General features: G+C 63.5%; 81 protein-coding genes and 1 riboswitch. Of the genes, 41 read left to right on the top strand and 40 right to left on the bottom strand.

All coding sequences use genetic code 11. The features are described 5' to 3' along the window. The first annotated feature begins 411 nt into the window (after positions 1 to 411). A complete protein-coding gene (locus EO99_RS0120620) occupies positions 412 to 597 on the top strand; it encodes a DUF2735 domain-containing protein (protein ID WP_029620477.1) in 186 nt (61 codons plus the stop codon). Positions 598 to 699: 102 nt separating this feature from the next. Next, positions 700 to 1,476 carry an SDR family NAD(P)-dependent oxidoreductase gene (locus EO99_RS0120615; protein WP_051679998.1) on the top strand — a complete coding sequence of 259 codons (777 nt, stop codon included), beginning with the start codon at positions 700 to 702 and terminating at the stop codon, positions 1,474 to 1,476. 14 nt (positions 1,477 to 1,490) lie between these two features. Here EO99_RS0120615 and EO99_RS0120610 read toward each other — a convergent pair whose 3' ends face one another. The 3 genes from EO99_RS0120610 to EO99_RS0120600 are packed head-to-tail and all read right to left on the bottom strand — an operon-like array spanning position 1,491 to position 4,844. Next, a complete protein-coding gene (locus EO99_RS0120610) occupies positions 1,491 to 2,708 on the bottom strand; it encodes an SAM-dependent methyltransferase (RefSeq protein ID WP_029620475.1) in 1,218 nt (405 codons plus the stop codon). Positions 2,709 to 2,712: 4 nt separating this feature from the next. Further along, a complete protein-coding gene (locus EO99_RS0120605; RefSeq protein ID WP_029620474.1) occupies positions 2,713 to 3,495 on the bottom strand; it encodes a DUF1365 domain-containing protein in 783 nt (260 codons plus the stop codon). Continuing rightward, a complete protein-coding gene (locus tag EO99_RS0120600) occupies positions 3,492 to 4,844 on the bottom strand; it encodes an NAD(P)/FAD-dependent oxidoreductase (RefSeq protein WP_029620473.1) in 1,353 nt (450 codons plus the stop codon). The genes EO99_RS0120605 and EO99_RS0120600 overlap by 4 nt, the downstream gene beginning before the upstream one ends. 137 nt (positions 4,845 to 4,981) lie before the next feature. Between EO99_RS0120600 and EO99_RS0120595 the strand changes: the two genes are divergently transcribed. From EO99_RS0120595 to EO99_RS0120570, 6 genes are all read left to right on the top strand, one after another. Next, on the top strand, positions 4,982 to 5,656 hold the full coding sequence (locus tag EO99_RS0120595) for a sigma-70 family RNA polymerase sigma factor (RefSeq protein WP_037112607.1): 675 nt from the start codon (positions 4,982 to 4,984) through the stop codon (positions 5,654 to 5,656). Next, on the top strand, positions 5,653 to 6,321 hold the full coding sequence (locus EO99_RS0120590) for a ChrR family anti-sigma-E factor (RefSeq protein ID WP_029620471.1): 669 nt from the start codon (positions 5,653 to 5,655) through the stop codon (positions 6,319 to 6,321). Before EO99_RS0120595 ends, EO99_RS0120590 begins: the two co-directional genes overlap by 4 nt. A 24-nt stretch (positions 6,322 to 6,345) precedes the next feature. Further along, positions 6,346 to 6,747, top strand: a complete 402-nt coding sequence (locus tag EO99_RS0120585; protein ID WP_029620470.1) for a DUF2177 family protein — start codon at positions 6,346 to 6,348, stop codon at positions 6,745 to 6,747. A 134-nt stretch (positions 6,748 to 6,881) separates the two neighbouring features. Continuing rightward, on the top strand, positions 6,882 to 9,104 hold the full coding sequence (locus EO99_RS0120580) for an ATP-binding protein (RefSeq protein WP_235776891.1): 2,223 nt from the start codon (positions 6,882 to 6,884) through the stop codon (positions 9,102 to 9,104). Continuing rightward, positions 9,097 to 9,546: a response regulator gene (locus tag EO99_RS0120575; protein WP_029620468.1), complete on the top strand. Its 450-nt coding sequence runs from the start codon at positions 9,097 to 9,099 to the stop codon at positions 9,544 to 9,546. The genes EO99_RS0120580 and EO99_RS0120575 overlap by 8 nt, the downstream gene beginning before the upstream one ends. Continuing rightward, positions 9,543 to 10,550 (top strand): HWE histidine kinase domain-containing protein, encoded by a 1,008-nt coding sequence (locus EO99_RS0120570; protein ID WP_029620467.1) that lies wholly within the window; start codon positions 9,543 to 9,545, stop codon positions 10,548 to 10,550. Before EO99_RS0120575 ends, EO99_RS0120570 begins: the two co-directional genes overlap by 4 nt. A 10-nt stretch (positions 10,551 to 10,560) precedes the next feature. Here the strand turns inward: EO99_RS0120570 and EO99_RS0120565 are convergent, their stop codons facing one another. Together EO99_RS0120565 and EO99_RS0120560 are read right to left on the bottom strand one after the other, a co-directional pair. After that, a complete protein-coding gene (locus EO99_RS0120565) occupies positions 10,561 to 10,935 on the bottom strand; it encodes a response regulator (protein WP_029620466.1) in 375 nt (124 codons plus the stop codon). Between the two features lie 196 nt (positions 10,936 to 11,131). Further along, positions 11,132 to 11,539, bottom strand: coding sequence for a hypothetical protein (locus tag EO99_RS0120560; protein ID WP_051679997.1), 408 nt, complete (start codon positions 11,537 to 11,539; stop codon positions 11,132 to 11,134). Positions 11,540 to 11,705: 166 nt separating this feature from the next. On the opposite strand from EO99_RS0120560, the gene EO99_RS0120555 reads away from it, so the two are divergent. The 4 genes from EO99_RS0120555 to EO99_RS0120540 all read left to right on the top strand — a co-directional run bounded on the left by EO99_RS0120555 (position 11,706) and on the right by EO99_RS0120540 (position 15,839). After that, a complete protein-coding gene (locus EO99_RS0120555; protein ID WP_051679996.1) occupies positions 11,706 to 13,517 on the top strand; it encodes an ABC transporter ATP-binding protein/permease in 1,812 nt (603 codons plus the stop codon). Between the two features lie 65 nt (positions 13,518 to 13,582). Beyond that, on the top strand, positions 13,583 to 13,852 hold the full coding sequence (locus EO99_RS0120550) for an EF-hand domain-containing protein (RefSeq protein WP_029620463.1): 270 nt from the start codon (positions 13,583 to 13,585) through the stop codon (positions 13,850 to 13,852). 152 nt (positions 13,853 to 14,004) lie between these two features. Continuing rightward, positions 14,005 to 15,516, top strand: coding sequence for a S10 family peptidase (locus EO99_RS0120545; RefSeq protein ID WP_051679995.1), 1,512 nt, complete (start codon positions 14,005 to 14,007; stop codon positions 15,514 to 15,516). Positions 15,517 to 15,593: 77 nt separating this feature from the next. Continuing rightward, positions 15,594 to 15,839 (top strand): hypothetical protein, encoded by a 246-nt coding sequence (locus EO99_RS0120540; protein ID WP_156034924.1) that lies wholly within the window; start codon positions 15,594 to 15,596, stop codon positions 15,837 to 15,839. 40 nt (positions 15,840 to 15,879) lie between these two features. Here EO99_RS0120540 and pcaF read toward each other — a convergent pair whose 3' ends face one another. From pcaF to EO99_RS0120525, 3 genes are read right to left on the bottom strand one after another with little or no spacing between them, the layout of a single operon-like run. Beyond that, positions 15,880 to 17,085 (bottom strand): 3-oxoadipyl-CoA thiolase, encoded by a 1,206-nt coding sequence (pcaF, locus tag EO99_RS0120535; protein WP_029620460.1) that lies wholly within the window; start codon positions 17,083 to 17,085, stop codon positions 15,880 to 15,882. Positions 17,086 to 17,096: 11 nt separating this feature from the next. Next, positions 17,097 to 17,786 carry a 3-oxoacid CoA-transferase subunit B gene (locus EO99_RS0120530; protein ID WP_029620459.1) on the bottom strand — a complete coding sequence of 230 codons (690 nt, stop codon included), beginning with the start codon at positions 17,784 to 17,786 and terminating at the stop codon, positions 17,097 to 17,099. Further along, positions 17,783 to 18,505: a 3-oxoacid CoA-transferase subunit A gene (locus tag EO99_RS0120525; RefSeq protein ID WP_029620458.1), complete on the bottom strand. Its 723-nt coding sequence runs from the start codon at positions 18,503 to 18,505 to the stop codon at positions 17,783 to 17,785. The genes EO99_RS0120530 and EO99_RS0120525 overlap by 4 nt, the downstream gene beginning before the upstream one ends. Before the next feature lie 127 nt (positions 18,506 to 18,632). Here EO99_RS0120525 and EO99_RS0120520 point away from each other — a divergent pair, with 127 nt between their 5' ends. Then, entirely contained in the window at positions 18,633 to 19,388 is a 756-nt protein-coding gene (locus tag EO99_RS0120520) for an IclR family transcriptional regulator (RefSeq protein ID WP_029620457.1), read from the top strand. A gap of 141 nt (positions 19,389 to 19,529) precedes the next feature. Continuing rightward, positions 19,530 to 20,204 carry a L,D-transpeptidase gene (locus EO99_RS0120515; RefSeq protein ID WP_235776890.1) on the top strand — a complete coding sequence of 225 codons (675 nt, stop codon included), beginning with the start codon at positions 19,530 to 19,532 and terminating at the stop codon, positions 20,202 to 20,204. Between the two features lie 31 nt (positions 20,205 to 20,235). On the opposite strand, the gene EO99_RS0120510 is transcribed toward EO99_RS0120515, so the two are convergent. The 10 genes from EO99_RS0120510 to pcaD all read right to left on the bottom strand — a co-directional run bounded on the left by EO99_RS0120510 (position 20,236) and on the right by pcaD (position 28,597). Next, positions 20,236 to 20,952 (bottom strand): ABC transporter ATP-binding protein, encoded by a 717-nt coding sequence (locus EO99_RS0120510; RefSeq protein ID WP_029620455.1) that lies wholly within the window; start codon positions 20,950 to 20,952, stop codon positions 20,236 to 20,238. After that, complete coding sequence (locus EO99_RS0120505; RefSeq protein WP_029620454.1) at positions 20,933 to 21,697, bottom strand: ABC transporter ATP-binding protein; 765 nt, start codon at positions 21,695 to 21,697, stop codon at positions 20,933 to 20,935. Before EO99_RS0120505 ends, EO99_RS0120510 begins: the two co-directional genes overlap by 20 nt. After that, entirely contained in the window at positions 21,694 to 22,686 is a 993-nt protein-coding gene (locus EO99_RS0120500) for a branched-chain amino acid ABC transporter permease (protein ID WP_029620453.1), read from the bottom strand. Before EO99_RS0120500 ends, EO99_RS0120505 begins: the two co-directional genes overlap by 4 nt. An 11-nt stretch (positions 22,687 to 22,697) precedes the next feature. Continuing rightward, complete coding sequence (locus EO99_RS0120495) at positions 22,698 to 23,561, bottom strand: branched-chain amino acid ABC transporter permease (RefSeq protein ID WP_029620452.1); 864 nt, start codon at positions 23,559 to 23,561, stop codon at positions 22,698 to 22,700. A gap of 80 nt (positions 23,562 to 23,641) precedes the next feature. Continuing rightward, positions 23,642 to 24,814, bottom strand: coding sequence for an ABC transporter substrate-binding protein (locus EO99_RS0120490; RefSeq protein ID WP_029620451.1), 1,173 nt, complete (start codon positions 24,812 to 24,814; stop codon positions 23,642 to 23,644). A 122-nt stretch (positions 24,815 to 24,936) separates the two neighbouring features. Further along, positions 24,937 to 25,998: a 3-carboxy-cis,cis-muconate cycloisomerase gene (locus EO99_RS0120485; protein ID WP_029620450.1), complete on the bottom strand. Its 1,062-nt coding sequence runs from the start codon at positions 25,996 to 25,998 to the stop codon at positions 24,937 to 24,939. Between the two features lie 10 nt (positions 25,999 to 26,008). Then, positions 26,009 to 26,626, bottom strand: coding sequence for a protocatechuate 3,4-dioxygenase subunit alpha (gene pcaG, locus EO99_RS0120480; RefSeq protein ID WP_029620449.1), 618 nt, complete (start codon positions 26,624 to 26,626; stop codon positions 26,009 to 26,011). A 1-nt stretch (position 26,627) separates the two neighbouring features. Beyond that, entirely contained in the window at positions 26,628 to 27,368 is a 741-nt protein-coding gene (gene pcaH, locus EO99_RS0120475) for a protocatechuate 3,4-dioxygenase subunit beta (protein ID WP_029620448.1), read from the bottom strand. Next, the gene (gene pcaC, locus EO99_RS0120470) at positions 27,349 to 27,795 is read right to left on the bottom strand and encodes a 4-carboxymuconolactone decarboxylase (protein WP_029620447.1); all 447 of its coding nucleotides are present in this window, start codon (positions 27,793 to 27,795) and stop codon (positions 27,349 to 27,351) included. The genes pcaH and pcaC overlap by 20 nt, the downstream gene beginning before the upstream one ends. 4 nt (positions 27,796 to 27,799) lie before the next feature. Then, positions 27,800 to 28,597 (bottom strand): 3-oxoadipate enol-lactonase, encoded by a 798-nt coding sequence (gene pcaD, locus EO99_RS0120465; protein ID WP_029620446.1) that lies wholly within the window; start codon positions 28,595 to 28,597, stop codon positions 27,800 to 27,802. Positions 28,598 to 28,689: 92 nt separating this feature from the next. Between pcaD and pcaQ the strand changes: the two genes are divergently transcribed. After that, complete coding sequence (gene pcaQ / locus EO99_RS0120460; RefSeq protein WP_029620445.1) at positions 28,690 to 29,616, top strand: pca operon transcription factor PcaQ; 927 nt, start codon at positions 28,690 to 28,692, stop codon at positions 29,614 to 29,616. A 9-nt stretch (positions 29,617 to 29,625) separates the two neighbouring features. On the opposite strand, the gene EO99_RS0120455 is transcribed toward pcaQ, so the two are convergent. Next, the gene (locus EO99_RS0120455; RefSeq protein WP_029620444.1) at positions 29,626 to 30,696 is read right to left on the bottom strand and encodes an ornithine cyclodeaminase; all 1,071 of its coding nucleotides are present in this window, start codon (positions 30,694 to 30,696) and stop codon (positions 29,626 to 29,628) included. Further along, entirely contained in the window at positions 30,696 to 31,616 is a 921-nt protein-coding gene (rocF, locus tag EO99_RS0120450; RefSeq protein ID WP_029620443.1) for an arginase, read from the bottom strand. Before rocF ends, EO99_RS0120455 begins: the two co-directional genes overlap by 1 nt. A 113-nt stretch (positions 31,617 to 31,729) precedes the next feature. Between rocF and EO99_RS0120445 the strand changes: the two genes are divergently transcribed. Then, positions 31,730 to 32,167: an Lrp/AsnC family transcriptional regulator gene (locus EO99_RS0120445; protein ID WP_029620442.1), complete on the top strand. Its 438-nt coding sequence runs from the start codon at positions 31,730 to 31,732 to the stop codon at positions 32,165 to 32,167. A gap of 44 nt (positions 32,168 to 32,211) precedes the next feature. On the opposite strand, the gene EO99_RS26435 is transcribed toward EO99_RS0120445, so the two are convergent. After that, positions 32,212 to 32,544, bottom strand: a complete 333-nt coding sequence (locus EO99_RS26435; protein ID WP_051679994.1) for a hypothetical protein — start codon at positions 32,542 to 32,544, stop codon at positions 32,212 to 32,214. Between the two features lie 126 nt (positions 32,545 to 32,670). Here EO99_RS26435 and EO99_RS0120430 point away from each other — a divergent pair, with 126 nt between their 5' ends. Then, on the top strand, positions 32,671 to 33,927 hold the full coding sequence (locus tag EO99_RS0120430; protein WP_029620440.1) for a glycerate kinase type-2 family protein: 1,257 nt from the start codon (positions 32,671 to 32,673) through the stop codon (positions 33,925 to 33,927). Here EO99_RS0120430 and EO99_RS0120425 read toward each other — a convergent pair whose 3' ends face one another. Further along, the gene (locus tag EO99_RS0120425; RefSeq protein ID WP_235776889.1) at positions 33,928 to 34,830 is read right to left on the bottom strand and encodes a helix-turn-helix domain-containing protein; all 903 of its coding nucleotides are present in this window, start codon (positions 34,828 to 34,830) and stop codon (positions 33,928 to 33,930) included. It lies immediately after the preceding gene. A 91-nt stretch (positions 34,831 to 34,921) separates the two neighbouring features. Between EO99_RS0120425 and pobA the strand changes: the two genes are divergently transcribed. Next, complete coding sequence (pobA, locus tag EO99_RS0120420; protein ID WP_029620438.1) at positions 34,922 to 36,091, top strand: 4-hydroxybenzoate 3-monooxygenase; 1,170 nt, start codon at positions 34,922 to 34,924, stop codon at positions 36,089 to 36,091. Between the two features lie 7 nt (positions 36,092 to 36,098). On the opposite strand, the gene EO99_RS0120415 is transcribed toward pobA, so the two are convergent. From EO99_RS0120415 to EO99_RS26895, 5 genes are all read right to left on the bottom strand, one after another. Continuing rightward, positions 36,099 to 36,509, bottom strand: coding sequence for a TIGR02588 family protein (locus tag EO99_RS0120415; RefSeq protein WP_029620437.1), 411 nt, complete (start codon positions 36,507 to 36,509; stop codon positions 36,099 to 36,101). 8 nt (positions 36,510 to 36,517) lie between these two features. Further along, on the bottom strand, positions 36,518 to 37,399 hold the full coding sequence (locus EO99_RS0120410; RefSeq protein ID WP_029620436.1) for a TIGR02587 family membrane protein: 882 nt from the start codon (positions 37,397 to 37,399) through the stop codon (positions 36,518 to 36,520). 93 nt (positions 37,400 to 37,492) lie between these two features. Beyond that, a complete protein-coding gene (locus tag EO99_RS0120405) occupies positions 37,493 to 38,479 on the bottom strand; it encodes a sensor histidine kinase (RefSeq protein WP_029620435.1) in 987 nt (328 codons plus the stop codon). A 149-nt stretch (positions 38,480 to 38,628) separates the two neighbouring features. Beyond that, the gene (locus EO99_RS0120400) at positions 38,629 to 39,405 is read right to left on the bottom strand and encodes a DUF1194 domain-containing protein (RefSeq protein ID WP_029620434.1); all 777 of its coding nucleotides are present in this window, start codon (positions 39,403 to 39,405) and stop codon (positions 38,629 to 38,631) included. A 109-nt stretch (positions 39,406 to 39,514) separates the two neighbouring features. Continuing rightward, a complete protein-coding gene (locus EO99_RS26895; RefSeq protein WP_037112597.1) occupies positions 39,515 to 39,673 on the bottom strand; it encodes a YqaE/Pmp3 family membrane protein in 159 nt (52 codons plus the stop codon). 126 nt (positions 39,674 to 39,799) lie between these two features. Between EO99_RS26895 and EO99_RS0120390 the strand changes: the two genes are divergently transcribed. From EO99_RS0120390 to EO99_RS26430, 4 genes are all read left to right on the top strand, one after another. Beyond that, a complete protein-coding gene (locus tag EO99_RS0120390; protein WP_029620433.1) occupies positions 39,800 to 40,216 on the top strand; it encodes a pyridoxamine 5'-phosphate oxidase family protein in 417 nt (138 codons plus the stop codon). 57 nt (positions 40,217 to 40,273) lie between these two features. Then, positions 40,274 to 40,693 carry a hypothetical protein gene (locus EO99_RS0120385; RefSeq protein ID WP_029620432.1) on the top strand — a complete coding sequence of 140 codons (420 nt, stop codon included), beginning with the start codon at positions 40,274 to 40,276 and terminating at the stop codon, positions 40,691 to 40,693. A 65-nt stretch (positions 40,694 to 40,758) separates the two neighbouring features. Then, the gene (locus EO99_RS0120380) at positions 40,759 to 41,541 is read left to right on the top strand and encodes an SDR family oxidoreductase (protein ID WP_029620431.1); all 783 of its coding nucleotides are present in this window, start codon (positions 40,759 to 40,761) and stop codon (positions 41,539 to 41,541) included. Between the two features lie 143 nt (positions 41,542 to 41,684). Beyond that, positions 41,685 to 42,902: a GGDEF domain-containing protein gene (locus EO99_RS26430; RefSeq protein ID WP_051679993.1), complete on the top strand. Its 1,218-nt coding sequence runs from the start codon at positions 41,685 to 41,687 to the stop codon at positions 42,900 to 42,902. A 76-nt stretch (positions 42,903 to 42,978) separates the two neighbouring features. On the opposite strand, the gene EO99_RS0120370 is transcribed toward EO99_RS26430, so the two are convergent. Further along, positions 42,979 to 43,164, bottom strand: coding sequence for a hypothetical protein (locus tag EO99_RS0120370; RefSeq protein ID WP_029620429.1), 186 nt, complete (start codon positions 43,162 to 43,164; stop codon positions 42,979 to 42,981). A 123-nt stretch (positions 43,165 to 43,287) separates the two neighbouring features. Here EO99_RS0120370 and EO99_RS0120365 point away from each other — a divergent pair, with 123 nt between their 5' ends. From EO99_RS0120365 to thiD, 4 genes are all read left to right on the top strand, one after another. Then, a complete protein-coding gene (locus EO99_RS0120365; RefSeq protein ID WP_051679992.1) occupies positions 43,288 to 44,973 on the top strand; it encodes a glycoside hydrolase family 13 protein in 1,686 nt (561 codons plus the stop codon). A gap of 57 nt (positions 44,974 to 45,030) precedes the next feature. Then, a riboswitch (TPP riboswitch) is annotated at positions 45,031 to 45,125 on the top strand. 44 nt (positions 45,126 to 45,169) lie between these two features. Beyond that, positions 45,170 to 45,976 carry a hydroxyethylthiazole kinase gene (thiM, locus tag EO99_RS0120355; RefSeq protein WP_029620427.1) on the top strand — a complete coding sequence of 269 codons (807 nt, stop codon included), beginning with the start codon at positions 45,170 to 45,172 and terminating at the stop codon, positions 45,974 to 45,976. Beyond that, positions 45,973 to 46,608, top strand: a complete 636-nt coding sequence (thiE, locus tag EO99_RS0120350) for a thiamine phosphate synthase (RefSeq protein ID WP_029620426.1) — start codon at positions 45,973 to 45,975, stop codon at positions 46,606 to 46,608. The genes thiM and thiE overlap by 4 nt, the downstream gene beginning before the upstream one ends. Next, positions 46,605 to 47,405 (top strand): bifunctional hydroxymethylpyrimidine kinase/phosphomethylpyrimidine kinase, encoded by an 801-nt coding sequence (gene thiD, locus EO99_RS0120345; protein WP_029620425.1) that lies wholly within the window; start codon positions 46,605 to 46,607, stop codon positions 47,403 to 47,405. Before thiE ends, thiD begins: the two co-directional genes overlap by 4 nt. A 37-nt stretch (positions 47,406 to 47,442) precedes the next feature. Here thiD and EO99_RS0120340 read toward each other — a convergent pair whose 3' ends face one another. The 8 genes from EO99_RS0120340 to EO99_RS0120305 form a co-directional block, all read right to left on the bottom strand. Further along, complete coding sequence (locus EO99_RS0120340; RefSeq protein WP_156034920.1) at positions 47,443 to 50,541, bottom strand: response regulator; 3,099 nt, start codon at positions 50,539 to 50,541, stop codon at positions 47,443 to 47,445. A gap of 141 nt (positions 50,542 to 50,682) precedes the next feature. Next, on the bottom strand, positions 50,683 to 52,185 hold the full coding sequence (locus EO99_RS0120335; RefSeq protein WP_029620423.1) for an acetyl-CoA hydrolase/transferase family protein: 1,503 nt from the start codon (positions 52,183 to 52,185) through the stop codon (positions 50,683 to 50,685). A gap of 75 nt (positions 52,186 to 52,260) precedes the next feature. Continuing rightward, positions 52,261 to 53,013: an SDR family NAD(P)-dependent oxidoreductase gene (locus tag EO99_RS0120330; protein ID WP_029620422.1), complete on the bottom strand. Its 753-nt coding sequence runs from the start codon at positions 53,011 to 53,013 to the stop codon at positions 52,261 to 52,263. Between the two features lie 119 nt (positions 53,014 to 53,132). Next, entirely contained in the window at positions 53,133 to 53,855 is a 723-nt protein-coding gene (locus tag EO99_RS0120325; RefSeq protein WP_029620421.1) for an ABC transporter ATP-binding protein, read from the bottom strand. Continuing rightward, the gene (locus EO99_RS0120320; protein ID WP_029620420.1) at positions 53,852 to 54,598 is read right to left on the bottom strand and encodes an ABC transporter ATP-binding protein; all 747 of its coding nucleotides are present in this window, start codon (positions 54,596 to 54,598) and stop codon (positions 53,852 to 53,854) included. Before EO99_RS0120320 ends, EO99_RS0120325 begins: the two co-directional genes overlap by 4 nt. Next, complete coding sequence (locus EO99_RS0120315; RefSeq protein ID WP_029620419.1) at positions 54,595 to 55,569, bottom strand: branched-chain amino acid ABC transporter permease; 975 nt, start codon at positions 55,567 to 55,569, stop codon at positions 54,595 to 54,597. The genes EO99_RS0120320 and EO99_RS0120315 overlap by 4 nt, the downstream gene beginning before the upstream one ends. Before the next feature lie 62 nt (positions 55,570 to 55,631). Further along, positions 55,632 to 56,489, bottom strand: coding sequence for a branched-chain amino acid ABC transporter permease (locus EO99_RS0120310; RefSeq protein WP_029620418.1), 858 nt, complete (start codon positions 56,487 to 56,489; stop codon positions 55,632 to 55,634). A 52-nt stretch (positions 56,490 to 56,541) separates the two neighbouring features. Next, on the bottom strand, positions 56,542 to 57,711 hold the full coding sequence (locus EO99_RS0120305; RefSeq protein ID WP_029620417.1) for an ABC transporter substrate-binding protein: 1,170 nt from the start codon (positions 57,709 to 57,711) through the stop codon (positions 56,542 to 56,544). A 564-nt stretch (positions 57,712 to 58,275) separates the two neighbouring features. Here EO99_RS0120305 and EO99_RS0120300 point away from each other — a divergent pair. After that, positions 58,276 to 63,579, top strand: coding sequence for a beta strand repeat-containing protein (locus tag EO99_RS0120300; protein ID WP_029620416.1), 5,304 nt, complete (start codon positions 58,276 to 58,278; stop codon positions 63,577 to 63,579). 21 nt (positions 63,580 to 63,600) lie between these two features. Here EO99_RS0120300 and EO99_RS0120295 read toward each other — a convergent pair whose 3' ends face one another. Further along, positions 63,601 to 64,185, bottom strand: a complete 585-nt coding sequence (locus EO99_RS0120295; RefSeq protein ID WP_029620415.1) for a TetR/AcrR family transcriptional regulator — start codon at positions 64,183 to 64,185, stop codon at positions 63,601 to 63,603. Positions 64,186 to 64,371: 186 nt separating this feature from the next. Here EO99_RS0120295 and EO99_RS0120290 point away from each other — a divergent pair, with 186 nt between their 5' ends. The 11 genes from EO99_RS0120290 (at position 64,372) to EO99_RS0120240 (ending at position 76,546) form a co-directional block, all read left to right on the top strand. Further along, on the top strand, positions 64,372 to 64,869 hold the full coding sequence (locus EO99_RS0120290; RefSeq protein ID WP_029620414.1) for a (2Fe-2S)-binding protein: 498 nt from the start codon (positions 64,372 to 64,374) through the stop codon (positions 64,867 to 64,869). After that, entirely contained in the window at positions 64,866 to 65,924 is a 1,059-nt protein-coding gene (locus tag EO99_RS0120285) for an FAD binding domain-containing protein (protein WP_029620413.1), read from the top strand. The genes EO99_RS0120290 and EO99_RS0120285 overlap by 4 nt, the downstream gene beginning before the upstream one ends. Beyond that, positions 65,914 to 68,160, top strand: coding sequence for a xanthine dehydrogenase family protein molybdopterin-binding subunit (locus EO99_RS0120280; protein ID WP_029620412.1), 2,247 nt, complete (start codon positions 65,914 to 65,916; stop codon positions 68,158 to 68,160). Before EO99_RS0120285 ends, EO99_RS0120280 begins: the two co-directional genes overlap by 11 nt. Before the next feature lie 195 nt (positions 68,161 to 68,355). Next, the gene (locus EO99_RS0120275) at positions 68,356 to 69,381 is read left to right on the top strand and encodes a LacI family DNA-binding transcriptional regulator (RefSeq protein WP_029620411.1); all 1,026 of its coding nucleotides are present in this window, start codon (positions 68,356 to 68,358) and stop codon (positions 69,379 to 69,381) included. Next, positions 69,378 to 70,400 (top strand): ABC transporter substrate-binding protein, encoded by a 1,023-nt coding sequence (locus tag EO99_RS0120270; protein WP_029620410.1) that lies wholly within the window; start codon positions 69,378 to 69,380, stop codon positions 70,398 to 70,400. Before EO99_RS0120275 ends, EO99_RS0120270 begins: the two co-directional genes overlap by 4 nt. Positions 70,401 to 70,512: 112 nt before the next feature. Next, positions 70,513 to 71,340: an ABC transporter permease gene (locus tag EO99_RS0120265; protein WP_029620409.1), complete on the top strand. Its 828-nt coding sequence runs from the start codon at positions 70,513 to 70,515 to the stop codon at positions 71,338 to 71,340. Next, positions 71,337 to 72,116 carry an ABC transporter permease gene (locus EO99_RS0120260; RefSeq protein WP_029620408.1) on the top strand — a complete coding sequence of 260 codons (780 nt, stop codon included), beginning with the start codon at positions 71,337 to 71,339 and terminating at the stop codon, positions 72,114 to 72,116. Before EO99_RS0120265 ends, EO99_RS0120260 begins: the two co-directional genes overlap by 4 nt. Then, complete coding sequence (locus EO99_RS0120255) at positions 72,109 to 73,137, top strand: ABC transporter ATP-binding protein (protein WP_029620407.1); 1,029 nt, start codon at positions 72,109 to 72,111, stop codon at positions 73,135 to 73,137. Before EO99_RS0120260 ends, EO99_RS0120255 begins: the two co-directional genes overlap by 8 nt. 4 nt (positions 73,138 to 73,141) lie before the next feature. Next, positions 73,142 to 74,065 carry a nucleoside hydrolase gene (locus tag EO99_RS0120250; protein WP_029620406.1) on the top strand — a complete coding sequence of 308 codons (924 nt, stop codon included), beginning with the start codon at positions 73,142 to 73,144 and terminating at the stop codon, positions 74,063 to 74,065. A gap of 8 nt (positions 74,066 to 74,073) precedes the next feature. Continuing rightward, positions 74,074 to 75,837, top strand: a complete 1,764-nt coding sequence (locus tag EO99_RS0120245) for an adenine deaminase (RefSeq protein ID WP_235776888.1) — start codon at positions 74,074 to 74,076, stop codon at positions 75,835 to 75,837. A 22-nt stretch (positions 75,838 to 75,859) separates the two neighbouring features. Beyond that, on the top strand, positions 75,860 to 76,546 hold the full coding sequence (locus EO99_RS0120240; RefSeq protein WP_029620404.1) for a phosphoribosyltransferase: 687 nt from the start codon (positions 75,860 to 75,862) through the stop codon (positions 76,544 to 76,546). 44 nt (positions 76,547 to 76,590) lie between these two features. Here EO99_RS0120240 and EO99_RS0120235 read toward each other — a convergent pair whose 3' ends face one another. Further along, a complete protein-coding gene (locus EO99_RS0120235) occupies positions 76,591 to 77,001 on the bottom strand; it encodes a hypothetical protein (protein WP_029620403.1) in 411 nt (136 codons plus the stop codon). Positions 77,002 to 77,095: 94 nt separating this feature from the next. Then, positions 77,096 to 80,425: a DEAD/DEAH box helicase gene (locus EO99_RS0120230; protein ID WP_051679991.1), complete on the bottom strand. Its 3,330-nt coding sequence runs from the start codon at positions 80,423 to 80,425 to the stop codon at positions 77,096 to 77,098. Positions 80,426 to 80,654: 229 nt separating this feature from the next. Between EO99_RS0120230 and EO99_RS25960 the strand changes: the two genes are divergently transcribed. From EO99_RS25960 to EO99_RS0120215, 3 genes are all read left to right on the top strand, one after another. Next, positions 80,655 to 80,930 (top strand): DUF982 domain-containing protein, encoded by a 276-nt coding sequence (locus EO99_RS25960; protein ID WP_037112594.1) that lies wholly within the window; start codon positions 80,655 to 80,657, stop codon positions 80,928 to 80,930. Between the two features lie 180 nt (positions 80,931 to 81,110). Continuing rightward, entirely contained in the window at positions 81,111 to 82,007 is an 897-nt protein-coding gene (locus EO99_RS0120220) for a transglutaminase family protein (RefSeq protein WP_029620401.1), read from the top strand. A 75-nt stretch (positions 82,008 to 82,082) separates the two neighbouring features. Beyond that, positions 82,083 to 82,889, top strand: a complete 807-nt coding sequence (locus EO99_RS0120215) for a transglutaminase-like domain-containing protein (protein WP_029620400.1) — start codon at positions 82,083 to 82,085, stop codon at positions 82,887 to 82,889. A 58-nt stretch (positions 82,890 to 82,947) separates the two neighbouring features. Here the strand turns inward: EO99_RS0120215 and EO99_RS0120210 are convergent. Further along, positions 82,948 to 83,240: dihydrodipicolinate synthase family protein (locus EO99_RS0120210; RefSeq protein ID WP_029620399.1), on the bottom strand; the 293-nt coding region annotated here is incomplete at its 5' end.

The raw sequence follows: 83,240 nt of genomic DNA, 5'->3' as shown, positions 1-83,240 counted from the left end.
GCCAAATGTATTCGAGCTTGTATTTTGTCATCTTACTCTCTCTCAAACCATGGTGCGTTCGTAGCGCCACCCGCTTTCCGAAAGCTCCCGGAGGGCTTGGCGGTCGCTGGATGAACGAGATGATGCATGTGGCGTGCCAACTCGCGACCAAATCGGCTGAGAGGCCAAAAATGCGGCATGTTAGGAGGCGCTGAAGCATTGAGCATCCGACGCTTTTCCTTGATTCTTCTCATATCAATATCGCCGACCGTCTCACGGTCTTGGAACTGACAGCCATCGCGCCCGTTGGACGGAGTGGACAACAGAAACGGCGACTGATGCCGATCATTGCAGCTCATGATGAATATGAGTGCAAATGCGCAAAATATGTGCTAATAGACTGAGGTCAGGACCGCCACGAGGAACAGCACCATGACAGCAGGTTTCGAGCGTGTAACAGCCAAGATCTACCAGTTCCCGATCAACCGGGTGACGAAGCGCGCCGCCCTGAGCGAGCCCGGCAATGACGCGACACGGTTTTCGGACCTTGCCTTCGACAGCTGCTGGTATCATGACGAGGCCATACGCGACGACGTGAAGCCGACGCGCCACGACTGACAGCATTCCTTGGTCAGAGACCGATCTGACGAAAAACATCGGCTGACAGAACCATCTCCGTGATCGCTGCGTAAGTGAACGTATGACGATCGGAGATACGGCATGGCCTCCCCAGACACCTCCCCATCCAGCATCAACAAAATCGCCTGGATCACCGGCGCGAGTTCGGGTATCGGCCGGGCTGTCGCGCTCAGGCTGGCCGACGAGGGATGGCAGGTAGCCGCAAGCGCCCGCAGCACCGACAAGCTGGCCGAACTGGAGGCACTCCGGCCGGGGCGCATCCTGTCCTTTCCAGTAGACGTGACCCAGCAGGATGCCGTGGCTGCGACCGTGGCCGAGATCGAGGACAGGATGGGGCCGCTTGACCTCGCGCTTTTCTCCGCCGGTAGCTACAAGCGCGACAGCGCCACCCGCTTCCAGGGCAAGGACCTCGCCGAGGTCATGACACTCAACGTCATTGGCACCGGGTATTGCCTGGATGCCGTCATTCCGAAGATGGTGGCGCGCCGCGCCGGACACATCGCAGTCGTTGCCTCCGTGGCCGGCTATGTCGGACTGCCGGGGGGAGCTTTCTACGGAGCGACCAAAGCCGCCCTGATCAATCTCTGCGAGGGCCTCTATCCGGAGCTTGAGAAGGAAGGCGTGCGCCTGACCGTCATCAACCCCGGGTTTGTCGAAACGCCGTTGACGCAGAAGAACGACTTCCCGATGCCCTTTCTGATTGGTGTCGACGAAGCGGCGGAATCGATCGTGAAGGGCCTGAAGAGCGGCCGGTTCGAGATCATCTTCCCCTGGAAGATGGCCGTCGCGATCAAGCTCCTGAACGCCCTGCCTCGACCGCTGCTGTTCATGATCACGCGCAAGATGCTGCGCCGCTGACCGCACTCAGGTCCTCAGGGGCGTAAGAGCTTGAATTGCACCACATCGATACGGCCGGTGCGGAAGCCCACTGCGCAGTAGTGCAGGTAGTAGTGCCACATCCGGAAGAACCGCTGGTCGAAGCCGAGCTTTGCGATCACCGCCCAGTTGGTGCAAAACTCCCGGTCCCACGCGACAAGCGTGCGGGCATAGTCTTGTCCGAACCGGAATTCATCGTCGACCGCAAGTCCGGCCGCCGTCACCCCTTCCCGGAAGGCGCGAACAGACGGCAGCATTCCGCCGGGAAAAATATAAGTCTGGATGAAGTCGGCGTTGCGCCGGTAGTTCGCAAAACGGTCCTCGGCGATCGTGATCGTCTGGATCAGCGCCTCCCCGCCTGCGGCCAGGAGCGCACGCACCCGATCGAAATAGGTAGGCCAGTTCTCCTCGCCCACGGCCTCGAACATCTCGATCGACACGATCTTGTCGAACGACCCGCTGCAGTCGCGGTAGTCCTCCAGCCGGATGTCGGCCCGGTCGGCGAGCCCCTTATGCTGCAGCCGCTCCCGTGCGAAAGCCGCCTGCTCGCGCGACAGGGTGAGGCCGGTGACCCGGCAGCCGGTCTCCCGGATGGCATATTCGGCAAATCCGCCCCAGCCGCAGCCGATCTCCAGGACATGATCGTCCGGCCCGATGTTCAGGGCGCTCAGGATCCGCCGGTATTTTTCCCGCTGCGCATCCGCAAGCGTCATGTCGGGCTGGGTGTAGAGGGCCGAGGAATAGGTCATGGTCTCGTCCAGCCACAACCGGTAGAACTCGTTCCCAAGGTCATAGTGGAAGGCGATGTTGCGACGGCTGCCGGCGCGCGAGTTGCGGCGCAGCCGGTGCTGGAGGAAGGCGACCGCCGCCCTGAGCGGACCCGCCAGCGTTACCGGCCGCCAGACCTGGTCATTGGCAACCACCAGTTCCAGAACGGCACCGAGGTCCGGCGTCTCCCAGTCTCCATCCAGATAGGCCCGTGAAAACCCGAGCGCTCCGCCGCTGAGGAGGCGCCGCACCGGCTGCGCATTGTTCAAACGGATCGTCGCGGCCGGCCCCCGCTCGGCACCGGCGAAATGACGTTCCTGTCCACCGGGAAAACGCACCGTCAGATGCCCTACGGCGATGCGGTCTGCCCAGCGGCACAGGGACTTCTGCCACATGGGCATCGGGGAGGAGGCAAAGGAAGCGCGGCTTTCGGGGATATGACTCATCTGCTTACTCGTTGACCGGAACAAGTGAACTCGCCCTGCGCTGCAGGCTCGGCTTGTGCCGGTGAACCGGCACGCCCTTGAGCCAGAGTTTCAGAGCCTCCCAATGAATACCAGCCATGATCTTGAGGGTCATCAGCGGAAGTGCAACCAGCGCTTTCAACAACGTGGCGTCCGTCAGGGGACGGCGCACGCCGACGAAGCTGGCATAGAGCAGCGGGCCTGTTTCATCGCTCTCGTTGATTGCGATCATCACGGCATCTCCAGGGCGGCCGGTGCGGAAGTGATAGGTGCAGTCCATCGGCACGAAGGGAGAGACATACAGCTCCTTCTTGCAGGCGTGCCTGACTGTCTGCTGCGTGCCGTCGGCCACCGGAATGACATAGGTATGGCGTTCGTGGAAGGTATTGCAGACCTCGTAGAGGATCGCCAGCAAACGCCCGTATCGCGTTTCACAGAAATAGACGGTAATCGGATTGAAAACGTACCCGAAGATGCGCGGATAGCAAAGGATGCGGATGCGGATGTCGCCCGTTTCCAGACCGGCACTCTCAAGATGCCCCTCCACCCAGTCCCGAAGCGCTCCGGCTTCGCCGGTTCCATGGTCGCTATCACGGAAGCCGATGGCTGCCGCGCGATTGTGGCCGAACAGCCGGAGCCGCCGGTCAAGCCCCGCCAGATCGTCGAGGTCGAGCAGCAACGAGAACACGCGGTATCGCAGTCTGTGCATCGCCGGTCGATGTCGCCTGTGAACCACGTCCCCCAGATAAAGCGCGGATGTTTCTGTCATTCGGCAGCCTCGAGCGGCATGGCCGCAAAGATGCGGCCGGACGGGTTGGCGACCTGCCACGGCCGGTGCGTTCCGGTGAGCCTTTCGGCCACCGCCAGCCCTGCCTGCAGCCCGTCTTCATGGAAGCCGCTGCCGAAATGGGCACCACAAAACCAGATCTTCCGGCGGCCCTGAAGATCCCATATCTGCTGCTGGGCTTGCAGCGCGGCCTCATCGAACAGCGGGTGGGAGTATTCGAAAGTGCCCTTGATGGCATCCGGGCGTATCCGGCGGCAGGGATTGAGGGTGACGAACAGCGGGTGCTGCGGGTCGATATTCTGGAGCCTGTTCATCCAGTAGGTCACGCAGAGATCGCTGTTGCCGAGCCCCGGCCCGCCGCTGATGTAGTTCCAGCTCGACCAGACGGCGCGGCGCTTCGGCATCAGATGCGGATCGGTATGCAGCACCGCGGTATTGGATGTATAGCGGAAAGCCCCAAGCGTCTGCCGCTCGAGATCGTCCGCATCCGCCAGCATGGCGAGGGCATCATCCGCATGGGTGGCGACCACGACATCGTCGAACCGGTCGGTGGCACCGCCAGCATCGGTAACGACCACATGATCGCCCTCGCGCCGCAGTTCGACGACAGCGCTGTTCAGGCGGATGGTGCCCGCAAAGTCCTGCGCTATGCGGCGAACATACTCGCGGCTTCCCCCCTCCACCGTTCGCCACTTCGGCCGTCCGGAGATCGTGGTCAGACCGTGATTGACGAAGAAGCGCAGGAAGGCCTTGAGCGGATAGGACCGCATTTCTCCCGAAGATGTGGACCAGATCGCCGCTCCCATCGGGAGAAGGTGATCGTCGATGAACGCCTGGGAATAGCCACCGCGATCGAGAAACTCGCCGAGCGACAATCCATCCAGCCCGGGATCGGACAGCAGCTCTGCAGACTTTTTGTAGAACCGCAGGATGTCCGACATCATCCGCCAGAAACGCGGCCGCGCCAGGTTGCTGCGCTGGGCGAGGAGGCCGCTGATGCCGGTTCCCGAATATTCGAAGGCGCCGCCGTCGAGCGAAGCCGCAAACGACATGTCGGAGGCCGCCGTCGGAACGTTGAGGTGCCGAAAGAGTGCCACGAGATTGGGGTAGTTGAGCTCGTTGTAGACGATGAAGCCGGTGTCGACGCTGACCTCGCCCTCTCCGACCGGCACCGTCACCGTGTTGGCATGGCCACCCAGGCGCTCGGCCGCTTCGTAAAGGGTCACGTCATGGCTCTTTGCCATCAGCCATGCGGCGGAAAGCCCGCTGATACCCGACCCGATGACCGCAATACGCTTTCCTGTCGTGTCGGCCACGCTGTTCTGCCCCATGTTACGCAAACTCTCCCGCTGTCGCTGTTGTCCCTCGATCTACGGCTATACGGCGCGCCCGGATTGCCAAGAGCATTTTTTTCTGCGGCTGACGGTTTCCAATGATCCGGGGGCAAGAGGCTGCCGTAAAGGCGACCATGAGCTTGAGCATTCACATCGGGTCGGAGACATGCCAGAACGAGACGCTCGCCATCATTCGGCGGCGATCCCTAAGGCGTGACATCGGCATGACGCAACCCAATTCCCCAAAGCTCAAAGGCGGTGATGTTGATCCCGCGGAATTGGCGCGCCTGCTCGTGACCGTAGGAGAAAGTCGCAATGTCGAAGCGTTCGAAGCCTTGTTCCGCTTCTATGCGCCGAAGGTTCGCGCGTTCATGACGATGAAGACAAAGGACAGGCAGGCGGCGGAAGAACTGATGCAGGAAACCATGAGCTCGGTATGGACCAAGGCTGCCCAGTTCGATCCGGATCGCGGCAATGCGTCGGCCTGGATCTTCACCATCGCCCGCAATATTCGCATCGATGCCTACAGGCGCAAGCGCCCGGCTCTCGACCTCGACGACCAGGCGCTGATGCCCGAGGAGGCTCCGCAAGCCGACCGGGAACTGGAGAAGGCGCAGGAAGCCAAACTGCTTCGCAATGCGCTGGCGACCTTGCCACCGGAGCAGCAGGATGTGCTGAAAATGGCCTTCTTTGAAGACAAGCCCCACTCCGCAATTGCCGAGCAGATGGGTCTGCCGCTCGGCACGGTCAAATCCCGCATACGGCTGGCATTTTCCAAGCTGCGCGATGCGCTGGAGGATCGGCGATGAGCGTTCGACATCACATCAGCGACGAGCTGCTGCTGGACTACGCAGCCGGCACTCTGTCGGAAGGGTGGAGCCTTGCCATCGCCACGCACTTGGCATTGTGCCCGACCTGCCGGCGCCAGCTTGACGCCATGGAGGGCGCAGCCGGAGCGCTTCTCGACAAGATCTCCGTAGAACCGGTTGCGGACGATGAGTCCTGGCAGCGGATGCGTGCCCGCCTTGAAGGTAGCAAGGCGCCCCAGCCGGAAAGCAAATCCAAGCCCCGGAGCGAACACCGGCCAGCGGCCGTCATTCCGGAACCGCTTCGCTCCTATCTGGGAAGCGACGTCGAGGGTCTGAAGTGGCGCGCATTGGGCCGCGGCGCCTATCACATCCGTATCCCGACCGATGATCCCTCGACGCAGGTGCGCCTTTTGAGAATTCCGGCAGGCAAGCCCGTGCCGGAGCACACGCACAGCGGCCGGGAGCTGACGCTGGTTTTGTCCGGCAGCTTTCGTGACGGGGAAAGCGTCTTCGCGCGCGGGGACATCGAAGAAGCAGACGACGATCTTCTGCACACGCCGACCGCGTCGGAAGGCGAAGACTGTATCTGCCTGGCGGTCACCGAAGCACCGTTGAGGTTCACCAGCTGGATCGTCCGCATGATCCAGCCGATCCTGAAGATCTGACCGATTGGCGATGAGGAAACAACAATGCTGACGCCCGTGGTAGCCTATGTGTCGACCGCCATCGTGTTTCTCGGAATCGATGCCCTTTGGCTCGGACGGGTGGCAACAACCTATTATCGCGGCTGGATCGGCAACATGATGCTGGAGCAGCCGAACTTTGCAGCGGCGGCAGTCTTCTATCTCGTCTATGTGGCAGGCGTCGTCTATTTCGCAGTGATGCCGGCCCTCAATGGCGGCGGCTGGACGCAAGCCGCAATCGCCGGCGCCATCCTCGGATTCATCGCCTACGGTACTTACGACATGACCAATCTCGCGACCCTGAAGAACTGGCCGATCATCATGACGGTCGTTGACATGTCCTGGGGGACGATCCTGACGTCCTTTGCAGCGGTCATGGGCTTTTTCATCACGCAGAAGCTTGTCTGAGATCGCCAGACACTTTGTCGGCACCGGCCACCAACGTGTTTACATTGTGTTTTCGATCGATATCCTGCGGCACGCGCAGTTGCCGGCCCCGATACCGTCGCCATGATCGCAACACATGTTCAACCCATCGCAAGGTGGGCGGAGGATCAGTAATAGCAGATATCACGACACCGGATCTGGAGACCTGTGCTCGCGAACCGATCCACATTCCGGGCGCCATCCAACCCCATGGGGCTCTCTTCGTGCTTCGTGCCTCCGACATGATCGTCGTGCAGGCAAGCACAAACGTAACCGACTACCTCGGCGATGACGTCATGGTCGGTCAACGCCCGCGGGGTACCGTTGGCGGTCTGCTCGACTCCATTTTGCAATGGCACCAGACTCCGGAACCGACCCTTCAGATTCCGGTAGCTGCCTATGGTCTCATCGTCGTCGCTCATCGCTCGGGACGCTCCATCATCGTCGAAGCGGAACGGGAAGAGCCACAAACCGCATCACAGACATTCACGAGTTTGCGCAGCTTCGTGCAGACGTTGGCGCAGCAGGCGGATCACGACGCTTCCCTGCAGGTAACCGCCCGGTTTCTCCGGCAGCTGACCGGCTTCGATCGTGCGCTCGTCTATCGGTTCGACGAGGATTGGAACGGACAGGTGGTTGCAGAGGCTGGCAACGGTGCCTTGCCTTCCTACCTCGATCTGCGCTTTCCGGCCTCCGACATTCCGGCCCAGGCACGCGCGCTTTACGCCGCAAACCCTGTCCGCATCATTCCCAATGCCACCTATGATGCCGTTCCGATCATTCCCGTCGCCAACCCTGATACACAGACGCCGCTGGACTTGAGCTTTGCCCAGCTGCGAAGCGTGTCTCCCGTCCATCTTGAGTACATGCGCAACATGGGAACGGCAGCCTCGATGTCCGTATCGATCATGATCGACGGGCGGCTTTGGGGGCTCGTTTCATGCCATAGCGCAACGCCCCACTATGTCGGCATCGTCACGCGCGACGTCTGCGAGCTCATCGTCCAGTCCCTTGCCATGCGCATCGCGGCGCAGCAGCGCGAAGTGAGCTCCGCCAGCCGCGCTCAGCTTGGCCGGATTACATCGCGCCTTCTGACCTTGATGTCGTCCGGCACGAACTGGCCTGAGGAACTGATAGATGCGGGAGATGATCTGCTGGCTCAGGTCGGTGCCGATGGCGCAGCCATCATCACCGAAACCGGCTATTTCACCGTGGGCGAGTGTCCCCGCGAGGATGAGGTTCGCACGATCGTCAGATGGCTGGAAGAAGAACGAAGAGACGCCGACCTCTTCGCCAGCCATTCGCTTGCATCGGAATTGCCGCCGGCATCCGCGTTCGCCGCATCTGCAAGCGGTGTCTTAGCTGTCCGCATTTCCGAGCTCCACCCGAGCTGGGTCATCTGGTTCCGCCCGGAAGTGGTGCGCACGGTGAAATGGGGTGGCAATCCGCATAAACTGGTGACGGAAGAAGGACGAATTCATCCACGCAACTCCTTCGATGCCTGGCGCGAACAGGTGCATCAGCAAGCGAAGCCATGGACGGAGTCTGAGCTTTCTGCAGCGCGAGATCTGCATCGTGCCATCGTCGGCATAGTCCTGCGCAGGGCGGAGGAACTGGCCGAGCTGACGAGTGAACTTCGCCGGTCAAACAAGGAGTTGGAAGCCTTCTCCTATTCGGTGTCGCATGACCTGCGTGCACCCTTCCGCCATATCGTCGGGTTTGCCCAACTGCTGCGCGAGCGCGAAACCTCACTCGATGCCAAATCCCAGCACTACCTGCGAAATATTTCTGAATCGGCCCTGGCCGCAGGCCGTCTCGTGGACGACCTCTTGAACTTTTCGCAGCTTGGACGCGCTTCGATCGCGTCCAAGAATGTCGACATGAACAAGCTCGTCGAGGAAGTCATCAAGAGCGTCATGCTGAGCCGTCCCGATCGGCAGGTGGAGTGGAAGATAGGACGCCTCCCGACCGCCTGGGGCGACGCCACGCTGTTGCGGCAGGTCTGGTACAATCTGATCGACAATGCGGTAAAATATTCCCGCGACCGGGAACCCGCAGTCATTTCCATCGACGGATCGACAGCGGACGACGTGACCGTCTATTCGATCTCGGACAATGGCGTTGGCTTCGACATGGCTTACGTGGGGAAACTTTTTGGCGTCTTCCAGCGTTTGCAGCGCGCGGAAGACTTCGACGGAACCGGCATCGGTCTTGCGCTCGTTCGACGGATCGTCGAACGCCACAATGGAACCGTGAAGGCAACCGGCGAAGAGGACAAAGGCGCAACCTTTACCTTCGCATTGCCGACACCTGAGAAGAAAGGCCGTGCGCTTGCCTGAACTGCGACCGATACTGCTCGTGGAGGACAGTCCTCGCGACCTTGAGCTGACGCTTGCCGCTCTCGAGAAATGTCAGCTTGCCAACGACATCGTCATTGCACGCGATGGTGCAGAGGCGGTGGACTACCTGTTTTCGACCGGGCAGTACGCCAAGCGGGACGAGGGAGACCCCACAGTGGTCCTGCTGGACCTGAAGCTTCCGAAGGTCGACGGTCTGGAGGTTCTGGAACGCGTGAAGCAGGACCCCAAGCTGCGACATATCCCGATCGTCATGCTGACTTCCTCCCGCGAGGAGCAGGATCTCGTGCGCAGCTACCAGCTTGGGGTCAATGCCTTCGTCGTCAAGCCTGTCGAGTTCAACGAGTTCTTCAAGGCCATTCAGGATCTCGGCGTCTTCTGGGCGCTGCTGAACGAACCCCCACCTGGATATCGACCCCAATGACGCAAAATAGGCGTTCGCGCCCGCCGCGCATCCTCATGCTTGAGGACAGCCGTCTTGATGCGGAGTTGATCCGCGAGCACCTGGAGACCATTACCCCCCAGCCCGTGCTTCATCATGCAACGAATCGGCGCGAGTACATCGAAGCGCTCGAGGCACCTGACTTCGATGTCATTCTCGCCGATTTCTCGCTGCCGGACTTTGATGGGATGAGCGCACTGGAGATGGCCCGCGAGGCCGTTCCGGAAGTCCCCTTCATCTTCGTGTCCGGGATCCTCGGTGAAGAGGTGGCAATTGAATCGTTTCGGCGCGGCGCAACGGACTATGTGCTGAAACAGCGTCTGATCCGGCTACCGGCAGCGGTCGAGCGCGCCTTGGCAGAAGCTCGTGAAAGGGTGGAGCGCCGGAGGGCCGAGAACCAGAAGGAACTCCTGGTCCGCGAACTCAGCCACCGGGTCAAGAACACGATGGCTGTGGTCATGTCGCTGGTGCGAAGGACCGTCAAGACCAGCGACAACGTCGATGACTACGTCGACAATCTGCTGGGGCGGCTGCGGGCAATGGCCGATGCCCATGCGCTCCTGTTCGAGACGAACTGGAGCGAGGCGGAGCTCCTTGAAGTGATCAGGCGGACAATCGCACCGCAGGATCGCAATGGCACGCGCATCAAACTGGAGCCGGGAACGCTCACGATGCTGCCGCCCAAGGCGGCGCTTGCGCTCGGCATGGTCCTGAACGAGCTTGCCACCAACGCCGTGAAGCATGGAGCGCTGTCAAACGACCATGGGGTGGTGAAGATTTCTTGGGATCGGAGTGCTGCGGATGTGGTGGTGATACGTTGGCAGGAAATCGATGGACCGGCTGTACGGGTGCCGGAGGACAAGGGCTTCGGCGCGACCCTCATAGACCGCAGCATCCGCTATGAACTGGAGGGTGACGTGACGCTCCACTACAACCCGACTGGGCTGGTCTGCGATATCACCTTCCCGCTCTCGGCGACAGAATGACGGGGCGACTTTAGCCGTTGCGGGCACTCTGCTCAGGCTTGTTGGAAAAATGCTTGTCCATCAGCTTGGCGAGCTTCTGAGGGCTCCAGGGCTTGGCAAGGAGCGGCAAGCCGGCAAGCTTCGACTTCAACTCCGGCAGTTCCGCGTAACCGCTGCACACGATGAGCGGGACGCCCTTCGACTGCAACGCCTCGATGACCGGGAAAGACAGTTCGCCGTTGAGGTTGAGATCGAGGATGGCACCGTCCAGATCCGTGGACGCCACCGCCTCCAGGGCCTGCGAAATGCGACCGAACGGTCCGACCACACGCACACCCTGCTCGGTCAGGTGATCTTCAACGTCCATCGCGAGGAGCACGTCGTCTTCCAGGACCAGAATTTTCATGATGCTGCGGCCTCTTTGCTTTCCCCACTCGGACTCCCGCCTGTCGCGTTCCCGGACAAGCAGACAACGACGATCTATCTGTTTCTCCTGCAAGAGATTTCAAGGTGATACGGAGAAACGGGATGCAGGTGAGAGAGCACCAAAATGTGATGCTGATGCAGCTGCGATAGTACCCATTGCTGCAGCCCTGGCGACATCAGCTGCCTCTCAGCGCCTGCCTCTTCAGCCATGCATCAAGCGCCTTCACCATCGCCAGGCGCAGGCTTGCCCCTTTTGCCAGCGCCCGAATGAGTGTCTTTCCCTCGCCTGGAAAGCCGATCTCGGCCGTCACCTCGTCCGGTCGTATGCTCCGCTTCGCCATGATCCGCTCGATCCGGGTCACCGTCGACGGCAACAGATAGCGGCCGTCGGCGATCAACTGCTGCCTGTCGGGATCGATGGCGGACCAAAGATCGACGTCCTGCGTCGCAACCCTTTTCAGAAACAGCAGCCGCTCTTCATCGCTCGCCTTGACCCAAGCCTTCTCAAGCTTTGCCAGCCGCGACAACTCAGCCTCTTTGGACGGCCGCTCAAGATCCTTTCGGCGTTTCTGTTTCTTCGGCATGCTGTCGATCTTGATCGCCTCCCGGGTTGATTGGACAAGTCGGCACGGTCGTGCTGGCCGTCGCACATTCTGGCGACGCGGCATTGATCTGCTTCATCGTTTCTTGAGCAGTCGTGGGATACCAATATGCCTCGCAGTTGGCCAGCCTGTCGGGGTTTATCGGGAGATGCAGCAGGACACCATATGGGCCTTAAAGGATGAGGTTCGCGAGTTTTCTCTCCCCTTCTCCCGGCAGATCGTCATGATGCTGGGTGCCTTCTGGCAATCCGGCGTCCGAAACCGCGTGCTGACATACACCGTGGCGCTTCTTGTTGTCATTCTCGCCACGGTCTATGCGCAATACCGCCTGAACCAGTGGAACGTGCCCTTCTTCAATGCGCTGGAACGCCGTGACCTGAGCACTTTCATTCAGCAGCTGCAGGTCTTCGCCGTCATTGCCGGCTCGCTTCTTGTGCTCAACGTCATCCAGGCCTGGCTCAACCAGATCACGGCGCTCTTCATGCGCGAGGGATTGGCCCGCGACCTGATCAACCTCTGGCTCAAGCCGGGACGCGCGCTCAAGCTCGCTCATCTCGGCGCCATCGGCATCAACCCGGACCAACGTCTGCACGAGGACGCCCGCAACCTCTCCGAGCTGACGACGTCGCTGGCGATCGGCCTTGTGAACTCCACCATTCTGCTTGCCAGCTTTGTGGGCGTGCTGTGGGCCATTTCGGACACCTTCCGCTTCAGCATCGGCGGTGATGAGGTGGCCATACCCGGCTACATGGTCTGGGCAGCTTTGCTCTATGCCGGCCTGGCGTCCCTGCTCAGCAACGTTGTGGGACGCCGGCTTCCCGCTCTGAATGCCGACCGCTATGCCAAGGAAGCGGAGCTGCGCTTTGCCTTGATGCGCACCAACGAGAACCTGGTGGCCATCACTCTGGCGAGGGGAGAGGAGAACGAACGCAAGCGCATCCATGGCGCGATCAGCACGGTGCTCCATGTCATTCGCCGCCTGGCACTGGGTTATACGCACCTCACCTGGGTCTCCGCGGGCTTCGGCTGGCTCTCGACCGTTGCACCGATCCTGATCGCGGCGCCGGTCTACTTTGCCGGGAACCTGACCTTTGGCGGCCTGATGATGGCCGTCGGCGCCTTCAACCAGGTCAATGCCGCCCTGCGCTGGTACGTCGACAACTTTCGCCAGATCGCGGACTGGAAGGCCACTTTGATGCGGGTCTCGACGTTTCGCAACGCCCTTACGGCCTTGGAGAAGGAGCCGCAACGGGAAGGCATCCGCTATTCGACGACCGGCGACCGAACGATCGTGCTCAGGGGGCTGGAGCTCTATGCCGCGCAGGGCGGCTCCTCGCGCAATCACGGGCTGCGCCTGCCCAGCGATGAGGTCTTCCACACCGGTGAACGGCTGATGATCAACGGCGAGGCAGGCGCTGATCGCCGCTTCCTGTTTCAGGCGCTGGCGGGAGCCTGGGAATGGGGAAGCGGAGAGATTGCAACGCCGCCCGATGGGCGAATGCTGTTCATGCCGCAGAAGGGCTATTTCCCTCACGCCAGCCTGCGAGAGGCACTTGCCTATCCCTTCGATCCGGCAGCTTTCCAGGATGACAGGCTTCTGGCCGTGCTTGACGAGGTGGGTCTTTCGCCGCTGGCCGCCGCGCTCGATCTTCTGGAGCGCTGGGATCGAAAGCTCGCCGAAGAGGATCAGATCCGGTTGCGGATCGCCAACGCCCTGCTGATCGAGCCCGATTGGCTTGTGATCGATGACATTCTTGAAGGGCTGGAAGAGGAGACCCAGCGGGAGCTGGCAGACGTTCTGTCGCGGATGACAGACACCGCCCTCATCTATATCGGCCGGAGCCCCGCCTTCGAAGCTGTTACCCGACCGCGGCTCATTCACCTTCAGCCGCTGTCGTTCTTTCCGTCAGAGACGCCCCCCACCGCCCCGTCGCCAAGGTCAGTGCGCGGAACAAGCTGAGGGATCTTTCTTTGCACGACATTTCAGGAGATAGTTGTCCGGAAACGGTTGGAGAGGAGGAGCATATGAACGTCCGGTGGACACTTGTTCTCGCTGCGGCGCTGCTGGCAGGACCGGTGCATGGGCAACAGGATGCCTTTTCCCGCGCCGATACCTCCGGGGACGGTGCTCTGACGCCTGTCGAGTTCAAAACCTTCATCGATGGTCTTGCGGAGGCAGGCCGGGCGCAGGCCCAGAAGGTCAAGGCCGCGGGCCGCTATGGGCTCGCCTTCGACCGGATCGACAAGAACGGCGACGGCCTGGTGACGGCGGCCGAAGTCGCTGCGATGCGCTGACGACCGGAGAAGCGACATAAATCTCCGGGTCTCTCATCAAGTCTTCGCGAGAAAGGCCGAGATGGACAAAGATCCATCCGAAGAGAGGTGCTGTTGGCCATCCGGGCGCCCTACATCTTGATGCTCGTCGCGCCAAGAAAAGGGAGATAGCTTTGCTCTTTCATCGAATTCTGTCCTGCTTCGTCCTTGTCACGCCCTTGCTGGCTTTGCCTGCCCTTGGTCAGGAGCAGCCGCCGCGGGATGAAGTGCAACAGCAGCAGCCGTCGGAGGAGGGTATCTTCGGCCTCCTGCCCGCGGACTCGGTTACCGAGCACGTCCTGCAAACAACGGAAGGCGAGCTTGCCTACACGGCCACGGCAGGCACGCTGAATCTGTATGGCCAGGACGGCAAACAGAACGCCAGGATCTTCTACACTGCCTATAAAGCAAAGGACCGCGCCCCAGACCGACCGGTGACCTTCGCCTTTAACGGCGGACCAGGCGCCGCCTCGGCCTATCTCCATCTCGGGCTCGTCGGTCCGAAGATCCTGCCTTTCCAGGGGGAAAACAGCGATGGCACCCGGCCGGAGCTGAAGGACAACCCCGAAAGCTGGCTGGCATTCACCGATCTCATCCTGATCGATCCGATCGGAACTGGCTGGAGCCGTGCGGCCAACGACGATGCGGCCGGGCGCTATTTTAACGTTCGGCAGGATGCCGAGAGCATCGCCAAGTCCATCGCTCTCTACGTCCAGAACAACGACGTGCTGGCGGCACCGAAATATCTGCTTGGCGAAAGCTATGGCGGCTTTCGCGCTGCCAAGGTCGCCGTCGCCATGAAGAACAGCCAGAACATGATCCCCGCCGGCATCATCATGGTATCGCCGCTGATCGAGGGGCGCTTCCTGTTTGGCCTCGACCAGGATCCGCTCGCCTCCGCATTGCAATTCCCCGCCCTTGCCGCAGCCGAGATGGAGCGTCGAGGCAGCTTCGACCGGGAAGCTCTGCGCGAGACCGAACGCTTTGCGATGAACGAATACCTGACGACGCTTGCGGGCCCTGCGCCCACAGGACCGGAGGCAGAGGCATTCTATTCGCGCGTCGCCGGCCTGACAGGACTGCCGATGGCTGTCGTGGAGCGCACGCGCGGCTTTGTAAGCGACGCCTATGCGAAGGAAGCCGGGGGGACAGGCCGCATCGTCAGCCCCTATGACGCCGGACTGTCGCTTCCCGACGCCTATCCCGAGTCCGGCATTGGCCGCAATGACGATCCGATTCTGGACGGCTACACCCGCGCCTATGGCTCGGCTTTTGCCGACTACGCCCGCGACACCTTGGGCTTTGATACGCCCATGACCTACACACTCCTGAACGAGGACGTGAACCGCCGCTGGGAATGGAACGGCGGCCGGGGCGGAGACAGCCGTGCGACCGCAGGCGTGTCCACCGACATCCGCGACCTGCTTTCCGTCATTCCCTCCTTCAAGCTCATGGTCGCCCATGGCTATAGCGACATCCTGACACCCTACGGCATGAGCCGGTATGTCATCGATCACCTGCCGCCGGAGTTGGCAGGCGACAGGGTCAGTCTGAGGGTCTATCGCGGCGGCCACATGTTCTATACGCGCGACGAGGACCGCCGTGCGATGTTCGAGGACGCACGGGCATTCTATTCGGATGACTAGCCAGTGGTCCGCCTGCGCAAGATCGCCTGAGGGAACCTATGGTGTGGCCGATCCATTAGTTCAGAAAGGAGAACGCCATGTCACGACCCTCGCGAATGGGTTACACCGGTGACCCGGAATACCAGCCGACCGCCGGCGAACGCATCAAGGACACGGCCGTCGCCCTGCGCGACGACGCGGCGATGGCGGCCGCTGCCGCCCGCGATTACCCCGTCGCCACCACGTCGCTGGTGCTGACTGCGGCAACCGTCGGCCTGCTGGTCGGCTACCTTCTCGGCGCCGGACAGTCGAGAAGCGGCGATGAAAGCCGCCGCTCCTGGTAAGACTGTCTCGCCGCAGGATCTGCGGCGGAAGAGATAAGCCTCAGACGCGCTCCAGCACCACGGCGATGCCCTGGCCGACGCCGATGCACATGGTGGAGAGCGCATAGCGCCCGCCGGTTTCCCGCAGTTCCAGCGCGGCGGTGCCGGCGATGCGGGCGCCAGACATCCCCAGCGGATGGCCGAGCGCGATGGCACCGCCATTGCGGTTGACCCGGCCATCGTCGTCAGCGATGCCCAGATCCCGCAAGGTGGCGAGGCCCTGGCTGGCGAATGCCTCGTTCAGCTCGATCACGTCCATCTGCTCCTGGCTCAGACCCAGGCGCGCAAGCAGCTTCTTCGATGCTGGTGCCGGACCGAACCCCATGATGCGCGGCTCCACGCCGGCCGTTGCGCCGCCGAGAATGCGGGCAATCGGGGTGAGACCATATTTCTTTGCCGCTGCTTCGGAGGCGATGATGAGCGCAGCCGCGCCGTCGTTGACGCCGGAGGCGTTGCCGGCCGTCACGGTGCCGCCCTCGATCTTGTTGATCGGCTTCAGCTTGGCGAGCGCCTCCATGGAGGTGACACGGGGATGCTCGTCGGCATCGACAATGATGGGATCACCCTTGCGCTGCGGCACGCTGACGGGCGTGATCTCCTTCGCAAGCCGGCCGTTCGCCTGCGCTGCCGCCGCCTTCTCCTGGCTGCGCACGGCGAAGGCGTCCTGATCCTCGCGCGAGACCTTGAAGTCGATCGCCACATGGTCGCCGGTCTCCGGCATGGAGTCGACGCCGTACTGCCTCTTCATCAGCGGGTTGACAAAGCGCCAGCCGATGGTGGTGTCGTAGATTTCGGCGTTGCGCGAAAAGGCGGTTTCCGCCTTCGGCATGACGAAGGGCGCGCGCGACATGCTTTCCACGCCACCGGCGATCATCAGGTCCGCTTCGCCGGCCTTGATGGCGCGCGCCGCGGTGATGACGGCATCCATGCCGGAACCGCAGAGGCGGTTGATCGTCGTGCCGGTGACCGACACGGGCAGGCCCGCGAGCAGCAGAGACATCCGCGCGACGTTGCGATTGTCCTCGCCGGCCTGGTTGGCGCAACCATAGATGACATCGGCAACGGCCTCCCAGTCGACAGAGGCGTTGCGCTCCATCAGCGCCTTCAGGGGGATGGCGCCGAGATCGTCGGCGCGCACCGAGGACAGCGAGCCGCCGAAGCGGCCGATGGGGGTGCGGATATAGTCGCAGATATAGGCGTCCGTCATGAGCTGGCTCCTCAGAGTGTCGGCACGGTGAGTTCGGCCACGGGGCCATCCGTGTGAAGCGGCGCGCCGGTCATGGCCTGGAGTTCGTCCATGGTCATGGCGGCAAGTTTTTCCCGGACGACGAACTGGCCGCCCTTGATGTCGATGACGGCATGGCTCGTGTAGACGCGGGTAATACAGCCAACCCCGGTCAGCGGGAAGGTGCATGCGTCGACCAGCTTCGGCTTGCCGTCCTTGGTGACGTGTTCGGTGATGACGAAGACCTGCTTGGCGCCATGCACGAGATCCATGGCGCCGCCGACGGCCGGTACGCCCTTGGAGCCGACCCGCCAGTTGGCAAGATCGCCGTTCTGCGCCACCTGATAGGCGCCTAGGATGGCCACATCCAGATGTCCGCCGCGCACCATGGCGAAACTGTCGGCATGGTGGAAGAAGGCGGCGCCCGGCTTCAGCGTCACCGCCTTCTTGCCGGCATTGATCAGATCCCAGTCTTCTTCTCCGGCAGGCGGAGCCTCCCCGAAGTTGAGGATGCCGTTTTCGGTGTGGAAGATCGCCTGCCGGCCCGGCGGCTGGAAGCGCGCGACCATTTCCGGGAAGCCGATGCCGAGGTTGACGTAGGCGTCGTCTTCGATGTCCTGTGCGGCACGCCAGGCGATCTGGGCATTGGAGAGCTTGATGTCGTCACGCGTGTCGATGGTCATGCGTAGGCCACTCCGGCTCGGATGAGCTCTTCTTCCTGTTGTGGATGGGCGACCTCGACGACGCCGTTGACGAAGATGCCGGGCGTGATGACGTGCTCGGGGTCGATGTCACCCGCCGGCACGATCCGGGAGACCTGCGCGATCGTGACCGCCGCTGCCATGCACATCAGCGGATTGAAGTTGCGGCCGGCCTTGTTGTAGGTGAGGTTGCCGTAGGTATCGCCGAGCTGCGCCTTGACGATCGCGAAATCAGCCTTCAGCCAACGCTCCTGCACGTAAGGTCGCCCGTCGAATTCCGCGATCACCTTGCCTTCCGCAAGCTCGGTCCCGTAGGCCGTCGGCGTGTAGAAGGCCGGGATACCGGCGCCGCCGGCGCGAATGCGCTCCGCAAGCGTGCCCTGCGGTACAAGTTCTAGCTCAATCTCACCCGCCAGATAGCGGTCCGTGAAAGCGCGCGGATCGGACGAGCGCGGGAAGGAGCAGATCATCTTCCTGACCATGCCCGCGTCGATCATCGCGGCGATGCCGATGCGCCCGTTGCCGGCATTGTTGTTGATCACCGTGAGGTTCTTCGGTCCCCCCGTGTTCTGATACTGGTCGATCAGCGCATGAATGAGTTCGATCGGCGCTCCCGATCCGCCGAAGCCACCGATCATGACGATGGCCCCGTCGGTGATTGCGGAGACGGCCTCGGCCGTGCTCCCGACTGTCTTGTCCATGCGAAATGCTCTCCCGGTCGTTCCGATGTCCCGACACTTAATCTCTCGCGCGGAGCTATCGTCAATGACATTGTGCGTTATTTGACTTTTGTTCGTATTGCGCACAAACTGTCGTCAGGGGCAGTCCATGCGAGAAACGGATTTCATCGGGAGTTTTGCAAAGGGCCTGAAGGTGATCGAGGCCTTCGCCGCCGCCAGCCCGCGCCTGTCCATCGCAGATGTGTCCAGACTGACCGGACTGGATCGCGCGACGGCGCGCCGCTGCCTGCTCACCCTCGCGGAGCTGGGCTACGCCGACTACGACGGAAAGTTCTTCGCCCTTACGCCGCGCATCCTGCGGCTCGGCCATGCCTATCTGTCCGCCACGCCCTTGCCGCAGATTGTCCAGCCCTTCCTCGACCGCCTGTCGCAGGAGGTCGGGCAGAGCGCCTCCGCCAGTGTCCTCGATGGCACGGAAATCGTCTACATCGCACGCGCTTCGCAGCGGCGGGTGATGTCGATCAACCTGATTGCCGGAAGCCGACTGCCCGCCTATTGCGCCTCCATGGGTCGCGTCCTTCTGGCGGCCCTGCCGGAGCAGGAGGTGCGCGGATTGCTGCTTCGCACCGAGTTGCAGGCCTTCACGCCCCTGACCAAGACCGAGCCTGAGGAACTGCTCCACGAGTTGGCAAGAGTCCGAAGCCAGGGCTTTGCGGTCATCGATCAGGAGCTGGAGCTCGGCCTCTGTTCGATTGCCGTGCCCCTGCGCAACGACCGCGGAACCGTGATCGCCGCCATCAACATCGGCGCACCGGCCGCACAGTTCCGCGCCTCGGAACTGGCAGACCGGTTCCTGGAGCCGCTGCTGGCAATGTCTTCGTCCCTCCGGCCGATGCTGCAGTAACCTCCGGCAGCTGCGGGATCACGAACCGGTGAACCCGCCTGAATTGCTTGACAAGGAAGCCGGCCGCCATCAGGCAGGGCCGCAACGGCTCTGCCGATGCGCCTGGCGCTCCCCTTCCCCAGATAGATGGACCATCATTTCGTGCCCAAGCTTACCCGCCGTGCCCTTCTGATATCGACGCCCTTCGTGCTAACCGGATGCACCACCGCAAGCCGTGAACCCGTCGTCACCAAACCGATCGTGCCGGCAGAATATCTTGCCATGTATGCCGCCGTCGACGGCGAGCCCTATCCGGTTGACGCGGCCGATCTGACGCGCGTGGATCCGGCTTTCCTTCGACGCGAGGTGGCTTACAACACGCCCGAACCGACCGGCACCATCGTGGTCGATACCCAGGCGCGCTACCTCTATCTGGTCGGCGAAAACGGCATGGCCCTGCGCTACGGGATCGGTGTCGGCAAGGCAGGTCTCGAGTTCTCCGGTGAGGCCCTGGTGCAGTACAAGCGGCAATGGCCGCGCTGGACGCCGACCCAGGACATGATTGCACGTGAACCGGAACGCTATGGGCCGCTGGCTGCAGGCATGGAGCCCGGCCCTCTGAACCCGCTCGGTCCGCGTGCGCTCTACCTGTTCAAGAATGGTGTCGACACGCTCTACCGCATTCACGGCACCACCGAGGACTGGACGATCGGCAAGGCGGTCTCCAGCGGCTGCATCCGCCTGCTGAACCAGGACATCATCGACCTCTATCGCCGCGTGCCGCCCAAGACACGGGTGATCGTGCTGCAGGGACCAGCCTCAGGCTACGGCGTCTGAGCTTCAGTCCAGTCCGCGACGGGCGGCCTTGTCAGTGAAGGCCGCCGACGCCGAGCAGACGGTCGACCGTCTCGTGTTCCCCCGCTAGCGTCGCGGGAGAGCCGGACCAGGCAATCCTGCCGCGTTCCATGATGATGACGTGGTCGGCAAAATCGAGAGCCATCTGGATGCGCTGCTCCACGAGCAGGATCGTCATGTCCCCCGAGGCTGCCAGCCGGGAAAAGGCCGCCATCAGCTCCTCGCAGATCACAGGTGCAAGCCCTTCCAGCGGTTCGTCCAGCAAAAGCACGCTCGGCTTTCCGAGAATGCTCCGGGCCGTGGACAGCATCTGCTGCTCGCCGCCGGAGAGCTGGCTCCCCAGGTTGCGGCGCCGCTCCTTCAGCCGCGGGAACATCTCGTAGGCTTCTTCCACCGCGCTCTTCGGCCTGGTCTTCAAACCGACGAAGAGGTTTTCCTCGACCGTCAGGGTCGGAAATACGTCGCGGGTCTGCGGCACGTAGCCGAGCCCGAGAAGGGCACGGGCAGCGCTCGGCTCGCGGGTGATGTCGCGGTCGCCGAGGCGGATCTCGCCGCCGTAGCGGCGCGTCTGCCCGGCCAGGGTCGCAAAGAGGCTGGTCTTGCCCATGCCGTTGCGGCCGAGCACTGCCAGCCGCGAACCGGCCGGAACGGTGAAAGAGACCTCTTCGATGACCCGCGTCGGCCCATAGCCGGCCGACAGGTCCTTGATGTCAAGCGGCGCTGCCGGCATTCGCATAGCTCCCGAGGTAAGCTTCCCGCACGCGGGGATCCTGTGTGACGTCCTGTGGCGACCCGTCGAAGATCACCGTGCCCGCGGCCAGCACGATGACGCGCTTGGCAAAACGGAACACCAGGTCCATGTCGTGTTCGATCATCAGCACCGCGAGATCTGGCGGCAGCCTGTCCAGCGCCTGCTCGATCCGGGCCGTTTCACTCTGCGGCACACCGGCTGCAGGCTCGTCGAGGAGCAGCACCTTCGGCCTCAGCGCCAGCGCCAGCGCGATCTCCAGCAGGCGCTGCTGCCCGTAGGCAATCTCGCGGACCTTGAGATGGGACAGCGCCAGCAGGCCGAGCTGGTCGAGGATGTCGCGCACTTCCTCCATCACGGCCGGCATGTTCCGGTACCGTCCGATCACCCGGCCGGACTTGCCCTCCCGCTGCAGGATGGCAAGCGCCACATGTTCTTCCGGTGTCATTTCGTAGAAGAGCCGGGTCACCTGGAAAGACCGCACCAGGCCCAGCCGGACGCGCTGCATGGCGCTGAGCTGGGTGACATCCTGCCCGGCGAGATGCACGCTGCCGGAACTGGGCGGCAGGGTGCCGGTGACGATGTTGACGAAGGTGGTCTTGCCCGCCCCATTCGGGCCGATCAGCGCCAGGCGGTCGCCCGCCGCCAGCGACAGCGACACATTGTTGGTGACCGCAAGCCCCCCGAAGTTCTTGTTGAGGCTGTTGACTTCGAACAAGGCACTCATGCGCGTCGTCTCCTCATCCGTTCGGCAAAGGCAGCGGCCGTGCCGTAGAGCCCCTTCGGCGCAAACAGAACGACGGCGATCAGCAGCGCCCCGACCATGGTCAGCCAGTGGAACGGGTTGGCGGCGGAAACGACATCCTCGAACCACATGAAGACCACCGTCCCGATGAGGGCGCCATAGAGGCTGCCTGTGCCGCCGAGCACGAGCATCACCAGGGATTCGGCCGAGAGCGTGAAGGACAGGCTGTCGAGGCCGACGACCTGCGTGGAGATGGCATTCAGCGCGCCACCGATGCCGGCGACGACGCCGGAAATCACGTACATCCGCAGCAGAACCGACTGCACGGAGGCGCCCATGGCGGAAATCCGCACCGGATCTTCCCGCACGCCGCGCGCCAGCATGCCGAACGGCGAGCGCACGAGGATCTGGAGGAGGATGAAGACGAGGAGGAGAAGGAACAGGCCGTAGACATAGGAGGTCCGGCCCCAGAGGTCGAACTCGAAGATGCCGAGGAGAGCGGTGGGCGAGATTCCCGACAGGCCGTCGCTGCCGCCGGTCCAGGACGAGGCCTTGTTGGCCGCTTCGTGGAACAGGTGGATGACGGCGATCGACAGCACCAGTTGCGGCAGCCCGTGCGCCCGCAGGATGATCAGGCCGGAGACCAGGCCGGCCAACGCACCGGCAAGCGCGCCGACGATTGTCATCAGCAGCGGGTCCGATATTCCGTAGTGCGCCGAGGCAATTCCCGCCGCATAGGCGCCTGCACCGAACAGGGCTGCATGCCCCAGCGTCGCCACGCCGCAATAGCCCGTGACCAGATCCACGGACAGCACCAGAAACGCAATGGCGATGATGCGGGTGAGAAGCGCCAGATTGTTCGGGAAAAGGTAGTAGCCGATGATCCCGACAGCGATGATGGCAGCAATGCCGATCAGGCTGCCGAGGATGTTTCGACGGACCGGCGGGCCCGCAAGGATCGGATCATTCATGCTTGCAGCCATTATTTGAACCGCCCGGCAAGACCGCGGGGGAAGAGGATCACGATGATGATGACCGCGAGATAGAAGAAGAACTCTCCATACTCGGGTGCAAGATAGCGGCCGGTGGTATCGATCGCGCCGAGGAGGAGACAGGCGAGCAGCGCACCGAGGATGGAGCCCGCGCCGCCCACCGACACGACGACGAGGAAGGTCACCATGTAGCGCAAGGCGTAATAGGGCTCGACCGGCAGGAGCTCTGCGCCCACCACGCCGCCGAAGGCCGCCAGGCCGATCGCCACGGCGAAGCTGACGGCATAGACGATCTCGGTCCGAACTCCGAGCGCCGCCGCCATGCTGGCATTGTCGACGGAAGCCCTGATCTTGATGCCGAACGCGGTGCGCTCGATCAGGAACCAGAGGCCGCCGGCCACGACAAGTCCGCAGGCGATGGCGAAGATGCGGTGGGTGGCGATGGAGCGGAAGCCGAGGTCAACGGATCCCTGCAGCGTTTCCGGCAGCGGAATGGTCTTGAGCGTCGGCCCGAAGACGAAATTGGCAATGCCGATGACACAGAAGGTGATGCCGATCGTCATCAGAACCTGCGTCAGTTCCGGTGCGCCATAGATGCGGCGGTACAGGAAGCGCTCGATCGGGATGGCGATCAGGACCGTGCCGACAACGGCAAGCAGCACCGCGGCGGCATAACCGACGCCCAGGTCGCGCGCGGCATAGGAGGCGATATAGCCGCCGATCATGGCGAAGGCGCCGTGGGCGAGGTTGACGACCCGCATCAGTCCCATGGTGACGGATAGGCCGATCGAAATCACGAATAGCACCATTCCATAGGCCAACGCGTCGACGGCTATGCTGAACACGGTCTGCATCGGCGCCACTCTCTCCCCTTTTCGACGTCAGGCGCGGAACCGGTATCCGGTCCCACGCCTGACGAAATGTCTAGATGATGTTACTTGGCAGCGGCGAGGCCCGGGTCACCCTGGTTCTCGAAGGTCTGGATCTCCTTGTTGAAGTAGGAGCCATCCTCGGCCTTGGTCACTTCGCGCAGATAGATGTTCTGCGTGATATGGCGGCTTTGCGGATCGATGGTGACCGGCCCGCGGGGGCTCGTCCACGACAGGCCCTTCACGGCGTCGACCGCCTTCGCGGCATCCTGCTCTCCGCCGGTAGCCTCGATCATCTTGGTGATGACATACATGCCATCGAAGGCGCCGACGGCTGGAAACGACAGCTCGGCCGGATTGCCGATGGCCTTGCGGGCCGCCTCGACGAAGGCCGTGTTCTCCGGTGAATCATGCGAAACCGCATAATGGAAAGTGGTCTGCATGCCGAGGGCGGAATCGCCGAGCGCCGGCAGATCCGATTCCTGCGTCAGATCGCCCGGCGCAAACAGCTTGATGCCGCCATCCTTGAGGCCGTTCTGGTTGAAGGCCTTCACGAAGCCGAGCGTCGTCGGACCGGACGGCAGGAAGGCGAAGACTGCCTCCGCCCCGGAATCCTTCACCCGCTGCATGATCGGCGAAAAGTCGTTGGTCGAAAGCGGCATGCGGATAGCCTCGACGACTTCGCCGCCTTCCTTCTCGAAGGCTACCTTGAAGGCGTTCTCGGCATCGACGCCCGGACCGTAGTCACTGACGATCGAGATGACCTTGCTGACGCCGGCATCCTTGGCCACCTTGGCGATCGGGGTCGAGGTCTGCCAGGTTGTGAACGAGGTGCGGACGACGTAGGGGCTCTTGGTGACGATGGCGGACGTCGCGGCGTTCATCACCACCATCGGCACATTGCCCTGCTCCAGGATCGGCGTCGCCGCCATGGCATCCGGCGTGAAGTAGAAGCCGGCGAGATACTGCACGCCTTCCTTGACGACCAGTTCCTGCGCCAGTGCCTTGGACTGCGCCGGATCTGCCTGCGGCACGTCGCGGTAGATGACTTCGATCGTATCGTCGCCGACGGTATTGCCGTTCAGCGCAAAATAGGCGTCGATACCCGCCTTGAAATTCTTGCCCTGCAGGGCGAACGGACCGGAGAACGGTCCGACGACGCCGACCTTGATCGTGTCGGCATAGGCCGCGCTCGACAGAACGACAGCCGCGATGGTTGCGGTAATGAGCTTCTTCATAATTCCTCCCTTGGCCGACCGCCTGTGCTCAGGCGTCCTCGTATCAGCATCTGGTGCAGGGACTTTGCCACACAAAGGGGTAATGTAAAATGAATTACTGGCGGCAAACCATATTGAAATGGTTATGTTATGGCGCGGCCAAACGATCGGATGTTTCGAACAAGTTCGGCGGCTATCCTCAGCGTCGCGCCTGTGACAACCGCCATCTGCGGCAGGATAAGCCACTCCAGTGTCCAGGCCGCGCCGGATCGTTCCTGCTCGTGAACCAGCGACTGGTGCAGACCCGAAATCTGCACCGCGTTGAAGCGCGCCAATGAGACAAGGACTTCTGCGGCAACGGGGTTCTGCTTGTGCGCCATTGCCGACGACCCGCCGCCGCCGGCCAGTTCGATCTCCCCGCCGAGCTCCGCCAGAAGCGCCACGTCCTGCCCGAATTTCCCCAGACTGCCGGAAACGAGCGACAAGATCCCGCCGAATTCGGCAAGGCGATCCCTTTGGCTCTGCCATTGCGGCACGTCGGCAAGGCCCAGTTCTTTTGCAATTGCATGGCGGATCGCGACCCCTTTGTCGCCGAGCCTGTCGAGTGTACCCGCGGCCCCTCCGAACTGAACCGCAAAGCCTTCAACCGAAAACGCCTCCAGCCTGCCCCGATGCCGCTGGAGCGGCGCCCGCCACGCCCGGATCCGGTCAGCCACGGTGATCGGGATAGCGGCCTGCATGCGCGTGTGGCCCATCAGGGCGCGGCTGCCGAAACTGCCGTCGAGATCCTGGAACAGATCGTCGAGGGCTCCGAGCCGGCGCACGAAAAGCGCGCAGACCCGCTGCAGCCGCAGCATCAGAGCAGTGTCGATCACATCCTGGCTGGTGGCGCCCATGTGGACATGCTGGCCCGCGTCGGCGCCGACGGCGGCCTTCAGCTGCCGGACCAGTTCGGGGACCACGACGCCGTCCTTGGCGGCACCGGCGCGCAAGGCCTCCATATCCGGCACGAACGAACCGCAGACGGCGCCGATACGCTCCGCGGCTGCCACCGGAATGAGACCCGCCGCAGCCTCGGCATTCGCGAGGGCCAGCTCGAAACCAAGCATGGCCGCGATTTCCGCTTCCGCGGAGAATTGCCTTGCGGTCTCCTCGTCACCAAGGAGACCGCACAGATAGGGATGGCTGAAGGCGGAAGGGGTCATCGGCGTCCGATCAGATGTCGAAGAAGATCGTTTCCTTATCACCCTGGAGGTGGATGTCGAAAGTCACCGTGTTTCCGTCGCGCCAACCGACCAAGGTCGGCACGCGCACCCGGTGCTCAATGCGCATCAGGATCGGATCTTCCCCGTTCGCCTGTTCCTCATCAGAGAAATACATGCGTGTGTTGAGGCCGAGGTTGATCCCGCGCGCAACGATCCAGAAGTTGACATGCGGCGCCATCAGCCGGCCATCGCGGAAGGGCACGCGCCCCGGCTTGATCGTCTCGAAGACGAATTCGCCGGTGTCCATGTCGCCCGGGCAGCGGGCCCAGCCGAAGAAGTTCGGGTCTGCCGTGCCACGCGTTTCGGAGGGGCTGTTGTAGAAGCCGTCCGTATCGGCCTGCCAGATCTCCACGAGCGCGTCCTTGAGCGGCGTTCCGGCGCCGTCGAAGACGTGGCCGCGGATGGTGATCCGTTCGCCGCGCGTCTGATCCGTGACCATCGAGCCCGAGCCGAGATCCTGGTCGTAGACGCCATGGATGCCGGTGAAGTTCGGCGTGCAGCCGATGTGGACGTAGGGACCAGCCGTCTGCGACGCCGATTCTTTGAGATATCCGAGTGGCTGGACCATGTCAGTTGCCCTCCTTGCGGTTCTCGAACAGTGTCGAGCGGCGCCCGCGCAGCACGATGTCGAACTTGTAGGCGTTCATGTCGTGTGGAATGCTGGCGTTCATGTCGAGCGGTGCGATCAACCGCTTGATCGCCTCCTCGTCCGGGATCGTCTTGACGATCGGACAAATCCAGATCAGCGGATCGCCCTCGAAATACATCTGCGTGACCAGTCGCTGCGCGAAGCCATGGCCGAAGACCGAGAAGTGGATATGCGCCGGGCGCCAGTCGTTGACGCCATTCGGCCATGGATAAGGGCCGGGCTTGACCGTCTTGAACCAGTAGAAACCATTCTCGTCGGTGAGGGTGCGTCCGAAGCCGCCGAAGTTGGGATCGAGCGGCGCGAGATAGGTTTCCTTCTTGTGCCGGTAGCGGCCGCCGGCATTGGCCTGCCAGAATTCCACCAGCGCACCCGGCACGCCGATTCCACGCTCGTCCAGAACACGGCCATGCACCAGGATGCGCTGGCCGATCGGCCCTTCGCCGGGCTTGGCGTAATTGACGATCAGGTCGTTGTCGGTGTCGTTGATGATATTGTGCCCGAAGACGGGGCCGGTGATCTCGCTCTTCGTGCCTTCCAGCGAAATCAGCGCCCGCTGCGGCGATCGCAGAACGGTGGTCTTGTACCAGGGCGTAAAGGCCGGCGGCTGCATCTCGCGGTCGCGGGCGAAGAAAGGTGTTGTCTCAGGCGGTGCGTTTCTCATCATGATCTCCCCCGGTCTCTTGTCCGGCCTCCCGTTCTGCTTCCATTTCCGCATAGACGGCCTTTGCGATCTTGAACGCATGGTTGGCGGCCGGCACGCCGGCATAGACTGCCACATGCATCAGCGCCTCGCAGATGTCGTCCTTTGTCGCACCCGTTCGGGCGGTCGCGCGCACATGCATGGCGACCTCCTCGTGGTGGCCGAGCCCCGCCAGCAAGGCAATCGTCACGATCGAGCGCTCCCGCTTGGAAAGGCCCGGTCCGGACCATACCGTCCCCCAGGCCCCCTCGGTGATGAAGCTCTGGAAGGGCCGGTCGAAATCCGTCTCGCTGGCGAGAGCGCGATCCACATGCGCCTCGCCGAGAACGGAGCGACGCGTCGCCAGCCCCTGCCGATAGCGCTCCGATTGGGAAGGAGTGTCATCCATCATTTCAGTCCTTGACGTCGTTGACGATGAAGCTGCGCACGACGGCAGCGAAAGCGGCAGGCGCTTCGGCGCAGGGAATGTGCGCCGCCCCCTCGATGACCTCGAACTGGGCGCCCGGGATCAGGTTGGCAAGCGACCGCACCAGATCCGGCGGCGTCGATCCATCCTGCTCGCCGACGATGCACAGAGTAGGGACGGCAATGGCCTGCGCCTCCTTGGTGAAATCCGCATCCCGGATCGCCGCACAGGTGCCCGTATAGCCGGAGACCGGCTGGCGAAGCAGCATGTTGCAATAGGCGCCGTAGGCAGCGTTCTCGGGACTGCGGAAGGGTGCGGTGAACCAGCGGGCCATGATGTCGTCCACAATGGCCGCGATGCCGGCGTCTTCGATGGCTGCGATGCGCTTGTCCCACATCTCGACTGTGCCGATCTTGTGCGCCGTGTCTGCAAGCACCAGCGCCCGGACCAGATCGGGCCTTTGCGCATAGAGCCCCTGCGCCACCAGCCCTCCGACCGACAGGCCGCAGATGATGGCATCGGAGAACTCGAGATGATCGAGCAGTCCGGCGAGATCGGCGACGTGATCTTCGATCCGGTAGGGCGGATTGCCGAGATCCGACAGACCGTGGCCGCGCTTGTCATAGGTGACGACGGTGAAGTCCTCGGCAAGCTTCGGCACCACGAGGTGCCAGATGCGAGCATCGGTCCCGAGCGAATTCACCAGCACGAGGACGGGGTTGGCGGGATCCGCCGTGATCACGTCATAGGCGATTGTCACGCCTTCGATGCGTACAAACTGCATGGACCAATTCCTCCCTGATATACAATGCCCCATTATTCTGGTTAGGTAAAATGACTTTCAGGAGGCTTCCATTAACCGGAGGGTTATGACTGTTGATCGATTCCCGGGTCAAGTTTCGTCACCTGCATACATTCCTTGAGGTTGCCCGACAAAAGAGCGTCGTCAAGGCCGCCAATGTTCTGCATGTCAGCCAGCCCGCCGTGACCAAGACCATCCGGGAGCTCGAAGAGGCTCTCGGCGTCGCGGTCTTCGAGCGCGACGGTCGGGGCATCCGCATCACGCGCTATGGCGAAGTCTTCCTGCGCCACGCCGGCGCAGCATTGTCGGCGCTGAAGCAGGGGATTGATTCCGTCTCGCAGGAACTCTCCGATGCCGCTCCGCCTGTCCGCGTCGGGGCGCTGCCGACCGTATCAACGCGCATCATGCCGCGGGCGATGACGCTCTTCCTGCAGGAGGCGACCGGCAGCCGCATCAAGATCGTCACCGGCGAAAATGCCGTTCTCCTGGAGCAGCTGCGCATCGGCGATCTCGATCTCGTCGTCGGCCGGCTGGCCGCGCCGGAGAAGATGACCGGCTTCTCCTTCGAACACCTCTATTCCGAACAGGTCGTCTTCGCCGTGCGCGCCGGACATCCGCTTCTCGACGGCAGTCGCTCGGTCTTCGAAGGCCTCCCCGCCTATCCCGTTCTGATGCCGACCCGCGGTTCCGTCATCCGCCCGGTGGTCGAGCAGCTGCTGATCGCCAATGGCGTCGGCAACATTCCGACGCAGGTGGAGACGGTGTCCCACGCCTTCGGACGTGCCTTCGTCCGCGCCAGCGATGCCGTCTGGATCATCTCCCAGGGCGTCGTCTCCAATGATCTCGCCGAAGGGCTGCTCGTGGCGCTTCCGGTGGACACCAGCGAGACGAAGGGACCGGTCGGGCTGACGCTGAAAGCCGACACACCACCCTCCGCACCGCAGGCCATCCTGATGCAGACGATCCGCCAGGCGGCCGAAGAGATCATGCCCCGGCGCTGAAGACGACCATCATCCTGCCGGCTGCGACGGTTTCAGCTTGGCCTGGCGGCGCAGCAGCATGCCATAGAGGTCGCGGGGTTCGTCGGGATCTGCAAGCAGGTCGAGCTCGATGAAATGCCGGGTCCCAAGCAGCTTTTCGCGGACATACCGCAGGGCGGAAAAGTCTTCCGTCGCGAAACCAACGCTGTCGAACAGCGTGATCTGGCTGTCGGACGAGCGGCCAGGCGTCTGGCCCATGATGACGCGCCAGAGCTCGGTGACCGGATGGTCATCGGAAAGCTGCTGGATCTCTCCCTCGACCCGCGTCTGGGGCGGGTATTCGACGAAGATATCTGACCGCAGCAGGATGTCGCGATGAAGTTCCGTCTTGCCGGGGCAGTCGCCACCGACGGCATTGATGTGCACCCCCGGTCCGATCATGTTGTCCGAGAGGATCGTGGCGCACTGCTTGTCGGCGGTTGCCGTCGTTATGATGTCGGCCCCCTCCACTGCCTCTTCCGCCGTGGCGCAGGCACGGATGTCGAGCCCAAGCCCCTCGAGGTTCGTCATGCAGCGCTCGGTTGCCGCAGCATCGATGTCGTAGAGCCGCAGCCGATCGATACCGAGAAGGGCGTGAAAGGCGCGCGCCTGAAACTCGCTCTGCGCGCCATTGCCGATCAGGGCCATGGTGCGCGCATCGGGCCGCGCAAGATGGCGGGCAGCGACCGCCGAGGTTGCCGCCGTGCGTAGCGCCGTCAGGATCGTCATCTCCGAAAGCAGGAGCGGATAGCCGGTCTCGACATCGGCCAGCACCCCGAACGCCGTCACCGTCTGCTTGCCCGTCCTGGTGTTCTTCGGATGGCCGTTCACGTATTTGAAGGCGTAGAGCCGTCCGTCGCTCGTCGGCATCAGCTCGATCACCCCTTCGGTGGAATGGGAGGCGACCCGCGCCGTCTTGTCGAAATCCTCCCAGCGCCGGAAGTCGTCCTCGATGGTGCCGGCAAGCTCCACCAGGAACCGATCGATGCCGACCTCGAGCACCAGGTCCATCATGTGCTCGACGCTGACGAAGGGGACGAGGTTGAGGCTTGGGGACGGCATCAGAAGCTCCTGGTCGGACGATCGAGAACCTTGCGACCCATCAGGCTGGCGGTCAGGTCGACAAGAAGGGTCGCGGTGCGCCCACGCTCGTCGAGGAAGGGATTGAGCTCCACGAGGTCGAGGCTCGAGACGAGGCCGCTGTCGTGCAGCATTTCCATCACCAGATGCGCCTCGCGGAAGGTGGCACCGCCGGGCACCGTCGTGCCGACGGCGGGCGCCACGGCCGGATCGAGAAAATCGACATCCAGGCTGACATGCAGCAGGCCATCGGCCTGCGCGACACGATCCAGGAAACTGCGCAGCAATGCCGCCACGCCATATTCGTCAATGGCCCGCATGTCATGGACGGTAATTTCCGTCTTCGACAGCGTCGCCCGTTCGGCAGGATCGACGCTGCGGATGCCGATCATGCAGACATTGGCGGGGTCAACCGGCGTGGCAAGCGGCGGGAATGTTCCATCGAAGCCGGGCTGCCCGGTGAAATAGGCGACCGGCACGCCATGCAGGTTGCCGCTTTCTGTGGACGTCAGCGAATGCAGGTCCGTATGGGCGTCCAGCCAGAGAACGAAGAGCGGCCGCCCCTTGTCGGCGGCGCGGCGGGCGACGCCGGCCACTGTGCCCGCCGAAAGTGCGTGGTCGCCGCCCAGAAAGATCGGCATGCCCTCGCCGCTTTCGCGGTAAGCGACGTCGGCCAGCAGTTCCGTCCAGGCCACGATTTCCGGCAGGTTTCGGACGGCGGAGTTTCCATGCGCGACGTCGCGCGTCGGCGGTGGCGACAGATTGCCGAGATCGCTCACCTCATGCCCCAGATCGGCAAGTGCCGCAGCAAGCCCGGCGACGCGCAAGGCACTTGGCCCCATCTCGCAGCCAAGCTGCGACGCACCGTCCTGGAGGGGTATACCGATCAATTTGCAATGCATTGCGATCTCCTTTGAAGACAGAAGAACACATCGGTCTGGCAATCTGAACAGCCAGAATTGCCTATCCTCTCGCCCAATGTTAGCATAACGGCAGCAGAAATGAGCAAAATGACATGGATGATCTTGACGGCAAGCTGATCACGCTGCTGCGCCACAACGCTCGTCGCAGCATATCCGATCTGGCGATCGAACTTGGAGTGTCTCGCGCCACGGTGCGGAGCCGGATGGAGAAGCTGGAGGAAAACGGCAGCATCATCGGCTACACCGTCATCCTCAGAGCCGACGCGGTGGAACTGCCGGTCCGCGGCATCATGATGATCGAGATCGAAGGCCGGGTGACGGACCGGGTGATCTCCGCTCTCGGTGCCCTCCCCGAAATCTCATCCATCCACACCACCAACGGCCGCTGGGACCTGATTGCAGAGCTGGGGGCAGCGACGTTGGCTGACTTTGACAGCGTCCTGAGACGCATCCGCCTGATGCCAGGGATCACCGCCAGCGAAACCAATCTTCTGCTGGCCACGCCACGCAGCACGAAAGCACGCCTTTGATCTGTAAACGACGAGTGGCGCCGCCAGGCGCCTGTTCGAAGGGATCAGCTTTTCGCCAGCTCCGGGAACGACCGATTGAGTTCGTCCATATTCGCGCAGAGAACTTCATCCGCGCGCAATGTGACGGCGACATTGTCGGCCACGTTCAAGGTTTCCTCGAATCGAACAGGAACGGTCTCGCCCCCCTGGCGCCGCAGCGTCGCCTCGTGTCGAAAGCCGTGCTTCAACAGCCAGTCTCGCGGCGCAGTCAGGCTGATGGCCACGTGGATGGCACCGTCGTCTTCCTTGCTAGCCTTGAGCTTGTAAGTCACGGGCGATCGATCTCCCTTGATATCGATTTCGCCCGGATAGCTGGCTTGCGTGAGATGTTCGCTCATGCTCTCGTGCTCCTCATGCAGGGTTCCACGGACAACCCGTCGCCCCGGCGTTTGTTCCGGCAGCTCAAGGGGCGCAATCTGACCGAGAACTGACGGGTGACGGCAAGGGAATGGGGGGAGGATCGGATGGATGACAGGGATCTGCTGACGGCGCTGTTCCGCGCTGCGGTCGCGGCAGCCGATCCGCTCAGCGGCATTCGAGAGCATCTTCCTGATCCGCCGCAACAGGGCCGCACGGTCGTGGTCGGGGCTGGCAAGGGTGCGGCGCAGATGGCGGCCGCGCTGGAAAGCCTCTGGCCGCAGCCGCTCTCCGGCGTTGTCGTCACCCGCTACGGCTACGGCTGCCGGACCCGCTCCATCGAGATCATCGAAGCCGCGCATCCGGTTCCGGACGAAGCCGGCCTTGCCGGTGCCCGCCGGTTGATGGAGACTATCGGCAGTCTCGGCAAGGATGACCTCGTCATCGCCCTGGTCTGCGGCGGCGGTTCCGCGCTTCTGCCCGCCCCACCCGAAGGCTTCGAGCTCGCCGACGAAATCGCCCTGAACGAGATGCTGCTGGCATCCGGCGCGCCGATTTCGGCCATGAATGTCGTGCGCAAGCATTTTTCCACCATCAAGGGCGGACGTCTGGCTGCCGCCACGGCGGCACGGGTCGTGACCCTCATCGTGTCCGACATTCCGGGCGACAATCCGGCCTTCGTCGCGTCCGGTCCAACCGTTCCGGACGCCACGACCCGACAGGATGCGCTTGACGTCATCGAGCAATACCGCCTGCAGTTACCCGACAGGATGATTGCGCATTTTCGCTCCCCCGCAGCCGATGCGCCCCATCCGGATGACCCCGCGTTTGCCCGCCATGAGCATCATGTGGTGGCCTCGGCAGGCGTCTCTCTGGAAGCGGCCGCAAAAACAGCCAGGGACCACGGTCTGCAGCCGTTCATTCTCTCCGACTCCATCGAGGGCGAGGCTCGCGACGTGGCGCTGGTGCATGCGGCGCTTGCCCGGGAGGTAGTCCTGCGGGGGCGGCCGTTCCCGCGGCCGGCGGTCCTGCTGTCGGGGGGTGAAACCACCGTGACATTGCGCGGAAAGGGCGGGCGCGGCGGCCGCAACGGCGAGTTCGCCCTGGCACTTGCCCTGGCGATCGACGGTCATCCCGTGACGGCGCTTGCCGCCGACACCGACGGCATCGACGGCTCTGAGGACAATGCCGGCGCCTTTGTCGATGGCACGACGGCACGGCGCCTGCGTGCATCGGGCCTCGATGGCCGCACGCTTCTCGCCGGCAATGACAGCTATTCCGGATTTGAAGCGATCGGCGATCTCTTCGTCACCGGCCCGACCGGCACCAACGTCAATGACTTCCGCGCAATCCTGATCCGCTAGTCATGCCGCACTGAGCTTCTGCCGCTCATTCCGGCGGAAGGCTCCGGGGGTCTGCCCGGTCCTGTTGCGGAAACAGCGGGAAAAATAGGCGGCATCCGAAAATCCGAGGTTGTCGGCAATTTGCTGGATGCTGGACGGCGTGAACACCAGTGCCCGCCGCGCTTCGTCGATGATGCGCGCCATGATGAGATCATGCACCGACACCCCCGTCACGTCGCGCACGATCCGGTTGAGATGCGTCGGCGAAAGATTGAGAAGCTGGGCATAATGCGCCGCCGGCAGATGCTCGCGGAAGTGCCTGCCGATCAGCTCCTTCAACGTTTCGACGCGGAGCTGACGCGCATCCTTCCCGGCATCGGAAAGCTGTGGCGCCGCACGACGACCGATGAGCATCAGCACCGTGGTGATATAGGCATCGATGAGATCGTTGCGGCCCGTCCGTCGCGCCTCGAACTCTTCGGCGATCCGCACGATGGTCGCATCGATGTAACCTCCGTCTTCCCCCTCCGGCGACAGAACCTGCGGCGTCGCCAGCCAATCCTGAGGCCGCTTGTGAAGCTCGGCGATGAGCCGCAGCTGATCGACCACCACGGTGATGACGAAACCTTCCACGTCGCGGGAAAACCGGTAGCCGTGACTGATCCCGGGCGGCATCACCACGATGCACGGGGGCGCGAGCGTGACCGTCCGCCCCTCGAAGAGGGCGTCGCCGGCGCCGTTTCGAATGTACAGGAGCTGGAACAGCCGCTCGTGGCGATGCAGGCCGATTTCCCATTGATAGGTGCTGCTGCGGGCAGCAATCGTCTCGCAATGGACCCAGAAATCAGGACGTTGCGCGCCCTGCTCCCCATAGAGGTCAAAAGTCGGGACCTGCCGAGCCATTGCCAGCATTTTCTTTTCCATGTTCGATTTGTCCCATAACAGGATGCGAAAGTCCATTTCCGCTGCACCGCCCCCCGATTAGCATTTCGCAAGTTCAGGGAGGATCCATCACATGCGCACCCAGGTCGCCATCATCGGCTCCGGGCCTTCGGGCCTGCTGCTCGGACAGCTGCTCACCAACGCCGGCATCGACAACATCGTCATCGACAGGGTGAGCAAGGACTACATACTTGGCCGGGTTCGTGCCGGCGTGCTCGAGGAGGGAATGGTCCGCCTCATGGATCGCGCCGGAGCCGGCGACCGGATGCATGCGGAGGGCCTGCCGCACGAGGGCGTCCTTTTGGCATTCGACGGGCAGGACCACCGGATCGACCTCTTCGGCCTGACCGACAAGCGCGTCATGGTCTACGGCCAGACGGAAGTCACCCATGACCTGATGGACAAGCGCGAGGCGACGGGAGGCGTCACGATCTATGAAGCCGGCAACGTCACGCCGCACGACTTTGCCGGTGAACAGCCCTACGTGACCTACGAGATGGATGGCACGACCCACCGCATCGACTGCGATTTCATTGCAGGCTGCGACGGTTACCACGGCATCAGCCGCAAGTCGGTTCCTGAAGCGGCGATCAAGACGTTCGAGAAGGTCTACCCCTTCGGCTGGCTCGGCATTCTCGCCGACGTTCCGCCAGTCAGCCACGAACTGATCTACGCCAACCATCCGCGCGGCTTTGCACTCTGCTCGATGCGCTCGGAAACCCGCAGCCGCTATTACATCCAGTGCGCCCTGGACGAGAAGATCGAGGACTGGAGCGACGACCGCTTCTACGACGAGCTTCGCCGTCGCTTGCCGTCCGCCCATGCCGAGGCCATGGTCACCGGGCCGTCATTCGAGAAATCCATTGCTCCGCTGCGGTCGTTCGTTGCCGAGCCGATGCGCTTCGGGAAGCTGTTCCTTGTGGGTGATGCAGCCCATATCGTCCCGCCGACCGGCGCCAAGGGCCTGAACCTCGCCGCCAGTGACGTCCACTACCTCTTCGAAGGCCTGCAGGAGTTCTACGGCGAGCGGTCGACCGCGGGCATCGACGCCTATTCGCCACGGGCACTGAAGCGGATCTGGAAGGCGGAGCGCTTCTCCTGGTCGATGACCATGATGCTGCATCGCTTCCCCGACACGGAAGGCTTCGGCCAGAAGATCCAGGAAGCGGAGCTCGACTACCTGGTGCATTCGACGGCCGCTTCGACCGCGCTGGCGGAAAACTACGTCGGTCTGCCGTATTGAATGGGCGTCACGGCTCGGTATAGCCGATGGCGCGGATCCGGATGTCGCGCCCGGCCGGGTCCTCGGCAAACAGGAGTGCGCCCCTGGCACTCGATTTTGCCGGCACGTAATCGAAGGTGACCTGGGCGGCTTCGGAAGCGGCGGCGCCACCCATCAATTCCCCGCGAACCTCGACAGCGGCCGCCGTCGTCGATCCGTCGTTGAACAACTCGAACTCGACCCGGAACCCGCCCGCCACCGCCTGGGTGGAATGGATCGTCGACCGGAATTCCGGCGGCGTCTCCTGATTCAGCATGGCCTGACCGGCGATCCAGCCGACGATACCGAGTACAAGAAGCGCGGAGACGATGCCTGTTGCCCATTCAAGCCAGTCTGGCTTGCTGGATTCCGTATGGCGGCTTTTTGAGGTGATGGTCATATGGAGTCCTACAGGATCAGGCGGGCTGCGGCTGCGCCGATGGCGCCGGGAAAGCCAAGAACGATCGCGGCCATCAGGACCTGCGTCGACGCGGTGTCGTCCAGTCGCCCGAAGGTCCATAGGACGTAGAGGCTGATGGCGAGAGCGATGACATAGCCGGGCAGCGTGAACCGCACGAACGCATGCCAGCGGGGTGTGCCGCGGCTGAGCTGATGCGCGCCCCGGAACGCAACGGCATAGACGAAGGCATGCATGATCAGGATGGAGAGCGCCAGGGTCGCCAGAGCATGCCATGGCGTCATCTTGTAGGAGATGAGGATGATCTCCTCGGTCGGCGCCACGTTGAGGCTGAGAAACAGGGCGCCGATTGCCATCATGAAAAGCTCGCGCCCGTAGCTCGTGATGACTTCGCTTTCCGTCTCGCCTTCCTCGTCGGCCGGCCCATCGTCCTGGTGGCCACCAAGCTGCGAGCGCCCGAGCAGCGCGCCGATGCTGGCGGGTACGGCCTGGATGGCAATCTTTCCAAGCAGCTCGGTCGCGGGCACGTGGAGCTTGATGATACCGAGCAAAAACAGGACCGCCGCACTCATGGCTATGGCAATGGCGTAGGCGACAGTGGCATCCCGGATGGCTTCACGCCAGGTGGAGGTTTGCTCAAACCCGATCCGACGCGCCAGGACGACAAGCAACGGCATGTTGATCAGCAGCAGAAGAAGCAGCCGGTAGCGCTCGATGTAGAAGCCGAGCGACCATAGTTCCATCGTCATGAGCATCGGAAGGCCGAAGATCAGGGCTCCGGCCCCGCCGCGGCCCAGGCCGACAAGGAACTGTCGCGAGGCCTGCGATCTTGGCGGAACCTGTCCTTGGCTCAGGCCGGATTGCTGGGTCATGTCGTGGTTCTCTCGGCGGGTCGCACCATGGTCAAGTGCATCAGCTAGTCGGCCAGCGCTGGCGTCAGCATATCGTCGTTCGCTGAGAACGCTTCATCCTGATTCACGGCTTCCCGGCGGCATGGCGATTTGCAGCGTGATGTCGCAGATGACTCCCCGGGGTTCGAACTGGATATCGGTCTTGCCGCCCGCCTCGCCGGGCAGCATTCCCTGCAGGAGACGAAGCCCGAACCCGCGTCTTTGCGGCGTGGAAACCGCCGGCCCCTGGTACTCTTGCCACCGAAGGTGAAGCCCGTCCGGTTCAAGCCATTCCCAGCGAAGCTCTACTCGCCCGGCACCGGACGACCAGGCGCCGTGCTGGCGGGCGTTGAGGCCGAGTTCGCCGAGAGCCATGGCGAGCGACTGCAGCCGCGCCGGCACGATGAACACCTCCGGGCCGTCGACCTTCATTCGGTCGGCGCTGGGAGCGGTGAGCTGGAGAATGCGTTCCGCGAGCGACGTCAGATCCCCGCCCCGCCAGCTGTTGTCGGCGAGCAACTCCTGGGTTCTCGACAGCACCATCAGGCGCGTGGTCAGGCGCTGCTCCACGTCCTTCGGCATCATGGCCGACGAAAGGCTCTGCCGCACCAGCGCCTGGACGGTGGCCAGCATGTTCTTGACCCGATGGTTGAGCTCGCTGATCAGGTCCTTGCGGCCGCCCTCGAGTTCCTTCCGGTCATGCACGTCAACGCAGGACCCGAAATAGCCGGCAAACTGGCCGTTGCGCGTGAACGGCTTGCCATTGTCGGCGACCCACCGATAGGCGCCGTCGTGGCGCCGCAACCTGTAGTCCATCGAGAACGCTTCGCGGCGGTCGAAGGCGCTGTTGTAGACCTCAAGACAGCGGCTCAGGTCGTCGGGGTGAACACATTCCATCCACCCGGCGCCCAGTTCCTTCTCCAGCGGCCGGCCGGTGAATTGCAGCCACGGCGCGTTGACGAAATCGCAGAGCTTGTCTGCGCCGGCGCGCCATATCATGACTGGAGCATTGTCGGCGAGTTCTTCAAAAAGCTGTTCGCCCACGACGTCTTGCTTGACCATGGCACGATAGGTAGCCGCGGCCCTGCAACCGTCAAGGTCGCGAGAAAATCTTGATCAGAAAGTTGCCGGCTGCGTGAGAGATGACCTGATTGGGCAAAGCCACCTTGGCCTCGCCAACTTTAGGACGTCTCGAACAGGCGGACTCGACATCACCGATCGAGGTAGTTTCGCCACTGGCGCTCCCCAATCATGCAGTCGGTTCTTTCTTCCGCGACTTTGCGGATGTCGGATGCAGGTGTCCTGCCGCTGACCTCCAGGACCAGTTTGCGACGGACCGCTATGGCGAAATCCTCGATCTCGTGGACAGGCAGCACGAAGGAACCGGGTCCACCGATGACGCAGTCCTCATAGTAGCTGTCGAGAGGAGTGCCGCCGCCGGAAGGTCGCAGCATCATCGCCAGTCCGTTGATGATGATACCCGCATCGACCGCCTTGTCTCGCGCCGGCGCAACCGGTTGCCCGACATTGTTGGGCCCGTCGCCGGAGATGTCGATCACCTGCCGCATTCCGCGGAATTCGTTTGTGAGGAGCATCGTGGCACCCTCGGCGATCGCTGCGGAGATCGATGTGCGCCGCTGCGTCCCGATCGGGCGCTCTTCCAGCCTGGAAGCAAATGCCTGAGCGTCTTCGGCAGTTTCAATCACCTGCCAATCCAGCACCGAAGTCTCGTCGACGGCGCCCGCCCACTCGTAGTAGCTGATGGCGATTTTCCCGACGAGGCCGTTTCTGACGGCATTGAAGAAGTCGGGGTGCCGGAGGGCGGCCACATACCCCTCTCTCTGGATCCGGACTTCTTCGTAATCCATCGACCGTGAGACATCGACGGCGAGAACCAACTCGACGTCCACCTCGCCGGCCGCGGTGGTTTGGGCCAGCAGGGACGGTGCGGTCGAGAAGCTGAGCATCAATGCAACTGTTGCAAGCATGGCCACCTCACAGCGTCAGTGGCCTACCCTAACACAGGACCTTCCAGGTGTGAGCGCCTGGTCCGGCGGCAGGTTCAACTCTTGGTGAGCCTGCCGCCGCTATGAAGGCCTATTTCTTCAGGATCACCCACAGCGCGTGAATGATGCCCGGTACCCAGCCAAACAACGTCAGCAGGATGTTGAGCCAGAAATGCAACCCGAGCCCCACCTGAAGAAACACCCCAAGCGGGGGCAGCAAGAATGCGAGCAGAATACGGATAATGTCCAAGATCAGTCTCCAAGATTGATGGCGCTACAACGCCTGAAACGCCGACAAGTTCAATTGTCCGGCAACGACTTCGGAACACATGCGCCGATCCTGCCGTTGTGGCCGCATCAGAAAAGGAGCTTCCCGATGAGTAGCAAGACGCTTGCCGAGATTTCGGCCGTGATGCGCGATATCGACATCACGATGCTCTCCACCCACGCCGAAAACGGCGCCATCGCCGCCCGCCCGATGAGCAACAACCGCGACGTGGATTACGACGGCGACTCCTACTACTTCACCTGGGAAGACTCCCACATGATCGGCGAGATCGGGCGCGATGCCAATGTCTCTCTTGGCCTCCAGTCCGACAAGCACTTCCTGATCGCCGTGGAAGGAAAAGCCGAAGTCGTTCGGGACCGGTCGGCATTCAAGGACCATTGGAACCCGGATCTCGACAAGTGGTTCGAGAACGGAATCGAAACCCCGGGCGTCGCCATGATCAAGGTTCGTGCGACACGGATCCACTATTGGCAAGGCGAGGAGGAAGGCGAGATTGTCCTGTAGTATGCATTTTCTTCTGGTCGCATGCGCAGCGTTCAGGCCTTTCGAAAGAGCTTTGCCATGACGGCCGGGGTCGACAGGGCGCGCCAGATTGCCGAGCAGTCCCTTCAGGGACAGACGAAGAAGACTGGCGGACTGGTCATCGAGCATGTCTCGCGGGTTGCCGGTTCGGTCTATGGAGAGACGGAAACGACGGTCGCCTGGCTGCACGATGTTCTGGAAAGAGCACCGGACTGGAGCTTGGCGCGCCTCCGGCAGGAAGGTTTTGCCGAAGAGGTCATCGCAGCGGTCGACGCATTGACCAAGCGGCCGGGGGAGGATCACGCCGATCTCGTCCGCCGGGGTGCAAGGAATGCGTTGGCACGAACGGTAAAGCGCGCCGATCTTGCCGACAACCTGACGGAAGCCCAACGCACCGGCCGCGATGGCAGCAAGTACCGGATCGGGCTCGAGATTCTGGATGGCAGGGTCGACGCGTAGATAGTCCCCTTGCCGGTCCGACCGCCACCACACCACGGCGAGCAAACAGCAGAGAGATGAACAACATGGAACTTCAGGCACGGGTAGCACTGGTAACGGGCGGCGGATCCGGAATTGGCAAGGCGACCGCAGTCACGCTGGCACGCGAAGGCGCAAAGGTCGGGGTGCTAGGGCGTACGCGCAGCGAGCTGGACGAGACGGTGGCGGAAATCACCTCCAGGGGCGGCACCGCAATCGCGCTGGATGCTGACGTCGCCGATGAGACCGCCATGCGGGCTGCGGTGGACAAGATCGTGGAGACCTATGGAAGGCTGGACATCGTCGTGGCAAACGCCGGCATCAACGGCGTCTGGGCACCCATCGATGATCTGAAGCCGGAAGAATGGGACCAGACCATCCGCGTCAACCTGCGCGGCACATACCTGACGCTGAACACGACGGTCCCGCACATGAAGGCGCATGGCGGCGGCTCGATCATCATCGTCTCGTCGATAAACGGCAATCGCACCTTCACGTCTCCAGGCGCGACCGCCTATTCGGCCACAAAGGCTGCCCAGGTGGCCATTGTGCAGCAGCTTGCAGTAGAACTCGGTCGCCACAAGATACGCATCAACGCTGTCTGCCCCGGCAAGATCGATACGGATATTCAGGATAATACCCATATCAGGGACGAGGACGAGACGGCAGTCCCGGTCGAGTGGGCGGAAGGGGACATCCCGCTGACCGAAGGCACGGCCGGCGTATCCGTGGACGTGGCAGACGTCATCCTTTTTCTCGCCTCCCACCGCGCACGCCACGTGACCGGCGTCCCCATCTTCGTGGACGGCGGCCAAAGCCTGTTACGCTAGGCCCGCTCTTGCCACTGGACGTTTTGACGCAGCGGCCGGCAAAAAGCTCTGCAAATCGCCAGACGCCAGCGAGTCCTTACTTTCCGTTAACAACAGATCGCTAAGGCATGGGTAGCGGAGTGATGACTATGCCGACACTATCCATGCTGAATCCTTTTGCTTTTTCCGGCGCCGAAATCAGCTCGGATCAGCAGAAGCAGGAGACGCTGGCGGAGCTCTTCAGCCTCACCCCACACCTCGCGGCGACCGCCGGGATGATGTTGGCGGCAATCAGCGCGGCCATGGCAGGAGCCGAGTGGAGCGCTGTCATTGCCTTGGCAACAGTGCTCATCTCACTTGCAGTGAGGGCAGCGCTGCAGTGGCATTACATCCGGCGGGATGCAGACCTTCTTCAAAAGGTGTGGGCCTATCGTTTCGTCGCAGGCTCCCTCTTTTCCTGCGCCAGCTATGGCACGGCGGGAAGCGTACTTCTGATGGGCGCCACGCAGGGCACGCAGCTGCTTGTTGTTGCGGTCGCCTGCGCCATCGCCCAGGGCGTCGCCGCGCGGGCCTACATGATGCCGGGGACCGCCGTCTTCAATCTCCTGCTCATTCTGGGGCCGATCAGCGCCGCAGCCTTTCTCGATGGCACTTATCTCATGGTGCCCGCCGCAGTGATCTACCTGGGCTTCCTGATCTCGTTCATTGTCATGATGGTGAAGCTGCGGCTGCGGCAGTTGAAGGCAGAGCGCTTGTCCGAAACGCTGCTCGAGCAGATCCTGGAGAAGAACAGCGAGCTGGAGAATGCCAACGCGAGGCTCGCAGTCCTTGCCACCACCGACAGTCTGACCGGCCTTGCCAATCGGCGTCAGCTCGATGATCGGCTGGCATCCTCCCTGAGACTGGCTGCCGAAAACCGGATGCCGCTTTCCCTGCTGCTGATCGACGTGGATCACTTCAAGCTGTTCAACGACACCTATGGGCATCAGACGGGCGACGCATGCCTGAAGAAGGTGGCCGCAGCCCTGGCGTCCTGTAATTGGGTCGAAGGAAGTCTGGTGGCACGCTATGGCGGCGAGGAATTCGCGGTCCTGATGCCCGGAGCAGGCTCGACGGAAGCTCTGCGCGCGGCCGAACAGGCAAGGGTGGCGGTGAAGTTGATGGACATCTCGTCGCTTGCCGGCAGCCCGCCCAGGCAGACGATCAGCATAGGCGCCCTCAGCCTCGAGCCAAACGAGAAGACCACGACCGACGAGCTGCTACGCCGGGCCGACCGTGCCCTCTACCAGGCCAAGCAAAGCGGGCGCAATCGCGTTTCCGCCAGCGAAGAGGCGAGCGACACCGACCTATCGACTTCGGATCATGCCGCCGGACTGGCTTGATACGCGGAGGTTGGCGAAGCCCACGAGGTTTTAGCTGGAGGGCTCCGTCGGCACCAGTCCGAGCGAGAATGACGATTTAGCGGTCCTGCTGGTAACCTTGGTTCGTGGTGTTGACCTTGGTATTGCCCTGCTGGCCCTGCTTGTCGAAGTTCTTGCCGCGAGGATCAATCGCGTCACCCTCGGAAGGGTTTGCCGTCGCCGGTTCGCCTGCGCCCTTGTGGCTGCGGTTTTCTTCCGGGACTGGTGGGAGCTTGCTGTTCATAGGAACCTCCTTGCCGTTGTGTCTATTCTCCCAACCGTCCGACCAGACTGATGTTCCCGGGATGCGGAACCCTGGCTGTTATCCAGCGTTCGTCACGCACAAACCCGCAAACGGAGACCGCCCATGAGCCAGCCAGCACCCCAGCCGCTTGCGACGCCGGCGATCGACCGCAAATGGTGGCACACTGCCACCGTCTACCAGGTCTATCCCCGCAGTTTCTGCGATAGCGACGGCGATGGCGTCGGCGACATCCCGGGTATCATCTCCAGGCTGGACTATCTCCAGTCGCTCGGAATAACCGTGATCTGGCTCTCGCCGATCTTCACTTCCCCGATGGACGACAACGGCTACGATATTTCCGATTACCAGGGCATTGCCCCGGAGTTCGGCACGCTCGCCGATTTCGATCGGCTGGTCGCCGAGGCCAGGAAGCGCGGCATCGGCATCGTGCTGGACCTTGTCGTCAATCACACATCCGACGAGCATCCTTGGTTTCGGGAAGCGCGCAGCTCGACTGATAATCCTTATCGCGACTATTACATCTGGCGGCGCCCGTCCGCGGAAGGCGGACTGCCGAGCGCACTCGAATCGACCTTTGGCGGTCCGGCCTGGACGCTGGATCCGCAGACCGGCGAATATTACCTGCACCTCTTTTCGCGCCGCCAGCCGGACCTCAACTGGGAAAATCCGCAGGTGCGGGCAGAGGTCTACCGCATGATGAACTGGTGGCTCGACCGTGGCATCGCCGGCTTTCGCATGGACGTCATCGACCTGATCGGAAAACAGGTGGATGCCGGCATCACCAGTGACGGCCCGCATCTGCATGATTATCTGCAGGAAATGAACCGCGAGACCTTCGGCAGCCGCGATGTCCTGACCGTGGGTGAGGCGTGGAGCGCCACGCCCACATCGGCCCTGCTCTACTCCGGTCGCGACCGGCGGGAACTGTCGATGGTCTTCCAGTTCGAGCATGTTACCCAGTTCTGGGATCAGACCTACGGCAAATGGCGGCCAAGGCCGTTTGACCTCATCGCGCTGAAGGCGGTCTTCGGCAAATGGCAGACGGCGCTCGCCGAGGATGGCTGGAACTCCCTGTTCTGGGTCAACCACGACCTGCCGCGGGCTGTCTCCCGCTATGGCGACACCACCGGCTTCCACGTGGAATCGGCAAAGATGCTGGCGACGGTTCTGCACCTGATGAAGGGCACCCCCTTCATCTACCAGGGTGAAGAGATCGGCATGACCAACGTCCCCTTCACGTCGATCGACCAGTACAAGGACATCGAAACGCTCAACATGCACCGCCTTCACGTGGAGGCAGGCTTGTCGCCGGACGATTTCATTCGGGGCGCCAATGAAAGTGGACGGGACAATGCCCGCACGCCGATGCAGTGGAGCAGCGCGCCGCAGGGCGGGTTCACAACCGGCTCGCCCTGGATCGAGGTGAATCCCAATTTTGCGACCGTGAATGCGGAAACTCAGGTTGACGACGACCAGTCGATCTGGAGCCACTACCGGAAGCTGATCGACCTGCGCAAGCACCATCAGGTCATCGTCTATGGCCGGTACCAATCCTGGCTCGATCAGCACCCCGATGTCTTTGTCTACAGCCGAACGCTGGAAGGGGACCGCCTGGTCGTTCTCGCCAACTTCAGGCCGCATGAGGTCACCGTGACGATGCCGGATGAATTGCATGTGCAGGGGCGCTGCCTCATCGGCAATTATACCGACATGGACAGGATCGGGGAAACCGTGACCCTGCGCCCTTATGAGGCCTTCGCATTGCTCTGCGACCTCGAGAAGGTTTAGGTGTCACCCGGCGCACCTGGATTGGCGGGTGACAATCGACGCTTTTTCTGTAAGTTTCGACCTCGACAGGGGCGTCTGCGATTGCAGGCTGAGAAGGACCCTTTGAACCTGAACCAGATCATGCTGGCGGAGGGAGTCGCGATGGCGCATTTCAGAAATGTCGCCTGCGCCTGCCCCGCCAAAAGGGGCATCTAGAATGACGAAAACAACTCCCTCCTGCGGCACTCTTCTCGCCGCGATGCGCCAGGCCAATCCCCTGGTCCAATGCATCACCAACGATGTAGCGATGAACATAGCGGCCAATGTGCTTCTGTCCGCAGGCGCATCGCCAGCTATGGTCAGTGCCGAAGAGGAGGCCGGAGAATTCGCCCGGATCGCCGGTGCCGTGACGATCAACATCGGTACGCTTTGGGCCGGCGGCGTGGCCGGCATGCTGGCAGCGGCCAGGGCCGCCAAGGACGTCGACAAGCCATGGGTGCTTGATCCCGTCGCCCACTACGCCACCGGTTTCCGCAGACGGGTCGTCGGTGAGCTGATGGCGCTGGAGCCCACCATCCTGCGCGGCAATGCCTCCGAAATCATGGCCCTCGCCGGCGAAGCATCCCGCGGCCAGGGCGTCGATAGCGGCGACAGTGCCATGGCAGCCCGGAACGCTGCTCTGACGCTGGCACGGCGACATGGTTGCGTCGTAGCCGTGACAGGCGATGTCGATTTCGTCACCGACGGCACCCGATCGGCCACGATTGAAGGGGGATCGCCGCTGATGCCGAAAGTGACGGCACTTGGCTGCGCCCTCACCTGCCTGGTCGGCGCCTTCGCCGCCAGCACCCCGGACCAGCCCTTCGAAGCGACAATCGCCGCACTCGCGCTGTTTGCCGTCTGCGGGGAGGATGCCGGAGAACAGGCCCGTGGCCCCGGATCCTTCCAGACGCTGTTTCTGGATTCATTGTCGGCACTCGGCAGCGAAAGACTCGACGCCGAAGCAAGGATCACAATGCTATGAAGCGCTTTGACCTCTCTCTTTACCTGGTGCTCGATCCCGAGCTCTGCCGCGGGATCGGAATGGTGGAAACCGCAAGAATGGCCGTTGCCGGTGGCGTGACCATGGTGCAGTTGCGGGACAAGACGGCGGACACCTCTGCCATGATCGAAACTGGTCGGGCACTGCAGAGCGCACTTGCCGGCACCGGCGTCCCCCTGATCGTCAACGACGACGTGGAGGCGGCCATCGCTCTTGGCGCCGAGGGCGTCCACGTTGGCCAGAGCGACCTCGCCGCCACGGCCGCACGCCGGCGCATCCCGGACACGATGATCCTCGGCGTTTCGGTTGAGACGGAGGAACTGGCGCGCCAGGTGGAGGCAGGTCTCGTCGACTACGTCGGCATCGGGCCCGTCTTTGCCACGGGCACCAAGCCGGACCACAAGACGCCGATCGGTTTCGATGGCCTCGCGCGTATCGTTGCCGTAGCACCCGTCCCTAGCGTCGCGATTGGCGGGCTGAAGCAGGGTCACGCCGCGCCGGTTCTTGCAGCCGGTGCGCATGGCCTTGCCGTAGTGTCGGCCATCTGCGGCCAGCCGGATCCGGAGGCCGCGGCCCGTTCTCTTGCCCAGGAAATCGAGGAGGCGCGCCGATGATCGCAAACATCCTGTCCATCGCGGGCTCGGATCCCTCCGGTGGTGCCGGCATTCAGGCGGACCTGAAGACATTCGCTGCGCGGGGCACCTATGGCATGGCCGTGATCACGGCATTGACGGCCCAGAACACGCAAGGAGTGTCCGGCGTGCATCTCGTGCCGGCATCCTTCGTCGCCGATCAGATCCGCGCCGTCTTCGCAGACATCCGTGTCGATGCGGTCAAGATCGGGATGATCGCAACGGCCGAGATTGCCGAAGCGGTGGCCGATGCCCTCACGAAACACGGCGAAGGAGTTCCGGTCGTCGTCGATCCGGTGATGGTCGCCAAGGGCGGCGCCTCGCTTCTGGCCGCGGATGCCGTAGAAGCCCTGAACCGGCGGCTGCTTCCGCTTGCGACCCTGATCACGCCAAATCTGCCGGAGGCCGCCGCGCTGCTCGGCGAAGCGGAGGCCGGTGATCGAGACACGATGGCCCATCAGGCCGAAAGGCTTCTGGCGCTGGGGCCGCGTGCGGTTTTGATAAAGGGAGGCCATCTTCCATCGAATGAAAGTCCCGACGTTCTCGCTGCCAGTGGCAGGCTCACCTGGCTGGAAGGCAGACGGAGTGCGACGCGCAACACCCATGGCACCGGCTGCACGTTATCGAGCGCCATCGCGGCCGAGCTCGGAAAGGGGCTGGATCCGGTCCAGGCCGTGACGGAAGCCAAGGGCTATATCGCCGCTGCGATCGCCCGCGCGGAAGAGCTGTCCGTCGGAGCCGGGCACGGACCGGTGCATCACTTCCACCAGTGGTGGTAGGAGACAACCACAGCCCGGTCGCTCGGCGCCACAACGATCAGACCTCTGCGCTGCGCATCTCGGAAAATGCGCGGGCAATCTCCTCGGTGACGAACGGCTTCTTCAACAGCATGGCGCCCTCAACCGCCCCGTCGTCTGGGATACGGTCTCTTCCCGTGGCAAAGACAACGCCAATCTCCGGCGCCAGGCTCCGGGCCTTACGGGCAAATTCACCGCCGCTGATGCCAGGAAGCCCATAGTCGGTCATCAGGATGTCGAAGCTGCCGGTCTCCAGCAACGTCAGCGCTTCCTCGGCATTGGCCGCCTCTTCGACCTGATGGCCGAGATCAGCCAGCATGTCGGCGGTACTCATGCGGATCAGGAAGTCGTCTTCGACAAGCAGAACGCGGTAGACTGGCATGGCATTACGATCCATCTTCGTGGCAGCCGCATCGCCATTCTCGGCTGTGGCGCGGGTACGATTGCGGTATTGTTGATTGTTCAGCACCTGACGCACCTTGCGTGCCAGCGCTTCCCGTGAGTAGGGCTTGGACAGGAGATCGACGTCGGCGTCGAGGCGACCGTCGTGAACGATCGAGTCCTGCGTGTATCCGGAGGTAAACAGGACGGCGGCATCGGGACAAAGCTCGTGCACCCTGCGGGCCAGTTCCGTGCTCTTGACCGGCCCTGGCATCACGACATCGGTGAAGACGAGGTCGAGTGCCACGCCGCTCTCGACGACCTGGAGTGCGGCTGCCGCATCCTTCGCCTTCAGGACGCGATAACCGAGGTCGCTGAGCATCTCCACGACCGTGGCTCTGACCTGCTCGTCATCCTCCGCGACGAGAATGGTCTCCGTTCCCCCGACGATGGCCCCGTCATCGGGAGCCGCAATGGCATCCTCTCGACGACGAATGCGTGGGAAGTACAGCTTGACCGTCGTTCCGCGACCGACTTCGCTGTCGATCTTGATGTGCCCGCCGGATTGCTTGACGAAGCCGTAGACCATGGACAGCCCGAGGCCGGTCCCTTTTCCCACCGGCTTCGTCGAGAAGAATGGTTCGAAGACCTGCGCAAGCACGTCCTGGCTCATTCCGGTTCCGGTATCGGCAACCGTCAGCAGGGCATATTCTCCGGGAGCGACATCCGTTTCCTGCCTCGTATAGGCCTGATCCAGAATGGCATTGCTTGCCGTGATGGTCAGCTTGCCGCCATCGTCCATCGCGTCGCGCGCATTGATGGCGAGGTTCAGCAGGGCGTTCTCGATCTGCGCCGGATCGAGGAAGGTATTCCAGAGATCGCCGTCCGTGATGATTTCGATGTCGATGTCCTCGTCGAGCGTCCGTCGCAGCAGGTCGTCGAGGCCGCGCAGCAACTGGCCGACATTGACCACCTTCGGTTCCAGCGGCTGGCGACGGCCGAAGGCCAGCAGCTGACTGGCCAGCTTGCTCCCCCTCTGGACGCCGGACAGCGCGTTCTCGACGCGTCGTTCGGCCCTCTCGTCGCCGGCCACATCGCGCGACAGAAGCTGCAGATTGCCGGAAATCACCTGTAGCAGGTTGTTGAAGTCATGGGCGACGCCTCCGGTCAACTGCCCCAGGGCCTCCATCTTCTGGCTTTGCCGCAGCGCTTCCTCTGCCTTCATGCGCTCGGAAATCTCTTCCGCGACCTTCTGCTCAAGGCGCGCATTGAGCTCCTGCAAGGCCTCCTCTGCGCGCCGGCGCTCGGCCAGTTCGTTCTGTGCCGCCTGAAAAAGCCGCGCGTTGTCGAGCGCAATCGCGACCTGACCGGCAGCGCCGACGAGCAGCCGTTCATGCTCCTCCTCGAAACGGTGCGGCTCCGGATGGCCGAACAGCAATCCCCCGATGGCTTCGCCCGATCTGGAAACGACGGGGATGGCCAGATAGCTGCGAACGGGAAGGTGGTCTTGGGGCGTTCCGAAATGCGGAGCAGAGTGGCCGTATCTCGGATCGGCAAGAATATCGCCCGAACGCACGACGCCTTGCCCCTTGAAGGTCGGCGCGAAAACCTCCGTGTTGCGCGGCATCGGCAAATTCTCAAATGCCGATCGGTCAGCACCCGAGAGGGCATAGAGCCGATAGCTCTCGCCCTTTTCATCGAACCCATTGTAGAAGAAGGCCCCGAAGGCTGCTCCCGTGAGCTCGACCGCTGCATCGGTGGTCAGTTGCACGACCTTTTCCAGGTCAAGCTCAGCGGCAAGCTCCGCCCCCAGCCTGTTCAGGACTTCAAGGTGCCGCTTCTCGCGCAGCAGTGCCAGCTCCGCTCGGCGCTGCTCGGTCACATCGTTGCCCTGGACGAAAATGCCGTCCGGGCGGCCCGCTTCGTCCAGGATAGGTTGGAACACGAAGTCGATGAACCGTTCTTCCGGAGGCGATCCGGGCGTGCGGGCGAGTGTCACGGGGACGCTGCGGCCGATATGACGTTGTCCGGTCTCCCGCGCCTCGTCGAGCATGGCGATAAAGCCTTGGCCGACAATCTCCGGCAGGGCTTCCCGGACAGGCTTGCCGACGATCGGGCGATTGCCGACCAGCGCCAGATAGGCAGAGTTTGCGTCTTCGAACACATGGTCAGACCCGACCAGCGTCGCCATGAAGCCTGGCGCCTGCTCAAACATCTTGCGCAGCCGCTCGCGTTCTCCGCGCAAATGCCGTTCCGCCCGCACCTTGCCCGTGGTCTCGACGACGATGGCCATGACCCCGACGGGACGACCGGCATCATCCATGATCGGCGAATAGTCGAGGTTCATCCAGACCTGCTCGGGGACCCCGCGCCGGTGCAGCGTCAGCTCCTGGTCGGTATAGGCAAGGGTCTGTCCGGTCAGCCCGACCTTCATGACGTTGTCGTTGAATTCGGAAATCTCGGACCAGCCCTCACGCACCTTGGAGCCGAGAAGTTGCGGATGCCGGCCTCCCGCGAACACGGAATAGGCGTCGTTGTAGATCATCACGCCGTCTTCGTGCCAAAGGGTGACGATCGGAACCGGAGACTGCAGGATGAGTGACACCACGGCCTTCGTACCCTGGGGCCACTGGCTGATATCCCCCAGCGACGTGCGGCTCCAGTCGAAGGCGGCAATGAGCCGGGCAAGTTCGCCGTTATGGTTGAGAAATGCGGTCGCGGACGCGGATGCGGTCATAGAAAGGTTCCAAGCAGGCGGCATCGACGACGTCCACCCGGCCCAAAACAGAATCTGTATCTTGCGAAAGGCGTCATGACCGGCATTAGCTAGGGCGGCAGGACAGGATTGCCAGATGCAGATATCTGTTTTGCAGCGCCTCTATATTCGCGTCAACGGCACCATCCTTCCCGTTCCCCGGGCCCGCTCGTGCCAGGACAGCGCCTCTTCCAGAAGATGCGGGGTATGGCCGCCTCGAGCGCAGGCGCGCCGGAAATAGTCGGAGAGCGCTTCCTTGAAATCAGGATGAGCGCAGTGCTCGATGATCTGCAGGGCGCGTTCCCGCGGCGCCAGCTCGCGAAGATCCGCCAGGCCCTGCTCGGTGACCAGAATGTCTACGTCATGCTCGGTGTGATCGACATGCGGCACCATCGGGACGACCGAGGAAATCCGTCCCTCCTTGGCCAGGGACTTGGTGACGAAGATCGACAGATAGGCATTGCGAGCAAAATCGCCCGAACCGCCGATGCCGTTCATCATGTGGGTGCCGCCGACATGGGTCGAATTGACGTTCCCGTAGATGTCGAATTCCAGCGCCGTGTTGATGCCGATGACGCCCAGGCGGCGTATGACTTCCGGATGATTGCTGATTTCCTGGGGCCGGAGGACGATGTGCTCCTTGTACTTGTGGAAATCGCCAAAGACCCGCTCCGCACAGGCCGTCGACAGGGTGATCGAGGACCCGGAGGCGAAGACGAGTTTTCCGGCATCGAAGAGGTCGAAGGTACTGTCCTGCAACACTTCGCTGTACATGCGCAGATGATGGAAGGGACCGTCGGCAAGCCCGCTGAGCACGGAATTGGCGATGGAGCCTATCCCGGCCTGCAGAGGGTGCAGCGTCAGGTCGAGCCGGCCCTTGGCCACTTCGTCCTCGAAGAACCGGATCAGGTGGCCGGCAATCGCATCCGTATCGGCATCCGGTGCTTCGATCGACGACGCGCTGTCCTTCTCGTCGGTGACGACGATGGCGACGATCTTGTCCGGGTCGATCGGTACATAGGGGAAGCCGACGCGACTGTCGCAGGCGACGACCGGGATCGGCACGCGCGAGGGACGGCGCCCCGGAAAGTAGATGTCGTGAAGCCCCTCCAGCTCGGCCGGCTGGCTGAGGTTGATCTCGATGATGATCTTCTTGGCCAGCACCGCAAAGCTCGCGGAATTTCCGACGGAGGTCGAGGGAACGATGCCGCCGTCCTCGGTGATCGCCGCGGCTTCGATGATCGCATAGTCGATCGGCCCGAGTTGGTTCGATCTCAGGTGCTCCACCGTCTCCGACAGATGCTGGTCGATGAACATCACCTCGCCGCGGTTGATCGCCGCCCGTAGCGTCCGGTCCGCCTGGAAAGGCATCCGTCGCGCGAGGATATGCGCCTCGGTCAGCATCCGGTCGACGTCATGCCCAAGCGACGCGCCGGTGATCAGGGTAATCTTGAACGGATCCGTCTTGGCGCGCTCAGCCATGGCGATCGGCACGGCCTTGGCGTCGCCAGCCCGGGTAAAGCCGCTCATGCCGATGATCATGCCGTCCTTGATCAGGGCGGCGGCAGCCTCCGCCGTTGTTATCTTGTCGAGAAGCGCGGGGCGGCGGATACGGTCGGCGATCATGTACTGGTCTCTATCTGGTATGCGAGCGGAAGGAGCGGCACCGTCCCACGATGTTCGCCCGTCATGCCGCTTGATTTATTGTGCGACGTAGCCGCCATCAACCAAGTGATAGCTGCCGGTGATGAAGGAGGCACGGTCTGACAGCAGGAAACAGGTCAGTGCAGCGACCTCTTCCGAGGTGCCTATGCGTCCGATCGGATGAAGGGACTTCAGCTTCTCGTATACCTCCGGATCGAGATTGGCGAGAAGCGGCGTGTCGATGTAGCCGGGGCCGACGGCATTGACCCGCACCCCCTGCGCTGCATATTCCATGGCAGCAACCTTGGTCAGCCCGAGGACGCCATGCTTGGCAGCCACATAGGCAATCGCGCCTGCCGTACCGACGCTGCCGAGGATGGAGGCCATGTTGACGATGGCACCGCCACCGGCGCGCAGCATCGCCTGGATCTCGAACTTCGTGCAGTAGAAGACGCCGCTGAGGTTGATGTCGATCACCTGCCGCCAGCCGTCCAGCGGATAGTCTGCGGCAGGCTCGAGCGGGCCGCCGACACCGGCATTGTTGACGGCGAGATGGAGGCCGCCAAAGGTCTCTTCCGCGTAGGCAACCATGGCTTCGACGGCAACTGGATCGGATACGTCGGCCTGGAAGCCGAGCGCCTTGCCATCGTTCGCACAGATTTCGCCAACCACCCGGTCAATGGCATCCTGGTAGAGATCTGCCACGAGCACGCGAGCCCCGCAGGCAGCCAGTTCCTTGGCGACCACCTCGCCGATGCCGGATCCGGCACCTGTCACGATCGCGACCTTGCCTGCAAACTGCCGCTCCATCTTCGTCGCCCTTTCCGTTGATTGAGGCGACCCTAGGGTGAGGCGGCCGGCTGGTCTTTGATCAAAGTCAAGCCGGAGACGGACTGCGGAACGCATCCGCGGTGCAAACGACCTTGGTCTCAGACCCTGGCCGGTACCTTTTCGACGCCGAGATGCTGCCCGAGAGCCTTCTCATCGGCGAGCAGGTCGCTGCTCGATCCCTGGTAGACGATCGCGCCGCGATCCAGAATGATCGCCTCATGCGCCAGCGGGAGGACCTTCCGCGCCTTCTGCTCGATGATGATCGCTGACATGCCCTCGCCGTCGACGATCTGCCGCAATGCCGCCAGAAGCTCGTCCACGATGATCGGCGCGAGGCCCTCCAGAGGTTCGTCAAGAAGCAGCAGACGAGGATTGACCATCAGCGCACGGGCGACGGCGAGCATCTGCTGTTCACCACCGGAAAGCTGGCTGCCCAGATTGCGCCGGCGCTCCTTGAGGCGTGGAAACATCGAATAGGCCCGGTCGACGGTCCAGACGCCGGGACGGGCGATCGCCGTCAGGTTCTCCTCGACCGTCAGGGACTTGAAGATATTGCGCTCTTGCGGCACCCATCCGATCCCTGCCGCGACCCGCCGGTCGGCCCGCATCCGGGTGATATCCTGGCCCATCAGGTGGATCGTGCCGCCGTGATGGGTGGTAAGGCCCGCAATCGTCTCGACGAGCGTCGTCTTGCCGGTTCCATTGCGCCCGAGCAGCGCGAGTGTCCGCCCTTCCTCGAGCGTCAGGTCGATCCCGGCCAGCACGGCGGCGTCGCCATAACCGGCCACCAGCTTGCGTGTGGCGAGCAGCGGCGCGGTCATGCGCTTTCTCCCAGGTAGACGGCCTTGACGCCCCGGTCGGCAGCGATCTCGGCCACCGTCCCTTCGGCGTAGATCGCGCCGGCGACCAGAACCGAGATGCGGCTGGCGAAGGAAAACACGAGATCCATGTCGTGCTCGATGAGCACGACCGTCACTTCTGCCGGCAGATCGGAAACGATCGACAGCACTTCGTGGCGTTCGTCTTCCGGCACGCCGGCTGCCGGCTCGTCGAGCAGAAGCACCCGAGGCTTGGAGGCGAAGGCCAGCGCAATTTCCAGCAACCGCTGCTTTCCATAGGGCAGCCGGTCTGTCCGCTCCTGCATGACCGGCGACAGGCCGAACCGCGACAGCAGCGCCGCGGCCTCGTCGATCAGATCTGCTTGGCCTGCAACCGGAGACCACAGGTTGCTGCCCAGCCCATCCCGTTCGAGCATCGCCAGAGTGACTGTCTCGAGCGGCGTGTAGTCGGCGAACAACTGGTTGATCTGGAATGTCCGCGTCAGCCCCTTCTTGACACGCTGGTGGGAAGGCATGCGGGTAATGTCTTCCCCCTGCAGGATCACCTGGCCGGCGCTCGGCTGCAGCACGCCGGTCAGCAGATTGATCAGCGTCGTCTTGCCGGCGCCGTTCGGCCCGATCAGGGCGTGGCGCGCGCCCTGCTCCACCGTCAGCGAAACATCATTGGTGGCGAGGAAGGCTCCGAAGCGCCGCTGCAGTCCGCGCGTTTCCAGAACGACCGTCATGGCTTGCCTCCCATCGCAGCCGTCAGGCGCTGCGGGATATATTCGATCCAGCGCGCGATCCGCCCGCGTCCGACAAGCACCAGGATCACCAGCAGAAGGCCGATCCAGAACATCCAGTATTGTGGTGTCACGACGGACAGCCAGTCCTTCAGCAAGGTGAACCCGATCGCGCCGAAGATCCCTCCGTAGAGATAGCCCGTGCCGCCGATCACCAGGATCAGCAGCACGTCGGCAGACCGGTGGAAGGCCAGGACGTCCGGTGACACGAAGGAGGTAGTCTGTGTCAGGAGCGCCCCTGCAAAGCCCGCCATTACCGCCGCGATCGTATAGGCGATCACCAGACGCCGGCGCGCCGGGACGCCCACAAGCGCGGCCCGGGTGGAATTGCTCTTGATCGCCTTCAGCGCCAGGCCGAACGGGGAAAATGCAATGCGTCGTGCGACCATGGTGGTGACGAACAGGACGGCCAGGCAATAGATATAGCCGTTGCGGCCCCAGAGATCGAACTCGAACAGCCCGAGGATGGGGCCGAGGCTGAAGCCGCTCAACCCATCGGCCCCGCCGGTGAGCCAGCCCATCTGGTTGGCGGCCTCCCCGAGCATCAGGGCAATGCCGAGCGTCGTCATCAGCCGCGTCAGGTCGGAGCCGCGCAGGATCAGGAAGCTCGTCGCAAACCCCAGGATGCCGCTGACCACGCCGGCGACGAGAAGGCCGGTGACGGGCTCGGCAAAATAATGCCGTGCAAAGAGCCCCGCCGTGTAGGCGCCGATCCCGAAGAAGGCGGTATGGCCGAGCGAGACGATGCCCGCAAAACCGAGCACGAGATCCAGCGACACGGCAAACAGCGCCAGAATGGCGATCTCGGTCAGGATCAGCATCTTCGACGGCAGGAGAAAGATTGCCGCAACGGCAGCCGGCCAGATGATGAACTCGAAGAAGCGAATCCGGCTTCGCCTGCGCATCAGCCGCATGGCGCGGGCCTGGTCGTCCTGCCCGTCCTCGACCGGAGCGACATCTTCCCGTGTAATCACGCTCATCGCCCGCCTCGCGCAAACAGGCCGGCTGGGCGCAGGATCAGCATGATGATCATCAGTCCGTAGATCACGAAGGGACCGATGGCCGGGACGTAATACTTGCCTGCCACATCGGCGATGCCCAGCAGCAGCGCTGCAAGAAAGGGCCCGCTGACCGTGGAGGTGCCACCGACTGCCACGACGATCAGGAAGTAGATCATGAACTTCAGCGGGAAATTCGGGTCGAGGCCCAGAATTTCCGCTCCCATGGCACCGCCGAGGCCGGCAAGGCCCGATCCGAAGGCGAAGGTAAGCGCGAAGACGGCAGAGACATTGATGCCGAGCCCCATCGCCGCCCGACGATCGTCCACCGCAGCACGAAGGCGGCTGCCGAACCTGGTCTTCGCCAGGATGAGCTGCAGCGCCAGCGCCAGCGCCGCGCAGATGACGATGGTGAACAAGCGATATCGGCCAATGCCGACACCGAAGAACTCGGCGCGGCCGGAGAGCTCCGGCGGCAGCTGGATCAACTGCTGCTGGCCACCCATGATGTAGTCGGCGGCCGCCACCGACATGAACACGAGGCCAACCGAAAACAGCACCTGGTCGAGATGGCTCGCCTGGTACAGCTGTCGGTAAAGGGTCCGCTCGAGGATCGCGCCGAGCGCCGCGCTGACCAGGAAGGCGGCCGGCAGGCACCAGTAGAAGGCAATGCCGTAGCGGTTCATCATCACGACGGTGACGTAACCGCCCGTCATGGCGAAGGCGCCGTGCGCAAGATTGATGAAATTCATCAGGCCGAGCGTGATCGTCAGTCCGCACGCCAGGATGAACAGAAGCATGCCATAGGCGATGCCGTCGAACAGGATGGTCAGCATTGGCCCTCACCGGTGGGGCGGCCGGCCGTTGACCGGCCGGCCGTCTTGTCTGTTACTTGGCCGTGTTCGGGTCGCGGATCTTCTCGTACTTGGTGAACTCGACGTTGTAGAGTTCGCCGTCGACCTCCTTGACCTCGCGGATGTAGATGTCCTGGACGATGTCGCGCGTCTCCGGATCGATCATGATCGGCCCGCGCGGGCTCGTCCACTCCATCCCCTTCATCGCTTCGATCAACTTCGTGCCATCGGTGTCGCCGCCGGTCTTTTCCAGGGCCGCATAGGCAAGATGCATGGCATCATAGCCGCCGACCGACATGAAGTTCGGCCGCATGTTGTTGGTCTTGCGGACCTGCTCGACGAAGGCCTTGTTCTCCGGGCTGTCGTGATTGGCCGAATAGAAGTGCCCGGTGATGACACCCTTGGCCGCGTCGCCGATGCCGTTCAGGAGATCGTCGTCGGTCACGTCGCCCGTGGCGATCAGCTTGATGCCGGCATCCGCCAGGCCGCGTTCGACGAACTGCTTCATGAACAGCGAGCCGACGCCCGAAGGCACGAAGACGAACACGGCATCCGGCTTGGCATCGCGAACACGCTGCAGGAACGGCGCGAAATCCGGGTTCTGCAGCGGCACCCGCACAGACTCGACGATCTCCCCGCCATCCTTCTTGAACTGGTCGACGAAGCCCTTTTCGATGTCATGACCCGGGCCGTAGTCGGTCACCAGGGTCACCACCCGCTTCAGGTCGTTCTCCACTGCCCAGGTCGCCACGGGAACGGCCGACTGCGGCCCGCCCATGCTGGTGCGCACGAAATATTCCGATTGCGGCATGATGGCCGAGGTCGTTGCCGAGGTGATGATCGCAGGGATCTTGGCCTGGTTGAGAACCGGCGCCACGGACATGGCCAGCGGCGTCAGCCCGAAGCCCATCAGCATGCTGACGCCCTCGTTGACCACCAGCTCCTGCGCGATGCGGCGCGTCTGGTCGGCGGTACCGGCATCGTCGCGCAGCACGATCTCGATCTTCTTGCCGGCCGCTTCGTCGCCGTTCAGCGCCATGTATGCGCGCACCCCTGCCTCGACCTGCCGGCCCGTGGACGCGAAGGGTCCCGTCATCGGCAATACGAGGCCGATCTTCACCGCTTCCTGCGCCTGGGCCGGAAGCGCCATCAGGCATCCCAGCGCCACGCCCGCGGCGACCATGAAACTTCTTCTCTTGAGCATGCCTTCTCCTCCTCTTAGAACCCAAAACCCCAGCCGGGATGGCTGCGGCGGCCATAGGTCTCCACCCCTATGACCATCGATATGGCTCTCAACCTCGTCGGTCCGTCGAGCACATCTCGAATGCGTCTGACCGCAATGTATACATCAACTGGCGATTCCGACAGCCATCCGCGCCAAGGGTTGCGAACACATCTGCGTGCTGCTGCTGCAGCTGGCAGCCTTGATTTAAGCGGTAAGCATATCGTTTGGCCGCGGCCTCCCGGTCCGCCAGAAAAATGCCTCTCCTCGCCCACAGCCTAGGGTCTGTATACAGTACCTGTCAATATCGCAGCCAAGCGGACCGCGCGTTTCGTCAGCCTCGTCCCGTGACATGAACCTCGCCTCTCGCGACAGGTTGGAGCAAGCCTGCCTGTCGATAAACGCTCACGGGTGCGCGTATGGCAAGCGGCGGTTCTGCTGCTGCCCGTGGCATGCGAAGGGTACAGAAGCGGTGAAGATCGCTATGCCGCCCTCGCATTGCGACAGGCTGATTTGGATGATGGATTACATCAAGGGGCTTCGTTCATGACTTCCACCGTTCCTTCCCTCGGCATCAGCCAGATCAAGGCTCTGAAATCCTGGGAGATCAAGGCCTGGACGACGGAGGACATCAACGCGCTGTCCACGGCGCAGATCGGTGCCCTCTCCGCCGCCCAGATTGCGGCACTGGAAATGGAAGACCTCGACGCCTTCTCCACCTCGCAGTTGCGGGCCATTTCGGCGCCCGCCATGGTCGGACTGACGCTGGACCAGCTGGCGGCCTTCACCACCCAGAAGATCGAAGCCCTGGCTGCCAATCAGGTCGGCGCCTTGAGCGCAAGGCAGATCGGCGGACTTGACTCCTTCCAGATCGAAGCCCTGACCCCGGCGCAGGTCGCGGCGCTGAACGCCTCGCAGCTGTCGACCTTGACGACCGACGAAATTGCCACCTTCTCGACGGCCGACATTGCCGCCATCAGCTCCTCGGCCATCGCCGGCCTTTCACGCGGCAGCGTCATGGCGCTGAGCTCGGAGCAACTGGCGGCACTGACGCCGACACAGGTTGCCGCCTTGAAGACGACGCAGATCGCCGCACTGACGAGCGATCAGATATCGGGCCTCACCACCTCCCAGATCGGCGCCTTGAGCTCCACGCAACTGAGGGCCCTGACCACCGCCAGCGTCGCGGCATTGTCGACAAGCCAGATCGCGGCTTTGAGTGCCAAGGCCATCCCGGGATTGACAACGACACAGGTCGCGGCCTTTTCCACCAGCCAGGCGGAAGCACTGACCCCGGCCCATATCGGCGCCATGAACGCCCAGCAGATCGGCGCCCTGTCGTCCGCAGACATTGCGACCTTCTCCACGGCCGACATTGCGGCCATCACCTCGCCAGCCATCTCCGGCCTGTCCACTGCCTCCGTAGCGGCCCTGACCACGGAGCAACTGGCGGCACTGAAGACCTCCCAGGTCGCCGGCATGAAGAGTACGCAGATCGCGGCTCTTTCGACGGACCAGATCGCAAGCCTGAGCACCACGCAGATCGGGGCGCTGACGGCGCTCCAGATCAGGGGACTGTCATCGGCCAGCATTCAGTCGCTGTCGACGAGCCAGATCGCCGCCATCAACGCCAAGGCGATCTCCGGCCTGACGGCGTCGCAGATCGCCACCTTCACCACCAATCAGGCGGAAGCGCTCACTTCGGCACTCGTCGGTGCCATGAGCTCCACGCAGATTGCTGCGCTCTCGTCCGAAGACATCGCCACCTTCTCCACCGCAGACATTGCCGCGATCAGCGCCCTCGCCATCGCCGGCCTTTCCAGCGGCAGCATCGCCGCCTTGGGCTCGGACCAGGTGGCCGCACTGAAGGTCACCCAGGTCGCAGCCCTGAAGTCGAAGCAGCTTGCCGCTCTCACGACCGATCAGCTTGCCGCCCTCACGACCTCGCAGATCGGCGCCATCAGTCCAGCCGCAGTTGCGGGCCTGTCGACCTCCAGCATGGCGGCACTCTCGCTCGAGCAGGTGTCGAGCCTCACCGGCAAGGCAATAGCCCTTCTCTCCCCCGCTCAGATCGCCGCCCTGTCCACCACGCAGGTTGAGGCCTTGAGCTCTTCCCAGGTGGGAAGCCTCACGTCCCGCCAGGTCGCCGCCTTGAGCCCCGAAGCATTGGCTACCTTCTCGATCGCAGATATCCCGGCGCTCAGCCCGGCCGCCCTCTCGGCGCTCACCGCCGCCAATGTCGCGACCTTGAGCGCCGAGCAGATCGCCTCGCTGCGGACAAATCAGATTGCCGCCATGAAGACGGCACAGGTTGCAGCTCTGACCACCAATCAGATCGCAGCGTTCGACAGCGCCCAGATCGGTGCCCTCAACGCCACGCAGGTCAAGGCTCTGTCCGTCGCGGCAGTCAGCGCCCTCAACCTCGACCAGACGGCCGCTCTGAACGCCAAGGCCATTTCCGGACTGACCACGGCCCAGATTGCCGGGCTCAGCAGTGAGCAGGCCGAGGCCTTGACAGTGTCGCAGGTAGCCTACCTCACCTCGTCACAGCTGGCGGCACTCGGCCCGGCGGGACTGGCGACCTTCTCGGCCGAGGATGTGGCTGCACTCAGCGCTTCGGCACTCAGCGGCCTGTCGAGCACCGGTATCGCAGCCCTCACCGCCGACCAGATCTCGGCGCTGAAGGCGAGCCAGATCGCGGCCCTGAAGACGGCGCAGGTCGCTGCGCTGACGAGCGAGCAGCTTGCGGCGCTGACGACGTCCCAGGTTGCAGCCCTGTCAGCCGTCCAGCTCAAGGCTCTCTCCACCGACAGCATCCCGCTGCTGTCGACCGAGCAGATTGCAGCCCTCAGCACCAAGGCCGTTTCCGGCCTGACGACGGCCCAGGTGGCGGCGTTGACGACGGATCAGGCCGAAGCCCTCACATCTGTCATGGTGGCGGCCATGAGCGCGGCGCAGATCGCGGCCCTGTCCTCTGCGGATATCGCCACCTTCTCGACGTCCGACATCGCGGCAATCAGCGCGTCGGCCATTTCCAGCCTCTCCAGCGAAGGTCTGGCAGCATTGAGCGCCGAGCAGGTGGCGGCGCTGAAGGCGACGCAAATTTCGGCATTGAAGACCGGCCAGCTCGCCGCCCTAACCAGCGAGCAGCTGTCAACCTTGACCCCGGCCCAGATCGGCACGTTCAACTGGGCCGCCATCTCGGGGCTCTCCACCGCACAGATCGCTGCCCTGTCTCCCGAGCAGATTGCCGGATTGAATACCAAGGCGATCGGCGCCCTGTCGTCGACCCAGATCCAGGGCCTCTCGACCGCGCAGATCGACGGCCTGACCTCATCCCAGATTGGCAGCCTGAGCTCCGCCCAGATCTCCGCCTTCAGCACCACCGCGCTGACGAGCCTCTCGCCCGAGCGTCTGGCCGCGATCAATGCAGCAGCCGTCGCCGGATTGTCGAGCGACAGCATTGCGGCCTTGAGCGAAGACCAGGTGGCAGCACTGACCAGTGCCCAGATCGCCTCGCTGAAGACGGGCCAACTCGCGGCCTTGACCACATCCCAGCTCTCGGCCCTTGGCTCCACCCAGATCGGTGCCTTGACCGCCGCGCAGGTGGCGGCGCTCGCCTCCGAGACCATCGCAGCTCTTTCGACCGATCAGATTGCAGCGCTGAGCGGCAAGGCCATCACAGGGCTGACCGTCGACCAGATGGAGGCTCTCTCGACCGATCAGGTCGAGGCTCTGACCTCGACGCAGGTCGCGGGTCTCAGTTCGGCCCAGGTGGCCGCCCTGACCACTGCCGATCTCGCCACTTTCTCGATTGAAGACATCGCCGCCCTGTCCTCCTCGGCGATCAGCGGGCTGCCCACCGAAAGCGTGGCCGCCTTCAGCAATGAACAGGTCGAGGCTCTGAAGCCGACCCAGGTTGCCGCCCTGACCACCGCCCAGATGGCCGCGCTGACGACCGACCAGCTGGCGGCCCTGAGCACCACGCAGGTGGCCGCCCTCGGCTCGGCGCAAGTGGCCGCGCTGTCGACCAACGCCGTCGCCAGCCTCTCGACCGAGCAGATTGCGGCACTGACGACCAAGGCCATTCCCGGCCTGAGCTCGGCACAGATCGATGCCCTGAATACGGAACAGGCGGAGGCGCTGACACCGGGTCTTGTGGCAACCATGAGCTCCACGCAGGTGGGCGCCCTGTCGTCCGCGGACATCGCGACCTTCTCGACCGCCGATATTGCCGCGATCGGAACGGCCGCGATCGCGGGCCTCTCCAGTGCAAGCATCGGCATGCTGAGTTCCGAGCAGCTTGCCGCCCTGACATCGAGCCAGGTGGCGGCGCTGACGTCGAGCCAGATCCAGGCCCTCACCCTGACGCAGATCGTCAGCTTCACGAGCACACAGATCGGCGCCCTGAGCTCGACCGCGATCTCCGGCCTGTCGACCTCCACGCTGGCCGCCCTGACGACGGACCAGATTGCCAGCCTCAACCCCAAGGCCGTGGCAGGACTGACCACCGCCCAGGTGGAGGCTTTGTCGACCGCGCAGGTGGATGCTTTCACGACGGCGCAGGTTGCCGGCCTCAGCTCCACCCAGGTCGCGGCACTGACGCCGGTCGTCTTGGCCAGTCTCTCCACCGAAGACATCGCTGCGTTGAGTTCTTCCGCGATTTCCGGTCTCCCGGCTGCCAACCTCGCCGCCCTGTCGACCGAGCAGATCGCCGCATTGGCCGGGAAGACGGTATCGGGGCTGACGACCGCACAGATCGGCGCCCTGTCCTCGGCGCAGATCGAGGCCCTCACCCCTTCCCAGGTTGCCAATCTCAGCTCCACGCAGCTTTCCGCCTTGAGCACGGCAGCATTCTCGACCTTCTCGACAGCCGATATCGCAGCCATCACCGCGGCAGCCATTCCAGGTCTGTCGCCCGCCAACGTGAGCGGATTGACCACCGCGCAGCTTGGGGCTCTGACCACAGGTCAGGTCGCCGCGCTGACATCGGAACAACTTCAGGGTCTGGGAACGCAGCAGATTGCGGCCTTGACGACGAGCCAGATCGGCGCCTTCAGTTCCTCAGGCCTCTCGGCCCTGCCCACCTCTGCAATCACAGCACTCACCACGGACCAGATCGCGGCGCTCAGCAACGGCGCAATCGCCGGCCTGACGACGGCGCAGATCGATGCCCTGTCCACCACCCAGGTCGAAGCTCTCTCCGCGGCACAGATTGCCGCGCTGAACTCGACCCAGGTGGGCGCTCTCTCTGCCGAGGATCTGGCTGCCTTCTCCAGCAGCGAGATCGCCGCAATCGGCACCGCGGCGCTGGCGGGCCTTTCCACCACCACCATCGGCACCCTGAGCTCGGAAGACACCGCTGCCCTGACGACCACCCAGATCGCGGCCCTCGGTTTCGGTCAGGTTCGGGCCATGAACCCGGCGCAGATCGGCGCGCTGACTTCCGGTCAGATCGGGGCCCTTAATGCGATCCAGCTGGCCGCCCTCGGTACGAGCAGCATCGCGGCCTTCACCACCGAGCAGATCACCGCCATCAGCGGCAAGGCGATCATCGGCCTGACGACGGCGCAGATCAGCAGCATGTCGACGGCCCAGATCGAGGCCTTCACACCCTCCCAGGTGGCCGGCATGAGCTCTGCCCAGATCGCAGCCCTCAACGCCGACGATCTGGCGGTCTTCTCTCTGGAGGATATCGCCTCGATCAGCGCCACGGGCATCGCCGGCCTGTCGACGGACGACATCACCGGCCTGTCGAGAAGTCAGCTCCAGGCCATCACGGTCCCGCAGATGGAGGCGATGAACGCCGCCCAGATCGCAGCCGTCGTGTCGGCCTACGAGGGATATTGAGCGTCGATTTCGGCTGAACGGCTAACCTTGGCGCAGGCGCAAGCCGTCGACGAAGACGTCGACCATCCGCAGGGCCACCGGCTGCCAATCGCCCGAACCCGGCGAATAATAGATGCCCACGAGCGTCCGAAGCAGGTCTTCGGGCGGGACATCGCCGCGGATCTCGCCGGCCTTCACCGCACGATCGAGCAGCAGTCTGACCGCATTGATCATGCGGTCATAGGAGTAGACCTTGAGCTCCGATGAGCCGACCGTCGCCAGTTGCAGCGCCTCGATCATCCCCTTCTTGGTGGCCACCAGCCTGACATTCGCCTGGAGCCACTTCTTCAGCGCCTCGACGGGCTCGTTGTTGAGGGCAAGCTGCTCTGCAAGCTCTCCGAGAAGATCGACCTCATGGCGATAGACCGCCTCGAACAGAGCCTCGCGCGTCGGGAAATGCCGGTAGAGCGTGCCGATGCCGAGCCCGGCCTTGCGGGCCACGGCTTCCAGGCTGGCCTGGGTGCCGCCGGCGCTGAAAATCTCCGTTGCCGCCTCCAGAAGGCGCTCGCGGTTCCGGATCGAGTCGGCGCGCACCCGCCGTGTTGCTTTCCCGTGTTCTTGTTCCATCTGACTTAAGCTGAATATTGCCTCTTGCTAAACGGAGGCACCCTCCGTATAAATAACACAGCCGAGCCGCGAAGAATACGCCGATCGGTGAAAGCGGCGGCCAGACCCTGCTTTCGGCCCGCGCATTTCCCCGCCGGGGCCACCGGCGCCTGATCCTTACAACACAATCACTGAATGGAGTATCACATGTCACTCTCCATCAGCCTCACCATCAACGGTCAGCCGCGCACAATTGCGCTCGACGACCCGCGTGTGACGCTGCTCGACCTCCTGCGCGAGCGGCTTGACCTGACGGGCACGAAGAAAGGCTGCGACCGGGGCCAGTGCGGTGCCTGTACCGTGCTCGTCGATGGACGGCGCATCAATTCCTGTCTCTCGCTTGCCGCCAGCCTCGATGGCGCCGACGTCCAGACGATCGAGGGCCTGGCCGATGGCGACGCCCTCCACCCGGTCCAGGCAGCCTTCATCGAGGCGGACGGCTTCCAGTGCGGCTACTGCACGCCCGGCCAGATCATGAGCGCGATCGGCCTGATCAAGGAAGGCCACGCCAGCGGCGATCCGGAGCGTGTCCGCGAACTCATGAGCGGAAACATCTGTCGATGCGGCGCCTACCAGGGGATCACCGAAGCGGTCCTGGAGGCGCAGAAGGTTATGTCCGATAAAAAGGGGAGGAATGCCGCATGAACCGCTTCGATTTCATCGCTCCTCGAAACATTTCCGAGGCCGTGGCCGCCGCTGCCGAGCCGGGCTCGGCCTATCTCGCCGCCGGCACAAACCTTCTCGATCTGATGAAGATAGGGGTATCGCGGCCCGTGCGTCTGATCGACATCACCAGGCTGCCCGGCCTCGACCGGATCGAGTGGCAGCCGGACGGAGGCGTCCGAATCGGCGCCATGGTGCGCAACTCCGACCTCGCTTACGATCCACGTTTTGCCAGGACCTTTCCGGCTGTCGCCGAGGCTCTGCTCTCGGGCGCCTCGGCGCAGTTGCGCAATGCAGCCACCGTCGGCGGCAACCTGATGCAGCGCACCCGCTGCGCCTATTTCCAGGACACCGCCAGCGCCTGCAACCGCCGCGTCCCAGGCTCCGGCTGCGACGCACTCCACGGCGAGAACCGTCTCCACGCCGTTGTCGGCTGGAGCGAGCACTGTATCGCCACGCACCCATCCGATTTCTGCGTGCCCCTGACCGCGCTCGACGCCGTGGTCGAACTGGAGGGGCCTCAGGGGAAACGCGAGATCCCGCTCGAGGATTTCCACAGACTGCCGGGCGATACACCGGAGCAGGAAACTGCACTCGCACCCGCAGAGCTGATCGTTGCGCTTCGGCTCCCGGCGGAGGCGACACGGTTTGCCGCCAACGCCCGCTATCTGAAACTGCGCGAACGCACGTCCTATGCCTTTGCCGTGGTCTCGGCGGCGGCAGCCCTGGAAATCAACGACGGCGTCATCAGCAGTGCCCGTCTCGCGCTCGGCGCCATTGCCGCCAAGCCATGGCGCGCACGAGAGGCGGAAGCCTCGCTGGCAGGGGCCGAGCCGACGCTTGAGGCCTTCACCCGGGCCGCCGGGATCGCGCTCGCCGACGCAAGACCCTCGGGCGACAATGCCTTCAAGATCGAACTGGCGCGCCGCATCGCCGTGCGGGCGCTGATCCTTGCAGCCGAGGGGACGCCGGAGGTCATGCCTGCCCTCCCCGCCTCGCCCTTCTCAACAACGCCGGGAGCGAGCCATGTCGCTTGATGCACCATCCACGAATGCCCGCTACGGCTCCAATGCCGGCCAGCCGCTGACGCGCCGCGACGGCGTGCTCAAGGTCACCGGCCGCGCCACCTACGCCGCCGACAATCATCCGGACGGCATGCTCTATGCCGTGACGGCCGTCAGCAGGATCGCCCGCGGCCGGGTGACCTCGCTCGACGTCGAGGCCGCCAAGGCCCATCCCGGCGTGGTCGAGGTCATGACGCCGGCCAGCCGGCCGCCGCTCGCCCATGATCCGGACGAAAAGATGCCGCCCTTCGGTTTCCGCATCGAGGTGCTGCAGGACAGTACCGTCCGCTACGCCAACCAGCCGATTGCGCTGGTCATTGCCGAAACGCTCGAAGCGGCAACCGAAGGCGCTGCATTGCTCAACCCGCAGTACGAGGCCGATGCCCCCCGGACCGGCATTGATGATGGCCTTCGCTTCGATCCCCCCGCCGTCGGTGTCGGCGGCCCACCAAAGGCCACCTTCGGCGATGTCGAAGCCGGGCTTGCAAATGCGGCTCAGGTTCTGGAGCGGGACTACGTCACCCCGGCGCAATACCACAACGCCATGGAACCCCATGCCGTCGTCGCCGAATGGGACGGCGACCATGTGATGCTCGACATGCCCAACCAGGCGCTGGCGATGAGCTGCGCGTCCTACGCCACCTATTTCGGCATCCCGCCGGAGAACGTCACGATCCGCTCGCCCTTCCTGGGTGGCGGCTTCGGGTCGAAGGCTATCATCAACGGGCCGCAGATCCTGGCGATCCTGGCGGCGCGGACATTGAAGCAGCCGGTCAAGCTCGTCCTCAGCCGGGCCCAGATGTACGGACCCGTCGGCCATCGCGGCGCCACCTGGCAGAAGCTGCGCATCGGCCTGGACAAGGACGGACACCTGACGGCGCTTCACCACAAGTCGATCTCCGCGACATCTTCTTTCGATGACTTTCTGGAGCCGGCCGCGAACGCCTCGACGCATCTCTACGCCAGCCCGGCACTGCTGTCGGAACACGAGGGCATCCGGCTCGATACCGGCACGCCCGGCCCCATGCGGGCACCGGGCGAGGCATCCGGATCGGCAGCACTGGAAGTCGCCATCGACGAGGCGGCGGACGCCTGCGGAATGGACCCGCTGGATTTCCGCCTGCACAACTATGCCGTGACCGAGCCGGGCAGCGGAAGGCCTTTCTCTTCCAAGGCGCTGCGCGAATGCTATGCCGAGGGCGCGAAGCGTTTCGGCTGGGCCGGCCGGCCTCTCGCCTGCCGCCAGATGCGTGACAAGAACGGTTTCCTGGTCGGCTGGGGCATGGGCACCGCCCTCTTCCCCTGCCCGCACTTCCCGGCGGAAGCGCGCGCCACGCTCCGAGCCGACGGTACGGCCCTGGTGGAGACGGCCGGCGCCGACATGGGCCAAGGCGCCTGGACGGCGCTGGCGCAGATCGCGGCGGAAGCGCTTGGCCTCGATCCGGAACAGGTCGAGCTTCACTCGGGGATTTCCACGCTTCCGGACGGTGGGATCGCCGGTGGCTCCGGCCACACGGCAAGCGCCGGGCTGGCGCTCAACAACGCCGGCAAGGACGCCATTGCCCAGCTTTCGGAGCTTGCCACCAATGATCCGGCCTCGCCACTTTTCGGGGCCGGCAACATCGGGGTGGAAGCACGGGCCGGAAGGCTCTACCGGCGGGACGACGAGACGCGCAGCGAAAGCTATGCGGAGATTCTGGCCCGGGCAGGCCGGCGGGAGATCGTCGGAACGGCCAAGGCCTCCCGCGATCCGGCGGCAGCAGAAGCGCACGCCATGTTCTCGCACGGCGCCGTCTTCGCCGAGGTGAAGGTCGATCCGGATCTCGGGCAGATCCGCGTGACGCGGCTGGTCGGAGCCTTTGCCGCGGGCCGGATCATCAATCCGCGGCTCGTCGAAAGCCAGTATTTCGGCGGCATGATTTGGGGCGTCTCCTTCGCCCTGCACGAGGAGACGATCATCGACCGCCGAACCGGCCGGATCATGAACGCGGATCTGGCCGAGTACCATGTGCCCATCAATGCGGACATTCCGTCGCTGGAGGCGATCCTCATCCCGGAGAACGATCCCTTCGTGAATGCCATCGGCGTCAAGGGTGTCGGCGAGATCGGCATCACCGGGACGGTCGGGGCGATTGCCAATGCCATCTGGCACGCCACGGGTGTTCGGGTGCGGAAGTTCCCGGTCCGGCTTGAAGACATCATCGGCTGAGCTCGCTCTGGAATGGCCGGCGGACCGTCATCCGTCGGCCATTTCCACCCCGTCGACGACAGAGGTGGAAGGGGCGAGATCTCCCCAAGGCTTTCTGCTGGACTCGTGCAGGATTGTCCGCTAGCTTGATTAAACGATTAATCACCATCAAGCAGCAATCCCTTGGCCAATCCTCGCCCCGGCCCGACGCTCACCATGATCGCAACCGCGCTCAACGTATCGGCGGCGACGGTATCGAATGCGCTGGCCGGCAAGGGTCGCATCTCGGCAGAACTGATTGACCGGATCCGGGCGAAGGCGGACGAGCTGGGCTATGTCCCGAGCTCCGCCGCCCGCGCGCTCCGCACGGGGCACACCCGGGTGCTCGGTCTGGTGCTGCCGGACATTTCCAACCCTCTTTTCCCGCAGATCGCCCAGGCGATCGAATATGCCGCAAGTGCCTCCGGCTACGGCGTGCTGATCGCCGACTCCCGCGGCAGCGTCGCGATGCAGACGGAAGCGATCAACCGGCTCATCGAGCGCGACGTGGACGGAATCGTCATCATTCCACGGCTCGGCACCCGCATCGTCGACATCGGCCGGCCGCTCGCTGTCATCGACAGCCCATCCACGCCCAACAGCACCGTCTCCGCCGATCATTGGCAGGGCGGGCAGCTGGTGATGGAGCATCTGGCGGCACTGGGGCATCGCAGCTTCGTCCTGATCGGCAACAACCCTGCCTCGAACGTCCAGAACGACCGCATCGGCGGTATGAAATCCCGGGTGCCTGCCGGTGGCAAGGCCGAGATCCTCTGGATCGAGCAGCACGAACAGGCCCATGGCAAGGCAAGTCCCCTGCGCCTGGCGGAGAAGGTCGAGAGGGGCGCCACCGCCTTTGCAGCCGTCTCCGACCTTCATGCCCTGCGCGCCCTGACGGAGCTGCAGAATGCCGGCATCTCCGTTCCAGGCCGCGCCAGCGTTGCCGGCTTCGACGATCTTGCCTGGTCGGCGATGATCACGCCGGCCCTCACCAGCGTCCGGATGGACGTTGCGACCATTGCCCGCATCGCCATCGACGCGCTGCTCTGCGCCATCGAGGCCGATACGGCTGCCGACGCCACCAGAGGCGTCGTGTCGGCCGAAACGACCAGTGTGCCGATGACGCTGGTGGCGCGCCAGACCACCGGCGTGCTGACAGCACCGACGCATCCAGAAAAAACCCCAGCAGGAGAACCCGCATGAACAAGCTATTCTACCTATCCGCTGCCGCGCTCGCCCTGGCCGCCGGTTCTGCGCAGGCGCAGGACAAGACGCTGACGATCTCCGTCTATGCATTCGCCCAGGACGAGTTCAAGGAGATCGTCTACGATCCCTTCGAGGCCCAGTGCGGTTGCAAGCTCGTCGTCGAGACCGGCAACAGTGTCGAGCGTCTGGCGAAGATGGAAGCCAACAAGGCCAACCCCGTCATCGACATGGCCGTCGTCTCCATGGCCGACGCGCTGTCGGCGGCTCGCTCGGACCTCACGGAGACGATCGACACCTCGAAGCTCTCCAACTACGACAAGCTCTACGACATCGCCAAGGATCCGAACGACGACGGCATGAGCGTCGGCTACACCTTCTACGCCACCTCCATCGCCTACCGCACCGACAAGGTTAAGATCGAGTCCTGGGCCGATCTCCTCAAGGACGATGTCGTGTCTCACGTCGCCTTCCCGAACGTCACCACCAACCAGGGCCCTCCGGCACTCTACATGCTCGGTCAGGCGCTCGGCGCCGACACACCGGACCTGAAGGCCGCCATCCAGGCCGTCGGCGAGAAGAAGGACGAGATCGTTACTTTCTACGTCAAGTCGTCCCAGCTGGTGCAGCTGATGCAGCAGGAGGAAATCTGGGCAGCCCCCATCGGCCGCTTCTCCTGGGCGCCCTTCACCAAGCTCGACCTGCCGATCGGCTGGGCGACGCCGAAGGAAGGCCAGACCGGCGGCATGAATGTCATGATCCTCGCCAAGGGCTCGAAGAACCAGGACCTGGCGCATGAGTTCATGGATTTCTGGCTGTCCACCGAAGTGCAGACCAAGCTTGCCGAAGCGCTCGTGGACAGCCCGGCCAACTCTGAAGTTGTGGTGTCGGATGAAGTCGCCGGCAACATCACCTACGGCGAAGAGACGGCGAAAAGCCTGAAGCTCATCCCGTCCGACGTGGCGCTCGACAACCGCGACGCCTGGCTTTCGGAATGGAATGCCAAGGTCGGCCAGTAACGACAAGGACGTCTTCGACGTCTGAACCCATGCCTCCCAAGGCGAAGGGCGCAGCCTGCGGATTTCGGTCCGGGCTGCGCCCGACTTGAACTCATTCGAGGGTTGAAGATAAATGTTTCAAAATCGGACGGAGGCTCTGGCCCTTGCGCTGCCAGCCGCCGTATTCGCAGCCCTCGTCTTCGTGGTGCCGGTCGTCCTGCTCCTGTCGGAGGGCTTCAAGTCCGCCGATCAGTGGACGCTCTCGGCCTATGTCGACTTCTTCTCGCAGCCGCTGAACCGGACGGTCTTCCTGCGCACCCTGAAGCTCGGCGCACTGGTGACACTCGCAGCCGCCGTGATCGGTTATGCGACGGCCTATGCCATCGTCTCCCTCCCTCCTGGCGCCAAGGGCAAGATGATCGGCCTCGTCGTGCTGCCGCTGATGATCTCGCCGGTGGCCCGCACCTACGCCTGGATCGTCATCCTCGGCCGCACCGGCATCGTCAACCAGGCGCTGATGACCGTCGGCCTGACCGACGAACCGTTCCGGATCCTCTTCACCGAGACGGCGGTCTTCATCGGACTGCTCCAGCTCTTCCTGCCGCTGATGGTCATCTCGCTGATCAGCGCCCTTGAAAACCTTCCCCGCGATGCGGTGCCTGCGGCCCGCGTCCTCGGCGCCAACTGGTTTCAGGTGTTCTGGAAGGTCATCCTGCCTCTGACGCGCGAAGGCCTCGTCGTCGGCGGCACGCTCGTCTTCACCGGCTCGATGACTGCCTATATCACGCCCGCCATCCTCGGCGGCTCCAAGGTCCTGATGCTCGAGACACTGCTCTACCAGCAGGTGACGGTCGCCAACAACTTCGTGTCGGCCAGCGTCATCGCCTTCATCCTGATCGTCATGAGCTTTGCCGCAAACATTCTCCTGAAGCGGATCGCGACCGCGAGGAACAGGACATGACCCAAAGACTATATGCCCCCATCATTCTCCTGCTGGTGATGATCTTCCTGATCGGCCCGTTCTTCATCATCGTCGCGGCCTCCTTCTCCGCCGGCGATACGCTGGCCTTCCCGCCGCAGGGTTTCTCGCTGAAGTGGATCGCCAAGGTCTTCACCGTCGAGAGCTTCCGGCAGAGCTTTGCCGTCTCCATGTTCCTGGCCATCGGTGGCACCCTGACGGCCCTGCTGCTCGGCATCCCTGCTTCCTATGCAATGTCGCGCTACAAGCTGCCGCTGTCGGAAACCGTGCGCTTCCTGGTGTCGACGCCGATCATCGTCCCGGGGATCATCGTCGGCCTGGCGCTGCTGCGCTACTTCGTGATCCCGGTCGGCCTGTCGATCACGCTGGCGCTCTTCCTCGCTCATACGGCGCTGGTCCTGCCCTATGCCGTGCGCGTCGTCTCTGCGAGCCTCGCCAATCTTCGCTCCGACATGGAGGAGGCAGCCGTTCTTCTGGGCTCCTCGCGTCTCGGCGCCTTCTTCCGCGTGGTGCTGCCCAATATCCGCGGCGGCATCCTGGCCGCCTTCATCCTGGGTTTCGTGACGAGCTTCAACCAGGTGCCCGTCTCGCTCTTCCTCTCCGGACCGGGCGTGCGCACCCTGCCGATCGACATGCTGGGCTACATGGAGATCGTCTTCGATCCCTCGGTCGCGGCTCTCTCGGCGCTCCTCGCCTTCCTTTCAATCGGCATCGTCTTTGCCGCCGAACGCTTCCTAGGCTTTTCCCGCTATGTCTGACGCTTCCTTCCTCTCCCTCGACAAGCTGTCCCTCGCCTATGGCAAGACGGTCGCCGTCAAGGATCTCGACCTCGACATCCGCAAGGGCGAACTGCTTGCCCTGCTCGGCCCCTCCGGCTGCGGCAAGACGACGACCATGCGGGCCATCGCCGGCCTTATGACCCCGGTGTCGGGCCGCATCACTCTTGACGGCACGGACATCACCCGCGTGCCTGCCAACCGGCGCAACATCGGTCTCGTCTTCCAGTCCTATGCCCTTTTCCCGCACCTGACGGTGTTCGAAAACGTCGCCTTCGGGCTGAAGCTCCAAGGGATCGGTGGCGACGAGCTGACGCGGCGGGTCGATGCAGGCCTGAAGTCGGTCGGCCTCACCGCTTTCTCCGGAAGAAAGACGCCGGACCTTTCGGGCGGCCAGCAGCAGCGTGTCGCGCTGGCGCGTTCCATGGTCATGCAGCCGAAGGTGCTGATGCTCGACGAGCCGCTCTCCAACCTCGACGCCCGGCTGCGGCTGGAAATGCGCACGGAACTGCAGCGCATGCAGAAGGAGACAGGGGTAACGATGATCTTCGTCACCCACGATCAGGTCGAGGCGCTAGCGCTCGCCGACCGGATTGTCGTGATGCGCGACGGCGCCATCGAGCAGATCGGCACGCCGGAGGAGATCTACAACAATCCGGTCTCGAGCTTCGTCGCCGACTTCGTCGGCTTCGAGAACCTCTTTGCGATCCGCAATGGTAAGCTTGTCGCAGCAGGCGGCATCGAGCTTGATCCCGCCGGCCCGCTTCCGGACGCCGCCGGCCTCGCCTGGCGGCCCCGGGCGGTCTCTCTGGGGACCGGCCCCTTCACCGGCACCGTTCGCGGCGTCTCCTTTGCCGGCGGCACGCGGGAATATCTGCTGGAAAGCGGCTTCGGCAGCGTCAAGGCGGAAGCCGACGTAAGCCTTCCGGCCTATCCGCTGAACGCCGAGGTCGCCTTCGACATGCCGATATCCGCGGCAGCCCCTCTTCACCGGTTCGGATGACGCCATGTCCGTCTGGATCGATACCGACATGGGCTTCGACGATATCGCCGCGCTGATGGTCGTGCAGCACGCGGGCCTGGCGGTTGACGGGGTGTCGCTGGTTTTCGGCAATGCACCGCTCGATCAGGTGCGCGCCAATGCCGCCGGTGCGGCCCATGCCTTCGGCTGGAGCATGCCGATCTATGCGGGCCGCGACTGTCCGGTCATGGGCGGCCTCGAAACCGCCCAGGCCATCCTCGGCAATACGGGCATTCCGACGACCGGCCAAACACTGCCGCAGGCGGAAGATCGCGTTCAGGACGACGCCTTCAGCGCCCTCTGCCGCTGGCTCTGGACGGCACCGTCGCCACGCCGCATCCTGGCGCTCGGCCCGCTCACCAATCTTGCAGCACTCGTGCTGGCACGACCGGAACTGGCGCGCCGCATCGATGATCTGGTCTGGATGGGCGGCGGCCTGACGCGCGGAAACCATACCGCATCGGCCGAGTTCAATGCCTATGCCGATCCGGAAGCCGTCGCGATCGTCCTGGCACATGGCCTTCCCCTGCGCATGGTCGACCTCGACTTCTGCCGCCAGGTCCTCGCCGCGCCGGAAGACGTTCTGCCGGTTCGTGCGGCCGGCGGCCGCAATGCCGGGCTGATCGCCGATATGCTGGACGGCTTCATTGCCATTGCCACGAGCCGTGGTCGTCCGGCCATGGCGCTCTATGATGCGGTCGCCGCCGCAGCCTTCGCGAGGGAGGACCTCGTGGAATTCCAGCCGGCCAGTATCGAGATGGAATGCGCTGGCCACCTCACCCGCGGGCGCACGGTGGTCGAGACGCGCGAGACGCATGCAGCCTTCAACGGAAGCTTCGCCGCCCGTGGCGATGTGGATGAACTGCGTGCGCTCATCCTTGAGGCTCTACGTTCCGAGGCCGCCAGATGAACTTGGATTTGAATAATACAGACATCAATGATCCGGAATTGCGTGGCCGCGCGGTGGCTGCGGCACGCGGTGCGGCGGCGTTCGACCGGCTCATCATCAACGGCACCGTCGTCGACATGGTCACCGGTGAGCAGCGCCCCGCCGACATCGGCCTGGTCGGTCCGCTGATTGCCAGCGTCCATGAACGCGGCACCCGCTCCGACGCGGCCGATATTATCGATGCGGCCGGCGCCTTCGTCAGCCCCGGCCTGATCGACACTCATATGCACATCGAGAGCTCGATGGTGACGCCGGCGACCTACGCCGGGGCCATACTGCCGCGGGGCGTGACCACCATCGTCTGGGATCCGCATGAATTCGGCAATGTCCACGGTCTCGACGGCGTCCGCTATGCCGCGGAGGCGGCAAGATCCCTGCCGCTCCGGATAATCCTCCTGGCCCCGTCCTGCGTGCCCTCGGCTCCCGGACTGGAACTGAACGGCGCCGATTTCGATGCCGAGGCCGTGGCCGAGATGCTGCGCTGGCCGGAAGTCGGCGGCATCGCCGAGGTCATGAACATGCGCGGCGTCATCGACCGCGACCCGCGGATGAGCGCCATCGTCCAGGCGGGTCTCGCCTCGGGCAAGCTGATCTGCGGCCATGCCCGCAGCCTCGCCGGCGCCGACCTTGCCGCCTTTATGGCAGCCGGCATCACCTCCGACCATGAACTCGTCTCCGCCGACGACCTGATCGGGAAGTTGAGGGCGGGCCTGACGATCGAGCTGCGGGGGTCGCACGACCACCTGCTGCCCGAATTCGTCGAGGCCCTGAACACCCTCGGCCATCTGCCGCAGACCGTGACGCTCTGCACCGACGACGTCTTCCCGGATGATCTCTTTTCCTCCGGCGGTCTGGACGACGTGATCCGCAGGCTGGTGCGCTATGGAATGAAGGCGGAACGGGCGCTGCAGGCGGCAACGCTGAACGCGGCACGGCGCCTTGGCCGCGACGATCTCGGCCTCATCGCGCCCGGTCGCCGCGCCGACCTCGTGCTGTTTGCGGATCTGGTGGACCTGGAGGCCCTGCAGGTCATCGTCAATGGCGAGACCGTTGCCACAGGCGGCGCGATGTCCAGTATCCTACAGCCCACCGACAGCACTGCTCTCACGGGTTCGATGAAGCTCGCGCCGCTACAGTCGGACGACTTCAAGGTCAGGGCGACAGGGACGAAGGTGCGCATCGCCACGATCGACCAGCCGCGCTTCACCCGCTGGGGCGAGACAGAGGCCGATGTCGAGAATGGCTTCGTCGTTCCGCCCGCGGACACCACCATGATCGCCGTCGCGCATCGCCACGGCCGCGCCGACACCCACCCGCGTGTCGGCTTCCTCCGGGGATGGGGCGCATGGCGGGGAGCCTTTGCCACCACCGTATCGCACGACAGCCATAACCTCACGGTCTTCGGCGGCAACGTCGAGGACATGACCGTCGCGGCCAATGCCGTGATCGCCGCCGGCGGCGGCATGGCTGTCGCATCGAACGGCAAGGTCGATGTCCTCCTGCCCCTGCCGCTTTCGGGCCTCGTCTCCGAGGCGCCGCTCGCCGAGGTCGCCGACGGCTTCTCGACATTGCGAGCGGCAATGGATGGCATAGTCGACTGGCAGCCGCCCTATCTGATCTTCAAGGCCTGCTTCGGCGCGACGCTTGCCTGCAACGCCGGCCCGCATCAGACAGATCGCGGCATCGCCGATGTCACGACAGGAATCCTGATGGAAAGCCCGGTTCTCACATAGCCCCGGCGGAAGGAACCAACAGATGCAGCCGCATGATTTCTGGCAGGATCTCCATCCGCCCGCGAGCTTTCCAGGCGGCGCCAGCCATTCGGGCTTCTTCCCCGCCACCCTGCCAGACGAGCGCCAGATCAAGCTGCCGATCCGGCCGCTCTCCGACGGCCGGCATGCACTGGCCTCGCTGATCATCAACCAGGCGAGCTTCGCGGTGCAGGACGCCCTGGCGAAGGCCCTGGCGGAGAGGCTTCGCGCTTCCGATCCGGAGATTGTCGTCGGTCTTCCCACCCTCGGACTGACGCTCGCCAGTGCGGTGGCACGCGAACTCGGCCACAGCCGCTTCGTCGCCCTCGGCACCTCGCGCAAGTTCTGGTACCTCGATGATCTCTCCGTCCCGATGTCCTCGATCACCACCCCGGACCAGATCAAGCGGCTCTACATCGATCCGCGCATGCTGCCGCTTCTGGAGGGCCGCCGCATTGCGCTCATCGATGACGTGATCTCCAGCGGAAGCTCCATGCTGGCTGGCCTGCGCCTCCTGTCCTCCTGCGGCCTTGCCCCCATGGCGCTGGGGGTGGCGATGATCCAGACGGAGCGTTGGCGCCCTCGTCTGCAGGAAGAGTTCGCCTCTGCATCCAGCAAGGTGGCCGGCGTCTTCTCCACACCCTTGCTGGTGAAAACCCTGGACGGAGACTGGATTGCGGAAGAAGAATAACCCAGCTCCGCTGATTAGCCCCCCGCGAATGGCGCCACCCGACCTTATTCGGGCTCCGGCGATTGCGGCGCTACGCCCAGGGCCTCCTGGATCTGCCGGATCGTCAGGGGAGCGTCGGACCGCAGGATGATGTCTCCGGCCTTGCTGACCAGCACCGCCTCGAACTTGCCGGTTCCCCACTGGAGCTCCTGCCGGATTTTCTGGACCGGCAGAGATTGCGGATGGCCATTCACCAAGGCCGGTTCGTTGTCGGACGGAAGGCAGACGACCGCGATCTCCATCGCCCTCAGGGCGTCGCTGTCGAGCTTGAGCAGCTCCGTCTGCCAGCGGCGGACGGGAGCGAGGTTGTCCTCAAACAGGACAAGGGCATTCTTGTGCGGCACGACGTCGGCAACCGTCTCACCCTGTGATGGCGGTATGGCACCGAAAATTTCGACCAGTAGCGATTGCAGCATGGCTGTCTCCTCCTGCAGCTAAAACGGCCAAGGGAAGCGCGCGTTCCAGGCTCCAGACTACTTCAATGCGGTGATGCTGACACATGCAGATCCGTCAGCCGGATGCAGCCGCTTTGCATCGCTCGCGCTGGCCGTGCGCCAGGCCGAATATCTGCTCCAGGAGTTCCAGACGCTGCAGGCCATTTTCGGTTGCCACCGCCAGCAGCTCGCGGCCATCTTTGGTCTCGACCGGTCCATGCTTCCGCAGGGTGGAAAGCAGCTTGGCCGGAGGCTTGCCGGCAAAGCTGAAGGCAAGCGCTGCCGGCCCTCCCTGGACGCGCCGGATACGCAACTGCTGCGCAGCCCTCGTCACACGCGCCATGCGCAGCAGGATCTCGACGTCCGGCGGTATTTCTCCGAACCGATCGTCGAGCTCTTCTGCGAGATCATCGAGACCAGCCGCATCCGTGAGCTTGAGCAGCCTCGAATAGAGATTCATTCGCACGGCCGGATCTGGAACGTAGTCCTCCGGCAGGCGGCCGTCGATGCCGATGCTGATGTCGGGGCTTTCGAAGAGATCGATACGCTTCGGCCCTCGCCCCTCCACGGCAGCAGCCAGCATTCGCTGGTAAAGGCTCGTGCCGATGACCTTCACATGGCCCGCCTGGTCGTCACCCAGCAGATCGCCGGTTCCGCGCAGATCGAGGTCGTGCTGGCTGAGAGCGAGGCCTGCGCCCAGCCGGTCGTTCGCGACGAGAGCCGACAGCCGCGCCTTCGTCTGCTCGGCGAGCTCCGCATCCGCCGTCGTCAGCAGGTAGGCAATGCCCTGCGCACGGCTGCGCCCGACCCGGCCCCGAAGCTGATGAAGCTGGGCAAGACCGAAGCGATCCGCGTTCCAGATGAAGATCGTGTTGGCGCGGGGCACGTCGAGCCCGCTCTCGATGATGTTGGTGGAGAGCAGGACGTCGCCATCGCCATCCGCAAATCCCACCATGATGTCGTCCACCTCGGCGGCAGGCATCTTGCCGTGCGCCACCTTCAGCGAAAGCTCGGGCACGACCGACTCCAGTTCGCGCCGCACCGGCTCGATATCCTCGATCCGTGGCACCACGACGAAGGACTGCCCCCCGCGCCGCCGCTCTCGCAGCAGCGCGGTGCGCATCGCAGCCGGATCATAGGGAGTGAGGAAGGTGCGCACCGGCCTCCGCCTGGCCGGCGGCGTGTTCAAGAGGCTGACGTCCTGGATACCCACCAGTGCCTGCTGCAGGGTGCGGGGAATGGGCGTCGCGCTCATCGCCAGAACATGGAGGACCGGGGCGAGCGAGCGCATCTTTGCCTTGTCCCGGGCACCGAACTTGTGCTCCTCGTCGATGATCAGAAGCCCGAGGTTGTCGAATGTGGCATCCTTCGACAAAAGCGCCGAGGTGCCGATGACGATCTGGCTCTCCCCCTTCGCCATCTCGGCCTTGACCGCCTTTGCATCGGAAAGCGCAAGCAGCCGAGACAGCAGGGACACCTTGATGCCCGTGTTCTGGAACCGACGCTCGAAGCTCAGGAAGTGCTGTTTGGCAAGCACCGTGGTCGGCGCCAGGACCGCCACCTGGGCGCCGGCGATTGCAGCTGCCGCGGCGGCCCGCAGGGCCACCTCGGTCTTTCCGAACCCGACATCGCCGCAGATCAGCCGGTTCATCCGCCGTCCGGACGTCAGGTCGTCGAGAACAGCCTGTATGGCTGCCGTTTGATCCACGGTTTCCGCATAGGGGAAACGCGAGACGAAACGACTGAAGCGCACCCTGTCGGGCAGAAGCCTTGGCGCCTCTTGTGCCTCCCTCTCCTTGGCATAACTGACGAGTTGTCGCGCCGACGTCTGGATCTCGCGGAACACGGAGGCACGTTTCTTTCCCCAGGCATCCGTATGGAGCCTGTCGAGGGTAATGGCCTCCGGGGCGGAACCGTAGCGCCACAGGAGACCGAAGTCGTGCATCGGGACCAGTATCGAAGAACCGCCGTGATACTCCAGACGCGCAGCGTCCGACGGCACTCCCTCCACTTCAACGACTTCCAGGGCATGCAGGATCCCGACGCCGTGATCCTGATGAACGACGACATCGCCAATCTGAAGCTCCGGCTCCGCAAGAAGCGGCGCCGACACGGCAGCAGTGCCCGGTCTCTGATCAAGGCCGAAAATCTCGGCGGCAGCGATCACCACCAGATCATTTTCCTGGTCCAGGAAGCCCTTTTCCAATGCGAACGGGCCGGTCAGCAGGCGTCCGGGTTTGGCGCCGCTAACCTCATGCCAGTCGCCGACCTGCATGGCCTTCAGCGAAAGGCGCTCCTCCAGCCGCTGCAGCCAGCGCCGCAGGCGCCGATGCTGACCGGTCACCAGGACACGGCGCTTCTGCTTCAGCTGATCCGCCGCGAAGCCACCCGCGGCAGCCGCTCGCGTTTGCGGCCCGCCGAAGTCTGGCAGGCCCGCATCCGCCGGCAGTGAGAGGTCGCGCGTCTGATGCCGACGGAGGGACTTGCTCCATTCTGAATTGGAAAGATAGAGCGAACCGCCGCCGTTGTTGATGCCGGCGAGCATGCTCTGGGCTGACTTCGCCTCGGCAATGATGTCGAGATAGACGTCGAGGCGGTCCGCGACTTCCTGCGCCAGGATCACAGGCCCCGGCGGCAGAATGTCGAGCACGGGATGCAGGTGTTCGTAGTGACGACGCAGCCGTTGCTCCATCGCCAGATCGTCTCCCGGCGCCGCCGCCTCCGCGTCCTTCAGGATCAGCTCCGAGGCCGGGCCGAAGACCATTCTTGCCACCGTCTCGATCGTCCGCTGTGTCGTCGGGTCGTAGAACCGGAGCTCGTCGATGGTGCCGTCTTCGTCGAGCACGATCCGCATCGGCAGGTCACCGCCGGCCGGGTAAATCTCGACGAAATCCTCGCGCAGCGCGACTTCACCGGGCTCGTCGACCACGGAATCGACCAGATAGCCGGTTCTGGCCGTGAAGGCTTCAAACCTCGGTCGGTCGAAGAACGCTCCTGTTTCCAATTCGTAGGAAGCCTCATGGATGACGTCTGCCGGCGGGACACGCTGAAGCAGAGCATCGAGTGACGTCACCAGGATCCGGTTGTCTGTCTCACCGTCAAGCCAGACGCGCAGGGCGTCCATGCGCAAACCCATCACCTCGCGCGACGGCGATATCCGGTCGTAGGGAAGGCAGTCCCACGGGCGGAAGAGGACCACCTTGAGATCTTTTGCAATTGCCGTGAGCGCCGTCCAGACGGCAAGTGCAGACGATTCCGATCGTGCAACGAAGACCGGTGGCTTGGCACCCTCGCCGACCATCTGGAGCAGCCGCGAGGCGACCAGAGATGCCGGGGCGACGAGGATGTGGTTCGCAAGATCGGCTTCAGGATGGGGCTGACTGCGTTGTGAAGAACCTGCTGGCAAGAATACCTCGTACAAGAACAGCAGGTTCGATCATCGGCCCCACTCGATACGTCGGCAGCACTAATTTCCGGGGAGGAGAAAGGTTCCTGGACGGCCACCCGACTGCGCGATCAGCTCTCTCTAAAAAAGGCGCACCGAACGTGCGAGGCGGCCGACCGAGCGGAACAATACACCAGCTGCCCTGTTCGGCGCCTCTCAGACAGATGGGGCAAACAGATGGGAATGCGGAATGACCGGTGACGATATGCTTCGCGTGAACTTCGAGACGACTTGGGACCCCGCCGTCACGGCAGTTGCGCGCAACACAACGCTTGTGACGGTGGATGGACCTGCAAGTGGCTTCGATTTCCTGACGAACAAATGGCCCGGCGCGCGCGGGGTTGCTTTTGCCAAGGCACGGCGCGCGGCGATGGGAGCGATGTCCGGAACCGTCTCTGCCGGGGATGCACGCAGGGCATTCATCCTGGCCTGCGAGGATGCGGGGTGTCTCGTCCGCAGCGAGTGAGGCAATGCTGCCGCAAGAGCCGGACACAGCGAAGCGGCAAACGCTGCGGACATTTGCCCGCGTGCCTTTTACCCTGTCACACGACGGTCGCGCCTGTTATACCGTTGATCTTTCCACAACCCGGCGGAGGGATCCTTCCTCGGGGCGGACAAACACTCTCACTGTCACTCGGATCATTGGATGACGATATTTTCCGTCCGGCACGTCACCTCCTATCGCTACAGGAGGCCGGTCGAGTTCGGCTTGCACCGGCTGCTTTTCCGGCCGCGCGACAGTTTCGACCAGAGGCTTCTCAGCGCACACCTGGATGTCCGGCCGAGGCCTGATCATGTCCGGTGGATCCACGACGTCTTCGGCAACTGCATCGCCCTGGTGACCGTCTCCGGATCTGCCCGCGAACTGCGCTTCGAGACCAATATTTCACTGGATCACACGCCGCAGGTCGCGGTGGATTTCCAGATCGACGACGAAGCGCGCACCTTCCCCTTCGCCTATGATCCCGAAGAAGCCTTCGATCTGCAAAGGACCATGCAGCGGCACTATCCCGATCCGGACGACGAGGTCGGAAAATGGGCAAGGCGGTTTACCCGCATCGGCCAGCCGACCGAAACCGGGCATCTTCTCATGACCCTCTGCAACGCCATCCACGAAAGCTTCACCTACGCACGGCGTTCGGAGCACGGCACGCAGGCGCCGCTGGAAACACTGGCGCTCCGCCGAGGGACCTGCCGGGACTTTGCGCTGCTGATGATGGAAGCGGTGCGTTCGCTGGGCCTCGTGGCACGCTTCGTCACGGGCTATATCTATGTTCCGGATCGCGACGGCTCGATCACCCTCGGCGGCGGTTCGACCCATGCCTGGTGTCAGGTCTATTTGCCCGGCGCCGGCTGGGTGGAATTCGACCCCACCAATGGCATCGTCGGCAACCGCGACCTGATCCGCGTCGGTGTGGCGCGCGACCCAAGCCAGGCAGTGCCGCTCTCCGGGAGTTATAACGGCGACGCATCCGACTTTGACAGCATGCACGTCCAGGTCAATGTGACGACCAACGAGGGTGCCGACCTTCTCCATGGCTGACGGAACCGCGGGCTAGCTTGCACGTTGCAGCTGAACGGGTATCTTTATCCTACTCTATTCACGAGGTGACAGTTGATGAAGATCCGTGCGGGCTTTCGCATAGGCTATGAATGCCAGTTCGACACGCCGATGCTGCTGGTCCTCGGCATCCACCCGTCCCGCCAGGGCGATCTTCTCACGGAACAGGTGCTGCAATTCGACCCTCCGGTCGAGGCACGCGACTATGTCGACGGGTTCGGCAATGACTGCTGCCGGATCGTCGCACCGGCGGGGCTGATCACGATCTCGACGGAGTTCGAGATCGAGGACGACGGCCTGCCGGATCCGATGCCGGTTGATGCCATACAGCATCCGATCAACGACCTGCCGGACGAGATTCTGGTCTATCTGCTGGGCAGCCGCTATTGCGATACGGACAAGCTCGCCGATTTTGCCTGGCAGACGTTTTCATCCACCCCATTGGGCTGGCCGCGAGTGAAAGCCATTCTGGACTTCGCCCACAACCAGATCGCCTTCGACTACATGAAGGCGGATGCGACGCGTACGGCGTTCGGCGGGTTTAACGATCGCACCGGCGTCTGCCGGGATTACGCCCATCTGGCGATCACCCTCTGCCGCTGCATGAACATCCCCGCCCGCTATTGCACAGGCTACCTCGGCGATATCGGCGTGCCCAAGGATACAAATCCTATGGATTTCAGCGCCTGGTTCCAGGTCTACCTGGGTGGCGCGTGGCACACCGTCGACGCTCGGCACAACAAGCCCCGCATCGGCCGCATCCTGATGGCGACAGGGAGGGACGCCACAGACGTCGCCCTTTCCACCGCCTTTGGCCCGGCCCTGCTGCGCGAGTTCGTGGTGACGACGGACGAGATCGCTTAAGGCAGATTGTCAAAGCACGAGGTGCAGCGGGCGGCAAGAAAGCCGCCCGCATCCCTATTCAGACCGCCGCGCGCTTGTCGCGCCGGCCGAGCCGCTCCAACAGATAATCCACCTCCGCCCGCGCCGTCGCAGACAATGCCATGCCCGGCTTGCGCTGCGCGTCCGAGGCAATCACGCCGCGCCGCATCAGCACGTGCTTGCGCACCGCAAGACCAATGCCGAGCTGCTGCTCGTAGCGGATCAGCGGCAGATGAGCGTCGAAGAGATCGTGCGCCTCCTCGCGGCTCCCCTGCGCAAAGAGATCGACCAGCTCCACCAGCATGTCCGGGAAGCCGTAGCCGGTCATGGCGC

It is taken from the genome of Pseudorhizobium marinum, assembly GCF_000705355.1.
In the GTDB taxonomy this organism is placed as follows: domain Bacteria; phylum Pseudomonadota; class Alphaproteobacteria; order Rhizobiales; family Rhizobiaceae; genus Neorhizobium; species Neorhizobium pelagicum.
Note: the sequence above shows the minus strand (reverse complement) of the source record. Positions and strands in the feature narration are given on the sequence as shown.

Coding starts and splice junctions, on each gene's coding strand:
- EO99_RS0120620 (WP_029620477.1), top strand. CDS start 412: ATGACAGCAGGTTTCGAGCGTGTAACAGCCAAGATCTACCAGTTCCCG.
- EO99_RS0120615 (WP_051679998.1), top strand. CDS start 700: ATGGCCTCCCCAGACACCTCCCCATCCAGCATCAACAAAATCGCCTGG.
- EO99_RS0120610 (WP_029620475.1), bottom strand. CDS start 2,708: ATGAGTCATATCCCCGAAAGCCGCGCTTCCTTTGCCTCCTCCCCGATG.
- EO99_RS0120605 (WP_029620474.1), bottom strand. CDS start 3,495: ATGACAGAAACATCCGCGCTTTATCTGGGGGACGTGGTTCACAGGCGA.
- EO99_RS0120600 (WP_029620473.1), bottom strand. CDS start 4,844: ATGGGGCAGAACAGCGTGGCCGACACGACAGGAAAGCGTATTGCGGTC.
- EO99_RS0120595 (WP_037112607.1), top strand. CDS start 4,982: ATGAGCTTGAGCATTCACATCGGGTCGGAGACATGCCAGAACGAGACG.
- EO99_RS0120590 (WP_029620471.1), top strand. CDS start 5,653: ATGAGCGTTCGACATCACATCAGCGACGAGCTGCTGCTGGACTACGCA.
- EO99_RS0120585 (WP_029620470.1), top strand. CDS start 6,346: ATGCTGACGCCCGTGGTAGCCTATGTGTCGACCGCCATCGTGTTTCTC.
- EO99_RS0120570 (WP_029620467.1), top strand. CDS start 9,543: ATGACGCAAAATAGGCGTTCGCGCCCGCCGCGCATCCTCATGCTTGAG.
- EO99_RS0120565 (WP_029620466.1), bottom strand. CDS start 10,935: ATGAAAATTCTGGTCCTGGAAGACGACGTGCTCCTCGCGATGGACGTT.
- EO99_RS0120560 (WP_051679997.1), bottom strand. CDS start 11,539: ATGCCGAAGAAACAGAAACGCCGAAAGGATCTTGAGCGGCCGTCCAAA.
- EO99_RS0120555 (WP_051679996.1), top strand. CDS start 11,706: ATGCAGCAGGACACCATATGGGCCTTAAAGGATGAGGTTCGCGAGTTT.
- EO99_RS0120550 (WP_029620463.1), top strand. CDS start 13,583: ATGAACGTCCGGTGGACACTTGTTCTCGCTGCGGCGCTGCTGGCAGGA.
- EO99_RS0120540 (WP_156034924.1), top strand. CDS start 15,594: ATGTCACGACCCTCGCGAATGGGTTACACCGGTGACCCGGAATACCAG.
- pcaF (WP_029620460.1), bottom strand. CDS start 17,085: ATGACGGACGCCTATATCTGCGACTATATCCGCACCCCCATCGGCCGC.
- EO99_RS0120530 (WP_029620459.1), bottom strand. CDS start 17,786: ATGACCATCGACACGCGTGACGACATCAAGCTCTCCAATGCCCAGATC.
- EO99_RS0120525 (WP_029620458.1), bottom strand. CDS start 18,505: ATGGACAAGACAGTCGGGAGCACGGCCGAGGCCGTCTCCGCAATCACC.
- EO99_RS0120520 (WP_029620457.1), top strand. CDS start 18,633: ATGCGAGAAACGGATTTCATCGGGAGTTTTGCAAAGGGCCTGAAGGTG.
- EO99_RS0120510 (WP_029620455.1), bottom strand. CDS start 20,952: ATGCCGGCAGCGCCGCTTGACATCAAGGACCTGTCGGCCGGCTATGGG.
- EO99_RS0120505 (WP_029620454.1), bottom strand. CDS start 21,697: ATGAGTGCCTTGTTCGAAGTCAACAGCCTCAACAAGAACTTCGGGGGG.
- EO99_RS0120500 (WP_029620453.1), bottom strand. CDS start 22,686: ATGAATGATCCGATCCTTGCGGGCCCGCCGGTCCGTCGAAACATCCTC.
- EO99_RS0120495 (WP_029620452.1), bottom strand. CDS start 23,561: ATGCAGACCGTGTTCAGCATAGCCGTCGACGCGTTGGCCTATGGAATG.
- EO99_RS0120490 (WP_029620451.1), bottom strand. CDS start 24,814: ATGAAGAAGCTCATTACCGCAACCATCGCGGCTGTCGTTCTGTCGAGC.
- EO99_RS0120485 (WP_029620450.1), bottom strand. CDS start 25,998: ATGACCCCTTCCGCCTTCAGCCATCCCTATCTGTGCGGTCTCCTTGGT.
- pcaG (WP_029620449.1), bottom strand. CDS start 26,626: ATGGTCCAGCCACTCGGATATCTCAAAGAATCGGCGTCGCAGACGGCT.
- pcaH (WP_029620448.1), bottom strand. CDS start 27,368: ATGAGAAACGCACCGCCTGAGACAACACCTTTCTTCGCCCGCGACCGC.
- pcaC (WP_029620447.1), bottom strand. CDS start 27,795: ATGGATGACACTCCTTCCCAATCGGAGCGCTATCGGCAGGGGCTGGCG.
- pcaD (WP_029620446.1), bottom strand. CDS start 28,597: ATGCAGTTTGTACGCATCGAAGGCGTGACAATCGCCTATGACGTGATC.
- EO99_RS0120455 (WP_029620444.1), bottom strand. CDS start 30,696: ATGCCGTCCCCAAGCCTCAACCTCGTCCCCTTCGTCAGCGTCGAGCAC.
- rocF (WP_029620443.1), bottom strand. CDS start 31,616: ATGCATTGCAAATTGATCGGTATACCCCTCCAGGACGGTGCGTCGCAG.
- EO99_RS0120445 (WP_029620442.1), top strand. CDS start 31,730: ATGGATGATCTTGACGGCAAGCTGATCACGCTGCTGCGCCACAACGCT.
- EO99_RS26435 (WP_051679994.1), bottom strand. CDS start 32,544: ATGAGCGAACATCTCACGCAAGCCAGCTATCCGGGCGAAATCGATATC.
- EO99_RS0120430 (WP_029620440.1), top strand. CDS start 32,671: ATGGATGACAGGGATCTGCTGACGGCGCTGTTCCGCGCTGCGGTCGCG.
- EO99_RS0120425 (WP_235776889.1), bottom strand. CDS start 34,830: ATGGAAAAGAAAATGCTGGCAATGGCTCGGCAGGTCCCGACTTTTGAC.
- pobA (WP_029620438.1), top strand. CDS start 34,922: ATGCGCACCCAGGTCGCCATCATCGGCTCCGGGCCTTCGGGCCTGCTG.
- EO99_RS0120415 (WP_029620437.1), bottom strand. CDS start 36,509: ATGACCATCACCTCAAAAAGCCGCCATACGGAATCCAGCAAGCCAGAC.
- EO99_RS0120410 (WP_029620436.1), bottom strand. CDS start 37,399: ATGACCCAGCAATCCGGCCTGAGCCAAGGACAGGTTCCGCCAAGATCG.
- EO99_RS0120405 (WP_029620435.1), bottom strand. CDS start 38,479: ATGGTCAAGCAAGACGTCGTGGGCGAACAGCTTTTTGAAGAACTCGCC.
- EO99_RS0120400 (WP_029620434.1), bottom strand. CDS start 39,405: ATGCTTGCAACAGTTGCATTGATGCTCAGCTTCTCGACCGCACCGTCC.
- EO99_RS0120390 (WP_029620433.1), top strand. CDS start 39,800: ATGAGTAGCAAGACGCTTGCCGAGATTTCGGCCGTGATGCGCGATATC.
- EO99_RS0120385 (WP_029620432.1), top strand. CDS start 40,274: ATGACGGCCGGGGTCGACAGGGCGCGCCAGATTGCCGAGCAGTCCCTT.
- EO99_RS0120380 (WP_029620431.1), top strand. CDS start 40,759: ATGGAACTTCAGGCACGGGTAGCACTGGTAACGGGCGGCGGATCCGGA.
- EO99_RS26430 (WP_051679993.1), top strand. CDS start 41,685: ATGCTGAATCCTTTTGCTTTTTCCGGCGCCGAAATCAGCTCGGATCAG.
- EO99_RS0120370 (WP_029620429.1), bottom strand. CDS start 43,164: ATGAACAGCAAGCTCCCACCAGTCCCGGAAGAAAACCGCAGCCACAAG.
- EO99_RS0120365 (WP_051679992.1), top strand. CDS start 43,288: ATGAGCCAGCCAGCACCCCAGCCGCTTGCGACGCCGGCGATCGACCGC.
- thiM (WP_029620427.1), top strand. CDS start 45,170: ATGACGAAAACAACTCCCTCCTGCGGCACTCTTCTCGCCGCGATGCGC.
- thiE (WP_029620426.1), top strand. CDS start 45,973: ATGAAGCGCTTTGACCTCTCTCTTTACCTGGTGCTCGATCCCGAGCTC.
- thiD (WP_029620425.1), top strand. CDS start 46,605: ATGATCGCAAACATCCTGTCCATCGCGGGCTCGGATCCCTCCGGTGGT.
- EO99_RS0120340 (WP_156034920.1), bottom strand. CDS start 50,541: ATGACCGCATCCGCGTCCGCGACCGCATTTCTCAACCATAACGGCGAA.
- EO99_RS0120335 (WP_029620423.1), bottom strand. CDS start 52,185: ATGATCGCCGACCGTATCCGCCGCCCCGCGCTTCTCGACAAGATAACA.
- EO99_RS0120330 (WP_029620422.1), bottom strand. CDS start 53,013: ATGGAGCGGCAGTTTGCAGGCAAGGTCGCGATCGTGACAGGTGCCGGA.
- EO99_RS0120325 (WP_029620421.1), bottom strand. CDS start 53,855: ATGACCGCGCCGCTGCTCGCCACACGCAAGCTGGTGGCCGGTTATGGC.
- EO99_RS0120320 (WP_029620420.1), bottom strand. CDS start 54,598: ATGACGGTCGTTCTGGAAACGCGCGGACTGCAGCGGCGCTTCGGAGCC.
- EO99_RS0120315 (WP_029620419.1), bottom strand. CDS start 55,569: ATGCGGCTGATGCGCAGGCGAAGCCGGATTCGCTTCTTCGAGTTCATC.
- EO99_RS0120310 (WP_029620418.1), bottom strand. CDS start 56,489: ATGCTGACCATCCTGTTCGACGGCATCGCCTATGGCATGCTTCTGTTC.
- EO99_RS0120305 (WP_029620417.1), bottom strand. CDS start 57,711: ATGCTCAAGAGAAGAAGTTTCATGGTCGCCGCGGGCGTGGCGCTGGGA.
- EO99_RS0120300 (WP_029620416.1), top strand. CDS start 58,276: ATGACTTCCACCGTTCCTTCCCTCGGCATCAGCCAGATCAAGGCTCTG.
- EO99_RS0120295 (WP_029620415.1), bottom strand. CDS start 64,185: ATGGAACAAGAACACGGGAAAGCAACACGGCGGGTGCGCGCCGACTCG.
- EO99_RS0120290 (WP_029620414.1), top strand. CDS start 64,372: ATGTCACTCTCCATCAGCCTCACCATCAACGGTCAGCCGCGCACAATT.
- EO99_RS0120285 (WP_029620413.1), top strand. CDS start 64,866: ATGAACCGCTTCGATTTCATCGCTCCTCGAAACATTTCCGAGGCCGTG.
- EO99_RS0120280 (WP_029620412.1), top strand. CDS start 65,914: ATGTCGCTTGATGCACCATCCACGAATGCCCGCTACGGCTCCAATGCC.
- EO99_RS0120275 (WP_029620411.1), top strand. CDS start 68,356: ATGATCGCAACCGCGCTCAACGTATCGGCGGCGACGGTATCGAATGCG.
- EO99_RS0120270 (WP_029620410.1), top strand. CDS start 69,378: ATGAACAAGCTATTCTACCTATCCGCTGCCGCGCTCGCCCTGGCCGCC.
- EO99_RS0120265 (WP_029620409.1), top strand. CDS start 70,513: ATGTTTCAAAATCGGACGGAGGCTCTGGCCCTTGCGCTGCCAGCCGCC.
- EO99_RS0120260 (WP_029620408.1), top strand. CDS start 71,337: ATGACCCAAAGACTATATGCCCCCATCATTCTCCTGCTGGTGATGATC.
- EO99_RS0120255 (WP_029620407.1), top strand. CDS start 72,109: ATGTCTGACGCTTCCTTCCTCTCCCTCGACAAGCTGTCCCTCGCCTAT.
- EO99_RS0120250 (WP_029620406.1), top strand. CDS start 73,142: ATGTCCGTCTGGATCGATACCGACATGGGCTTCGACGATATCGCCGCG.
- EO99_RS0120240 (WP_029620404.1), top strand. CDS start 75,860: ATGCAGCCGCATGATTTCTGGCAGGATCTCCATCCGCCCGCGAGCTTT.
- EO99_RS0120235 (WP_029620403.1), bottom strand. CDS start 77,001: ATGCTGCAATCGCTACTGGTCGAAATTTTCGGTGCCATACCGCCATCA.
- EO99_RS25960 (WP_037112594.1), top strand. CDS start 80,655: ATGACCGGTGACGATATGCTTCGCGTGAACTTCGAGACGACTTGGGAC.
- EO99_RS0120220 (WP_029620401.1), top strand. CDS start 81,111: ATGACGATATTTTCCGTCCGGCACGTCACCTCCTATCGCTACAGGAGG.
- EO99_RS0120215 (WP_029620400.1), top strand. CDS start 82,083: ATGAAGATCCGTGCGGGCTTTCGCATAGGCTATGAATGCCAGTTCGAC.